We start from the raw sequence: 114,915 nt of genomic DNA on the forward strand, positions 1-114,915 counted from the left end.
CGCAAATAAGGAGCCCTTTTGATTCTGAGGGTGCTCTCGTGCGGCTGTGGAAGATGCGGAGAATAAAAAGGAATGGGAGAGGGTTAGGTGAGTCGACTCGAGGCGGCAGTCACCGCGAGCGCCCTCCCCTCATCCCGGGCCCTGACTTAGACGGTCTCAGCCAACCCTGGACCAAGAAGCCGTCCTGTCGGGCGATGTTGCCCAATATTCGCTATTTGTTGCTGGCCTGAGAATACGTATTGTGACTAAATGGGATACCAGTCACACGTATCTTTGCCGACCAAGGAGTAATCATGTCGAATAACGATTGGCAAGACGGTCAGAACCCGCCTACTCAGGGCCAACCCGGCAATTACCCGCCCGGTTACCAGCAACAGCCGGGCCAGCAGGGTTATGGGCAACAGCCATCCGCTCAGCAACCACCTGCCCAGCAGCCCTCTGGGGACCAGCAGTACGGCCAAGCCTCTTACGGACAGCAGCCATCTGGTCAGCAACCGGGTGGTCAGGCACCGTTCGGGCAACAGTCTCAGGGACAGCAGCCCTATGGTCAGCCGGCTTATGGGCAGCAACCGTATGGACAGCAGCCTTTCGGACAACAGCCGTACGGGCACGGTCAGGGCTTTAATTCTCAGTCCGGCTTCTTGAACAAGGAAACGACGTGGCCCATCGTCGCCGGCGTTATCGGCCTGCTTCTTCTCATCGGTTCTGTTCTGCCGTGGGCAACCGTCTCGTCCGGCGGATACTCGCAATCGGTTAACGGCATGGATGGCGATGGGGTTATTACGTTAATCTTCGCCCTCGCCATCATTGGCATGGGAGTTGGTTACTACTTCGTCAAGAACGCCAATGGAAGGACTGGTCTGCTTATTGGAACTGCAGTTGTTGGCGCAATAACTGTCCTCATCACCCTGATCGACCTCTTCGACATTGGCGACGTTGGGCGGGAAATTGGTGGCATGGGAGTTGATGTCTCTGTCGGCTTCGGCCTCATCCTCGCATTGCTTGCCGGCATCGCCGCTATTGCGGCTCCGCTCTACTTCCTCGTACAGAACAGGAAGTACCAGCAACGCTGAGAAGCAGTACACCAGCTTCCTTCAGCAACGGAGTTGCCGAGAGGTGTAACTGGGAAAAGAAATGTTGCGGCACTTATTCCCAGCGCCGCAACATTCAGTTCAGGAGACAGTGCCCCACGGGCGGCGTAGCCGCCCGCCTTTCAATACTTGTTTTACCAGTCCCAGCCGTAGACGAACTTCCAGGTGTCGAGGAAGTAGAAGAAGGCGAAGGCGGCGATGGCGATGTACCAGACGATGACGATGAGCCACCTGAACCGCCACACAACACTTCTGCCATCGGTGAGGTTCGCGTGGACCTGGCCTGCGGTCTGGGTGATGAACGGGATGAGGGCGGCCCATATGACGAGGCACCAGGGGCACAGGGTGCCGGATGAAATGAAGGAGGTGTACTGGAACCAGAGGAGAGCAAGGAGACCAACTCCTGCCGCGGCCGCGAGCGCAGTCCACATCTCTCTGGGTAGGGACTTCTTGATGATGACGTAAATGCCAAAGAGTGCCATGGCCCCGAAGCCAGCTATTCCGACATAGCTGTTGGAGAAGCCGAGGATGCTGCCTTCCCAGGAGGTCAGGAAGGTCGAGCAGGCCAGGACTGCGTTGACGTCACAGGCGAGGCTAGCGCCAGGATTCTCTGCAAGTTCCCACTCGCCCAGTAGTAGCTGGAAGGATGCGAAGGCGCCGACGATGCCGGCAATGAGGAGGACCCAGCCGTATTCCCTAATGCCGGGGGCGGCAACGGGAGCTTTTTCTTTCTCCGCCAGGTAGGCTTCGATTTCCTCGTCGGTCATCTGGTCGAAGTTAGTCATCGTCATTCCAGCCGTGAAGTGTCAAAGGTACTGGCTCCAGTGTGCTTTGTTTCCCGCATATTCTGCGGGAAATGCAGGACTGGCGTGCCGGACTTTATCGTAGCAATTGAAATTGCAACGAGCCATGATCACCGCCTCGGCGAGACTCGTCGTTCAGCAGGTGCACAGACTTCTCTCTGACCAGCAACAGCGCCGCACAGTACCCAAAAGGCATCGAGACTCCCTGCTCAGACCAGTGCTTTCACCCTGTGCGGTCTCCGACACCCGGGAATATCGGACACCAATTCCCGGTTGGCTCAAGTAGACACACCAGCCTCGGCAGTGAGCTGATGTTGGTTCTAAACACAGCAGTGCTGACTGCTGAAAGCAGTAGACAAGCTGTCAGTTTCAAGACCTACGAATTCACTTCCACTAAGCAAGACTTTTGAAGGAGTCACCATGGCTGAGCAGGAGCACGAGGAGCACACCAAGGGCGGAGTTTATTCCGTTAAGGGTAAGGAATACACGAGGGACGATCGCTACATCACCACCCGGATCACGAAGGATGGTGAAGATGGTTTCAAGGTGGAGCCGAACAGGTACCGTCTGGTTGCCGCTCGGGCATGTCCCTGGGCTAACCGCACTCTGATTGTTCGCAGGCTCCTTGGCCTTGAGGATGTCATTTCTGTTGGAATGCCCGGCCCCACGCACGATGCTGACTCGTGGACTTTTGATCTTGATGAAGATGGGCTTGACCCTGTTCTTCAGATTCCCCGTCTCAAGGATGCCTACCTGAAGCGCGATCCCGAGTACCCCCTCGGCATCACGGTCCCCGCGATTGTCGATGAGCAGGACGGTGCGGTCGTCACCAACGACTTTGCTCAGATCACCCTGGACTTCTCGTCCGAGTGGTCAGAGTACCACCGCGAGGGTGCTCCCGATCTTTACCCGGAGCACCTGCGGGAGGAGATGGACAAGGTCATGCGGTACATCTACACGGAGATCAATAACGGCGTGTACCGTTGTGGCTTCGCCGGATCGCAGGAAGCTTACGACAGTGCTTACGATCGCCTGTTCACCGCTCTCGACACGATCTCCGAGCGCCTGGAGAACCGCCGATACCTCATGGGTGACAACATCACCGAGGCCGATGTCAGGCTTTTTACAACCCTGGTCCGTTTCGATGCTGTCTACCATGGCCACTTCAAGACGAACCGTTCGAAGCTGAGCGAGATGCCGGTGCTGTGGGCTTACGCTCGGGACCTGTTCCAGACCCCGGGCTTTGGCGACACGGTCGACTTCGATCAGATCAAGAAGCACTACTACATCGTTCACAAGGACATTAACCCTTCGCAGATCGTCCCGAACGGCCCCGACAACTCCCTGTGGCTGACCGAGCACGGCCGTGAAGCACTGGGTGGTAGCCCGTTTGGTAACGGCACCGCTCCCGGCCCGGTTAAACCGGGTGAAGAAGTCCGTCCCGAGGGCCGGGCGGATGCCTGAGCTGATTCTCTACACGACCGGCTTCTGTGCACCATGCCGGTCGGCTCGACAGGTCCTCGACTACGCGAGCAAGTCAGTTAAGTTCAACCTGACCGAGATCAACGCTTCCGACCACCCGGATCAGGCAATCCAGAACGGCATCACCTCCACCCCCACTCTTATCGGCCTCGACAACGCCGGCAAGGAATCGTGGCGGGTGGTCGGAGTACCTCGACTCCAGGAACTGCGCGAACTACTCACCTCAGAGAACAACTCGTAGTCAAAGCGTAGTAGTCAAAGGTGCGCTGGAGTCACAGATGCGTGGTGCCTACAGGTGCGCTGTAGCCAAAGAGCTGTTCAGCAAAAGGACGTTGTTCAGCAGCACTGTCGAGGTAATCAGTAGAACAACAACCGAACTGGAGGTCAGTAGCTCAGATAGACAGTAGCTGAGCTAGCTCAGATGCCTTCACCTTCACCAATAGCATTGACAGGTCTGCCCTCCACCGATCTTGGTGGAGGGCAGACCCATATCAACGTAAGCTCAGGCGTTCATGTCCCCGGTCAACGAAGCCCGGCTACGCCATTCGATCACTACTGCTGGAACGGACCCGGGTTCTGCGGACCCTGATTCGGGTTGTTCGGAGCCTGGTTGGGGCTCTGCGGGGAGGGCTGGGTTTCCGGGGCACCGTACTGCGGCTGACCGTAGTTCGGCTGACCCGGCTGCTGAGGAGCGCTGTGAGGCGGCTGACCGTAGCCCGGCTGACCCGGCTGCTGGGGAGCACCGTACGGTGACTGTCCGTGGGGAGCACCAAACGGCGGCTGGCCCTGAGGTGCACCGTACTGCTGGGGCTGACCATAGCGTTGCTGCTCTTGGGGAGCGCCAAACTGCTGGCCCTGGTACGGGGGCTGCTGCATGGCGTGGTTCATTTCTACCCGCAGTGCTCGTTCGACGGGGCCAGCATTGATTGTGAACAGGACGCCGCCAACGGCACCGATGATAAACGCCGCGATGGTCAGCCACATGCCGATCCCCCACCCAGCATCAACACCGAGGTCGTTGAGCTCCTGAAGGTTGGCCGAGACCGACTGGCCGGTCCCTTCCTCTTCGAAGACAAACATCATGAGGATGACGGCGATAACACCGATCGCTCCGCCCACAATTGCGAGGATGCCAGCGCGCTTGACCTGGCCGGCAGTGGGCTTGAAGTAAGCGCCGAGCACTCCTGCAACAAGAAGAACGAAAGCGACGATGAGGAGAACGCCAGCAATCGTACGACCGCCACCGAAGGCGGCGCCAAAGATCGACTGGGATTCGCTCTGTCCGTATGCGCTTGCCTGAACAAACGGAAGCGCACATCCAATGATGGCGAGCAACGCTGCCGCACACGCCACGATCATGCCCGGAAGAAGTTTGCTCTTCAGCTGGCTAACCGGAGGGTTGTAGTTCTGCTGGTGGCCGTAGCCGGGTCCTGTAGTCATAGGACCAACGTACCTTGAAGAAACCTGGGATTGTAGATCGTTCAGGGGTAAATCTCCCCATGACTCCCCCGCTCAGGTAACCAATACTTCCTTCACATAACCGGGAACAACAATACTCGCAGTAGCGACCTTCCCACGTGCGTCGCACCTGCGCGGAGCCCCTGGTCTCCAACCCGAGAGACTTGCTAACCCTCAATGCCATTCGGGCCATGGCCAGGGGATACTCCCGGCAATTAGCGCGCCCGCCTGCTGGTTTTTAATCCGGGGATGGAAAGGAAGCGGGCCAGCTCTCGGTGGTGTGTTTAAATGGCGGATGCGACCAAGCCGGGCCGTGTCCCGCCTGTACCTGATATTCCGGCGAATGGTCGTAAGCAGGCTGCTGTTGGCTATAGGAGAATCTCTGCGGCTGGGGATACTGCGAATACGGGTTTGGGGTTACCGGTACCCGTCTCAATGGCCTTGAGGCGATGATAAACATGACGGCGACAATGCCGCCCGCGACAAAGCCGCCAAGAGTCAGCCAGGCTCCGATCGAGAATCCAGCGTCTCCTCCCCTGTCCCGAACCTGCGACAGATATTTGGCCAGCCCAGTATCCGTTCCCGATACCGTGCTGACGAATATGACGATGAGAATCGCAATTGTTCCCATGATTGCGCCGATGAGAGACGCTACTCCCGTTCTTACGAGCCTGGACTGGGTGGGTCAACTATAGCCAATGAGGAGAGGGAACGGCATAAGCAGCGCTCCCATCCAGAAGATCGTTCTGGGAAGAGACCCATCACCCGTAAAGACCGTATCCATGATCGATTCGGTTACGTCTGTCCTGCCTGCACCCGGCACGGAGTAGAACGGCGCCGCCCATCCACTAAACACAAGGATGAGAACAACAAAGGAAGCAACGATCCACGGGATCAGTTTCTTCTTAGGATTGGCTACTGACCGGCTGTCGTACACGTTCCCGAATCCGGATGCGGTGTTCATGGCACCAACGTACTGAGAGGGCACCACCGTCGAGAAGGGCTAGCGCGGACATGCCTCCACACCTTCCACGTACCGCTAAGTTCCCAGGGTTCATTGCCTACACGTCACTCAGCTTCATGAGCCTCAAAGCCGTTCGTGAGGCTCACTGCCTTTCATTCGCCTCACTGCCTTTCATTAGCTTCACGCCCTTTCAAGAGACTCGTAGCCTTCCCGTCCTTCTTCACCCCGCAACCCTGAACGCTCCGGGTAGCGCAAGCGTTGCCTGTTCAAAGCGTATTTAGGGCAGTATTTCTTACTGGTCCCTACGCCAAGCTTTCCATTCCGCCCCGCAAGCATCCATTCAAAGAACTAGCCGGGCCAACAAAGATTTCGTTGGCCTTCATCGGCCCGGCGAGGTTCAGTAGAAGTTCATTGACAACAGGTGAGGCTACTCCCACCGTCACATTGTCGGTTTCTCTACGAGATGGTCAGCTACTGCTCCCGACATAAACTCAGCGTTACCCCGCAATCGCGGTTCAGCACTTGTCTCTGCGGAAGATCAGCACTTATCCGTAAGGGTTTTGCTGGTATGGCTGGTACGGGTTGGGCGGAACCTGACCGTAACCTGCGTTGTAGGCGCGGATGCTCCTGCGGTAGCTGGAGACAACAAAGCACATGACGATGGCGAGGAGGAAGGTGAGAACGCTGGCACCGGCAAAGACCCAGGCGCCGAATTCGTATCCTGCCCTTGGATCCAAATCGGCAAGCTCCATGAATGTCGTTCCGTCTTCAAAGCCTGCCGTGAAGATTGCAAGGAGGGAGAATCCGCCGGCAACTAGGGAGGCGAGGACAAAGATGACCCGGAAAATAGTGGCGGCTACGTTTCGAGCACTCGCGTAGATGATCCACGCTGACAGCAGGGAAAGGACTAAGCCTGCTCCAACAACAATGGCATCGAGTTGGAGTGCCTCAAGATTGGGGTGGGTGACGAACTCGTAGTAGGTGAAGGTCTCGTATGAGTCTGAGTAGTACGGGAAAACAAAGAAAGCGACAGTAGCTAGGGCCACTGCGACCGTGGTCAGGAGAGCAACAACAAGGATTGAGCTCTTGGACGATACCGGGGGCTGACCGTATGCGTACGGATACTGATTGCTCATGACTTCACCGTACGGAGCACAAGCACGCGACGCCAGACCAGAATCGGGTTCTGCTCCCCCACTACTCAGCGGAACTATTTCCTGCACGCGAAGATGCCCCGGCGCGAGCCGGGGCATCCTGCAACAACGTTGATCGGAAAGATCTGGTGATCTAGGCGGGGAAGGTCTTCACGAGCTTCTCCACGAACCGAGCGGTGTCTTCCCAGTCATCGACTGCCACCGTCTTACACCCGAGCGCGACAACCGGGTAGTCATTGCCACCCGGGTCGAGACGGTCACCGACGAACAGCATGTCGTCGAACGCCACTCCCGTGTATTCGGCGAGGCGGGTAATCCCGAAAGCCTTGTCGACGCCGGTCGCGGTGATATCGATCGAGGTGGATCCGCCGGAGCGGACCTCGAGTTCCGGCAGGTCGGCGGCAACAGCATCACGCAGAGCCTCCTTCTTTGACCCGTCCGGGTCCCAGGCTCTCTTTGCTTCGATGGGAGCCTGCTGCCCAAGGGCAGAGAAGGTGATCTGCGAGCCGCGATCTTCGATGACGTCGCCCCACGTCTCCTCTTCCCAGAAGCCGAGGTCTTCGGCTCGCTCGCGAAGGGAGGCGATGGCGCTGTCGCGCTCATCCTCGGAGAGGTCGTGCGCGTAGATCGTTGTCCACACCCCATCCTGGAAACGCAGGTATCGCGTTCCGCAGGTTGGCATGAGGTGGAGATGCTCGAGGGCCTGGTGGCCCGCCTTCAGGTGGTTGAGAACCTGTCGCTCGAACTGTTCGACGTTACCTCCGGAAATGATGCAGACATCTGCACAGTCCAGAAGTTCAACTAGTGCCAAAGCCATCCGTTCAGGGATCGGGGACTTCGAGGGTGCAAGAGTGTCGTCTAGGTCAAAAGCGACGAGTCGATAATGGGAGCTCAATGAGTTTTATTCAGCTTTCTTGTCTTCTTTGTTGACGTGCTCAAGGAACACGCGGACGAGGCCCAGGAGCACCATGCCGATGGCAAGACGGTAGGCGAAGTGGATGATCGCGGTAATGATACCCATCGCGCCCGGGCCGTAGTCGGCAGTGATGATCGTCAGGAGATCAAAGAGAGCGTAGCCCGCGAAGATGCCGAAAGCAACGAGCGCGAGAAGCATGATGTTCTTTAGGAGCGTCGGAGTGGCGCGGGTCGCGAAGCTCGTGGAGAACAGTGCACCGAAGCCACCGGACTGCTGTCCAAAACCACCGGGCTGCTGGCCGTATGGCTGCTGCTGTCCGTATCCGGGCTGGGGTGCCGAGTAAGCCGAGGGTGCGTAACCGTCCTGCGGCGGCTGGTTGTTGTTCTGCTGGAAATTGTTCTGTCCGTAGTTGGGGCCCTGCGGGCCTCCGGGTTGCTGCGACATGTTTACATCCTTTCATGTGTCGTGACCGAGCGTACCGGAAAAACCAGTGATCGTCGGCTCATCATCACATTATTCTTCAAGTACACGGTTCACACCGTTATGCGCCACTGGGTAGTGGTCACCATATGAGATCTTAAATAGTTCCGTTCACCGTGCAACTTTTCACTGGAACTATGTGTTCACACTGGTTTTTAAACAGATAAGGACTTATGCCGTGATTCTTACTAGCCACGCTGGCTCTCTTCCCAGGACCGCACGCCTCATTGAAGCCAATCAGGAGGACATGGGGGTGAACGACCCGGCTGGCTATGCCACGGTACTAGCCGAGGATGTAGCCGTCGTCGTTGCTCAGCAGCGCGAGATCGGCATCGACATCGTGAACGATGGCGAGTACGGCAAGTACATGTCGAAGTCCTCCGACTTCGGTGCCTGGTGGTCCTACTCCTTCGCACGCACGCAGGGACTGGAGATTATCGAGGAAAACCAGGACTGGCTCACCAAGAAGCACCACTCCACCCCCGATGACATTCAACTCGCTGGCTTTGCTGAACGCCGCGACATGAACCGGTTTCCGGGCGCCTACTTTGGCCCGGATGCGACGGTGGAGATGGGAGACTCCCGCGGAGTCTTCCCCACCGCCACCGGTCCCCTCGCTTTCATCGGCCAGGAAGCCGTGAACGCCGATGCCAAGAACCTGGTTCAGGCACTGGAACTCCAGGACCGCCCGGCCAACACCGGATTCATCACCGCCATCGCTCCCGGTTCCGCCGCCCGAGTTTCCAACGCCTACTACAGTTCCGAAGAGGACTTCATCAAGGCCTGGATCCCGGTGCTCCGCGAGGAATACAAGGCAATCCTTGATGCTGGGCTTCTCCTCCAGATTGACGATCCTTCTCTCGCTGAGTCCTACGACCAGATCACCCCGCAGATCGACCCGAAGGACTACGTGCGCTTTATCCGCACCCGCGTTGATGCCGTCAACGAGGCCCTCGAGGGCCTCGACCGATCCCGTGTGCGTTACCACCTGTGCTGGGGTTCCTGGCACGGCCCGCACACCACCGATATCGAGTTCGAGAACATCGCCGACGCCATGCTGGACATCGATGTCGCCCAGTACACGTTTGAGGCCGGTAACGTTCGCCATGAACACGAGTGGCGTGTCTGGGAGAGCCGTGATCTGGGCGGCCGCAAGATTCTTCCCGGCGTTGTCTCCCACGCAACCAACGTTGTTGAGCATCCCCAGCTCGTAGCCGACCGTCTCGTCCGCTTCGCCCGTCTCGTTGGTGCCGAGAACGTCATCGGTTCGTCCGACTGTGGCTTCGGCGGCCGTATCCACCCCGAGATCGCCTGGGCCAAGCTCGATGCCCTCGTTCAGGGCGCACAGCTCGCCAACGAACAGCTCTAAACCAAGAACGAGCATCGACCGAACTACGGCTGTGAAACCTCAACAACGCTAAGAACTACGTAGTTCTCAACCGATACCGGGCTGGTCGCAAGATCAGCCCGGTATTCCATTCCCGTTTGCTGGGTCCACATATCGGGATCGACCCATGGCAATCTCCCGGCACGCCACGACAGATTGTGACCCCCACTTGGCCTAGTCCGGATCCTGGCTCCCACGCAGGCTTGGTCCGGTTCCTAGCCCGCGGCGCTTGTCTTTATCGCTCGGCCGAGTAGCACCAGCTCTTAACGCACAGCTGAGTGGCGCCGAATCTTGGCCAGGCACCACAACAAAGGTTCAGGTCCACATGAAACTGATCTCCCAGAGATCGGTGCTGACAGAGATCCGTGCTGATCTCCCAGGACCCGGTTATCAGGAACTATCGGTTCCATCAGGATTCATCGGCAAAACAGCCACTGATTTCTCTGAATCTGTCAGTCGGGACGCTTGGGGAGCAGTTCATTCATTACACTGGCGGATACACGCTATTTCTATAAGGAGCATCATGCCAACACCTCATATCAACGCTGCCGATGGTGCGTTTGCACCGGCTGTTCTTATGCCGGGAGATCCCCGCAGGGCTGAGCGGATTGCCAATCTGCTGATGCCGGATGCTGAGAAGGTCTCTGACGTACGCGGAATCGGCGCTTTCACCGGTGAGTACAACGGCAAGCCACTGTCGGTTATGGCATCCGGCATGGGACAGCCCTCGCTCTCCATCTACGCAACAGAGCTCTTCACGCACTACGGCGTTAAGCGGATCATTCGCGTTGGAACCTGCGGCGGCATGGCAACCTCAGCAAAGGTCGGTGACGTTGTTGTCGCCATGTCAGCACACACGGACTCGTCAATGTTCAACCTGGTCCCGGGCGTCAATCTCGCCCCCACAGCGTCCTGGAACCTTCTCTCTGCAGCTATCGCCGCAGCGGATGACTCCATGAACCTTCACGTTGGCCCGGTTGCTTCTCGTGACCGCTTCTACGGCAACGACCCTGACGGCGTTAAGACTCTCGCGGATCTGGGAACCCTGGGTGTCGAGATGGAGACTGCGGCCCTTTACATGCTGGCAGCCCAGCACAACGCCGAAGCACTCACTGTTCTTACGGTCTCAGACCACCTGTTCGACACCTCGGGTGACATGACAGCGGAAGAACGCGAGCACAAGTTTGAGGGTGCTCTTAAGCTCGCGGTAGCTGCCGCGCACTGCTGATATCAGCCACCTGGCTCATCGATGCCGACAGTGTCTCCACCTGCTCATCGCTCAAGCGGGTGGAGACCAAGTCGGCCGTACGGTAGCGAATAGCCTCACTACGGTCGACCGTTGCTGCACCTCGCTCGGTCACGGCAATGACAGCACTGGCTTCAGTCTCGCTGTCGGCGCTAAGTCCAGTTTCCGTGACAATAACAAATCCGCGCTCCCGTAGTGCGTCGATAAGAACTCTGGTGGCCTGCTCGAGCAGACCCAGTTCGCGTGACAGGTCCTCAATATCCGTTACGCCACCGCGAATAAGAACAAGTGCCCGTCGCTCCGATGGAGTGACCTCAAGAGCTTCCTCAACAGCACGATCCAGGCGCTGATCAATACTGCGAGCCTCTTCGATTCGGTCGAGTAGCTCAACACTGAAAAGTAGGCGATCTGTTGGCTCATGTCCACGGAGAGCCTCCAGAACACCGCTCCCGGCTTGTTCAGACACGGAAGCGGGCATCGAATCGTCTACATCTGTAGCTGGCCCACCTGGACCAGCTAATGATTCAGCAGTCGATGATTCAGCTGAAGCTGAAACCGGCTCACTCCGGACCGCGGCCGATTCAGTCGGTACTGCATTCGATTCACCCCTGCCACCAGAAGACCGATCATTCGGTCGCTCGTTATCACTGTCATCAAACGTTCTGTCCATGGGGTTGTTATGTGTGCCCTCCTCGGCACCAGCTACGTTCATAAGACTCGAGGTACCAACATTCGACGTACCTTCGACAGGAAGGTTGGTTCCCGTTGCCCCGCCGCCTTGCTTCTTCGCCGCGCCGTTGCTCATGGGTGTTGGGTCCGCTTTGTCCATCACTCCATCTCAACGCATCATCCTGACAGTTTGTTCCAGAAAGCTGTGGGAATAAGCTGGGAGTCAAGCCTTTAAAGGAGGGCGCCTTGAGCAATGCGAGTGATCTTTCTGCAGCGACAGAGGACTATCTCAAGTACATTTGGTCAGCCACAGAATGGTCTAATACCCCAGTCACAACAAGCCGATTGGCACGGGACATGGGACTATCTCCCTCAACCGTGTCCGAGTCGATTGCCAAGCTGACGAAGGATGGCCTGGTCGAGCATGAGAAGTATCGTTCCATCCGGCTGTCGCCGGATGGCAAGCGCCACGCGCTTGCCATGGTCAGAGCACACCGCCTTATCGAAACCTTCCTGCACGACGAGCTCGGCTACACCTGGGACGAGGTGCACGATGAAGCGGAGGACCTGGAACACGCAGTATCAATTCGATTTATCGACGCCATCGACGAGCTCCTTGGCTACCCCGACTACGATCCACACGGCGATCCAATCCCATCAAAGGACGGGATCCTCCCCGAGGTCCTCGCTATTCTCGTAGCCGAGGCACCTACCGGGGAAGCCCGCGTACACCGCATTGCCGACTCGGACCCGGAAGCCCTACGCCTAGCTTCAGAACTGGGCCTTCGTCCGGGAGAGACAATCATCATCGCAGAAGGCACTCTCACCGTGGGAGGCAAAGAGAGGCCCCTCGATCCGTTTGCCTCAATCCTGTGGGTTACTCACGACCACAGCAGGGTGACCGATGACAGTGACAGGGTGGCACATGACAACCACCACAAGGCTAAATCAGAGGGCACGGGCTCTTAGAGCATTGACGGATCTATACTGGCTCTCGTATTCGACCGAAAGGCTTTGACCATGATGTCCCGCGTTCTCCTCTTCTACTGCTTCACTCCCCTAGCTGACCCGGATGCTATCCGGCTCTGGCAGAAGGAACTGTGCGAGCGGCTAGGACTGCGCGGCCGGATCCTTGTTTCCAAGCATGGAATCAATGCCACCGTGGGCGGCGAACTCAAGGCCTGCAAGCAGTACGTGAAGAACCTGAAGTCCTACGAGCCGTTCAAGAATGTCGACATGAAGTGGTCCGAAGGCACGGGACTCGATGAAAACGGCCTGTCCCGCGACTTCCCACGGCTCTCAGTGAAGGCCCGCCCAGAGATCGTCTCCTTCGGAGCACCAGAGGAACTCGAGGTCGACGAAAGCGGTGTTGTTGGCGGCGGCATCCACGTTCGCCCCCATGAAGTCGAAGGGCTGATTGCCGAGCACCCGGACCTGGTGTTCTTTGATGGCAGGAACCGAGTAGAAGCTGAGATCGGCCGCTTCGACGGAGCGATTGTTCCCGAGACGGAAACAACCCACGATTTCCTCAAGCTCTTGGACGCGGGCGTTTACGACCACCTCAAGGACACTCCGATCCTTACCTACTGCACGGGCGGTATTCGCTGCGAAGTTCTCTCCGCCCTTATGATCAAGCGGGGCTTCACGCAGGTCTACCAGCTCTCCGGCGGCATCGTTCGTTACGGAGAAGAGTTTGGTAACGAAGGCCGGTGGAAGGGCTCACTGACAGTATTCGACGACCGCGAAGCCATGACCTTCGGACCCGACACAGAGATCATTGGTGTCTGCTACGGCTGTGGCAGCCCCGCCGGTGCCCTCCACAACTGCGAAGACGACTCCTGCGTACGCCGCCTCGTCACCTGCGAGGACTGCTGGGACAGGCCCGTATTCTGCTCCGATCACGCAACGGTCTCGGTTTAAGCTACAGGACGGTCTGAGATCCAAGCCGGTCCGGGATCAGGTCGGTGTAAGTTCAGCTCGGTCTAATATTCGTCGCAAAGTTCTCGAATTCTAAAAGAATGGCTACCTTGAGGAACTTTCCTCAAGGTAGCCATTCTCTTTGTCCGTTCTCTGGGCCCCGCGTAGCGGGCCCCGGCGGCTTACTTGTGGTGGTGGCGCTTCATGGACTTGGCCGCCGATAGCGGGCCGGTCCTGGCGTTCTTTGAGAAGTCGGAGATATCGCCAACGATAAGGTTGTGGCTCCTGCCCCACAGCAAGTACTTCGTTCCAAGGTTGACCATCGAGGAGAGCCTGTTGCGGCCTCCCATGAGGGTGGCGATATGGACGGAGTTCCAGATCATCCAGGCAGTAAAGCCCTTGAGATTCGGAATTCCAGCAACTTCGGCAACAGCATCAGCACGGCCGATGGTGGCAAGGATGCCAAGATCCTTGTACTTGAACGGGCCCGGGTCTCCCCCGCCCTCGACAAGGCCATCAATCACCTTGGCAACATGGGTTCCGGTCTGCTTGGCGGGCTGAGCCAACTGAGGTAGCGGACCATCGTTGATCGCCGCAACGTCACCAACGGCAAAGACATTGGGGAGGTCATTGACACGGAGGCGATCAGATACTGGGATACGGCCGCCGCGGACCTGCGGGACGTTCCATTTGGACACTGAGCTAGGTACAGAAACACCGGAAGCCCACAGAACAGCTGCCGCCGGCATCCATTCCTCTGCTTCGCTACCGTCGGTGGCCTTGAGGAGAACTCCGTCTGCCTTTACTTCCTTCACCGACTGGGAAAGGTGGACATTCACTCCACGCTTGCGAAGCTCATCCGCGGTGTAGGTGGAGGACGATTCGGAGAACGCCCCAAGGACCTTGTCCGCCATGTCCACCAGCATGATTTCGAGAGTATCGGGATCAAGCTCGGGGTAAAGGACCGGGAGGTCCTTCTGCTTCATCTCGGCAATAGCACCCGCGGTTTCAACACCGGTGGGACCACCACCGACAATCATGATTCGAACCTTTTCACCAGCGCGCTTCGTGGCAGCATCAAGAAGCCCGTTAAGACGGTCGCGAACATCGATGGCCTCTTGGCGGGTGTACAGTGGGAGAGAGTGCTCCTCAGCACCGGGGATTCCAAAGAAGTTGGCAGAGACACCGGTGCCAATGACCAGGTAGTCGTAGCGCAGCGACCGACCATCATCAAGCGTAATGGTCTGCTCGGTGTGGTCCATGGACTCCACGGAGCCAAGCTCAACGCGGAGATTGTCCTGACCGCGACGCACTGCGCGCAGGAAGTACGTAACGTCACCCGGGTTCAGGGTCGATGTAGCAACCTGGTAAAGCAGTGGCTGGAAGGTCGAGTACGGGTTGCGATCGATAAGGGTGACTCGCACATTGGATTTGCGCAGGCCACGAGCGGCAGCAATCCCGGCGAAGCCGCCGCCGACAATAACAACGTGCGGCTGTGATTCAAAATCAGCGTTCATGACACCCACGCTAGTGAATAACTTAAAGACTGAACAGGGTGGAACCCTGGGACAATCGACACCAAAAGTTGGGACTTTCTTCCCAAGTTTTACTGTTCCGCGAAATATCAACGAAAGGTTAATGTTGCGTAAATCAACCCGGTTTCCACTTCAATCTTAATGCGACAAACACCACTTGCCGCTACGCGGTGCTTTTCCCATCTTTTACTCAGGTGAGGGGGCGCTCCCCCTCGAGTCAGGACCCCGGGTGAAGCAACCGTCCAAGTATACTTCTCTTGCACTTTTCGCGCATTCGCGCAGTTATCCTAAGGACCTGAGCGCGCACATTCAGCCCGCTAGCCGGCTCTCGCGGACAGTCTCGAGCGCACTCTCCCTGCGCGAATCAAGACTGTCAGAAACAGGGAACAACCCTAGCAGGTGGCTTACACCGACCCCTCAACGGACCAATTTATTCTCTCAACGGCGCAATCTCTCGGATTACGCAAGCCGCTAATCTAGATCGCACATCAGAACGTCGCACGAACGGGATTGCGTTGTGAAGCTTCCGTTCACATAACCTCAGCCGTGTACTTTAGCAATTCTTGTCTCCTCGGGAACTTCGCAGTTCGGAATTCTCAGGTTTGGTTTGCCTGCCATTCAACTAAAGCTGATAAAAATGATCGGTGCGACCGCGCAATCCGGTAGCATCCCTGATTCTTTAGGGTCAGGTTCCCTTGCTCGGAAAGGCGGTGCCTCATGTCGATTCTTCACCTGACTGATCTTCATCTCCTTGCCGATCGCGCCCTTCATCACGGCCTCGTTCCAACATCGGATCACTTGGAAAGAGTTCTGGAGGATGCCTCTCGGGGCCGCAGATGCAGAGCAATTGTTGTCTCGGGAGATGTTTCAGCAGATGGCTCGGTAAGCTCCTACCAGTTCGCACGGGATGCTGTTGGCGAGCTGGCCAAGGCATGGAGCGCGCCGGTTGTCTGGGCGGCGGGTGAGAGCGATAATCGCGCCGCCATGAGATCCGTCTTCAAGCTTCCCGGCAGCGGCATGCAACCCATCGAGTACTACGCGGACATTGGCGAGCTCCGGATCATCGTGGCGGACACGACCGTTCTCGGTTCTACGTGGGGCAAGATCGGCAACCGCATTGTCGGCCTCAAGCAGGCATTGTCATGCCCGCGGGAACTGCCCGCCGGGGAACGAAAGACCATGCTTGTGCTCCACCATCCGCTTGCTCCTCCCCCAACGCTCAAGTACGCGGCATCGGCACTGGATGATGCTCCAGCGGTTGCCCAGATGCTCAGCAAGCTGGAGGCAAAGCCAGAGGTTGTTCTTTGCGGCCACTACAGGGTGGGGATGATGGCGGTGGCGGCAGGCATACCCGTCATTGTTGGTCCAGCGGTTTCGGGTGAGACCTCGCTCGACCGAGGACCCTCGTGGGATACGGCAACCATCCGCGCCAGCTACGGCATCATCAATCTTTCTGACAGCCATGTCGATGCCACGTCCACCCCGGTAAGCGTTGAAAACGAAGGTGCCGAGGTCTATTCTTTCCCTCCGGCTGAAGCCTCAAAAACCACACAGGCCAACAGTCGTCCATCCTGGTCCGTTGAGACCGGGCTGCGCTGGTGCGGGCAAGGAAGCGAGCACCTGTCTTAGGTGACAGGTGCTCGCACACAGAAATAGGAACCAACAGGGAAAATTAAAAACTAGACATGGACGACTAATCGGACCCGCAGTTGGTCAACCAGGCGAGTTAGGGCTGGGATGACCAAACGGTTGGGCCGACAGTCATCAGTAACCGCCGAGTTTAGCTACCGAGAATACGTGCCGGACCATGACGGTCCTCAAACTGATTAACAGCGGCAAGAACGCGTTCCCGGTAGTCCGCATTAATCTGATCGAGCTGACGATAGGGAACAGTCCTATCTGGAAGCGAAGCACCGAGCAGGGCTCCTGCCATGGCACCAACATAGGAACTGGCTCCCCCAGTCTGCGCCACGTTGCAAAGTCCAACGAAGGGGTTATCCCGGTAGAGCAGTGCAACGAGAATAGCGGCAGGTACTGCCTCGTGGACCGAGGTGGAAAGACCAATTGAATGCTTCAGGTACGGCGTCAGCGCCTTCTCATCCATCTTCTTGGTCTTGTCCCGCCCTTCGAGAACTCTGGCAATGACGGAGGAAGCGGGAGTCCGCGCACCGATTGCCCGAGTCTGGGCTACCGAAGCCAGAGACGAATCCACCGCATCCCAGATGGAAGCACCATCGATAATGGAGCTCACCGTTAGGGCGAGAAGCGCAGAACCTTCCCACTGGGAAGTCGTACCGTCGACACTCGAGATAAACGCCGCTACCTCGGTAAGCAGGAGGGTATCGTCCCGCTTCGAAGACCGGGTCATCCCAATAAGGAGTGCTTCTGGGAGAGCATCCCCTGCATATCCACGGTGCACGCCCTGACTGCGCATCGGGATATTCTTCAGATCCGTGCCGGCAACTGATTCAGCGCCCTCAATGACCTGAGTGAGACGATTTGCACGTGCACTGGGCTCTGCGTCGACATCCGCGTCCGACGGTGCGGCAGGCTTCGACTCCATTTCAGAGTCCGAATCCAATTCAGATTCTGAATCGTCAGTCAGCAGTCTGCTCAAGCTTTCTTCGAAACCATCACCTGCTACCGCGAGCTGAGTTGACAGGGAAAGGAAGTCATCAGTGACGTTTGTGGGCAGACCCGTTTCTCGACCGGGCCAGAACGGGTGAGTATCACTGGCAGCTCCCACGCCACCAATCATCCCGTATGCCTCTTTGGCCTCCTTGGCAGTGAGCCACTCCGTGGGCATGCCAATGCAGTCCCCCATCAAATACCCAAGGGCAGCACCCTGCGCTCGTTTAAGTTCATCAGACATTGTGTTCCCGCTTTCTTCCAGCATTCATAATCTGAAGGTAGCAATGACATTCTGGTTACAAAGTCGATATCCAAATCATCGGAGTGTCGCTCCACACAACCACAGCCTATTCAGCTTTCCTAATCACCATAATCAGGACATTTCCCGCGGGAGCACGCATTTTGCGGTCCAGTTGAAAAGATCCGCTCCCCCAATAAGGGTTAACGTAACCCGCGCGGACAGCATCAGGACTGATCGCGGGAGCCACGATAGAAGCGGTAGTTCTTCCCGGAACAGATACTGATCATAGACACAGATCAGACAGACACAGATCAGTCGCGTTGCGATGGGCGCTAAGCCAATACTCGTGCGGCACGGTCCTCTCACCTCTCCGCATCATCAACTACCTTTCCCGCGGCGCACCCGCACCGACGGTTGAAGATTATGACCTCCGCCCCGTGGCTGACAGACTCGTCTACAACTCGATTCAGGTCACACACACCTACGCCCAGGAGCGCGAAGCAATTGCCACAGTATGCCCAGAAGTTATCTCCGCTTTCACGTGGGACGAAGACGCGGAAGAGGTTATTCATGAAGGTGATGTACCGCCGCTCCCCTAGGCAGATTTCCACCAAGCAGATAATCACCGAGAAATAGCACGAAGCTCGTTGCGCCACATTGCACTATCTCAACCGCCGCGATATCAATTACGTTCCCAACGGTGATCTGGTTCGCTCGCGCGGACAATTGCATTCGTTCCCGCGCGTTATTCGATCCGTTCCCGCAGGTTATCCGAAACCTCCGCAACCACTACTGGCTGCGCGCACCACAAGCGGAGCCCGAGCGGTGCACCCTATTCGTGGCGGCAGCGCGGACATCCAGTAACGCCCAAGCGAGCATCGAGTAGACACTCGGCGCACATATCGTAGGGAAACCCCTACTCGCTAACTCATTTTTAGAGAACATCGAAATAGCAGTGTTTCATAGAACCATTCACCGTTCAGATTTGCGTGGCGCAACAGGATCCAGCTTCACCGAGAAGCTCTGCGAAATGTACGCACCGTGTTCGATTTGATCTGCGCGCCACTACGGCCGCCAGCCGCTACGATTTCTTCGGTGCCAAGAATTCAGCACTCGAGATAGAGACACGATATGCCGTTAAGTTTTCCGCCCGACGTCTGAGAGCCCTTCTCGCCGAAGTACCGTAAAAACAGGAAATAGCCACGTTGGGCTACTGCCGCTGACGAGGGTAAGGTTTCACACGGCGTGCACCAATACACGCTGACGTGACCACAGCGAGGAGTACGGATTGAAATCTCGATGGCACAGGCTAACGCAGTTCGCATCCTCGTGGTGGGTTCCCGCCATCATCATCTTCGTGGGTGGCGCTCTCGGGACTGCTAGTCGACAAGCAGTCACAATGGCCATACCCGGCTCCGAGCAGTTGCTATCTTTACTCCTCATCAATGTGACAGGAGCATTCCTGCTTGGCATGCTCCTTGAGTGGTTACAGCGGACAGATGCTCTCAATGCTCATCTCCAGAGAATCCGGCTCTTTTTCGGCACCGGCTTCCTCGGGTGTTTCACAACCTACAGCACGTTTGCCGTCACGAACGCTCAACTCATCGATAACGGGGATGTTCCCAAGGCGATCGCCTATGGCCTTCTCACAGTCATAACAGGCTTCCTAGCCGCAGCCATCGGCATGGCTATAGCTTCAAAGATCTCTCCCACTGAGGAACCACACTCATGAACCCACTCCTGTTCCTCAGCCTGTCGGTAGCCGGCGGCCTGGGTGGTGTTGCCCGCTTTACCCTGGACAAGTTCATCAGTGCCAGAACATCGTCCTCCACCCCGTGGGGCACGTTCTTCATTAACCTCTCAGGATCATTACTGCTCGGTATCCTCACCGGGCTAACAATTAGCCAATCCCTGTCACCCCAGCTCCAGATCATCATCGGAACCGGATTCCTTGGCGGGTACACCACGTTCTCCACAGCAAGCTGCGATGCAGTATTCCTTGTCCGTCAGTCCGAGAACCGGATTGCCGCAGCCTACGCGTTCGGCACACTCATTCTCTCGACTGTTTTAGCCGCACTGGGGCTCTGGCTGGGTTCCAGCCTGACAGGATCCATCTAAAGACCAGTTCGGCGATCCTGATGCCATACATCGCCTCCCAATAGCACGTGGCACTTCTGGATCGAGCCACTTTTTATAAAGCAAGAATCAGCGATACCCGTCGGGATTCATGCTCTGCCAGCGCCACGTATCCTCGCACATTTCAGCGACCGTTCGACCAGCTGACCATCCGAGTTCGTCTCTCGCCCGCGTCGCATCCGCCCAAACTTCGGTCAGATCACCTGCACGCCTCTGGCCATTGGCCAATGGCATAAGGTACAGCGGTTCCAGAAGCGGCTTCAAAAGCATGACGGGTTCGAGGACGGCGACAGACTCGTCCCGGCCCAAGTTTTCTACGCCTTCTCTTTTACATCTTCATGAGCCATACACTGAAGCACTTACGGAGACCTTTGGCAAAACCCCTACCCTGCTGAATATCCAAATCCCGTGTAACAGGTCTCATGCAGTGTGGGACTCTGTGAAGCTGGCACCGCCGATCACGTTGACTTTCATGCAACAGCCTTTTTCGAGAACGTGACACCCGACAGCAACTGACGCTTCAGAGATTCTGTTACTTCCGGCTCAGCCTCGCTCAGTTGGAGATCAAGCTCTCGCTACGCATTGAGCAGCATCGCCTTTCCCCGACATCGCTCCCCTACGCTGCGCTTTGGATAGCCCCATCGAAAAGCCGAGAACTAACCCAACTGTCACCCACACAACAGGAAAATCTTCAAGATGATCGATAGACGCGTGGACAGCTAGAGAGGTCCAAGCGGCCGCGGCAATCAGGCTTTGATCACGGGGACCTCGAGTCACCAACAATAGACCCAACACAAAGATTGCACCCAGGAGCAGAAGCCCAATCGCTCCGAGCTCAGCAGCTACTTGAAGCACTATTGAGTGCACCGCTGCAAGATCGGGAGTGGAGGATGCCAACTCAGATGACTCGGTGAATGTTCCCGGACCTGCACCTGCTATCGGATTCGCTCGCCACAGTGCCAAAGCATCTGACCATAGCGTGTGGCGAGCACTGCTGAGGCTATCGTCTGCCGAAAGCCATGGAGACCAACTCTCACGTATCCCGAGAGTAATGACAGCAATAGCCGCCATTTCCGCCACGAATATCCCAGCTCCCACAAGCAACCATCGAGGCGGACCAGAACACTTGCGAATCGCCCAAAACGACACGACCAGAAGCGGAATAAGAAGCGCTATCGCCGCCTGAGATCCAAGGGCAAGAAGTGTCCCGATCAGAAAGAGCCCAACGATGAGAATTTGTTGTGATGGAGCTCTTTGACGCGATGGGACAGCTGTATCCTGTTCGTTCTCCTCTGTACCAACTGAACGAATACGTTGTCGGCCGATAATGCCAAGACTTGCCAGTGCCACAAGTTGCACACCTACGGCCGCACTTGCATTCGCGTAGATGGGCGTGGCGAGAATTGCTAGTGCTAGCGCCACGAACGCAAGCTCGAGCGTACGACCATCTGTCCACCGAAGTGCCAGAACCTGCCCCAGCAGTATTCCTCCGATAAGCACGACGGGCACCACAACATATGGGGATGTGACAGCTGGGGGTTTACCACTCAGGAGCGAGACTGAAGTTAGCCATACAAGCCAGACCCCGACGTACAAATAGAATGCGATCTCAAGTTTGGAAGGACTGTATTTTACTTTGCCCCTAGGAAACTGCTTCACGTTCGAGAGCATGTAAGCTACCTACGAGCAATCATTTCTTGAAGGCGGGGAAGAATATCCTCAAGGTGGGTGTCGATGGTAGTGGCCGCCTTGATAGCGGCCCCGTCTCCCCGGCGGTACGGATCGTCCACCTCATCACGTGGTCCAGTGCTGCGGTGATGCCACAGATGATCTGCAACATCGTGTAACCCAGCATCAGCAGGTATTGAAGCAACCTCCCGGGCTGCATGGCCAATAATGAATGTCTTTCGAGCAGCCGACGGCCACTCGTCAAGAATGTAGCGCCGGTGTTCACTACCCATAGCCAAGATAAGATCCGCTGACTCGACAAGTTCACGGGTGAGCTGTTGTGCCCGATGGCTGGAGGGATCAGCAGGATCTGCAACCTGGTTTGCTATTGGTGGGTCAATGGGCTGTCCCACGAGGGCATGGGTGCCAGCCGAGAGAAACTCAATGCCGCCAATCCCCGGCTTCGAGCAACCACATCCGCATATGCCGAGCGGCAAATATTTGCCGTGCATACGAAGAGCACACGGTAAGGTCCATCTCCAGTAGCTGAAGCACGCGGCTCAGTCGTGCTAGCTACACCGAGCATGGAGAATGGTTCTACTTCACGTTGCGAACCAGCTGAGATATAAGGGGCATGTAGGTCCCGCTCTGAAAGGATCGCATCCTCCTGCGCGATTGGCCAATTAATGCCCAGCCCCGGGTCAAAGAGATTCGCAACCTGAGATCTCTCGCTAGCCTCAGGGGTCCAGTGTTCAGCCAGGTGGTAGCTAAAGGTCGTGCCCGCCTCAAGAACCTGGTGAGCATTACCAACACCCTTAGGAACAAATACCGACGTGCCCGGCCCAAGTTCACGCACATGGGTTCTACCGTGGGTTGGTCCTTCGCGGAGGTCTAGCCATGCCATAAAAGCCCGGCCAGACAAAACACTGATATAGCGATCCCAGGGCTCTGCATGGAAGCCGCGCGTCGTTCCACGCTTATCAACAAAAGTGATGTTGTGTTGAACTGGGGTGAAGTCCCGAATTCCAGCCCGCGCCATTTTCTCTTGGTGCCAGTTTTCGGTAAACCATCCACTCGGATTTTGCTGAATCGCAGTATGAACGACTAGCAGGCCGTCAATGTCAGTTTTCTTGACCAGTATCTCGTTCACAGCAACTCCTCAATCGCTCAGTTCAATAGATCGAATGCTTAACTTCACTGCAAGGTCTCAATAACAATGCGGGCAATCTCTTCATGAGCATCTGCACTCATTGTTTCCCCATCACCAAGCGCTGGTTGCCCAACATCGACATAAGTGCCACCCGCAGCTTCCACACCTGCCTGAATGGACGCAGCGTGTAGCGGCGCCCAGTTCGGAACCGTCTCCTCGCTATAGACAGGTGAGATTGCAATAATCTCGGCCTCCGGTAGCGCGCTTCTCATGTCAGCAAATGTTTGAGCAGCTGTTTCTGTAATTGGAACATCTCCATCGGCCACTCCCCCGAAAATAATCACAATGTCGGGGTTATTTACTGCCACGGCTTCGACAGTGCCGCTAAAGGGAGCGCACGGTGAAGCATCACAAGCCCGAGGCGTGGTGATATAGCCACGTCCTGGCGCTGACAGGTTCGCGACGTTTTCCCATCCCAGCTGATCGCTAACTGGACCGAGCCACGTGTCAACGGGATCACCAATCGAGTTCGAGTCACCCACCACGGCAACTAGTACTTCATCCTCGATCTCGTCGCTCGAGCTACCTTCGGTGGCATCATCGGTTCGCTCTTCGCCAGTAACTGAAGTCTCATCCGAAGGAGATACTTCTGAGGAGAGTTCTTCTTCATCGACCGACGCATTAAAGGCAAACGAAGTCCTCGCCGGAATTGATGTGTCTGAGTTGGACTTAACCGATCCGATGGCAGAAATGCTAAGAACTACTGCCAACAAGCCGAGGATTAGCAATCCAGCTAATCCCCAAAAGCTCTTGTCTCGAATCCGGCTCATTCTTAACTTCCACTCCAAATGTGACAAGTGATGCGAATTGTCTCGCGCTGATTCTAACCGATGACGAATGCAACACTATCGCGTGTATGCTCACCCCTAAAGGTATTCTAAAATTGACGTGACTTTTCGATCACCTGGCTTTAACTCATAGGACGGTTATGGAACTTCAGCAGTATCTCAAGGTCTTCCGCGATTACTGGCGAAGTATTCTCGCAACACTATTCGTCGTCGTAATGGCCGCTGCCGGCTATACGCTCATGCAAGCACCGACCTATACGGCCACGGCAACCGTTTTTGTCACAGTCGAGAGTGGCGATTCGGCTGGAGAACTTTCACAAGGCGCCAGCTACGCAGAGCGACAAGTGCAGTCGTTTGTGCAAGTGGTTGAAACAGCCGCCGTTCTCGATCCAGTGATCGATGAGTTCAGCCTCGACACCACGTCTCGCTCACTAGCGGGACAAATTTCAGCCTCTTCACCAAACGCCACCTCCCTTATCGACATTACGGCCAACGGAGGTAACGCGACCGAAACAGCAGATTTGGCTAATGCCGTAGCCGCAAGTCTTGTCGTTACAGTCGACGACCTCGCTCCAACTAGTTCAAATGGGCAGGGATTGGTTAGCGCAAGTGTAATCGACCCGGCGACGGTCCCGAATACGCCTAGCGCTCCTAAACCAACAACTAATATCGCATTGGGCATCATTCTGGGATTGCTTATCGGGCTGGGCCAAGCTCTCCTAAGATCGGTGCTCGATACCCGCGTCCGCAACTCCGACGATATCGAATCCGTTACAGACAAACCCATTCTCGCGACGGTCGGCCATATCTCCAAGAACCAAGATGCTTCCGAGAAGCGTGCTCACTCCGAAGCATATAGACGTCTTCGCACCAATATCTCCTTCATGGGCTTGGGTGGCGAACGAAGCACTTCCTTCGTAATCAGCTCATCTGTACCAGGTGAAGGTAAAACACAGACATCCGTCAGCTTGGCGCGTGTACTTGCTCAAGCTGGTGAAACGGTTCTACTAATCGATGCTGATCTGAGACGTCCGCAGGTAGCAAACCGGATGCAACTCGATAGCGAGCTTGGCTTGACCGATGTACTCACCCGGCGCGGAACACTTGCTGACTTGGCAATCCCGGCTTCGACAAACCTATGGGTACTCCCTGCTGGAACCATACCGCCCAATCCTTCTGAACTACTTGGGTCCGAGGCTATGGCAAAGTTGCTTAACCTCGTCGAACGCGAGTTCGATTACGTAATTATCGACACACCCCCGGTAATACCAGTAACAGACGCCGTTATACTTGCATCCCAAACCGGTGGGATTGTACTTGTTACACGTAGTGGCATTACCCGGCGGGCCCAGTTTGGCGAATCAATTGAGATTCTCGATGCTGGCAATGCGACTGTGCTAGGTGTTGTGCTGAACGATGTTAATTTACGTTCGAAGTCCGATCGATACGGTTACTATTCCGAATACACTACTGAGGAAAGTCCTGAAGCACTCAGCGCCCGCCCAAGCTCCCAGCCGAAGCATCAAGACATCGGTGTTTAGCCGGACTGGATTAAGCATGCCAAGTATCGTGGGTGGTTATCATTATTTTTCTTTCTTCTAGATATCATGCCGTGACGGCGATGGCGCCGGAGCGTTCGTAGTCGTTCCTGGCCTGTGCCGGGGTGCGACAGGCCAGGGCTGATTGACGGCGTTGAATTCGCCTGGGTTTAGTTCCGAGCTTTCAAGCAGAGTAGGAATACTATGGCTAGGAAATATGACCCGGAACTGAAGCAACGTGCTGTGCGCATGGTTGCGGAAGCAATTCCCGACCACCCCAACCACATGTCTGCAATACGTCATGTGGCAGATTTGCAAAGCAAAGTCCCAGCCATCCTCAGACCGCCAGCTCAAGGATGAACTCCTGGTCCCCGAGATTCACCGCCTTCATGATGAAGTGCCCCAGGTTTTGTTCCGTTTGAGTAGATGGGAAAATCTGGAACATGCCGAAGAAGTTTGATCAGGAGGCGAAGGACCGAGTCGTCCGCTTGGTAGAAGATCGCATTCTGGCGGAGAATATTTCGACGCAGGAAGCATGCAAGATCGTGGCACCCAAACTGGGCGTTTCGTGGCACACAGCGAGGCAATGGACGCAGGCCGCTCGACGTGAGGGACGCGTTACTGAACGGTTGCCTGAGGACCTTGTGGCAGAGGTCGCCAAGCTGCGTCGAGAAAATCAAGAGCTGCGGGACACCAACGAGTTGTTGAAGGCCGCTTCGGCTTTTTTCGCGTCGGAACTCGACCCGAAACGTCGGAAATGATCCGGTTCATTGATGAGTATCGGAATCGTTTCTCAGTCGAGTTCATCTGCCAGACGTTAAACATCCACCGTGAAGGCGGCTTCCTTACTTCGCGCGGGTACCGCCAGTCTAAAGCCCGCGGTCTAAGCGCCCGCAGTCTTCGCGACGCTGCTCTCGTGGAGCATATTAGTGACGTTCATGCTGAAAATTACGGCGTCTACGGCGTGCGGAAGATGTGGCGCGTGCTGCAACGCCAGGGCATTGACATTGGCCGCGAGCAAACAGCCCGGCTGATGCGCAGCGCTGGTCTGTCCGGCAAGGGCAAAGGCGGAGCACCAATCACGACGCGTAAGCCCAAGGGCCCGGATCTTCGCCCAGACTTGGTAAATCGTAAATTTAGGGCTCCTGGCCCTAATCGGCTGTGGGTGGCGGACTTTACTTATGTGCGCACCAGGAAAGGGTTCGTGTACACAGCTTTTGTCACTGATGCGTACTCCCGGAGGATTGTCGGGTGGGCGCTGTCGGATTCGATGCGCACCGAAGCCTTGCCGCTACAGGCGCTCAACCAGGCGATCGTGTATACCAAGGAAACAACGGGCTTGATTCACCATTCAGACCACGGCTCACAAGGTGGATTCAATTGGTTGTCGCAACACCCTGATGAGAAAGGTGTGAGTCGATGGCTACCAAGGACTGGAGTAAGAAGACCAGTGATGCGCCTGAGAGTGTGCGGCGTCAGTGGCGTGCGGATCGGGCGTTGCGGCCTGCGATGCGTTCCCCGGGTCGGCCGGTTCCCTCACGAGCAGTGCAACGCCAGTTCTGGGGTCTAATCGCAACGGGAATCACCACTGCGGAGGCCGCCCTGGGGGTGGGGGTGTCTGTACCGGTAGGGACGAGGTGGTTCCGTCATGCTGGTGGGATGAGACCTTGGACTTTGGAGGAACCGTCGGGGCGGTATCTATCGTTTGCCGAGCGGGAGGAGATCGCGATCCTGTGGGAGAAGGAGATGGGTGTGCGTGAGATCGCCCGCCGGGTTGGACGTGATCCCTCGACGGTCTCTCGTGAGCTACGGCGTAATGCTGCCACCCGTCGTGGCGGCAAGCCCGTCTATCGGGCGGGGTGGCGCAGTGGAAAGCTCAGGAGGCCGCTAAGCGCCCGAAGACCGCCAAGCTGGTGAAGAATCCGCGTCTGCGGGAGTATGTTCAGGATCGTCTTGGCGGGAAGGTCGAGGGCGAAAACGGCCAAAGCGCTCCTGGGCCCACTACCGCTGTGTGGAAGGGACGGGCCAAGCCCCACCGAGCGGATCGTCAGTGGTTCACTGCCTGGTGTCCGGAACAGATATCGCAGCGGTTGATGATCGATTTCCCTGATGATGAGAGTATGAGAATCAGCCATGAAGCGATCTACCAGTCCTTGTATATCGAGGGGCGGGGAGCACTTAAACGTGAACTCGTTGCCGCCCTGCGGACAGGGCGGGCCCTGCGTAAACCCCGGGCTAGGAGTAAGGGCGGGTTCAACTGGTCGATGCAACACTGGGTTGTTGAAGCGATTGTAGCTGCTCGGCGAATACCTCTGCCGGGTTTCTCCAGCCGAGGACTTTGCGGGGTCTGTTATTAAGCGCGAGGGCCACCGCTTCGAGATCCTCGGCCGACCACCGCGACAAGTCAGTACCCTTCGGGAAGTACTGCCGCAGCAGACCATTGGTGTTCTCGTTCGTGGGTCGCTGCCACGGCGAGTGCGGATCGGCGAAGAACACCCTCGTGCCGGTTTCGAGGGTGAACTGCGCGTGCCCGGAGAGTTCTTTCCCACGGTCCCAGGTCAGCGTTTTGCGCAGCTGGATCGGTAGGGCCGTGACCGATGAGGCTAGCGCGGTGTTCATCGCGACAGCGCCGTAGCCTCCAAGCGCGGCCCCGTTCTTCACCACTGGTGTCTTGCCCCACCCCTCCAGCCGGGGCAGGTGTACCAGCAGCGTGGAGCGGCTGGAGCGCTCGATGAGTGTGCCGATCGCGGACCGGCCCGTGCCGATGATCAGATCGCCCTCCCAGTGCCCGGGAACTGCGCGATCAGCGGCCTCCGCCGGCCGCTTCGAGAGCACGACGTCCTCGGTAACGTGCCCCTGCGGTTTGTTCCGTGAACGCTCCCTGGGCTGGCGTAGTGCCCGCCCAGTGCGCAGGCACGCGACCAACTCCCGTTTGAGCGCGCCACGGCCCTCGATGAACAGCGACTGGTAGATCGCCTCATGACTGATACGCATAGATCTATCATCGGGGAAATCGATCTTCAACCGGTGAGAGATCTGCTCAGGACTCCAGGCCAGCGACCATCGCCGGTCAGCCCGATGCGGCTTGTTCAGCCCCTTCCACGCAGGCGGCGTCGGCCCCTCGACCACGCTCCCATCGGGACGGCGGACGGTCCCGGCAAGTCGTTCCTGCACGTATTCGCGCAACTGGTCGTTCGTGACGAGTTTCGCGGCCTTCGGGCGCCTCGCCGCCTGCTGCGCCTTCCACTGCGCCACCAACGCCCGATACTCCTGCTTCCCGCTCCGGGTGGCGGCGTTGCGGCGCAGCTCTCGGGAGATCGTGCCAGGGTCACGCCCCAGCTCGCGGGCGATCTCCCGCACGCCTTTATCTTTGGCGCGCAGCAACGCGATCTCCTCACGTTCCTCAAACGACAGGAAACGGCCGGTGGGCTCGGCCAATGAAATCGGTGGCATACCGCCAGCATGGCGAAACCAGCGGCTCCCCACCGGCACGGACACGCCCACTTTCAGAGCCGCCTCGGCCGTGTTGATACCCGTCGCGATCAGACGCCAGAACTGCCGCTGCACCGCCCGCGACGGCTCAGGCCGCCCAGGCGAGCGCATCGGCGGACGCAACGCTCGATCCGCACGCCACTGCCGCCGCGCCCCCTCAGGAACCTCGCTCGTCTTCGCAGACCAGAACTTCGTCGCCACTGCTGACCACCTCCACGGTCAAGGTGTTGCGACAACCAATTGAATCCACCCTGTCTCCTATGATCGATCCCGGGCGCGACACATGACGACGGTATTCACAAGATTAGAAAGCCGTAGCCGTGCGCAAGGTGCGCGTCTTATGCAAGGAGCTGGGTACGGAAAAGGCACGGTTCAAAGATTCACCGATTACCTCACCTCCCAACCAGAATCGGTACGCGCACGGGAGCCCTAGCCCACATTGGTGAAGGCCAGGCCCGGGCGTAAGCACAGATGACACCCCCTCCTAGTGAGGCTTGAGCAGGAGAATCGTGAACTGCGCCGGGCTAACGAGACTTTCAAACGCGCAACGGCCTTCTTCGGGGCGGAGCTCGACCGCCAACACAGAAAATAATAGCGTTCATCGGTGAGAAAAAAGATGACATCGTGGCCAGACGCCAACTTGGAGTCGAGTCCATTTGCCAAGTACTGCAGGTCGCTCCAAGTACCTATTATGCCGCAAAAAACGCAGCCGCCCAGCTCCTGCCAACCGGGAGGCGGGACTGTTCACCGAGCTTGTTGGGCTGTGGAAGGCAAACTAGTGCGTCTACGGTGCCCGGAAGCCGTGGAAGTACGCCCCTCGTGCGGGAATCGATATCGGCCGAGGTCAGACCGCGAGGTTAATGCGAGCTGAGGGAATTGAATAGGGGACGAGGCACCAAGAAGGTTGCGAAAGATATACTCCGATGCGACCGCCGTTCAGCATCCTGACTTGGTCGATCGAGCTTTCACTGCCCTTGCTCCGAACCAGCTGCGGCTGGCTGATCTGACATTCGTTATTACCCAGAGCTGGGGAGTGCCCCATCGAGTTCGAAAACACCCCCTACACTCCTGCCAGCCCCCAACATGCTGGCAGGAATCAATTAGAAAGCTCCCGGACCAAACCCAGGGTGAACCATCAAACAGCATTTTCGACTAAGGTTTTTGAAGCGGATCGAATCCAACGGTGATCTCATTCCATTCGAAAGCCCCAGCATGGGACGCCATCTCGATCGTACGATATCGCGGCTCAACAATTGAAAAGCTAAAGAATGCGAGAGAACCAACTTTCAGGCTGATCCTCACACACTTTCAACTCAGGCATCTCTATTTTATTTTCCTCACATCCACGACGAGGGCATCGGCCGCACAATACTCCTGGGAATGCGCACAAAAAATAGGTTAGACTGCAGATTGTTGACGGCCGGCAGTAAGTTTAGGCAGCGAGGAACTGAGAAGTGAGCATTTTAAATGTTGTAAATGCTGGCATGTGTGTCGGATGCGGCGGATGCAGTGTCATCACCGGTGGCAAGATACCGATGAAGGTAGATAATCTCGGCGTCTGGCAGGCTGATCCGAGCCAGGTCCTGCCGACACTCCAGGAGGCGGCTTCAAACGTTTGCCCATTCGCAGATGAGTCGCCAAACGAGACAGAAATCGCGACAGAGGAGTTCCCAGAATTACCTGTGCACCCGAAACTTGGAAGGTATCGGAGCACCTTCGCCGCACGGCTTACTGATCAGGAGTATCTGGAGGGTAGCAGTTCAGGTGGGCTAACAAGCTGGCTTCTACTTCAACTTCTTGAGCGTGGTCACATCGATGGGGTTCTCCACGTCGGATCAGGAAACAGCGTTGACGGCATGTTTGCATATGTAGTTTCTCACTCCGCCGATGAACTCCAGTCCCGGCGGAAGTCCATCTATTACTCCACGTCGATGGCTGACGCTATCCTCTCCGTCCGCGGTAATGGCAAGAGATATGCGCTCGTTGGCGTACCCTGCTTCATTACAGCAGGTCGACTACTCGCTCGTAACGATGTCGAACTTCGATCCCAGCTAAGTTACTTCCTGGGTCTGGTCTGCGGGCACCTCAAGTCCTCGGCATTCGCAGAGCTCCTTGCGTGGCAATTGGGAATTCCACCAAAGGAATTAGAGACAGTTGACTTTCGTGTGAAGAACCCAGCTGAAAACGCTGGAAGTTACGACTTTTCCGCAACTTCAGTTACGGGCGAGACTCGTCAGGCTCCAACGAGCACATTGCTCGGGGCTAACTGGGGCCTGGCGACATTTCAGCTCGAGGCATGCAACTTTTGCGACGACGTTTTTGCAGAAACTGCGGATATTACATTCGGAGACGCTTGGCTTCCAGAGTTTGTTTCCGACTGGAGGGGCCACAACGTTATCGTGACGCGCCATCCGCTACTGGCGGAGATTATAGAGGATGGAGTCACGTCAGGACAGGTCTCCCGCCACGACATTGGGCCAGATCGGTCGGCTGACTCCCAAGCGGGTAACTTCAGGCATCGGCGCGAGGGACTCCAGCTACGTCTGCACGACGACCAAAGCGCCGGGAAGTGGACGCCGAGAAAGCGTGTGGAGGCAACCGCGGACATCAATGAAAAACGGAAGCCAATCGTCAGGCAACGGAGGGAACTCGCTTCCACCAGTCACTTACTATTCGAAGAAGCTAAAGAACTCGGCTCACTTGAGCACTTTACCAATTCAATAGAACCACAAGTTAAATCCTATATGCGCTTATACCGTGAACCGTTCCCTAAGAGGGCAGCCCGTTGGGGCTTTCGGCAGATCATGCGCTTGCTCAGGCTCAATTAATAGAACGGTCGGACGCAGCTTAAATAGAATGAGGCGTCGGATAACTTCGGGCTAATACTCAGTTGTGGGTCTTATGATCAAGTTTTTCGTTGATGGGACACAGGAAAGTCGCTGTCTTTAATGGAATCATCATTAAAGTAGTTGCTTCGTTGACATCACAGCACGTACATGCATGTGGTGAAGAGATTGAGTTCCCGTGCCCGCCTGTGCCCACTATGTCAGGCACCGATGAAGAAGAAGGGATTCACCTCTGCTGGCCGGCAACGCTGGTACTGCGCAAGCTGTCGGTACAGTCCCACCAGCACACGCACCGACAAGGCCCGCCACACCCAGTTCAAGCAGTTCACTGACTACGTCACCGACACACTGCCCCAACGAGCTCTACACACAACATCCTCATCATCCTGGCAGTGAACCGCACTGGGTTCGGTGGAGATTCCTGATCTTGGAAACAAGGATGGAATCATGTCTGTTATGAACATGTCTAAGGGCCCTTCTCAGCGGCGGTATTCACCGGAGGAGAAGGCGGCAGCGGTGCGGATGGTGCGCGCGTTGCGTAAAGAACTGGGCACCAAGAATGGCACCGTGGCACGGGTGGCTGAGCAGCTCGGTTACGGTGCTGAGTTGGTGCGCACCTGGGTGCGCCAGGCTGATATTGATGAGGGGCAGGCCCCGGGTCTGAGCAGTGATGAGGCCCGCCGACTGGTGGAACTCGAGCAAGAAGTGCGTGAACTTCGCCGCGCGAACGAGATCCTCAAGCGGGCCGCAAGTTTCTTCGGGGCGGAGCTCGACCGCCAACACAAGAGGTAGTCATTTTCATCGACGCCAATAAGGACGACATCGTGGCGGGTAGGCGCTTGGGGGTCGAGTTCATCTGCAAGATCTTGCAGGTGGCTCCCAGCACGTACTACGCCGGGAAGAACCGCGGCCCCTCAGCCCGCGCGATCCGAGACGCCGAAGTGACCCGTGAACTGGTGAAGATCTGGGAGAAGAACTTTCAGGTCTACGGGGCACGGAAGCTGTGGAAGGCCGCTCGCCGTGAGGGTATCGACATTGGGTGTGTTTCGTCAAGTTGGTGTGGGCCAAAAGATCGTTAAGAAGTAGGCCATTTCGTCTGTGGGTTGGGCCGTTTGGGCGGCTTGACTTTTGGTTATTTCATGAGGGCGTTTTTTACTCGGTAGGACTCTCCTCGGAATTGGAGGAGGCGGCCGTGGTGGACGAGTCGGTCGATGACGGCGGCTGCCATGTTGTCGTCGCCGAATACGGTGCCCCAGCGGGAGAATTCCAGGTTGGTGGTGATGACGAGGCTGCGTTTTTCGTAGCCGTTGGTGATGACCTGGAATAACAGGCGTGAACCGTCTTCGGTTTCTTGCCGTTGTTTTGTGAGTCTGAGAGAGAATGGATTTATGCCCAGACGCATTCCTGAAGAAACGAAACAACGCGCGATCCGCTTGGTCTTGAACCATCTTGATGAGTACGCGAATCTGACCGAGGCCTGTGTGAAGATCGGCGGGCAGCTCGGGATCGGTAAAGAATCCCTACGCCGGTGGGTCCGTCAAGCCCAGATCGATGGCGGACAACGCGATGGCACCCCCTCTGAGGTCCTGGAGGAGAATAGACGCTTGCGTAAAGAGATCCGGGAGCTGGAAGAGGCTAACAGTATTTTGCGCGACGCAGCGGTTTTCTTCGCGGGGGAACTCGGCCCCCGATCCCGATGATCGTTGCTTTCATCGACACCCAACGCAGTAAGGGCCACCGAGTCACCCAGATCTGCGACGTCCTCACGGGCCAGGGTCTGCGGGTCAGTGCACGGACCTACCGGTCCTGGAAAACTGCCTCGCCCAGCCAACGCGACCTCGATGATGCGATTATCATCGACGCTCTCCTGGCCACGGTGGGCACGCCCGAAGGGATGTATGGCAGACGGAAAATGGTGGCCTATCTGCGCCGCCGCGGACTGGTTGTCTCAGCCCGGCGGGTCGACCGGTTGATGGGCGATCTAGGAATGAATGGCCGCGTCCGCGGACGCGGGGTACGCACCACGATCCCTGATCGTAGTGCCGCGCGGGCTCCTGACCTGGTAGAGCGCGACTTCACCGCGCCCGCCCCGAATGAGCGGTGGGTTGCTGATTTCACTTACGTGCGCACCTGGGCCGGCTTCGTCTACGTCGCCTTTGTCATTGATTGCTTCTCCCGCGCGATCGTGGGCTGGCATGCCTCAGCGTCAATGACCACACCCCTGGTGGCCAACGCGCTGCGGATGGGATTGTGGCGACGTGACCAGGCAGGATGCCCCGCAGGCAAAGGATTAATACATCACAGCGATGCCGGAGCTCAAGGTGGATTCAATTGGTTGTCGCAACACCTTGACCGTGGAGGTGGTCAGCAGTGGCGACGAAGTTCTGGTCTGCGAAGACGAGCGAGGTTCCTGAGGGGGCGCGGCGGCAGTGGCGTGCGGATCGAGCGTTGCGTCCGCCGATGCGCTCGCCTGGGCGGCCTGAGCCGTCGCGGGCGGTGCAGCGGCAGTTCTGGCGTCTGATCGCGACGGGTATCAACACGGCCGAGGCGGCTCTGAAAGTGGGCGTGTCCGTGCCGGTGGGGAGCCGCTGGTTTCGCCATGCTGGCGGTATGCCACCGATTTCATTGGCCGAGCCCACCGGCCGTTTCCTGTCGTTTGAGGAACGTGAGGAGATCGCGTTGCTGCGCGCCAAAGATAAAGGCGTGCGGGAGATCGCCCGCGAGCTGGGGCGTGACCCTGGCACGATCTCCCGAGAGCTGCGCCGCAACGCCGCCACCCGGAGCGGGAAGCAGGAGTATCGGGCGTTGGTGGCGCAGTGGAAGGCGCAGCAGGCGGCGAGGCGCCCGAAGGCCGCGAAACTCGTCACGAACGACCAGTTGCGCGAATACGTGCAGGAACGACTTGCCGGGACCGTCCGCCGTCCCGATGGGAGCGTGGTCGAGGGGCCGACGCCGCCTGCGTGGAAGGGGCTGAACAAGCCGCATCGGGCTGACCGGCGATGGTCGCTGGCCTGGAGTCCTGAGCAGATCTCTCACCGGTTGAAGATCGATTTCCCCGATGATAGATCTATGCGTATCAGTCATGAGGCGATCTACCAGTCGCTGTTCATCGAGGGCCGTGGCGCGCTCAAACGGGAGTTGGTCGCGTGCCTGCGCACTGGGCGGGCACTACGCCAGCCCAGGGAGCGTTCACGGAACAAACCGCAGGGGCACGTTACCGAGGACGTCGTGCTCTCGAAGCGGCCGGCGGAGGCCGCTGATCGCGCAGTTCCCGGGCACTGGGAGGGCGATCTGATCATCGGCACGGGCCGGTCCGCGATCGGCACACTCATCGAGCGCTCCAGCCGCTCCACGCTGCTGGTACACCTGCCCCGGCTGGAGGGGTGGGGCAAGACACCAGTGGTGAAGAACGGGGCCGCGCTTGGAGGCTACGGCGCTGTCGCGATGAACACCGCGCTAGCCTCATCGGTCACGGCCCTACCGATCCAGCTGCGCAAAACGCTGACCTGGGACCGTGGGAAAGAACTCTCCGGGCACGCGCAGTTCACCCTCGAAACCGGCACGAGGGTGTTCTTCGCCGATCCGCACTCGCCGTGGCAGCGACCCACGAACGAGAACACCAATGGTCTGCTGCGGCAGTACTTCCCGAAGGGTACTGACTTGTCGCGGTGGTCGGCCGAGGATCTCGAAGCGGTGGCCCTCGCGCTTAATAACAGACCCCGCAAAGTCCTCGGCTGGAGAAACCCGGCAGAGGTATTCGCCGAGCAGCTACAATCGCTTCAACAACCCAGTGTTGCATCGACCAGTTGAACCCGCCCAATTTACATCGGTAAGCTTTGCCGAGACTTTGGCCATGGAAGGCATCGCCGCGTCAATCGGATCTATCGGCGATGCCTACGACAACTCGCTGGCTGAGTCCACGATCGGCCTGTACAAAACCGAGGCCATCCGAGATGATTCACCCTTCCGGAGCGGTCCTCTCAAGCAGCTCGAGGACGTCGAATGGGCTACGGCGCAGTGGGTTGATTGGTACAACACCACGCGCCTGCACTCCCGCATCGATGACCTCACGCCCGATGAATATGAATACCTCTACTACGCTAACCTAGAAACGCCCGCCCACCCGGAGCTGGCACCCGTATAACACCGGCAAGAAACCGAAGACGGTTCAGTTGGTGTCAGGAGGGATTTTTGTTCAGTGCAGTAGGCGGTTTCAACCTCGAGTGGGGTTTGGAGATTGAGCTCGCCGTGTAACCGTTTGTTGTTCCACCACCATACGTATTCCAGGGTCGCAAGCTCGACTTCCTCAACCGTTTTCCACGGACCGCGCTTGCGGATCAGTTCGGTCTTGTAGAGAGCGTTGACTGATTCAGCCATCGCGTTGACGCTCCTATATCTGTCAACTCGCTTTCTGAAGAGAAATGTCGGCGGCTGGTTGGGCTTTGACGAGGTGATAGACCTCGCGGATCACATAGCGTTTCAGGCACCGGATGATTCGGCCTGGGTTTAGTTCCGAGCTTTATAGCAGAATAGGAACACTATGCCCAGAAAGTATGACCCCGAACTGAAGCAGCGTGCGGTGCGGATGGTTTCCGAGGCACTTCCCGATCACCCCACTCGCACAGCCGCGGTCCGTCATGTCGCGGACCTGCTCGGGGTAGGCGCAGAGGCCCTGCGAACCTGGCACCGGCAGGCCGAAGTCGACCAAGGTAAAAGGCCCGGCGTGACGACCGACTTAGTCGCAGAGAATAAACGACTGGAGCGTGAGAACGCTGAGCTGCGCAAGGCTAACGAGGTGCTTAAAGCTGCGAGTATATTTTTCGCGAAGGAACTCGACCGGCCACGGACGAAATGATCGCTTTCATCGATACTTATCGTGATCGTTTCGGAGTTGAGTTCCTCTGCGCCACGCTTCGTGGAGCAGTCCGTGGATTTATCACCTCTCGTGGATACCGTGCCGCGAAGAGCCGGCCCCCGTCAGCCCGTCAGCTGAAAGACGAGCTGCTGATCCCAGAAATCCAGCGCCTGCACGAAGAGCATTACAGCGTCTACGGACGACGCAAGATGCATGCGCTCCTGAAACGACAGGGCTGGGACATCGGCCGCGATCAGACCCACAGGCTCATGAAACTCGCCGACGTTGAAGGTGTTCGCAGGTCGAAGAAGGCTTTCACCACGATCCCTGATTCCGGCTTAGCGCTGCCCGGGGACCTGGTGGAGCGCCGGTTTGTTGCTGACCGACCTAACCAATTGTGGGTCTGCGACATCACCTATGTCGCCACCTGGTCCGGGTTCGCCTACGTCTCTTTCATCATCGACGTCTTCGCTCGTCGTATCGCCGGCTGGAATGTTGCCTCGACATTGAAAGCTGACGTGCTGCCACTGCAAGCTTTGGAGATGGCTGCCTGGCAAAACGGCGGTGACCTTGATGGAGTGATCCATCATAGCGATCACGGCTCGAACTACATGTCCCTGGTCTACACGAGCAGGGTCAATGAACTCGGCGCTAAGCCCTCTACCGGGACCGTCGGCGATAGTTTTGACAACGCGATGGCTGAATCGGTTAATGCTCTCTACAAGGCCGAACTGATTCGTCAGCGCGGGCCGTGGAAGACCGTGGAAGAAGTTGAGCTGGCAACCTTGGAATACGTGTGGTGGTGGAACAACAAACGCCTCCACGGTGAACTTGGCTACCGCAGCCCGCTCGAGGTCGAGGACGCCTACTACACTGAACAAGAATCCCGCCTGACACCAGTCCGGTGACAGGAAAAACGGCCGGAACTAAACCCAGGCCGAATCAGAACGTGTGCGTTTATCGAACGTTCTCAGAACGTCGTGTTCCAAGGCTTTACCGGATCAGGGAAAACCTACCTCAGATCAGCAATCGCGAAAGCAGCCTGCCAGCACCGCGACCGAGCCCACTACATACGAATGCCCGACCTCGAACAGGACTGGCTCGCAGCCACGGACAAAGCCGGCGGGAAGGAAAAATTCCTACGTAAATACTCCAGCTACAGCCTCCTCGTCCTGGATGAATGGCTCCTGGACACACCCACAGAGAATCTGCGGAGCATGCTCCTTGAGCTCTTAGAACGCCGCTATGACACCGTCTCAACCGTGTTCTGTACCCAGTACGCACAAAAAAACTGGCACACACGCCTTGGTGGTGACGTCCACGCCGACGCGATCATGGACCGCATCGTCCACCGTACAATCTGGATAGAGACCGGAACATCAAACCATGCGTGAGCACACCGCCCCCGCAGCGTAACCTGACGCTGATGAGCGCCACAGGACCCCTGTGGCGCTCATCAGCAATAACCACCGGCGCTCACCGGCAATAACACCTGGCGCCCAAACACAATAACCAGTGGCGCTCACCCCCTCGAATACTCACGGTGATCTGAGCAACCGGAGTATTTTTCAATAACAGCTTCATAATCTGCTTATAGTCAGTCATCGAATATGACCTTCCTTCCAAGAAATTTGTGATCGCCACTGATCACAGATACGTGGAAGTCTTCCTCAAAACCGTTACTGAATACCCGCTTTCGCGTTATCAAATCCGCGCCCGGGTATTACTGGGTACCCGCGCCACCCCTACTGATTAGACGCCCTGACCACTATCCACGCGACGGAAGGAGCCTAGCCAGGGTGGCTCTCAGAAACGCCATAAATGGCTCTCACCGGCGCCATCCAGCTAGACAACCACTGGCTCTGAGCCGCACCGTAACCGGCTCTCACAACCACGAATATTCACTCTTGTCGCAGTCGTTTGAGGCGCCTCCGAATTGGGGTAGCTATCAGGTTCCGCTCCTGGGCGTTCATGCTGAGACACCACATCCCCACAAAATATACCAGCACATGGAGAAGTCCGAATCCGACAAGTGCCGGGATGCTCATTGGGTTAGCTACGTTCATGACTATTATGCCCAGCCCGAGTGCTGGGATCATACCAAGGGAGAGCTTGAGAATCTCTCCCCAGAAATACTTAATATCCAACCCAACTCGAGCCTGATAGTGCCAGTTTATTAGGATACCATTCCCGATGATAAGTGCGACGGCTGTCCCCATTGCTGCACCGATTGCACCGTACTGTTGTGTCAGTGGAATGCTGAGTGCGATGTTGATAACTGCGACTCCCAGATATACCCAGGATCTGAACTGATGAAGGTTTTTCGCTTTCTGGATTTCGATCCCTAGATTTTGCACGAGTGGGACCGTGACAGGAATTAACAAAAGCAACCCAACGTAGTATGATTCACCATAATCCAGACCAGCCCAGAGTCGGATAAATGCCTTCCCAAAGATTATGAATGCGGATAGCACCAGTCCCATGACAATGAACTGGATCCGACCAACGCGCGTGAAAAGACTGCTAATAACCGAGTCCGGAGTCTTAGACGCGACTAAGTGATTTACCCGGGGGATGAATACGCTAGAGATTGCCGCGGAAAAAGCCAAATATTGTGTATTTATTAGGGCAGCAAGACTGAATACTGCAACCGACTCAGGACCATGGAATCTACCAACAAGAAACTGCCCTACATTCCAGTTGACTTGATCTACCACCATGTTAATAAAGATATAGCCGGAAAACACAGAGACTTCGCGAAAAAGACCGAGGTCAAGCTTCCGAAGTACGAACTGCATTCTAAGCTTGAAACGGCAATACGCAACTGTATAAATCGAAAATGCGAGATTCACAGCGGTCGAGCCTATGGCCATTCCGATTGACTCATAGCCAAGGAGAAGTATCGGCAGAATGACGAGCGGCTGAATTAGCGTCCGAATAATTTGAAGCGATTTCTGAAAGATGAACCGTTCGTGGGCGATTATGTAGTTGTTGAAAACACTCGTTGGAAACGTGATGGCGAGGTTAACGGCCAAGATTCCAAACAGAATACGGGCGGTATCAGTTTGGGTGCCCGTGAACTCGTCACCGAGCACTGACTCTGAATTTAAAGACAGTAATCCTCCAGCTACCGATGCGACGAGTCCGACAACCGTAAAGAGCGTAATGAAAAGACCGTTTAGGCGTTTAATGCCATCGTGATCTTCAAAAACTCGAAAGCGTGCGTAGAACCGCATATAGGCGCCGCCGAAGCCGAAGGAAAGGAGGCTAAGGTAGGCCAATATTGAGGCTACAAAAGAATAAAGTCCGTATTCAGCCTGTCCGAGCAACCGAAGCATCACTGGCGTATAGATTATCGCGACAACTAATTGTAGCGCGATCGCAATGTACGAGAGTACGGCCCCAGCCTTCAGCTGACTGCGTTCAGACATTTGAAAACTCCCGGATTGAGATGTGTATTGGATGTTTGCAAATTATTTGCATTCACCAGGGGGAGTTAGGCCAAGTGCACCTGCTAGGAAAGCCAGGGAATCTCGACGACGGTCTGCGAGTCGTTCGTCTACGGATTCCCAGTCAACATCTAAGGCTGATTCAACGTCAACAATTTCGTTAAGCATACGGTTATTCAGCCCGATGTGATCAAGAAGGGTCTCGAATCGTGAATTCATATTCCCCCTCTCCTCCAGTAGGAAAGGAGTGTGGAATATCGTCGAAAATGCTGCTGCATGGAATGAATCAGTCACGACAAGTCTGGCGTTCCTAATGGCACCGATGAATTCCAGTGGCCCGATAGCTAGTAGTTGCGGGTCAACTGGATCATAGATATCGATAATTTCTAGCCCATTCCGGGTGGCGTACTCCTCAACAATGTTGGAGCGTCGCAAAACAACAGACTCACCGCCGGACCGATCATCACCATCCTTTAAATGGAAGAATAATACATAGTTCTTATTCTCTAGCGATGCTGGTTTCGAGGCTAGTTCATCCCAGAAATCAGCTGTATGCAACATTGTCGGATCCAGGACCACAGGGGGCCTTCGTCCAATTAATTCCTCAACAATATCTGCGCCTTGGTGTTCTCTCACTGAGATCTGGGGTATACCGCGAAGGCCTTTGCGGTATTTGCTTCGCAGTTCCCGTGGAATCGACGGAGCGCTGATACTCGCGGCGTAAGCCACCCGCTGTTCTGGCTCGGCAAATTCGAGAAACCATTCACTATTAGCATTCGTAGCTGCAGGATTCCAAACTTGATCTGATCCAACGACAAAGAACGTATATTTTGATCCGAAACTATCGCGACGAGAGTCCTTGAAATAGCGAGCTGAAGAAACAGCAATCCGCTCACTGACGAAGCGCGAAATCTGCGCTGATCGATCCGGGTGGATTATATTTGCTCCACGGGACTGTCGATTTTCGTCTAATGGGCCAATAAATCGACTTGCAATAAGCTTCAAATAACGACTGGGGTTTTGGATGAAATTCTCAATACGAGTCTTCTGTATCCTAAACCTGGTCGGTCCCATCGGTACTCCATGAACTGCTTCAACGGTTCTCACCCCAAGAAGCTGGACGGAGCGCTGGAGCGCAAAGCTTTGCAATACATTACCAAAGTTGAAGTTGCCTTCTAAGGTCAGAACTCCGACCGATTTAGGACGAGACGCACCTGCCCCTGAATTATTCTCAGTTAGATTACCCGGCTTATTCACCATTCGAAACCTCCGACTCATACCCTGGCGACAAAAGAACTGTTCGATATATCTCGAGTATCCTATTTAGATTTCGCTGGCGGTCATGTCTCAGGACTGCATCCGCCCTGGCTTCCGATCCTAGATTCAAGGCTAATTTGTCGTTGGAGAATATCTCCATGGCAAAATGCGCCAGCATGTAGGGGGCATCTCCTTGATAGTGGAATCCCGTGACTCCATGTCTAATTCGATCAGTAACTCCACCAACGTACGAAGCAACGACAGGAACTCCAAGAATCTTTGCCTCACTTACAGAATTCGATTCATTCTCAATCGATGAGCACGAAAGGAAAACGTGAGATTGAAGATAACGGTCTCGCATGGCCGACTGATCCAGAGCACCGACAAACTTCACCTTATCACTCAGCGCGCACCTTTTGATTAGACGAGAGAGGTACCACCCATATCCAGATCGACGAATGCGCTGCATCAGGGACCCACTTCCAACAGGATTAGGGCCTGCTATGTAAAGAACAGCGTCAGGAAAACTACGGAGTATGATTGGCATCGCAGATATTGCGATATGAGCCCCCTTATAGGGCACCGAGGCTTGGCTGACAAGGAGAGAGTAACGGTCACACAAGTTGGGAGACCAACGATCGTTCCCGTAGAACACTTGACGTAGCGTCTCTTCAGCGTGATGATATGTCGCAGACGGTGTTACCTGACTAGCCCAGGCACGGTCATAGGTCGTGTGACCTAGCACATGTTTCGCCAGTCCTAGCGCTTCCGATTCGAGTTCACCTGCAGCGCGGAAGTTGTCCAGATGATGTTGCGTACTTCTCTTCAACACTCTCTCGGGAAGAGTTGCACGCCGTGTCACCTTGTCTGGGAGCCAGCCGGTAAAGTGTTTCGTTATAGACCCCATTAGACCTTGCATTTGCAGCAGGGCTGGGATTCGGAGCTCCTGGCAAAGTCGCAAGACCGTCACTACGTGTTGCGATTCCGTGCCGAACACATGCACGATATCGGGCTGTGCATCGGAAAGTATGTCACGGATACTATCGACGATGCCAGAGACTGGTTCCTGTCCTAGGGGGCCTGAGCGAAAAGAGTAGTATGTCGCCGAATCACCTGTGATCGCGGGAACTGGATCCTTCAAGGGGAAGGCAACAGATACCTCCACCCCATCAGTGTCGCTAAACTGGCCGAACATACCATCAAGCCAACCGCCAAAAATATTCCTTGTGGAGCCCATAAGATCAGGAGCTTCGCCAATCGCGATATTAGTGAACCAGAGTACTCTCACACCATCTCCCTCGATTTACGCCAAGTTGTTTCATCTAAACAAAATATTGGATATTAAAATATTTATAGCACTATCACCATATGACACTGTCTCCGGGGCACGGCTAGTATCAAGCGCTTACGGTCTAAAAATCACACTTCGCGAAATCAAACGGTTATTCAGCTCTCTCCCTACGACTGATGGAATTCATGGCTAACCCCAAAGGTACAAGGAAGAAATGCCCGAAGCCGACTTGTGGATTTGTGAGAATCGGATTCAGCAGTCCAAAAATACCCAAGAGAAGCAGCGACATAAGAAGGACCAACCGATGCTTGGGGGACGTAAATATCCTCCAGCTCTTTCTAAAGGCGAGCGCCATTGCCAGCAGTAGCGGAACGGAGACCCAAAGTCCAAAAGCACCCAAAAAGTCGAGCCAGCTAGAGTGCTGCCCAATCGATTGGCCTGAGAGATAACCCCCGCCTTCAACGCCAAGCAACGGATTGTCGATGAATGCGTTCCATGAAGTTTGATACAAACGCAAGCGTCCCTCAGTCATACCGTCTAGTCCAAACTGTAGGGACTGACCAAAGTCTAGAAGTCTTTGCGACACAATCGGCGTCAATTGACCTTCCATAGCCACATGAGAGATAAACCTACCAAGCTCGCGCGAAAACGATGCAATGACGACTGATGCGAGAAAAAGAATGAACACCAATGCGCTGGGGCGTTTAGCCCCAATGAGGAGTAGCACCGAAACAAGTGTGAGAGAAAAGGCGATCGTATAGTTGGAAATTGTGATGGTCCAAAGCACCAATGCCAACACAACTAGGGCCAAAATTCGCACGTTGGGACGAGAGCGTCGATCGAGAAGAAACAGTGTTGCGGTAAGTGCGACAAAGGGCAACATGTATATAAATCCAAAACCCCGATTCCCGCTAGTTGGGAGGCTTCGTTTACAGATCGTTCAGCAGCCAGTAATCTCGCAGCCTCGGAGTTCCCAATCAGACCAACTACCGTTTGTAACGTTCCGATGAGGGTGGCAGAGAGAGCAAGCCAGAACAGGCTCCGAATAGTTCGTAAAGATACAGCATATTGCAGGTAATAGGTGGACATGATCATACCGACAACAGAGTTCAGCACGAGGTATACGATAACGGTCGTTGGCCGACCCCCGTATTCTCCCGTACCAAAAGCTACCAATGGCATCCATGCAATGAACAGAATTAATACAGTAAACATATCCGGGGTCCATTCCTGAGGCTGAACTAGGAATTTCCCACACGATATAAGCCAAATGCCGGCGACAAGCACCAACATCCATGGAGGTATTTGGTACCCGATCATGGGCCAGCAAGCGTGAACGATCAGAATAGAAGCAGCAATCTTGTTTACCTTGGTCGGCGTCCTTAACCGCATTCCATTGCCCGAATTACAGCGTTGTGCCTCCAAGTTTTGAATTCTATCGCCGAAAGGCAAGATCGACGATTTCATTATTCTTCCAGTCCCTCTGGCAACGGTACTGAAGCCATGAGTTTGAGGATTCGTTCCGTTTGGGTATAAGGATCTTTTTGGGTTTGAACCCAGGTCCTTGCGGCCTCAGCACGCCTTCTGCGAATGGCCGGATCCATACTACAGACTTCGATCAGTTTATCTGCTAGACCTGCAGGTGTCTGTTCCTTGGTATAGAAAATATAATTGGCATACTCAACTGGTACTCCAGGTAGCTCGTGGGCAACAACCGGAACTCCTGCAGAGAGGTATTCCATCAGCTTAGACGGGAAGGAATACTTCGTATATTCGCTGTTGTTCGTTCGCGGATTAACTAAGACGGTAGCCCGAGACTGGAGCTCCATCACCTCATCACGGGGAATTTGACCGAGGAAACGAATTCGATGATCGATATCGCTGTATCGCTGAATTGTAGATTCGGCGTCCCCAACCCCGCAGAGGATCAGCAATGCGTTTGGATCCGGAATCAATGAAAATGCTTCCAGAAGAGATTCGATTCCATATTCGACATTTAACCCCCTGAATAGAGGATAGTGGTGCTAGTTGCTACATCCATCGGCTCCCGATACTGTCTTGCTTCCATACCGACCGTAGATACTCCCTCCACCACCACATACGGTTTCTCGAGGCGCAGATACTCCGCCATTTGCTCCGTTAAAAGGACAAAGCAATCTACCTCGTCGAGCCATTTGTATAGTCTTTTGGTAACAACACGCTTCACCGTCGAGTACAGAAAACTTGACTCCCCCGAGAGATTCATATACTCGGGGAGGTCCGGTACGATTAGGCAAGTTATCGTACCGGGGGACTTCTCCTTTACAGCTTTGAGCGACGCTAACATTGAGTAAGTGAATGAGTACGCTATCACAGCGGAACGCTGACCGCTGTCAGCCAGCCATTGGATTTGTGGTTTTCGTAGTCGGCGTGCCCTAGATATATGCTTTAACATCGGAAGGTTAAGGAAGCCTACCTGCTCCCCACTTCGACCAGGCGTATCTAAGCGAGCTGAAGGAATTATGACGCGCCGAAACCTGCTGGGGAAAGCACCTATAAAAAGTGACGAAAGAAGATGCAATCTGGTGCCGAGGTGCTCCGAAAATCCGCGTATCAAATTCCATTGCAGGACGTTCGCGGCGTTTTGTATGTTGCCCTTCGAGTTGGCTACCACCCATTCTTGCGAAGCGCCTTCGAACATGCCCCCAATGAATAATAAAGAGATATCTTTATGGCAAGAGGAATCACTGTTTTCTTGCCATGCAGCCGGTTCAGACGTCGCCGCGCGTGGTGCTGAGGGTGGCTTTTTCCCAATTTGATTGTCGCTCATATCTGTTCCGTTCATAACTAGGTCGCAACAGTAAGTTCGTTATTCCGCCTTCGGACGGCGAATATTCGTACGAACGTGGTGCGTTCCTGCCGTCGATCTAATCAGGTTAATTACACGGCGCGCGGAGTCAATCACATGGTAGTCGCCCGGCGCACCTGCCTCACCAGTCGCGTCATGTTGAGCTATCGTGATTCGCACAGCATCCACTACATCTTCGGGATTCAGTCCAGTGGTAATAATCCCGCCAGTGTCAATGGCCTCGGGCCGTTCAATCGCATCGCGCATGGTCACGGCAGGGAAGCCCAAAATGGTCGATTCTTCAGAAATTGTGCCGGAATCAGAGACAACACAACGTGCAGCTTTCTGGAGCCGAACGTAGTCACTGAAACCCAGCGGCTTATGCAGAACAAGATCAGCACTGGCGTGAAGTCGGTACTGTTCGATGCGTTTACGGGTACGGGGATGCGTGGAAACTAACATTGGTACTTCTTGGTCGATGGCAACAGCTGCCAACGATTCCAGGACGGACTGTAGTCTTTCGGGCGAGTCTACATTCTCTTCCCTGTGGATCGACGCTACCAAGTAGTGCCCCTCGACCAACCCCAAACGTTCCAATACATCAGACTCTTCGATACGCTGTGCGTAATAATCGAGCACTTCTCGCATGGGGGATCCCATATGGATCACGCGCGAGGGGTGCAAACCTTCGGCCAGTAGGTTCCTTCTAGAGTGCTCTGTATAGACCAAATTGTAATCAGCAACGTGGTCCACTAAGTGACGATTAATTTCCTCTGGGACATTTGGATCAAAAGACCGGTTTCCTGCTTCGAGATGGTAAACAGGAATATGCATCCTTTTTGCCATGACTGCAGAAATGCATGAGTTAGTGTCTCCAAGTACTACCACGGCGTCTGGCATCTCCCGAAGAAGGACCTGCTCAGTCCCCCGTAGGACATCGCCCAATGTCGCACCAAGTGAGCTTGTGTCAACGTTGAGGAAATGATCAGGCCGACGCATACCGAGATCTTCAAAGAAGATCTCGTTCAGTTCATAATCGTAGTTTTGCCCAGTATGAACCAAAATGTGATTAGTGTGCTCCTCGAGGGCGGCAATAATTCTAGAAAGCCGGATAATTTCAGGCCTAGTTCCGACTACGGTAACAACCTTTAAACGTCCGCTCATTTCAAACCCTTTCGGCGATCGTATCTGGATTAACTGGATCGAAAATATCGTTCGTCCAGAAGGACGTATATAACAAATCGTCCCCGGTATTGGTAATCTTATGGGCCCACATGGTTGGCATATCAATTGCCATTGGTGTATCTCCTGTGACCTCAAATGTGTGCACTTCTTCGGTGAAAAGTCGTCGCATTGCGATTGTTGCCTGTCCGGCGAGGACAGTAAACCTTTCAACCTTTCGGCGATGAAAATGGTCCCCTCTCGTAATCCCTGGAACCGTGGTAGAAAACGACGACTGACCGCTTCCTCCATGGGATCGAATAATTTCGAAAAAAGCACCCCGATTGTCTGCATGTCGTGCCAAACTAATAGGAGTTAACGAATCAAAAGTAAACGATCGATAGGTATTGAAGAGGTCTCGGTCAAACCTATTGGTAATATCTGGAATCTCGCCAGTTTGATAAATATCGGCAAATCCCGTCAGTCGACTCAATAGACCAGACACTGTCTCTTTTATCTCGAGCGCGGATTGCGATTCTTCACTTGCTGCACCCGTGAGAAGATCCGCCGCATTCTGAGCATGAAGCAGTGTAAGTTGCTTATCGTGCTCCACAGTCGGGGCTTCTCCACGGGCAAGAAGGTGCGAGAAGGTGGCCGTAACCGCATTGTAGAAAGGTCGACCATGTTCACCAAAGAGGTTGGGGAGTCGCAGGTCCACGTACTTAAGGTCCAGCTCGGAAGCTACGCTGGCTAGAATATCGCCTGCCTTTGCCTTAGCCTCTCCATAAACAGTTCCGTTCCCAGCCTGCGATGAGTTTGCATAAGCAATGACTGAAGGTGGCGATTCAGAGTTTCGAAGGGCTTCTGCAATCTGTTTAGCGAACAGAACATTGCCGTCCTGCACTTCGTTATCAGTCGCGCGGTTTACTCCCGCAATGTGAATTAGCCGCGATACACCAGTAACAGCATTGGTCGCCGATTTAAGATCAAAGTTCGTACCAACCGGAATTTCCCGTGCGAACGTGTTCGATTCCCGAAGTGCGACCTTTGCGTGCCAACCTAGAAAGCCTCTGGCGCCCGTAAGGGCTACCTCATGCCCTCCCGTTGTCTGCAATTTATTAATCTCAGTCATGCTGACGGCTCCTCCCTCACAAGTTGCTGGATCTCGGGGAGGCGCATTAGAAGTTTTTTAGTTTCTTCGATTGAAAGTCGGTAGGTGTTCTCAGAAGTATAGTCATCAGTTCGAGAGATCGTTGTCTTACCCTCATCAAAATAAAGCTCATACTGAAGTGACCGTGCATCGAGAGGAACGCGGAAATACTCCCCCTCATCTGACGCTTTAACAATCTCCTCCCGGCTAAGCAACGTTTCGTGTAGCTTCTCCCCGTGGCGGGAACCGATCACATTGATTTCTGGATCATTATTACCAAGAAGACTCGCTACCGCACGTGCCAGGACTTCAACAGTAGATGCCGGCGCCTTCTTTACGAAAAGGTCGCCCGGTGCCGCGTTACTAAATGCATGATCGACAAGGTCCACAGAATCCGCCAACGACATGAGGAAGCGCGTCATAGTGGGATCCGTCAACGTCAGTGGCTCTCCTTTGCGAACCTGGTCTACAAACAGCGGGATTACAGAGCCGCGAGAGTACATCACGTTACCGTATCTCGTAATCGAGATAGTCATCTCTGACTCAGGATTGTTACGCGCGAATGCTTGAGCGGTCTTCTCCATCAAGGCTTTGGACATGCCCATTGCATTAACAGGGTAAACCGCTTTGTCAGTACTAAGGCATACCAGAGATTTGACGCCAGCACGGACAGCAGCTTGCATTACGTTTAGGCTACCTGTGACGTTAGTAAGTACGGCCTGCTCAGGAAAGAACTCGCAGGACGGCACTTGCTTCAGAGCCGCTGCATGAAACGCAAAATCAACCCCGCGCATCGCAGGCGCAACACTTGATTCATCTCTAACGTCTCCAATGAAGAACCTAAGTCGTTCGTCACTAAATCGTCGCCGCATTTCATCCTGTTTTGCTTCGTCACGACTGACGATGTTGACCTGATCCGCCCCACGCTCAAGCAGATGTGTCGCCATTGTCGAGCCAAACGAACCTGTGCCGCCCGTAATTGCAACTTTCGAACCCGAAATTTTACTCATTGTTTAAACTACCCTTTGCTAAGCTCTTCTATCCTGATGCTACCCGGGGCTCCAAAACACCCCGAAAATTATTCTCTACTGGGTTACTGGGCTCCGTAGATAATTATCCCGTACCTGTTAATAAACTACAGATCGGGCCGCCAGCTTTCCTTAAAGACCACTCCTTACCACGGAATCGATAGCTAATGGAGCAACTCATACCTCCGCTTAACTGAAGAAGGCTCCCTCAATTTTGAGTCACTTCCATAGCTTCAATAATCTTCAAACCCGCTGATTTAGCCGAAAGGTTCTGTTCGTAATATTCTCGACCGCTTGCAGCCAGCATATTTCGCTCTAGTTCGCTCAAATCCGAAATCTGCTGGACCGTGTCAGCTAGTGCCGCTGCATCCCCTGGAGCGACCACCTTTCCGGCACCCGATGCCTCAATCATTCTTGCTCCATCACCTTCAATTTGAGCGATAATCGGGACTTCCGAAGCGAGCAAGGATGGAATTTTGCTTGGCGTCGTAAATCGCAGAAAATCGTTTGCCGCCAGACTAACTAAATGAATATGTGCTTTCGCCATCAAGGTAGGGACTTGCGATTGTGGCACTCGACCCAGGAACTCAATATTGTCAAGACCTAGCTTTCGGGCCTTAGCCTCTAGCTCCCTCTTCTTAATTCCATCTCCCACAATCGTGAACTTTATATCTGCTCTGGAGCTCAACATTGAAGCTGCCTCAATAAGCGTATCGAATCCTTGAACATCTCCAATAGCGCCCGCATACATTACGTTCATCTTGTCCTTGTCCAGCTCAATACCCTCTTCAACCCGAATCAAACGAGAGGGGCGAAAGAGGTCCTCGTTCGTTGGGTTCGGTACATAAACAATTCTCGAAGGGTCTACCCGTGGATTACGCTCAAGAATTAAATCTCGGACGCCCTTAGAAATTACTCCGATAACTGCAGCTCTGCGCTCCATTAGCCGAACTATATACGAAATAAGCCGAGTAATAACATCTCCAACTCGACCGTCACGAAACATACCGCTGTCCACGAGCGAGTCGGGCCATAGGTCTTGAACGTGGAGAAAGACCGGTATCCTACCGAGCCGACTGTGAATCAACATGGGCAACGCCACCGTGACCGGCGAATTATAAACCCACATTGCATCTATATCTCGGAGAGCATCCCCTGCAAATAACGACGAGGTGAGGCTAAAACTTGAATAATTGACGGCTCGACCAACGGCAGATCTACTATGGTTTGGATACAAGGGTACTCGGGTTAGCTGAACATTCCCCAGAGACTCACGAGTCCTGGCTCGCATCCTATACCCGGGGTATAGCCGCCCTTCCGGATAGTTCGGGAAACCAGTTAAAACACTAACGTCATGCCCCAGCCGTGTAAATTCGCGAGCATAAACTCCTGGCAAGGCCGCAGGACCCGTTTCAGGGTCGTACCACTGCGAGAGCATTCCGATTCTCATACCGAGTCCTCCGCAAATAGAACAGCTTTGATCAGTTGAGTATCGGGAACTTTAGGGTGTAAAAAACCGTCCAGTACCTGTTTTTGTCCGAACCACATAACTTCCAATCTTCGACTTAGGCCCAAAAATCCCGGCGCCACTATGCCCACACCATTCGTGAACTTGATGAATCCTCTGCATAGTGCGCGCGGCAACAATACGGGTGGGCGCCCACTAACGAGCTGTAGTACGTCCATCACAGAGAGACCCTCCCATGGTTGCAAGGCAATAACCGGTAATTCACCGCAGTGCCTACCAACTTGACGGACATACCTTGCAAGACCGTTGACGCTGCTGACAATACTCGGCTGGTTTCCGGGACTAGCCACACTCGAGAATCGAGACGACGCAAGTCGTCGAAGCCTCTCAGTTGTGGGTCGACCTTGACCTTGAACTGAGGTTGCACGGATCGAGATGATCCCGAGCCTTTCATCCCGTTGAGTGGACATATTTTGGAACGCCAACACCGCTCGCTCCCCCAGTGCTTTTGAACGTGAGTAAGGAGAAAAAGGCTTCACGAGCAATGACTCGTCAAGCGTAGCCTTATTACCTTGGACCGCAGCTGAACTCAAATGGATTAAGCGACCAACGCCTGCCTTCATTGCCGCATTTGCTACCACGACTGGCAGAAGAGAATTAGCGCCGTAAATCTCGGCGCTGTGCCCACCATCAGGCGTAGCCATGCCCGCCGCATTCACCACGACGTCCGCCCCGCGAAATTCATCGCTCAAGTTATTAACTAATTCGCTAATTGACGCTTCTTGCAGAACTTCAAACCCATCGTTAATCCGCGGGTCGAGGCGAAGCCTGGGCGCTGACACACATCGAACTTCTTCACCCTGTTCCTCTAGGTACCGCACTAACGCGCCACCAACGAATCCCGATGCACCCACTACAACCCAAACGGAAGGATTCCAGGACGACTCGCCCATAAGTACCTTCGGCATCGGGATGTCCTTTAAGGATGAGAGTCTTTGGCTTGGAAACTCATCGCCACGAAGGCGTGGCAATAGGAGATAGAAAATAGAAATAGCGAGCAGCAACACTGCCCCAGCCAGCCATCCAATTCTGGAGCTCGCCGTCAAACCACCGACCGACCCACTGGCTGCTGTAAACGCAGCGACGATCACCGCAACCTCCACATGCGATAGTCCGGTTAAAGTAAGCCTCTGGTAAGCATGTGTGCGATGAGGTTTAAATACCGGTTCCCCACGGAACAGCCGCCTGAATATTACAGACACCGCATCGGCCCAGTAGATCGTGAGCGGTGCGAGTGCGGCAACTAAGGGTATGCCATTACCCATAGCAACAATTATTGTCGCACCTAGGATCGCTCCAAGAAGATAGCTCCCCACGTCACCAAGAAACAACTTTCCGCGGGCGAGATTCCAAGGAAGAAATGGAAAGAACGTCACGGCGGTCAAGAGACCTAATACCGTAACTTCCATAACCTCGCTGATGGCTCCAATCACTGCGAAGGATACGCCTGCAACAAGTCCGTGAAGACTTGATATACCGTTTATCCCATCCATAAAATTAGTGAAGTTAACATTCGCAGCAAAGCCCACTATAAGGATTGGCAACCAGCTCAATCCGTATTCGATATTCGGAGAAGCGAATATAGCAAGCCCGCCGCCGACGATTAATTGGGTACCCGCGCGTATTGTGATTGGGAGACCTCTATAATCCTCAACCAATCCTAGTAGGGCGATAATTAAAGCCGCCGCAAGCGCTACCGTGAGTTGCGCTCTGCCCTCCCCGTCGACAGCTAAAAGGACCAGGGGACCCCCGACGATAAACCCCAAAAGTGGTGCAACTCCCCCGCCACGAATCGTTGGAACTGTATGTGATGAGCGCTCATTTGGAAAATCCACGATTCCGGCTCTCACAAGTACGGGCTTAACGAGGAACGGAGACAGTGCCGACATTATGCCGGCCACTACAACTCCTAGCCAGACTCCCGGGTTCATGCTCGCCTAGGACCTTTAGACACCGTGGTCTCAGGATCTATAGAAGTCCCATACTTCTCGTCCGACGCGTTGGGGGTTTCCACTGACCGGACCTCTTCGCCCAGGAGATCGTGAATTGTCTCTCTATTTTTCGGGCGCTCTGGTATGTCTGCGGGAGAGAGGCTAGGAACGCTCACTGTTCGGATAAGTGAATGGGCACTCTCATTACTATTCTCCGACGTGCTAAACAGCACCTCATGAAGCTTTTCGCCTTTACGGAGTCCGGTGAAGTGAACCTCAATTTCCTTGCCGGACTCTGCAATGAGACGTTCTGCGACATCAACAATCTTGACGGGCTCCCCCATATCGAGCACCAGAACATCCCCCGGACGACCAATGGCTCCAGCCTGCAACACCAGTTCACAGGCCTCAGGGATCGTCATGAAGTAACGAGTGACGTCCGGATCAGTCACCGTGATGGGGCCACCTCGTTCAATCTGAGCCCTGAAAGTATAGAGAACTGAGCCACGGGAACCCAGCACATTGCCGAAGCGCACCGAAAGGTACTTGAACCCGCTGTCTTGGGCATGCCACGAAGTAAGCCGCTCAGCGAGCCGCTTCGTCATTCCAAGAACACTGGTGGCGTCAGCCGCTTTATCAGTCGAGACGTTGACGAAGTGCTCAACACCATGTTGACGGGCCGCGGCAAGAACATTTCTCGTACCGAGCGTGTTGGTCTTCCACCCTTCAAGTGGGTATCGCTCGAGCAAGGGGAGATGCTTCAGCGCTGCAGCATGGAAGACAACCTCAGGCTTATGATGTTCAAATATCGCATCGAGCGCATCCCGTTCGCGAATATCACAGAGCACCAAGTCATCGGTATCAAGTAGCCCGTCGCCATCAATCGACAGTCTCACTGCATGGAGTTCCGACTCATCCCGATCCATCAGCAAGAGCTTCGAAGGTCCGAGTCGATTCAGTTGTCGTGCGAGCTCAGATCCGATCGATCCTCCGGCACCAGTAACAAGCACGCGCTTACCCATCACGTAGTCCGCGATGGACCGGACGTCGGTCGAGATCGGGCGGCGTCCAAGCAGATCTGCAACATTGAAGTGGCGTAGCCGGTCAAGGCTCATGCGTCCGCCGATCATTTCCCTGACAGGTGGGATAACGACGAACTCGAGGCCGTGGTCAGCACATTCGCGGGCGATGCGCTGAATCATGCTGGCCGATGCTTTCGTTACCGCAAGGATGACGGTTTTAGCATTGGTTTCAGTAGCAATCTTGATGAGATCGGCACCCGTTCCAATCACCCGGTAGTCGCGTACTCGAAGCATCTGCTTACCTGGACTGTCATCGACGAATCCGAGAATACGGTACGGGGATTCATCCGCATGATCGACGAGTTGTGCGACCTGGCGACCAGCTTCCCCCGCGCCGTAGACAATCGCCGGCGAGGCAGATTCCTTCCCGTTCTCGTTAATCTTGGCCCGAGTGACAAGGATGCGGTAGAGCCCCCTCACCGCGCCCATAAAGATAAAAGCCAGAGGAGGCATAACGACGGCAAGAGCTCGTGGCAGATCAGTGACAAGGGTCGAAATTAAGAGACCCAGAGGGAAAATGAGGATCGCGACGATACCCGCGGCAGCAACTACTTCATCGAAGCTGGCAACACGGTTTCTTCCCCGCACAAAGTTCAGGAAGACACTCACCACTGACTGAATAGCGATAGCGATGAGCGTGTAGCCGACCGCCCAGGACCATTGGCTGTCCGTCAGCCCAAAGTCATATCGCAGGATCATCACAGTCACGAGGGCAAGGAGCCAGGCTAAAGCATCTGCAGAGAGCAGCATCGCTACCTTTAAGCGGAGCGGCAACTCGTGAAGCCGCTCGAACGCCGCACCATCCGGAAATTTGCCGCTGGACTCAATGTCGTTCATATTTCGATCTGCCACCCTCTCAGTGTAATCACAGGGTCGGACAATACCAATAAGTATTAACTAATGACACATCACATCACCAGTAAGCTCTACCGAGCACATATGGAGACTAACTAGAATTTGGGGTGTATCAAGGTTCTTGGACAGTTTCTCTTAATGGGAGAGGATCAGGGACATGGCAAAGGGATCACGGCGGAAGTTTAGTCCGCAGTTTAAGGCTGAGGTAGTCCAGCTGGTTGTACAAAACGAACGACAAATTATTGATGTTGCTCGGGAGTTGCAGATTAATGCTGGGACGTTGGGTCATTGGGTTGCGAAGTATCGGATGGAAAATCCAGAACCGGTCAAGGATTTGTCACCTGCTGATCAGGTACGACTGGTAGAGCTGGAAGAAGAAGTTCGTCGGCTACTCAATTGATTCCAGGATGACAGCTGATCTTGCGGTCAATGCCCTGAACATGGCACTGACACACCGCGGCAAACCTGAGGGTGTTGTGATCCATAGCGACAGAGGTTCACAGGGTGGATTCAATTGGTTGTCGCAACACCTTGACCGTGGAGGTGGTCAGCAGTGGCGACGAAGTTCTGGTCTGCGAAGACGAGCGAGGTTCCTGAGGGGGCGCGGCGGCAGTGGCGTGCGGATCGAGCGTTGCGTCCGCCGATGCGCTCGCCTGGACCGCCAGGTCTGGGACACCCGCCACGAGCTTCGGCTAGCAATCGTGTCCTGGATCGAAGGGATCTATCACCGTAAGCGTCGTCAGCGGGCCTTAGGCAAGCTGACACCGATCGAATTCATGACCATAATGAAACCAGCCGCCAACTCGGCGGCATGAAACACCGGAGTCAACCAAACCATCAGCACTCCCCCTCGACGAACACGCACACCCAATCCGGGTCTTCCCCCGCGCCTTTGGCACACACCCCGACACCATCTTCGACCCCGCTTCCCTGGTACCACACCTGATCGCCAAGCCCGGGGCATGGACCCAATCCCAGTTACGACCCTTGGTCTCAGACCCGGTACGAGACTGGCTTGACCAGGCCAGTGCCATCGACCGACGACGCTTGTTCACAGCCGTGGATAATGCCACCGGGCCCACCAACTTCACCACCGCAATCCAAGCCGCCGATATCCTCATCAGCGCCGGGGACGACCCCGACACCGGGATGCTCTCCATGCTCGCCCGGCGCCTGGCACAAGGCAGCGAACCAGCCGCAGTGGACGTTGACCCCACCATCTACGACACCCTCACCACCCGCCCCACCACCCCAAACACCAACAGCAACGGCAACGATCGGCAAGACCCCAGCACCAGATCCGCAAGTAGTGGTGCCAGTTGCGATGGTCCTGATAGTGACGGTAGTGAGAGTACTTCCGGTACGGGGCTTGTTGACCTTCAGGACGTGGAAGGGGTCGTGGCATGAACCAACCTGCCACTGTTGATGACGTCCTCGCCGCGGGCCGTAACACGTCTCTGACCACGAGCGTGTTAGAAGAATGGGTCCATAAAGGCACACCCAAACAACGTGAATACCTGCACCAAATCCTTGTCGCTGAACACGAATCACGACAAGACTCCCGCCGCAGGCGCTTACTGAAAGCCGCACGACTACCCGCCCTGAAATCCTTAACCGGCTATGACTACAGTGCCGTCCACTTTCCCACCGACTACGGCAGACAAGCCCTAGAATCCCTGGACTTCATCACCCACGCCCAAGACCTTGTCTTATACGGAGACGTAGGAACCGGGAAAACCCATATGGCAAGCGCCCCCGTTGCCGCCGCCTGCCAGCAAGGGATCCCAGCCCGGTTCTACACCACCTCAGCCCTGGTCATGGCCCTACGCAGAGCCAAAGACGATGACCGGCTCGACAAAGAACTCGCCTCGATCGCCAAGAACCAGCTCATCGTGATCGACGAGCTCGGCTACCTGCCCATCGACACCGAAGGAGCACGCCTGTTATTCCAGGTCATCACCAACGGCTACGAAAAACGCAGCCTCGTCATCCCCACCAACCTGGAATTCTCCCGCTGGGGCACCGTATTCGGCGACGACAACATGGCAGCCGCCGTCATCGACCGACTCGTCCACCACGGCCGCCTCCTCCAATTCCGAGGAGAGTCCTACCGAGTAAAAACGCCCTCATGAAATAACCAAAAGTCAAGCCGCCCAAACGGCCCAACCCACAGACGAAATGGCCTACTGAACCGTCTTCGGTTTCTTGCCGGTGTTATACGGGTGCCAGCTCCGGGTGGGCGGGCGTTTCTAGGTTAGCGTAGTAGAGGTATTCATATTCATCGGGCGTGAGGTCATCGATGCGGGAGTGCAGGCGCGTGGTGTTGTACCAATCAACCCACTGCGCCGTAGCCCATTCGACGTCCTCGAGCTGCTTGAGAGGACCGCTCCGGAAGGGTGAATCATCTCGGATGGCCTCGGTTTTGTACAGGCCGATCGTGGACTCAGCCAGCGAGTTGTCGTAGGCATCGCCGATAGATCCGATTGACGCGGCGATGCCTTCCATGGCCAAAGTCTCGGCAAAGCTTACCGATGTAAATTGAGCTCCGGCATCGCTGTGATGTATTAATCCTTTGCCTGCGGGGCATCCTGCCTGGTCACGTCGCCACAATCCCATCCGCAGCGCGTTGGCCACCAGGGGTGTGGTCATTGACGCTGAGGCATGCCAGCCCACGATCGCGCGGGAGAAGCAATCAATGACAAAGGCGACGTAGACGAAGCCGGCCCAGGTGCGCACGTAAGTGAAATCAGCAACCCACCGCTCATTCGGGGCGGGCGCGGTGAAGTCGCGCTCTACCAGGTCAGGAGCCCGCGCGGCACTACGATCAGGGATCGTGGTGCGTACCCCGCGTCCGCGGACGCGGCCATTCATTCCTAGATCGCCCATCAACCGGTCGACCCGCCGGGCTGAGACAACCAGTCCGCGGCGGCGCAGATAGGCCACCATTTTCCGTCTGCCATACATCCCTTCGGGCGTGCCCACCGTGGCCAGGAGAGCGTCGATGATAATCGCATCATCGAGGTCGCGTTGGCTGGGCGAGGCAGTTTTCCAGGACCGGTAGGTCCGTGCACTGACCCGCAGACCCTGGCCCGTGAGGACGTCGCAGATCTGGGTGACTCGGTGGCCCTTACTGCGTTGGGTGTCGATGAAAGCAACGATCATCGGGATCGGGGGCCGAGTTCCCCCGCGAAGAAAACCGCTGCGTCGCGCAAAATACTGTTAGCCTCTTCCAGCTCCCGGATCTCTTTACGCAAGCGTCTATTCTCGTCCAGGACCTCAGAGGGGGTGCCATCGCGTTGTCCGCCATCGATCTGGGCTTGGCGGACCCAGCGGCGTAGGGATTCTTTGCCGATCCCGAGCTGCCCGCCGATCTTCACACAGGCCTCGGTCAGATTCGCGTACTCATCAAGATGGTTCAAGACCAAGCGGATCGCGCGTTGTTTCGTTTCTTCAGGAATGCGTCTGGGCATAAATCCATTCTCTCTCAGACTCACAAAACAACGGCAAGAAACCGAAGACGGTTCATACTTCTTAACGATCTTTTGGCCCACACCAACTTGACGAAACACAGAAAGATCGCTCAGACCCGGGCCCCGCCCTGAACCCGAGCCATCTTAAGAGCGTCGATAACGAGGCTGGCACGCATGTGGTCGGCGATCTGCCAGCCGATCACCATCCGGGTTGCCAGATCGACCACGGTCGCCAGGTAGAGCCAGCCCTGCCCGGTCCGTAGGTAGGTGATGTCACCAACCAAGACTTCCCCGGGTTCATGGGACTCTGGGTCGAAGTCGCGCTCGACATGGTCAGTAAAGACATGGGCCTGCTCGTCAGGAACCGTGGTCGGGAGTGCTGATGGTTTGGTTGACTCCGGTGTTTCATGCCGCCGAGTTGGCGGCTGGTTTCATTATGGTCATGAATTCGATCGGTGTCAGCTTGCCTAAGGCCCGCTGACGACGCTTACGGTGATAGATCCCTTCGATCCAGGACACGATTGCTAGCCGAAGCTCGTGGCGGGTGTCCCAGACCTGGCGGTCCAGGACATTCTTCTGCAGCAGCGCAAAGAAAGATTCCATGGCCGCATTATCACCAGCCGCCCCGACTTGTCCCATCGACCCACACAGGTTGTTGTCCGCCAGAGCGTTGAGGAAATCCTTGGAACGGAACTGGGCGGGTTCAACTGGTCGATGCAACACTGGGTTGTTGAAGCGATTGTAGCTGCTCGGCGAATACCTCTGCCGGGGTTCTCCAGCCGAGGACTTTGCGGGGTCTGTTATTAAGCGCGAGGGCCACCGCTTCGAGATCCTCGGCCGACCACCGCGACAAGTCAGTACCCTTCGGGAAGTACTGCCGCAGCAGACCATTGGTGTTCTCGTTCGTGGGTCGCTGCCACGGCGAGTGCGGATCGGCGAAGAACACCCTCGTGCCGGTTTCGAGGGTGAACTGCGCGTGCCCGGAGAGTTCTTTCCCACGGTCCCAGGTCAGCGTTTTGCGCAGCTGGATCGGTAGGGCCGTGACCGATGAGGCTAGCGCGGTGTTCATCGCGACAGCGCCGTAGCCTCCAAGCGCGGCCCCGTTCTTCACCACTGGTGTCTTGCCCCACCCCTCCAGCCGGGGCAGGTGTACCAGCAGCGTGGAGCGGCTGGAGCGCTCGATGAGTGTGCCGATCGCGGACCGGCCCGTGCCGATGATCAGATCGCCCTCCCAGTGCCCGGGAACTGCGCGATCAGCGGCCTCCGCCGGCCGCTTCGAGAGCACGACGTCCTCGGTAACGTGCCCCTGCGGTTTGTTCCGTGAACGCTCCCTGGGCTGGCGTAGTGCCCGCCCAGTGCGCAGGCACGCGACCAACTCCCGTTTGAGCGCGCCACGGCCCTCGATGAACAGCGACTGGTAGATCGCCTCATGACTGATACGCATAGATCTATCATCGGGGAAATCGATCTTCAACCGGTGAGAGATCTGCTCAGGACTCCAGGCCAGCGACCATCGCCGGTCAGCCCGATGCGGCTTGTTCAGCCCCTTCCACGCAGGCGGCGTCGGCCCCTCGACCACGCTCCCATCGGGACGGCGGACGGTCCCGGCAAGTCGTTCCTGCACGTATTCGCGCAACTGGTCGTTCGTGACGAGTTTCGCGGCCTTCGGGCGCCTCGCCGCCTGCTGCGCCTTCCACTGCGCCACCAACGCCCGATACTCCTGCTTCCCGCTCCGGGTGGCGGCGTTGCGGCGCAGCTCTCGGGAGATCGTGCCAGGGTCACGCCCCAGCTCGCGGGCGATCTCCCGCACGCCTTTATCTTTGGCGCGCAGCAACGCGATCTCCTCACGTTCCTCAAACGACAGGAAACGGCCGGTGGGCTCGGCCAATGAAATCGGTGGCATACCGCCAGCATGGCGAAACCAGCGGCTCCCCACCGGCACGGACACGCCCACTTTCAGAGCCGCCTCGGCCGTGTTGATACCCGTCGCGATCAGACGCCAGAACTGCCGCTGCACCGCCCGCGACGGCTCAGGCCGCCCAGGCGAGCGCATCGGCGGACGCAACGCTCGATCCGCACGCCACTGCCGCCGCGCCCCCTCAGGAACCTCGCTCGTCTTCGCAGACCAGAACTTCGTCGCCACTGCTGACCACCTCCACGGTCAAGGTGTTGCGACAACCAATTGAATCCACCCTGTGAACCTCTGTCGCTATGGATCACAACACCCTCAGGTTTGCCGCGGTGTGTCAGTGCCATGTTCAGGGCATTGACCGCAAGATCAGCTGTCATCCTGGAATCAATTGAGTAGCCGACGATCTCGTTGCTGAACGTATCCTTGATCGCACATAAATACAGTTTCCCTTCCCTGGTGGGGTGCTCGGTAATGTCGGTCAGCCATAGTAAATCAGGGGCCTCAGCTCTGAACTGTCGACGGACGAGGTCATCGTGTGCTGGCGGGCCGGACGGGGTGTGCTTGCGCTTGCGAACCGCGATGGTGGAACGGATTCCTGCAATGTGACACAGGCGCCACACGCGTCGTTCGGAAACCGTATAGCCCAGGCCTGCCAGGTCATCAGCAAGGACCCGGTAGCCGCCCTCAGGATCCTTGTCGTGTAGCTCATGGAGGACACCGATCAGATGCGTCTGGGTGTGTCCCTTAGTGTGGTGTAAATTCCTGCGGGACTGCCGGGCCTGAAGTGTGGTGGGGAGTCATCGTGGGAGACTCAATTGAACCGACGAAGATACAAGAAAGTGACATCCCACGATGACTCAATACCAGTCTGCCTTGACGACCCTGATTTCTGAAGTCCTAACTGATCCTGGTCTTGCTCATGATGATGTGTTCCGCCGGCTGTTACAGGCCGGGCTACAAGATCTGATCGATGCTGAAGCAACCGCGAAGATCGGGGCTGGCCCTCACGAACGCACCCCGGACCGGGTCACCCACCGTAACGGCACCCCCACCAAAACCATCGCGACCGCGGCGGGTGAGGTTGATGTCCAGATCCCCAAACTCCGCCAGGGATCATTCTTCCCCGCCCTGCTGTCCCCACGCAGACGAGTCGACAAGGCACTGTACGCGGTGATCTGTCAGGCCTGGATCGATGGTGTCTCCACCCGGAAAGTCGACCACCTGATCAAAGCCCTCGGTAACGAGTCCGGGATCTCCAAATCCACGGTGTCCCGGATCTGTGCCGAGATTGACGAGGCCGTCACCGAGTTCTTAGGCAGGGGCTTGGACCATACGTGGTTCCCCTACCTGTTCCTGGACGCAACCTACCTTGACGTGCGTAAACGCGGCCGTGTGGTCTCCCAAGGTCGTTGCTACCGGGGTTAGCATTGAAGGCAGGCGTGAGATCCTTGGCATGGCACTGGGTGACAGCGAGACCACCGACTTTTGGACCGAGTTCCTACGCTCCCTGCGCGAACGTGGCCTGAAAGTTGCCAGCGATGGGGACCCGCGTGGAGTGGCGGTGGTGACCTCTGATGCTCACGCCAGGTTGAAAGCCGCGGTCAAAGCGATCGTGCCCGGTGCTGCCTGGCAACGATGTCGGGTCCACTTCGCCCGCAACATCACCCAGAAAGTGGGTTCTGGCCACTCTAAGCCGATCAACGCTCTGGTCTCGACTATCTTTGCCCAGACCACCCCCGAGGCTGTTAGAGCCCAATACCGGGCCGTGACCGAGACTGTGGCTCGTTCCTTTCCCGAGGTCGGGGCCATGCTTGAAGCGGCTGAGACTGAGCTGACCGTGTTTGCTGACACGCCACGCGAGCACTGGCAAAAGATCTGGTCTAACAACCCCATCGAACGTCTCAACCGGGAAATCAAACGACGCTCGGACGTGGTCCAGATCTTCCCCGACACAGGCAGTGTCAGCCGCCTGGTTGGTGCTGTCCTGCGAGAACAACACGAGGAATGGGCTCTACGCCGAACGACGCTACTTCTCCGAAGTCCCCATGCAACGCCTGCCCCACATCCTCACCAACCCCAAACCCCCAGCCTGGACCCAGACGGCAAGAACGAACTCTTCCTCACCGCCTAACCAAGCCGAAAAAAGCTACACCACAAGAAGGAACTTGACCACCGTTGCCCCTATTTTGCGATCCACATTTTATTTGAGATCGGCAAGCGTACTGGTCAAGTGCACCAGTTCAATGCGTACTCTCAGGTCGAGACAGAACCTACTCCGGGGTTGATGGGAGCATAGCTACGCCCATCGGGTTCGTCTCGAGATACTCCACGGCTTCATCATTCTTGATCGCGTCGAAGAGCTTGCCGCCGTTCACCTCGTCGTAAAAGACAATCGACTGACCATCATTCGACCAACCCGTTCCATTGTGGGGAGCAGTCACAAAATAAACGTTGCCGGGACGGATGTTGCGTGCCGAGTACGCGAGGTCTCGGATCTCTCCGATGGTAAACCCTTCATCAAGTGACACGGAGCCCGCTACCGTCTCGATGAAGTTAGTGAGTTTGCCAAGGTCGCTCAAGATGTTCTGATCGAATACTTCGCGCATGATGGAGCGCATCCAGTTCTGTTGGCGCTGCACACGAGAGAAGTCTCCCCCGCTCAGGCCATACCGCTGACGAACATAACTCAGGGCCTGTTCACCATTTAGGCGGTGTTCACCTGCGTCGAGTGTTCCGCCAGGAACACTGAGTGGAGAGTTCAGGGTGATCCTCACTCCCCCAAGTGCATCTGTCATGGCCGAGAAGGAATCGAAATCTGTGACAGCAAAATGGTCAATACGAACATCTGTTAATTCTTCAACTGTTTGGATCATAAGAGAGGGACCACCGTAGGAGAATGCTGCATTGATCTTTCCCTCACCCCATCCTGGGATGTCTACCCAAGTATCTCGCGGTATGGATACAACGGAGACACTCTCACGGTCTCCTGAGATGTGCATGAGCATGATGGCATCGGTGCGCTGCGCTCCCACCTGCCATTGACTGGGATCTCCTGCGGAGATTCTCGAGTCTGAACCGAGAACAAGGATATTGACCGGGAGGTCCTTGTCTTCCTCTTCAGCTTTCTGGATAACCTCATCCGGAATCTCTGGCCTGCTCGAGATCTCCCCAAACGGATCGTCAATACGTTCGATCATTCCGTCGAGGTGACGCTGGACCCACCAGCCGAAGCCAACGACACCGGCAGCCAGGACAAGAACAGTAACGAGAATGAAGATACCGGCCTTCTTACCCGTCGACATCTTCTTCCTGGGCTTCTTCTTGTCTACATCGACCTGTTGATTCTCAGTCACACTTAAACCTTGCCTGTCATTCACGCACCATAGCCGTGCGAGTCCGATTCCAAGGATAGCCCGGTATAGCCAATTAAGTGACAGGGCTTTCATCCTCACCGATCCATCAGGAACTCAACAACTCATTGTCCCACCGGATAAGACAACGTGCTCGTCGCACCCTCAGCTTCCGCTCAGGCCAGTCGCCCCTACGGCAGATCTCTGCTGGCTATCGGAACCAGCAGTACGGGTCGCTAGATGCGCGAAGCGACAATAGCGAAGCCTCCTTTTATGTGCATCACAACCACAACGATCCGTCGTATACTCCCTGGCTCCCGGACGGAAGCCTGGCCTATCGAATTGAGAGCCCGGCTCGCTACTCCATAATCTCGTAGAAGCAACGAGGATAAAGATCAACTAACCCAGGCTACTTGAGAATTTGACCAGGTCCTGCTGGCCAACACAGCTTCTGAATTCACGGGCGTGAAGCTCAAGCATCCTCTGGTAACGGTATTGCAGAAAGTCAATTCACCGCCTGTAGCGGCAGCCGACAACAGTGCAACAGTGCTCATTCGTCCTATCGCACTTTCGACAATTGGTCGTTTCAGTCATATTTTGCGTATTAGGCCCCCATTGAATTGAAAAAGGGTCTACAGTGGCTATTGGCCACACCGTAAGGCCCCATCTCGTAGTCGAGATGGGGCCTTACGTATTCCCAGGGCAAAGCGGTCAACTCACATTGTGGGAAGATCCCAATGCTCGCATCCTTGCAAGTTACACCTGTTAGCCGCTTGCCTGTCGAACATACGTTGATGCCGATATCTATTCACAGCCGATTCCGTCACCGTCCCTGTCGAGACGCCTGCCGTAACCGGGATCATCCTTGTAAACAGGGGCAGCACCCGCATTGCGGGCTTCCGTACAGTTCTTGTAATACGTGTTGGTTGCAACCGGCGCTGAAGCTGGGGCTGGAGCCTGGGTCGCAACTGGCGCTGGATCAGCGATCTGGGACGGCCGAGGTGTGCTTGGAGGTGCTGGAGCCGTTACAACCGCGGCAGGTGCAGAAACTGACGCTTCTTCCACCAGCTCCACCGGAACTCCCTCCTGAGCTTCCAATGCGGTTTCTAGGTCTGCCGACACCAGGGCAAGCTCGCTCGTCTTTTCCTCAATCTCTTCTTTCAGACGGTCGCGCTCGGCCTCAAGGTCAACAACTGCCTCTTCGACGACAAGCTCTAGTTCTTCACCCGCTGCAACCTCTGCGTCCAAGGCTTCCTGATGGATGCGCTCCAGTCCTTCGTCACAGCCATCAAGTTGAGTCTCCAGGTTTGAGACCTGGCTTTGCAGTGCTTCCAGCTCACTGGAGTCTGGCGCATCACCGCCAGCCACAACGCCTACCGCGAAGGCGCCTACGCCAATAAACTTTGGCAATTTCCATGCTCTGAAGCGTCTGCACGTCCCGCACGCGTGCAATCGGAGACCACAACACTGCCATGACCCGCAACAGCTAAAGGCGCCACCCGAAGTAACCACGAATAACAAAATTCTGGGCCCAAGAAATCTAAGGGCGACAGCCACTGATTAAGACAGAAAAAGTAAAAAGCCGGGACACAGATCTGTAACCTATGTCCCGACTCATCACATTTGTGGAGCTAAGGGGATTCGAACCCCTGACCTCTTCCATGCCATGGAAGCGCGCTACCAACTGCGCCATAGCCCCGAGTGCTCCCCTAGTTTATGTCGAAACACCCACCTAATGCCAAATTAACTGCTGGTGGTAAGGGACACACAGCTTCAGTTGACGTTGTACGAAACCAGCCGCCATCCCGGCACCCTGTTCTTCTGCCGAGTCAGCACAGCCCAGTGGCAGTTGTCCAGGCCGGCGATCGGCTGCCGTTCTGAAGGGTTAGTTCCCAGGAGCGTCATAATACCGTTGGAGATAGCACCACCGTGGGCAACGATGACCAGAGTGTTTCCAGCCTTTCCGCTGAGCTTCTCGGTCCATTCGTTAATCGCTTCCGCAACCCTCAATCCGCAAGCTTCGCGGGTTTCTACGTCTCCCCCGGGTTCCTTACCGTCACGCCACAGGGTGAGGCGCTCGGGCGAGTGCTCGGCGATCTCCTCAAGGTTCTGGCCTTCCCACGAGCCAAAGCTACGTTCGGCTACACGCGGGTCCTCGACGGCTGTGATGCCGGTGAGGGCTTCGAGTTCACGGGCGGTGTCGCGGGCTCTCACGAGCGGAGAACTGACGATGTAATGGGGTCCAAGCTCTGCGAGCCTGGGGGCTGCGGCCATGGCCTGTTCCCTACCGGCTTCGTTGAGTGGGTAGTCGGAGGCTCCCTGGAGCCTGCGCTGCTTGTTGAGGTCGGTCTGTCCGTGTCGCCACAGAATAATCCGAGTGATCAACGATCCCCCTCCAGATCAGAGACATCGATTTGGGGGCAGTCAGCCCACAGGCGATCCAGGGCGTAGAACTCTCTGTCTTCGTCCTGCTGGACATGAATGATGATGTCACCGTAGTCGGCAAGGATCCATCGGGCTTCGCCCTCGTATCCTTCCCTACGCTGACGCTCTACACCCTGCTTGTGCATGGCTTCATCAATAGCATCGACAATGGCTCGTACCTGCCGGGAAGTTTCACCGGAAGCCACAACGAAGATATCCGTAAAGGCGAGTCTTTCGGATACGTCAATGACTGTGACTGAAGTTGCGAGCTTCTCGAATGCTGCCTCTGCTGCGGCGCGGGCGTTGGTTACGGACGTAGAAGTCGCGGTCACAATACTCCAGGGTAGAAGGTTAGAGATGCTGGTACTGCCAGTGCTGATGCCGAAGCTCCACCACCGGAGAAGATAAGAGATCCGAGGAGGATACCGACCCCGAACCCAACGACAATGAGAAGAAGGAACAGAACGATTGTCTTCCAGCGGCTTGCCGGAGCTTCCTCTTCTTCGGCCGCGTCAGCGCTTCTGGCCGATGATTCTGTTTCAACGGGTGGACGGGATTTCAGTTCAGCACGGAGAGCACCGGCAAAGTCATGTTCGGTCTCGTCCTCATCAGCTTCATCCTCGTCGCCTGCGGCCGGAACGACCGGCTCGGCGACAAATCGTGCGGATCCAGAATCAGACTTTGCTGAAGCATCCGTCTTCTCTGAGGTCACAGTATCGACGTTGTCTACATCAGCCGAATCAGAATCGGAATCCCTGTGATCCTTATCCGCAGGCTTTCCATCGCTATCAGCAGTCTTCTCTACGGCATCTTCAGGCTTCTCATCCGAAGCCACCTGATCACCGTAGAACTGATCGATCGGGTCCTGCTTCTGAGCGGCAGGAGTCCATGCGCTACCGCTCTGTGCAAGTTGTTCGGACGCGTTGACCGTGGAATCGCCGTCGACCGCTCCCCCGCCAGCTACGTCGGTCGGATCTTGCTTGGTCGATGAGAACCTGTCGAAAACGCTCTGTCGTTCCGGAACCGCGGCCGCCTGATCATCATCCGTGGCGGAGTCCTCAACGAACTCATCCGCGGAAGCATAGGAGGTTTTCCCGAACTCACCGACCGTGTCGTGAGCGGCCGTTGCATCCAGCTCTTCGTCCGCGAGCGCGGGCTCGTCAGCGGGCGCAGTCTCCTCAGCGGACGTAACCTTCTCCGAGCTAGCGTCCACAGAAGCGCCAGCAACGGCTTGGGTGCCAGGAGTGTCAGAGCCGTGCTTATCTGAGTCTTCAGCGGGTTCAACGGCGTCCTGAACCTGCTCGGCAGGCTCTTGGCCTTCGGCCAACTCGCCGGCCTGGGGCTCGGTCACGGGTGTGCCTGCGGGCTCGGGGCCAGTGCCAGTATGCTCCTCATCGACCGGGGTTTCTCCCGGTTCTTCTGCCGACTTTGGCTTGAGAAGCCCGGCCATGCGCATTTCCCGTCGCGTCATGCGGCGTTCGCTCATCGGTTCTCCTTCACTGTGACTGAGGTTCAGTCTACCTGCCTTGAGTCTTAATCGCCGGTCTTCCCGGTTGGGACACGAGTGGGAACCTACTGGGTGAGTACAGGCCGTATTTCCTGATGTACTGCACGACCCCATCGGGAACGAGATACCAGATTGGTATTCCCGCATTCTCCCTGCGCCTGACATCGGTGGAGGAGATGGACATGGCGGGGACTTCCAGGACCGTGACATCGTCCAGCGGCAGTCCATCGGTCACCAGACTATGTCCGGGTCTGTTGACTCCGACAAAGTGGGCGAGCTCCCAGAGCTCGTCGGAGTCTTTCCATTCGAGGATTTGCGGGAGTACGTCGGCACCGGTGATGAAGAAGAATTCATCATCCGGGTATATTTCACGTAGGTCTCGCAGGGTATCGATCGTGAATGTGAGTCCGGGCCTATCTATGTCCACTCGGGATACGGAGAACCGTGAGTTTGAGGCAGTGGCGATCACAGTCATGAGGTATCTGTTCTCTGCCGGGGAGACATCCCTGTCCTGCTTATAGGGTTGCTCCCCCGTGGGAACAAAGATCACCTCATCCAGGCCAAACCGGTACTGCACCTCGGAGGCGGCAACAAGGTGACCGTGGTGGATGGGATCGAATGTCCCACCCATGATTCCAATACGGCGGTGCCTAGTGCCCTTAGTGTGCGGTGCTTCGATGGAGCTGAGGTTCGTTTCGTGGGAACGGTCGTGGCTGCTACCGGACATGTCCGGCGCCCTCAACACGCCACGTCGTCGTTGTGAGCTCTGCCAGGCCCATGGGGCCGCGCGCATGGAGCTTCTGCGTAGAGATACCGATTTCTGCTCCCAGCCCAAGTTCACCGCCGTCGGTGAACCTGGTCGATGCGTTAACCATGACGGCAGCGGAGTCCATACCGGCGGTGAACTTGTTCGCCACCGTCACAGAGTCGGTCACGATTGCTTCCGTGTGCCCAGATGAATGCTTGCGGATATGGGCAATGGCGTCATCAACCGAGTCGACGATCCCCACCGCCATGTGCAACGCCAGGTATTCCTCGTCCCAGTCCTTTTCAGTCACGTCACGGAGATAAGCGGAGTCCGCTCCCGCGGCCTCCGCGAGGCCGCGGGCCTCGCTATCAAGGTGGAGGGTAACCCCAGCATCAACGAGAGCCTTCAGAATCGCACCCGGTTCCGGGTAGTCCTTGTGAAGAAGGAGAGTCTCAGCCGCATTGCATACGCCGGGCCGGTGAGTCTTCGAGTTAATAACGATGGGCAGTGCCATCTCCGGGTCAGCATCGGCGTTGATGTAGACGTGGCAGTTACCCACGCCTGTCTCAATGACGGGGACCACTGATTCCTTGACCACGGATTGGATCAGGCCGGTACCGCCACGGGGAATAAGAAGATCAATGTAGCCACGTGCCCTCATGAGCTCCGTAGCACCCTCGCGGCCGTACTCATCGACCGAGGCAATGGAATCAGCCGAGATACCCACCGACTCGACTGCTTCACGCATGAGAGCAACAAGGACAATGTTGGATTCTTCGGCGGCGCTGCCGCCGCGCAGGAGAACTGCGTTCCCTGCCTTGAGTGCCAGACAGGCAGCATCGACCGTGACGTTGGGACGGGCTTCGTAGATCATGCCCACCACACCCATGGGGACCCGCACGTTACGAACAACCAGTCCGTTTGGCAGGGTGCGGCCCATGACAACTTCACCCACCGGGTCAGGCAGAGCAATAAGTTCTCGGACAGCATCCGCGATACCGGAGATACGATCCTCATCGAGAGTTAGCCGGTCGATGAGAGCCTCAGCGAGCCCATTCTCTATTCCGCGCTCAACATCTAACTTGTTGGCCGCCACAATCTCCGTCGCATTGGCCTCCAAGGATTGCGCGATTGCCGCTAGTGCATCGTTCTTTTGACCGGTCGAAGCTGCCCGAAGGACCTGCGCGGCTTCGCGCCCCTTTGTCGCCAGTGCCCTGACTGCGTCACTCGTGTTCGTCATGAGAATAAGCGTATAGGGAATTATTCGATCGTCCAGTGAGTTGAAGCCCTTGTATCACCTTTCGAGGTACCCGACCGTAAGGACAACAAATGGCGACCGTAGAAATCACGAAGGAAAACTTCACCGAGACAGTCAAGGAAGGCATCGTCTTCCTCGACTTCTGGGCAGAGTGGTGCGGCCCGTGCCGTCAGTTCGCGCCAACCTTCGAGAAGGCATCGGACGAGCATGAGGACGTAGTCTTCGGAAAGATCGATACCGAAGCAGAGACTGAGCTCGCCCAGAGCTTCCAGATCATGTCGATCCCGACCCTCATGGTGTTCCGTGACGGCATCAAGATCTTCGAGCAGGCTGGCGCTCTCCCGCCTTCGGCACTCGAGGACCTCATTGAGCAGGCCGAGAAGCTCGACATGGACGCAGTACGCGCCCAGATCGCCGAGCAGCAGGCAGCGCAGGGCGAGCAGGCCTAAGCATTCGATCGATTGCTGGTAGCCCGCTACTTATTAGCGGATAACCAGAACTCTGTGTGGGGCGAGCAGTAAATGCTCGCCCCACACTCATGTCCAAGCAGCTGAACTGGGCATGATCTGGCATGACAACTATTCCAAGGGTCTATCCCTGCGATCCAAGGGACTATCCCTATCGATGCACTGAGCCCATTCCAGGCATAAGGGCCTGGTCTTCCCATGTCTATAGACATTTCATAGCCGAACAAGCTGGGCTTCGCTACCAAACCAACCAATCAAAGTAGCCCGGCCCACGTGAACTGATCGCCTGTGAAGAGCAATGGTTTGGGCTATAGGTCAATGGTTTCGCCAGGCTCTGTTGTCGAACAGAACCTGGCGAGTGAACGGGGCGCGGCGCTCAGCAAGCACCGCGCCCCGTTCAAGTAATTTACTTTTCGGCCAAGGCGTTGCTCGTTTGAGGATTCAAACGTTCGAGGTTTCAGACACAGAGCCCTCAAGCCTCGCGCAACCAGGCTTCCCGAGCTAATGCTCGGTTTTCCAGACCTTTATTCCGTGTTCTATGCCTATTCGAGGAAAGCTTTGCCTTAGGCAGCGGCCTCGGCTTCGCGGCGTGCGTGCAGAAGAGGAAGAACGCCGCAGACAGTGGACGCGAGATCGGTGGGGAGGGAACCCGGGAGGATCGTGAATGCATCGCCGGCACCAAGGGCCAGCCAGGATTCTACGTGGTCGGCAACGTCGTGGACGGTACCGAGAACACGTGCCGAGCCTTCTGCGTAGCGATCGGCACCTATGGCGGAGATAAGATTGCCGCGCTCCTCCGCATCCATCGTGCATGCCGAGACGATCATAAAGAGATCGCAGACAACCTGGAGGTCGTGCCCGGCTTCCAGTGCTGCGGAGCGCAAGGAGTAGCGGATCTCGCGCGCCGTGTGGGGATCCTGTTCGCGCAGGCGAACGGTATCAACAGCGGTACCGAGCTTAGTGAGATCAATCGACTGAGCAGTATCACCGGTCAGGGCAACCGTGACTGGAGTACCAGCATCCTGCGCACGGCGAACCAGATCGAGAGCGGCATCTAGTTCGCCGTGCGGGATGTGGATCTCGAGACCAACGCCCGTGTCCTTGACCAGGTCGAGGGCGGCGTTGCCGACCTCGTCGGCGGTGACGGAAGCAAAGATGGGGCCGGTAATCCGGGACGTGAGCTTCACGGCTGCGCGGATGGCATCGAGCCTGCAATCCCGCAGGTGCAGATCGGAGCGCAGCAGGAAGGAGGCTCCGAGGGTGATTCCTGCAAGACCATCGGTCAGTGCCGCTGAGCTCATGGAAGCCAGGCGGCCGAAGTTGCAGGTTTCTACCGGGAAGTCCTCACCGAAGTCGGTATCGGTGTCGAGCACTTCTGCACCGAGGGCAGACAGATCGATCGAGAGGGCGGGAACGCGGTAGCTGGAACGGGTTTGGTTTGATGAGGGCAGCTGGATAGTCATCGTAAATCCTAAAAGTGGTTTAGCAGAGTGCTCCGAATTGGAGCTGATGTGTGAAGGTGCGTAAGTGACGCTGGAGGGATAATGAGATTCCCAGGTGTAGATCGCGTTGGCCGGATCAGGCCATGGACTTATGCGTGCGCATATACATTCGATGAATTCGGTGCGTAGCCGATACTCGGACGGACTGCCCTGTCGTCTGGTAGATATTCGTGAATGTCATGCTATTTTCCTTCGTGCTTTCCCACCGCGAACGGTGCTTCGCTTGCCGATTGAGGCCTGGTCATCACCCGGGGCACCCCTCGCACGTGAGGGGTTGTCGACCAGCTAGCCGGGGCTCTTCGCTGGTTCTCTGGACCACGGCCAGAATAACACGGTCCCTAGTCCGCATGTCAAGACACCGCTGCCCATTACGTGAGATCAGGTAATCTCATGGCATTATTCGGTCAAATTTAGCGATTTGCAGCTACCGATCGGTAGCTTCCTGAAGAGCGACGACACCGCCCCCCAAACCGCAACCAAGCAGCCGCGGCATGCAACCATGGGAAGCTTGAGGACAATGACTATTCGGTGCAATAGCAGGCAAATGTCGCGGTCACTTTTCCTGGTTCTCAAGCATACAAGTATGTTCACTCAGTTGCGGAGAACCCAGAAGGCTCCCCAGTTCTCTGTGTCATACATGTTCGTTTTAGAGATGCCTGTCACACCCGACACGCATTGGGTTGGAACACATGGCATCTCGTCCCATGGGTGGACCTTTAGCAACCCAAATTCCGGAGGATGCTCGCCTGGCCGTGAACGGACAGGACTCAACTGGAAGCCTTGGCCAAGCCGGAGACCAGGGCAGGGCCCGTACCAGGATGGAGCCGGAGGTTTGTCCAGACCCGGTACCAGGGTGTAGCCACCCGTTAGAACGAACCCGGTGACAGAGTGTAAGCGGAGCTTAGACAAAGCGCGGAGCCACGGCAGCGCTGATGCTCAAGGCTGAACCGGGCGCCATGGGCCGAATCCGTGGCCGAGACCGATCCGGGAGCCGGTACTGCGTCGTATGCCAGTGCGGAGCCTGCGGTAAGGGTGGCACCAGCTTGCTCACACTGCTTCCCTGATACCTGCCCCTGATCCCTGGGCTACTCGTGGCTACCGTATGCCCTCAGTGGTGCGGCAAGGAGGATGTCGTGGAGGTAGAGGATGGCGGCGGGGAGGATGAGTAGGTTCGCGAAGACAAGGACGCCGAGGATGTCGGGGTTGAAGTAGAGAATCGCTGGCTGGATGAGAAGCAGTGCGAGAGCGAGGAAAGTACGCGGCAGGTAGCGGAACGCTAGGAGTGCTGAACGTTTAGTTGCTGAACCTATTGGGGCCTTGTACTGGCTGATGTAGGGGAAGTACCAGACGGCAAATCCCAGGATGAGGATAGTGCCGGTGATGGAGAGGACGGTGGCGATGGTGCCGGCCAGTCCCAGGTCCATGCGGCCGATGGCCCAGATCTCCCAGGCTGCCAGGAGCAGGAAGACGAGAATAAGTAGCCAAGCGGTAGTGGCCCGCCAAAAGGTTTCCTTGAAGGTATTCCAGAATGTTTTGGCCGGTGAGGAGCCCTCCTCCCGCAGTTGCTGGAGGAGGGCTGCGTGGGCGCCTGCTGCTGAGGCGCCCACTGTGACGATTGGTAGGCAGAAGAGGACGAACAGCACGTTGATGATGATCGCCTCTGTTACCGCGACAAGCCCGTTGTAGAACTTGGTGTCGGGTGCGAGCCACCCTGCCATAGCGATCAGCCCTTGACGGAACCGGCGACAACACCCTCGATGATGTGCTTCTGGGATACGAGGTAGAAGACAACGATCGGGACGATAGCGAGTACGAGCATTGCCATCATCGCTCCCATGTCCCTGTTGCCGTTCGAGCCCACCAGCATCTGTACCACGACGGGGATGGTCTTGTATCGGGTGGAGAGGCCGATGACGAGGTATGGAAGGAGGTAATCGTTCCAGATCCACATGGCGTTAAGAATCGCCACGGTGACGGTGGTGGGTTTGAGGATGGGGAGGATAATCCGGAAATAGTTCTGGAGCGGCCCACACCCATCAATGTAGGCGGCCTCCTCAATCTCTAGGGGAATACCTTTGATGAAGCCCGAGAAGATAAACACCGATAGGCCTGCTCCAAATCCCAGATAGAGCACCACCATGCCCAAGGGGTTGTTGAAGTGGAGCATGTCGGCGATCTTCACGGTGGGGAACATGACCATCTGGAAGGGGATAACCATGGAGAACACAAACAGGTAGTACAGGGCCGAAGTCCACCAGGTCTTGACCCGGATGATGTAATAGGCCGTCATAGCACTGAAGAACACGACGGTAGCGACCGAGAGAACGGTAATGACGAAGGACCAGAGAATGGCTTCGAAGAAACCGGTCCTGGCAAGGCCCGTTGTGTAGTTCTGCAAGCCCGCCCACATGTCCCCAATCGGGAGAGCGAACGGGTCGGAGCTGATTGAGAACTTGTGCTTGAACGAGTTAATGACAATGAACAGGATTGGCCCGATGAAGACAACGACCAGGAGAACAAGAACAACATAGAAGAAGCCGTTGCGTGCTGGCTTGGGCTTCTCCCCCGCCGAGAGCGTCTGGTTGCCCTCCGGTAGGGGTTCGGCGGCGTTCTCAGCATGTTCGATCATGGCGCTCATGCCTCGACCTCCTTGCTTCGGGTCGCCCGTAACTGGACGAGTGCGATCAGGACAACAAAAATCACGAAGATAACGGCCTTGGCCTGGCCGACACCTTCCTGGCCCATCCGGGCAAACATCGTGTTCACGATGTTGAGGGCAACCATTTCGGTCTGCGCCTGCGGCGCACCGTTGGTGAGCGCAAGGTTTTGGTCGAACAGCTTGAACGAATTGGCCAGTGTCAGGAATACACAGATGGTGATCGTGGGCATGATAACCGGGATAGTGACATGGCGCAGGGTCTGCCACCTCGTGGCACCGTCAATTTCGGATGCTTCGGTGAGCTCGGGTGGGACGGACTGGAGGCCGGCAATGTAGATGATCATCATGTAGCCGACCTGCTGCCAGTTGATGAGCAGGATTAGGCCCACGAAGCCGTACTCCCATTTGGAAATGATCGTGGTGCCGTAGTTCGCGAGCACGGCGTTGATCATCTGCTGCCACGTGTATCCGAGAACAATGCCGCCAATGAGGTTTGGCATGAAGAACACGGAGCGGAAAAAGTTTGTGCCACGCAATTTCTGCGTGAGCAAACGCGCGATTGCGAAAGCAAAAATGTTGACCGAAACAACGGCGACAAAGACAACGAGGATCGTGAACCCAAATGAACTGGTGAAGCCCTGGCTCTCATCAAACGCCCGCTGATAGTTTTCTAGGCCCACCCATTCGGCATTCGAAATCGTCGTGAAATCGGAGAACGACAGGTAGATGCCGATGACAAAAGGCAACAGGAACGCGATGGTGAACGCGATGCCTGTTGGGGCCACGAAAACGGGAAAATACTTCTTTAGTGCTCTTTGCATGTTTGTCTCAATTCTGGAGCGCGTCTTGGCGCTCCATAGACAAAGGGGGTGCTGGGGGCGGGGCAGACGCCCCACCCCCAGCGTTCAGGCATTAGCCCAGGTTAGCCTTCTCGGAGGCCCAGCTGGAAACGAAGATGTCGACAACATCGCTCCATTCCATGTTGCCCGATGCGTACTGGGCAAGACCGCCAGCAAAGTCCTCCTTGAACTTCTGCGACGGGAAGGTGGTGAACACCCACGGGATCGGCTCCAGATCCGGGTCGGTCATGTACCGGTTCACTTCCTTTGCCAGCGGGTCGGACGGGGTCGAATCGCCAAACGACTCAAACGGAGCAATGAAGCCCAGATCGTTGGTCACGTAGTCCATTCCCTCTTCAGAGCTGAACAGCCAATTCACGAAGTCAATCGTGGCCTGCTGGTCGGCTTCGGAAGCTTCGGAGTTGATAGCCATGAAGGCCTCGGTGCCGATGTTGATCGACTTGGACTCTTCGCCCTCGACACCGGTGTAGATCGGGAGGAACTTGATATCGTCCTCGGCAACGACGTTGCCTTCGATGTCGCTGATCTGGCTCCACGCCCAGTTGCCATTCTGCACCATGGCGGCCTTACCGGTTGCGAACTCCTGCATGGAGTCCGTGACGGTCTTGGACGGGGTCAGCGAAGGCTCGACCGTCGAGTTCGTCAGGTACAGGTCAAACACGTTCTTGTAGTTCTCGTTGTACGAGAAAGCGATCTCCTGCTTGTCGGTCACGCCCTCTTCGTCGTACTCGTAGAACACGGGAATGTTGGCAAGGTGGGTCTGGAAACGCCACTCCTCACCCGTAGCAAGCGAGGTGGAAGCGAAGACACCGTCAATGCCCAGCTCATCCTTGCGAGCCTGCATGTCATCCGTGACTTCCTTCAGGGTGTCAAAGTTGTTGATCTCATCCATCGAGGTCACGACCGCGCTATCCATGGCGAAGTAGTCTTCGAAGATTGCCTCGTTGTAGATGATCCCGAAGCCCTCTACTGCCAGCGGCACGCCGTAGATCTTGCCGTCCTCGCCTTGAAGGGCAAGGCCCGGATCGTTCAGGTCCTGAGCAAAATCTGTGTCATCGAGTTCGAGAGCGTATTCCTGCCAGTTCACGAGACCCATCGGCCCGTTGATCTGGTACAGGGTCGGCGCTTCAGACTTCGTGATCTCAGATTTCAGTGTCTGCTCGTATGTACCGGAAGCAGCCGTAACGACCTTGACCTCAATACCGGTCTCCTCGGTGTACGCGGCCGCGATCTTCTTGTAGGTTTCCTCGGACTCCGGCTTCCAGTTCAGGAAGTAGACCGAGCCCTCGCCACCTTCCGCCTCATCGTCAGACCCGCACGCAGCGAGACCGCCAAGGGCGAAGGCTCCGGCCGTCAAAACAGCGACGGCCTTCTTAGCGTTGAACATGATGTGTCCTCCTTCGGACATCCAAATACCCCACCGGCGTCCTTGCCGACAGGCGTTCACAGAAGACTTCCTGAACATAAGTACAGAGGAAGTTCCGTCTTGTGACTATCAACATCATGGCACATAGGTTTTTCATTCACCAAAACGAAACAGGTGTGTGCCTTAGTGTGGTGTAAATTCCTGCGGGACTGCCGGGCCTGAAGTGTGGTGAGGAGTCATCGTGGGAGACTCAATTGAATCGACCAATAGGAAGTGCACATCTGATCGAATCGAAGCGAACGAACTGGGAGCTTGGTTCAATGCCACAGACACCAGGGTCAGGTAGTTCAGAATTCGCTTAAGAATGCCAGGTGAGCGATCCTCTTCAATCAAATACGATCGGTCCGAGCCGACCTGAACGCATCTGGGTCAATCAGGGGCACAATCGAGTGCCACGAGGACTCTGACCTACCGGCTCTGAGAGGCTCGTTGAGTGGCACCGGGGCAATCATTTTCGGCGTACACCGAGCTATTTTGACTGCTCCAACAATGAGCGTCTTTCCCCGTCACCGGAATGAAAGGGAGCACTCTGCCTGTCTCCCACCAACATCATTGCGGGCACGCACTTCGTAGACGTATCGGCGGAAGCCCTACCAGTCTTCCTCAATCATGCGAGCGACGGATGGGGCGGTGATCGGAAAGCTCCGTCAGTGCCGCATCAGCACCATGTCGTCAACGTGAACCGCCGGGCGGCCTGCGCCAGCTACACCGGCGGAGGCACGGAGCCTTTCAGAATCCCAGCCAGCCAGTCCTCGGGCAACGAGGTTGCCGTCGGGTCCGATGATGTCGATGGGATCACCCGGATCGAAGGTTCCGACGACGTCGGTGACACCGACGGCGAGAAGCGAGTTGCCACCGGATTCCAGGGCAGCAACCGCACCAGCATCAAGCCGAAGCTGACCGGATGACTGTGCCGCATGGGCGATCCACAACGCTCGAGCGTTCGACTTGGTGCCGGTGGCAGCGAACCAGGTGCCGACCGGCTCTCCTGCGAGGGCCCGACCGAGATTGTCGGCCGAGGTGACGATGGTGGGGATACCGAAGGCGGTCGCCATGCGGGCGGCGGTTACCTTGGTTGCCATGCCACCGGTACCGAAGGAGCTACCCCTGCCGGTGATCGAATAGTTCTGAAGCTCGGACATGTCACCCACGAAGGGGATCCGGCGCGAGCCGGGTTCCTTGGGCGGGCCAGAGTAAAGAGCATCCACATCCGTGAGCAAGAGCAGGAAGTCAGCATCAATGAGGTGGGCGATGAGAGCTGCGAGACGGTCGTTGTCTCCCAGCCTGAGTTCCGAGGTGGCCACCGCATCGTTCTCGTTGACGATGGGAACGATCCCCATAGTCAGTAGCCGGTCGAGAGCCAGGCGAGCGTTGCGGTAGTGGTTGCGGCGAATTACATCGTCGGCGGTGAGCAGGACTTGGCCGATGCTGATGTTGTGGGCGTTGAAGCGCTCGCTGTATTCGGCCATAAGCTTTGTTTGACCGACCATGGAGGCGGCCTGAAGCCCCGCCATGTCCGTCGGCCGCGACGTCATGCCGAGACTGCCGACGCCCGCGGCGACGGCGCCGGAGGAGACGAGCGCGAAGCGCTGGTCCCTGCTGTATGCCTCTGCGAGAGTGTCAGAGAGGATATTGAGCTGTTCGTGGTTCAGTGTGCCGTCGGGCAACGTTAGGGAGGAGGATCCGACCTTGACAACGAACTTGGGGGCGCTGGGGACGAGCGACCTGTTGGCCAGTCCCCACTTTATTGATCCGCTGGTCACTGCTCCTCCGGATCGGTCCAGACTCCGGACTCGCGCTCCGTCCACAGTTCTTGGCGAGCAGCTTCTTGAGCGTCCATCTTCTCGTAGAAGGCATCCCGCTTTTCCTGACGGGTGGGGCGAGAGGACTCTTCGAAGCGAAGATCCGTACCGCGGGGGCCAAGGAGCTCTGCACCGGTTGCCATGGTGGGCTCCCAGTCAAACACCACTCCCCCGTCGACATCGCCGATCACGACTGTGTCGCCAGCAAGAGCGCCTGCCTTAACGAGTTCATCCTCAACCCCGAGCTTCGCGAGTCGGTCGGCCAGGTAGCCTACGGCCTCGTCGTTGTCGAAGTTGGTTTGGCGGACCCAGCGTTCGGGCTTATCACCAAGGACCTGGTAGAAGGTGCCGGAGCTGCCGCCAAGGCGGTTGATGTGGAACTCGTTGCGGGCGCCACGCGGCTCGGGCCGCAGAACGATCGGTGCGGGCTCTTCCTCGGGCTGGTTCTCGCGTACCTCGGTAACGAGAGCCGCAAGAGCGAAGGAGAGTTCACGTAGTCCCTCGCGGGACACTGCGGAGACAATGTGGACCGGGTACTTCGTGCGCAGGTCCTCGGCAACAAACTCTGCCAGTTCCTTGGCTTCGGGCACGTCGGCCTTGTTGAGAACAATGAGGCGAGGGCGTTCCATGAGCGGCAGGTGGCCATGGGTGGGCGGGATCTGCTGGGAGTAGATCTCAATCTCCCGCTCCAGTGTCATGAGATCAGACTCGGGATCGCGTCCCGGCTCCAGGGTGGCGCAGTCAAGCACGTGAACAATAACTGCACAGCGTTCAATGTGGCGCAGGAACTCGAGACCGAGTCCCTTCCCTTCCGAGGCGCCGGGAATAAGGCCGGGGACATCGGCAATCGTGTACCGAACGTCCCCAGCATCAACCACACCGAGGTTCGGAACCAAGGTGGTGAACGGGTAGTCGGCAATCTTGGGCCGTGCGGCGGACATGGAGGCGATGAGGGATGACTTGCCGGCCGAGGGGAAGCCCACGAGAGCAACGTCGGCGACGGACTTGAGCTCGAGAACAACGTCGATCTGTTCACCCGTGTCACCGAGCAGGGCAAAGCCGGGGGCCTTGCGCTTCGGGGATGCGAGGGCTGCGTTGCCGAGACCGCCCTGGCCGCCCTTGGCAAGCATGTACTGCGCGCCGGGGCCTACGAGGTCAGCAAGGATATCGCCATTCATGGACTTGACCACGGTGCCGCTGGGTACACCGAGGATCAGGTCCTCACCGGACTTGCCGATCCTGAGGTCGCCTTCGCCCGGCTTGCCGGAGGTGGCTGCCTGGTGTGGGGAACGGTGATAGCTAAGTAGCGTGGTTACCTGCGGATCGACCTCAAGGATGATGTCGCCACCATTGCCGCCGTTGGCCCCGTCGGGGCCTCCGAGGGGCTTGAACTTTTCCCGGCGCACGGACACGCAGCCGTTACCGCCGTTGCCCGCCTTAGCGTGCAAAACGACCCTGTCAACGAAACTAGCCACCGTTACCTCCAAAGAATGGCAGAAGGGGTGGACGGCACTGCCGTCCACCCCTCACTGTTTAAAATTTTGTTCAGGCGGAAACCGGAACGATGTCGACGATCTTGCGATCGCGACGGACACCGAATTCAACGGTGCCGGTTGCAAGGGCGAACAGCGTGTCGTCCTTGCCGCGCCCGACGTTGTTGCCGGGGTGGAACTTGGTGCCGCGCTGGCGAACGAGGATCTCGCCCGCGTTCACGAGCTGACCGCCGAAACGCTTAACGCCGAGGCGCTGTGCGTTCGAATCGCGACCGTTGCGCGTTGAGGATGCACCCTTCTTGGTTGCCATAGTTCAGGTCCTTCCTTACTCAGGCGATCGAGGTGATCTTGACGCGGGTCAGCTGCTGGCGGTGACCCTGACGCTTGCGGTACCCCGTCTTGTTCTTGTACTTGATGATGTCGATCTTCGGGCCCTTTTCGGCCCGGACGATTTCTCCGGTCACCGTTGCGGAAATCCCGTCCGCAGACGTGGTGACCTTATCGCCATCGACAAGCAGGATCGGCTCGAGCTCGACCTTGTCACCGGCCTCGCCCTCGATCTTATTCATGACGACAATGGAGCCGACGGACACCTTCTCCTGGCGGCCGCCAGCCTTGACAATCGCGTAAGCCACGTTGTTTGCTCATCTCTGGTTGACGTATGCGGACATTAAAGTCTTGTGCCCCGGTTGGGCACCGACGTCCCATACTACTTGAAACAGTTTCTGTCAGCCAAGCCCTGAACCGCGATAAACGGCGGATTCGGCTGTGTTTTTCAGCACTACTTGGTCGGGAAGGTCATGATCCCCGGTGCGGAGCTGGACTTCGGGATGATCGTGCCCGACGAAGCGGAGCGCCGCGACTTACGGTTCTCATCCTCGACCTTCTCCTCCACCGGCTTCCCAGCAGGCTTCGGGGCAGGCTTCTTAGGAGCAGTCTTAGCAGCCGTTTCCTTCGGCTTCTCAGCCACGATAATCGCCCCGCCACCCGAAGTGGTCACGATCGTTCCCGACGAGGCAACCCGGCGAGCCTTACGCTCAGCGGGAGGCGTAGCAGCGGCAGGCTCGGAGTAGGCCGTCCTGGACTGAGCTGACCTTGAAGCAGTCTTCTCTGCAGAGTCAGCCGAACTGGCAGAATGGCCGGAGGAATCCGTGCCCGAGCCGCCCGGCTGGACCTTACCGGAGACGCCGACCTTGCCGGAGACACGGCCGCGCGAACCTGACCTGTCGTCACGTCCAGCGGACTTGTCAGAGTCAGCGGTTCCCTGCGAATCCGACCCCTTCGAGCTGGCGTTCCTCGAATCCGCGTTCTTCGAACCTACGTTCTGTGAATCCGAGCCCTTGGAACCGTTGTTCTTGGAGCTTGCGCCGAATGCGAGCTTCGAAAGGTCCTCGGTGAGGTCCGGGATAGAAGAAGAGCTGGCGGAATCGGTTCCGTTGGTGGAGGCGTTCCGGGCGGATTCGGAGCGGCGTGCGGGCGAGCGCCTGCCGCGGGGCTTGGCGTCTTCCTTCTTGTCCTCGTCCTCCTGGTGGCTCTGCGCAGCTGCTGCTGCGATAGAAGCAAGGGCGGACTTGACCTCTTCGCGCTTGGCGGTCTCTTCCTTATCGACCACCGGCGGGGTCGGTGCGGGCTTCGACTGCTGCTGCTTTTGCGGTGCGGGGGCCTGCTTGGGCTGGTCGCCCTTTTCCACCGGCTGGGTGTGGATGTGGTATCCGCGTCCCTCGCAGTGCTCACAGGTCGTGGAGAAGGCCTCCACGAGTCCCTGTCCGACGCGCTTGCGCGTCATCTGGACCAGGCCAAGGGAGGTTACTTCGGCTACCTGGTGGCGGGTACGGTCCCTGCCCAGGCATTCGATGAGACGGCGGAGCACGAGATCCCGGTTGGATTCGAGAACCATGTCGATGAAGTCGATGACGATAATGCCGCCGATGTCGCGCAGGCGGAGCTGGCGAACAATTTCTTCGGCCGCTTCCAGGTTGTTCTTCGTGACGGTCTCTTCGAGTGTGCCACCGGAACCGGTGAACCGACCCGTGTTGACGTCAACAACGGTCATAGCTTCCGTGCGGTCAATGACAAGCGAGCCACCGGAGGGCAGGTAGACCTTGCGGTCCATTGCCTTGGCCAGCTGCTCATCGACCCGGGCGTCCGTGAAGACGTCCTTGTTGGCGACCCACTTGTGGACCCGCTCGTCGAGTTCCGGGGACAGCTCGTGTACGTACTCCTTAATGGTGGAGTACGTGTTGTTGCCCTGCACGTGGAGGGACTCGAAGTCTTCGTTGAAGACGTCGCGGACAACGCGAACAGCGAGCTCCGGCTCTCCCTTGAGGAGCACGGGTGCCGACTTGGCGGACTTCGACTTCTGCTGGATATCGGCCCACTTCTGGGTAAGGCGCTCGACGTCCTTGCGGAGCTGATCTTCCGAGGCTCCTTCGGCCGCCGTACGGACTATCACTCCGTGCTCGGCGGGAACGATTTCCTTCAGGAGCTTCTTGAGCCTCTGACGTTCCCGCTCGGGGAGCTTGCGGGAAATCCCCGTCATGGCTCCGGAGGGAACGAGAACAAGATGGCGACCAGCGAGAGTGATCTGGGCCGTGAGGCGCGCACCCTTGTGTCCGATCGGATCCTTGGTCACCTGAACAAGAACGGTCTCGCCCGAGGAGAGGGCGGACTCGATGCGCCTTGGCTTACCCTCGAGGCCTGCGGCCTCCCAGTTAACCTCGCCGGCGTAAAGAACGGCGTTGCGGCCCTTGCCGATGTCGACGAACGCGGCCTCCATCGAGGGCAGCACGTTCTGCACCCGGCCAAGGTAGACGTTGCCGACCATGGATACCTGGGTGTGGCGAGCCACGTAGTGCTCGACAAGAATGTCGTCCTCGAGGACAGCGATCTGATTGAGGCCGTCCTGCTCGCGTACGAGCATCTTGCGGCTAACCGATTCGCGGCGTGCCAGGAACTCGGACTCGGTGATCGAGTGCCTGCGGCGGCCAGCCTCGCGGCCGTCCCTGCGGCGCTGCCTCTTGGCTTCGAGGCGCGTGGAGCCCTTGAGTGCCGTCACCTCATCGGATGAGGTGGACCGGCGGCGCCTGCGGCGCCGGGTCGTCCCGACCGTGTCATCGGAGTCCTGCGAGTCGTTTCCAGAGTCGTTGGAATCGTCCGAATCATCGGAGTCGCTATCCTGGTCCCTGCTCCTGCGCTGAGACCTGCTGCGGGTGCGGGTACGAGTCTTGGGCTCGTCGTTCTTCTCATCAGAGTCAGAATCGGAGCTAGCGGTAGACGAGTCGTCGGACTGATCAGAGTCGGACTGGTCATCCTTGTTGTCGTTGTCCCGGCGGTTGCGCTGATTCTTCCGATACCGGTCGCCGTCCTGGTCCTTGTGATCTTTGTTGTCCTTGCCGCCCATGTTCTTGTCGCGGCTGTCCTGCTGATCCTGCTCCGATGAGTCGGTGGAGCGGCCGCGGCCGCGGGAGCCGCGCCTGCGGGGCTTGCGCTCCTCATCGTCATCGTCACCTGTTTGCGGCTCGGGTGCCGGGCGACGGATTACTGTTGTCGGGTCGGGCTCCTGGAAGAGGAGGTAGGTTGCCGGCAGTGCCGGCTTCGAAGCGTTCGCGCTATTATCGGCCTGTTCTTCGGCCATGAGGACTCCTGTCCGGAAAGCCGGCACGGACAGCTTCCCATGTGAATCGCCGGTGTCGGCGGAAGTCTCTTCAAACATCGTGTCCAGGCAGCACACCGGGAGGCGGCGCTCATATCCACAATGTCGGCTCCGCGGTCCGTGCCCGCTGAGCCCTGTGCAATTCTCTCATACTTTCCGGTATTCACTCCCTGGGGGTCCAGAAAGAATGGTCAAACTCAACACGCCGTGAGCAAAAGATGATCCTTGTCATCGGCGTGGTGCGGAATTTCTCCAAACATACGCGGCGTGGGACCGAGCAAACCAAGTAACTAGCCAACTTGGTATAAATCACTACTTTTCCGGCATTAAAGGTTTTATGACAGAGTGTCTAGAAACGGGACCTTTGTCCCAGGCTCATGTTAGCCGACGGCATAAATTTGGACCATATATCTCTATACCAGGAAGGGGATGTGGTGGAAGCGCTTGACCTCGCACGGTGGCAGTTCGGCATCACTACCGTTTACCACTTTATCCTTGTCCCACTGACCATTGGCCTCGCTCCCCTTGTCGCGATCATGCAGACAAAATGGTTGCGTTCAGGCGAAGAAAAGTGGATGAAGTTAGCCGAGTTCTTCGGCAAGATCCTTATTATTAACTTTGCTCTTGGCGTTGCTACCGGCATTGTCCAGGAGTTCCAGTTCGGGATGAACTGGTCGGAGTACTCCCGTTTCGTGGGTGACATCTTCGGAGCACCGCTCGCCTTTGAGGCCCTCATGGCCTTCTTCTTGGAATCAACCTTCCTGGGACTGTGGGTGTTCGGTAAGGGCCGCATGAGTGCGAAGCTCAACACCCTGTGCATCTGGATGGTCGCCATTGGCGTGAACATCTCGGCCTACTTCATTCTCTGCGCCAACTCCTTCATGCAGCACCCCGTGGGTGCTGTCTACAACGAGGAGACCGGTCGTGCAGAGCTCGATGGTGTGGGCGGCTTCCTTGAAGTACTGACCAATAACACGGCCATTGCCGCTACCTCGCACACAATCACCGCTGCCTTCCTGGTTGCCGGCACTCTCGTTGCCGGCATCGGCACCTGGTGGATGGTGCGTTCGACGAAGAAGAACATCGCGGGTCAGCCCGAGATGTGGCGCTCCGCCGCTCGCTTCGGTTTCGTCACGATCCTGATCTCGGCCGCGGGCGTTGGCCTGACCGGTCACTTCCAGGGCCAGCTCATGTACGAGCAGCAGCCGATGAAAATGGCATCCGCCGAGGCGCAGTGCCACAACGAGGAAGGCGCGCCCCTGTCGATCCTCGCGATCGGTGACTTCACGAACGACTGTGAGAACGTCACCCGCATCATCGACGTGCCGTGGGTGACCTCGTTCATGGCAACCAACCACTTTACGGGCCCCGAGTCCGAGGTTGCCGGCGTTGAGGACGTTCAGGCCTTCTACCAGGAGAAGTACGCCGACCAGTTCGGTGAGGACTACGACTACCGTCCGAACCTGGTTGTCACCTACTACTCGTTCCGCGCCATGATCGGCCCGATCATCTTCCCTGTCATCCTGGCCCTTGCCGGGCTCTGGTTCACGCGTAAGGAAAAGATCTGGGACTCGAGCGGTTGGGCCAAGTACGCGCTCTTCGCCATCCCCATGCCGTTCATCGCATCCTCCTTCGGTTGGATCTTCACGGAGATGGGACGCCAGCCCTGGGTTGTTGCCCCGAACCCGACCGGCGTGGAAGATGTCCTGCTGCTCACTGACTATGGTGTCTCGCAAACAACGAGCCCAGCCATGGTCCTCACCACCCTCATTGGTTTCACGGTGCTGTACGCCATCCTCGGCGTGGTCTGGTTCCTGCTGGTACGGCGATACACGCTGGAGGGCATCGACCTGACAACGGAGAAGGCTCCTGCACCGGACGATGAAAACCAGCCCCTGAGCTTCGTTTACTAGGGAGAGATAGAACAATGGATTTCCTGCCCTACCTGTGGTTCATCGTCATCGCCGTTCTCTGGATCGGTTACCTCACGCTCGAGGGCTTCGACTTCGGTGTCGGCATGCTCTACACAACCGTGTCGAAGAACCCGAAGGAACGCCGGGTTGCTCTCAACACGATCGGCCCCCACTGGGACGGTAACGAGGTGTGGCTGCTCACCGCCGGTGGCGCCACCTTCGCGGCCTTCCCCGAGTGGTACGCCACCATGTTCTCCGGCATGTACCTCGCGCTGTTCCTCATCCTCGTCCTCCTCATCGTGCGCATCTGCGCGATTGAGTGGCGGGGCAAAATCAACGACATCAACTGGCGCAAACGCTGGGACCTCGCCCACACCGTCTGTGCCTGGCTCGTATCGTTCCTGTGGGGCGTCGCGTTTGCCAACCTGGTCCAGGGCATGAAGATCGAGGTTCTCGAGATCACCAATCCCGCGACCCAGACCTACGAGATTGTCTCCCCCGAGGCATTCGAGGCGGCCACCAACACGGCGGCCTACACGCACCACCTGACCGGCGGCTTCTTCTCCCTGCTCACGCCGTTCACGCTGCTTGGCGGCCTTGTCACCCTGTCCCTGTTCCTCACCCACGGCGCGGTGTTCATGGCGCTCAAGACCGCGGGTGACTTCCAGGTCCGGGTCGAGAAGCTCGCGGCACGCCTCTCCATCGGCTCGCTCCTCATCACGGCCGTCTGGGCCATCTGGGCGCAGCTCGCCTACGCGAGCGGTTTCTGGTCCTGGATCCCGCTGGCAATCGCAGCCGTCTGCCTGGTCCTCACGGCCCTGTGGGCACAGAAGGGCGATGAGCTCAAGGCATTTATCGCAAACTTCATCGCGATTGCCGCCGCCGTTGCGTTTATCTTCACCGCGATGTTCCCAAACGTCATGAAGTCGTCGATCGACCCGGCATACTCGCTCACAATCGAGCAGGCCTCGGCCACCGGCCCGACGCAGATCATCATGTCGGTTGCTTCCCTCATCCTTGTTCCGATCATCATTGGTTACTCCATCTGGTCGTACAAGGTGTTCTCCAAGCGGATTCACGTCGACAACATCCCGGACGATCCGTCCGGCCTGTCCCGAGGTACGAAGAAACCGCTCGCTAACGAAGTCTCCGTTCAGTGAACGGAGAACGTAGACCCAATGGTGGGCGCGGCCTAGGTCGCGCCCACCATTCTTATCGCCGGACATAACCCGCACCCGCTCTCTGTCACCGCGGCCAATGGGGTCGCCCCCAGCTTTTATTACTAAGGTTGATTACGTGAAGCCACTGGATCCGAAACTCCTCAAGCATGCTCAGCCGGCCCGGCGCTACGTCCTTCTCGTGACGGTAACGGGCTTCCTCTCTGCAGCATTCATCATCGCCCAGTGCTTCCTCATCTCCTACGCCATCTCCCCCGTCATAGACGGCACCGCGGGGCTCAGCGACGCTATTCCATTCGTTGGTGCCCTCGCCCTCGTTGTCCTCGGCCGCCTGGTTGTTACCTGGCTTCAGGAGTCTTTCGGTCACCGCGCGGCGCTCGCCACAATCTCGACCCTGCGGAAGAAGGTTCTCGACCGTGCGGGCGACCTCGGTCCCCGGTGGCTGGCCTCTCGCACGTCCTCGATCGTCACGTTCACGACCCGGGGTCTGGAGGACCTCGAGCCCTACTTCGTGAAGTACCTGCCCCAGCTACTGCTGTCGGCAACCGTCACCCCGCCTCCCTCATCGTTGTCCTTGCCCTGGACTGGCCCTCTGCTTTCCTCGTTGTCTTCTGCATCCCGATCATCCCGATCTTCATGATCCTTATTGGGAAAATGACGGAGTCGACGTCAAAGAAGAAGGTCGCCGCCATGGAGTCCCTGGGCGACCAGGTTCTCGACCTCATTGCGGGCCTTCCCACCCTCAAGGCCCTCGGCCGCGAGCAGGGTCCCGCCAAGCGGGTCGACACCCTCGGGAAGAGCTACACGAAGACCACGATGGAGGCGCTAAGGATTGCGTTCCTGTCGGGTTCCGTTCTCGAGTTCCTTGCCACCCTCTCGACCGCACTTGTTGCCGTCGAGGTGGGCTTCCGCATGGTCTACGGCTACCTCGACCTCACCACCGGGCTGATCATCATCATGCTGACCCCCGAGATTTTCAAGCCCCTGCGGGAAGTCGGCACCCAGTTTCATGCCTCGACCGATGGCCTCGCCGCATCCGAAGAGGCCATCGCCATCATCGAGACCCCGGCACCGAAGCCGGGCACCGAGCCCGCACCGGACCTCACCACCACCTCGATCCTGTTTGAGGACCTATCGGTTGAGGCAGAGGGCCGCGGCATTATCGCCCCCGCCCACCTCACCGCGGAAGTAAAGCCCGGGCTGATTACAGCTATTGCCGGCCCCTCAGGTGCCGGCAAGTCCACGGCGGTCTCCGTGCTCCTTGGCATGCATACGCCCACGAAGGGTGCCGTCACCGCGGCCGGTGTGCCGGTGACGAATATGGATCCCGATACCTGGTGGTCCCAGATCTCCTGGGTTCCCCAGCGCCCCGTCATTGTTCCCGGCACGGTCGCCGAGAACGTCGGAGTGAAAGACGATGAGGCGGCTCGTCTTACCGGTCTGGATGAGATCCTCGAAGAACTTCCCGAGGGCTGGGATACCCACATCGGCCAGGGCGGTATCGGCCTGTCGCTCGGCCAACGCCAGCGCCTTGCGCTGACTCGTGCCCTCGCCGAGAGAAGGCCACTGCTGATTCTTGATGAGCCGACGGCTCACCTGGATGCTGCGTCCGAGAGGCAGATTATCGACGCCGTGACGGCGGCCAAGGCCCAGGGACAAACCGTCCTTGTCATTGCCCACCGACAGACCCTGCTCGACATAGCTGACGAGACAATACAGGTGGTTGCCATGGAGGGAGTGAAATGATCCTCGGACTAAAAGAGCGCAGTGCTCTGAAGCGTTGCCTGGCGATGCTCGAGATCGACCGCGGCAAGTTCCTTCTCTCGGTTCTCTTTGGCTCCATGGGCCTCGGTAGCGCCATCGCCCTGTCGGCAGTATCCGCCTGGCTCATTGCTCGAGCGTCTCAGATGCCACCGGTGTTGGACCTGTCCGTTGCCGCTACCTCCGTTCGCATGTTCGGCATCGGCAAGGCCCTGTTCCGCTATCTCGAACGGCTGGCCTCCCACCGGGTGGCCCTGGCGGGAATGGGAAACCTGCGAACCAATATCTACAAGAGCCTTGCCGGCTCTTCGAGTTCCCGAGTTGCCACTATCCGCCGCGGCGACCTCCTTGCTCGCACGGGTGCGGATGTCGACACTATAGGCGACACTGTCGTCAAGGCCATCCTCCCCGCCTGCATCGCACTCCTCACGTCCTTCGTTTCCGTTGGCATCGTCTGGTGGCTCTCCCCTCCCATCGCGATCGCGCTCATTATTTGCCTTCTCCTGTCCGGCGTTGTCGGCCCTACGGTTGCTGCGCTCGGTGCCCGCCGTGCCGAAGCGGACCGCGTCAACGACGAAGCCGAGATATCTTCCCTGTCCCTCGCCGTCCTCGAAGGCTCCGCCGAACTGCGTGTCTCGGGCCGGCTTGAAGCCATGGAGAACGCTCTCGAGGAAACCGAAGCCCGGATCAGGTCCCACCGCGACCGGTCGGCGAAGCCGTTGGCATGGGCGGCGGTTATCGACACTCTCGCCCTTGGTCTCTCCGTCCTGGCCGCGATCGTCATTGGCGTGGGTCAGATGGAGGCGGGAATTATTAACGGCATCGAGCTTGCCGTGTGCGTGCTCGTCCCGCTGGCGGCCTTCGAGGGAACGGCGGCCCTGGGCCCTGCCGCACTCGAGCTTGTGCAGTCCGGTCAGGCCGCCATGCGGATCAGCGATCTGCTCGGTGAAGAAGAGGCAGATCCGAAGCGGTCGGACAAGGCTCTCTCCCCCGTTATTGAAGCCAAGGACCTCGTTGTCGGTTGGCCGGGCGGTCCCGATGTGGCAGGTCCGCTGAACCTGCGGATTGAGAAGGGCTCAAAGATTGCCGTTGTCGGCCCCTCCGGCATCGGCAAGTCCACACTGCTCTCCACGCTTGCCGGGCTGATCCCACCCCATGCTGGTTCTGCCACGGTCGGTGGAACGGAAGCAGCAACGCTGGATCGGGAATCGGTTTCCGAGGTCATGATTCTGATCGCCGAGGACGCTCATATCTTCCACACGACCGTGCTGGAGAACCTCCGGGTCGTCCGCAGGGATCTGACCGAGGATGACGCTCGTACTGCCCTCCATAGGGCAGGTCTTGGCGACTGGCTGGAACGGCTGCCCGATGGACTTAACACTCTTCTGGGCGGCAATGCCACCACCGTGTCGGGTGGCGAGAGGCGCAGGCTTCTCATTGCTCGCGCCCACGCCTCGCATGCTCCGATCATTGCTCTCGATGAGCCGGGTGAACACCTGGAGCCGGAGACCGCCGACCGGCTCCTGGGTGACCTGTTCCAGTCGGACTTGGGCATCGTTGTTGTTACTCACCGGCTTACGGGGCTGGAAAATGTCGATACCATTCTTTATTTAGGAGACAATGGCGTAGAGATCGGCACCTACGGCGATCTCATGGAGCACAGCCCCAAATTCCGCTGGGCGGTACAGGAGACTCAATGACAGACCCCATCGGTTACCCGATCATCGAGCAGACCGGACAAACCGGCGGGCTTTTTGACTCCGCACTCGCCTTAACCTCACGACTCGACATCACCTCGGCTTTGCAAGAGTTTGTGGAGGCGGCACGCCGCCTCACGGGAGCCAAATACGCTGCTCTCGGCATTCTCGGTAGCCGGGGTGAAACCGTAGCCTTTCACTATTCGGGTATGAGTGTGCCGGACGCTGAGAAGCTCCCCCACCCACCCCATGGTGACGGTGTGTTCGCGCAGATCCCGGTGGATGCTCCCCTCATCATTAACGACATTGCCTCCCACCCAGCATTCGAAGGGTGGCCGAGCTACCACCCGAAAATGCAGAATTTTCTTGGTGTCCCCGTACGTATCCAAGAGCAGGTCTTCGGCAGGCTCTACCTTTCGGATAAGCAGGACGGCTTTAACGAGGCAGATGCATCAAACATGAGCATGCTGGCCTCCGCCGCCGCCATTGCCGTCCAGAACGCCCGGCTTTACTCCGAGTCCGAGGACCGGGCAAATTGGATCAGTGTCTCCCAGTCCATTACGACTGCCTTGCTTGAGGGAACCGATGAGGAGGAGGCTCTCAAGCTCATCGCCAAGAAAATGAGAACGGTCTCCAGGTCCTCCACCGCCCTCATTGTCCTGCCCTCGATCGGTGACGCATGGGTGTGCGAGATTGCCGATGGTGAAGACGCCGAGAACATGATTGGTCTCGAGTTCCCACCCGATGGCAGAGCCCAGACGGTGATCCGCGAGGGCTCCGGCGTTGTCGTTGATTCCATGACCCGCACCCGCACCATGCGTATCCCAGAACTTCGGGGATACGGTCCCGCTCTTTACGCACCGATGATCGTTGGCGGCCAGGGCGCCGGTGTCATCATCCTGCTGCGCTCCCGCACCCAGCAAGAGTTCGATCTTGCCGATTTGGCCATGGCCGAATCGGTATCCAAGCAGGCCGCTCTCGCCCTAGAACTTGCTTCAGCTCGCCACGCACAGGACGTTGCCGCACAGATCGACGAGAGGGCCGCAATCGGTCGCGATCTCCACGACCTGGCCATTCAGCAGCTCTTCGCCACCGGCATGCAGATCACGGCAATCCGTGAAGATCTCGAATCGAAGGAAGCCAGCCCGGACATTGTCGATCTCCTGAACCAGGCCATCTCTTCCGTCGATGAGTCGGTCAAGGAAATCCGCCACATTGTGCACCGGCTCCGCGAGCCCGACGCGAACGTTGTCGTTGTCGAACGCCTCCGCCGCGAAGCATCACCGGCCCGTACCTCGCTCGGCTTTGCCCCATCCTTTGTTATCAGCCTCAACGGGGAAACCCTGCCCCAGGATGTTGATGCTGAGACGGTAGCTCTGATCGATAACATGATTGGTGCGGACATTGCAGACGATGTCGTTGCTGTCACCCGCGAGGGCCTCTCCAATGCTGCCAGGCACGCCAAAGCCTCATCCGTGTCCGTGACTGTCTCCATCGACCCTAGCGAAGTCAGGATCGTAGTTTCCGATGATGGTGTGGGCCTGTCCCCCACCCAGTCCCGCAGGTCCGGCCTTGCCAACCTGGCAGCCCGAGCCCGCCGCCACGGCGGATCCTTCGACCTCTCAAGGGGCGAAGACCGCGGTGCGGTCATTACCTGGTACGCACCACTCGACTAGGAGCTCCAACAGAGCCGATCGCAAAATTGTGACCAACAGTTCCTGCGGTCCTCAATGAGCACACACAGTCGGCGCAAGCAGGCGCATTCGGTGCTAGCAGATCTCCTGAAGACTAAAATCAACTATTCCTTGTATCAAACTTCCCATCCTGGAATGTTGGTGATTAAAGAACAAGAACTTTCCGTGTCTGTATCAATCGCACCGTTGCGGTAGACAATCACACGAAAAGTTGGAAGGTGTCCATCATGTGGTTCCCTATCATTGCCCTGTCCATACTCCAGATGCTGGCCACTATCGGGCTTGTTGGCGTCATCGCTTTCTTGCTCTTCAGGGTCTACAAGAATAGCAAGGGAAACAATCACGTTATCTCCCCTGCGACACCTAAGTCGCCACACACAACGTATTGATCAGTTACCTCATCGAGGGGTAGCGCAGGCAAACGCTCTCGGTGCGTGGGAAGATGGCGCCCGAACAGATTGACGGGGTCGGGCTTGGAGTCCGACCCCTTCTACTTTCTTGTACTGGCACCCCACGACAATCAACGAGCCAGCCGCGCGCTCTTTCGCACGATCATCTCATTGCTAATTATCCGCCGGAGAACAAAACCCGTCCTCACGTCTCGTCCGCAACAATCTCAGCTTTGAAGCCCGCAGTGTTCTCGAGCCAGCCGGCGTAATAGTCCGGTCCTCCAGCGTGCGGGTAACGCTCCTGGTATAGGGGATTCCATCCGTGGTCCTGAGATTTCGCCATGATGGTATCCACCCTTTCAAGTGTGCCACCCTTGAAGGCAAGGTGGTTAACGCCCGGTGCTCTCCGATCGTGTACCTGCCCGGAGAGGTTCGGCGAGGTTGTTAGCGTCAGATAGGCACCGCCAGCTTCCCAGGACTCCCCCTCCGACCATTCACTTGCTCGTTCGAAGCCCAGCTCCTGGAGTAGCCATCCCCATACGGCCCGTGCCTGTACGAGATCTGCGACCCATACTTCAACATGATGAAACCCTGCCATGTTCCAGAGTTTCCCATCCCGACCGAACCTGACTCAGGTGACACGCTATGCCGGCGATTCTTGGTTGTAGGCAAGTTGGCACTCCAGCACTGAGCCGGGAAGCCTATCAGCCTTTAATTAAAGTACTTGGGGTGAGCCAGTGGCCCACCCCAAATGAAGTCATTGTTACGGTCGCAGAATTAGTTTTGTGCCCGCCATCCAGCAGCACGCTGACCGGCTACCCATGCGGCAACCTGGGTGCGGCGCTGGAGGCCCATCTTTGACAGGAGCGAGGTGATGTGGTTCTTGACGGTCTTCTCAGCAACACCGAGGCGGTCGCCGATCTCGCGGTTGGAGAGACCATCACCGATGAGGTCGAGCACCTTGCGCTCGGAAGGCGTGAGGTCGGCTGTCGGGTCGTCATGGTCGGCACGGCGCCTTGTAATGGTGCGCTCGTCAAGGAGAACGCGGCCCGCTGCCACTGCCTTGATGACCTCGGTAATCTCAGCACCGCGGACAGACTTGAGCAGGTAGGCCTTCGCACCAGCATCCAGGGCCTCTGCAAGAGCATCGTCATCGTCAAAGGACGTGAGGACGATGGGGCGCACAGAGGGAGTCTCCACTGCCATCCTCGTGATGATGTCAATGCCGGTGCCGTCGGGAAGACGCAGGTCAACGAGTGCCACATCGGGCCGAACAATCTTTGCGCGGTTCAGTGCTTCTTCAACGGAGCCCGCTTCAGCAACGACGGACAGGCCGTCGGCGCGCTCGACCACTTCAGAAATACCTCGACGTACCACTTCGTGGTCGTCGATGATCATGACGTGGATATCTTCCTTGACTTCGCTCATGTGGCTAATCTTATCCCAGCACGCTCAAAGGTGCGCCATTCTATCCCGTCCGATTTCTCCCGTTGAGACTTCGTCCAGAGATACTGCCAACTAACAGCGGTATGCGTCACCGATCCATGGGTGCACATTACGAAGTACCCAAAGAGTAGCTGGACGCACCTCAATTCGGTCGATCACAAACAACCCAGCTCGGACTTAACCTCGTCCCAGCGAGCGTTCTCGCCCTCTTCGGAAAGGGCTTCATCAAAGGCCAATATGTCATCGAGTTCTTCGGTTGTCTCAATAAACCGATCAAACGATTCAGAAGAGACAAGCACGGCCTCACGTCGCCCGTGCTTCTCAATGACTACAGGAGCGGATTGAGCCTGCTGCACGACCTCAGCATAGTTATTTGGCACGTCAGATAAATCGAAAGCAAACATATTCAGATTGTGCATTGACTACCAACAAATGTACATAACACGCATGAGCAACGTAGGCGCTGACAGGACCGACGCCAATACGAAGACGGGCTTGCTGGAGCCTAGAGCCTAGTCAAACACCTGCACCACGTACACTAATCCTCGCGGCTGTGAGCATTCAAAGAGCAGGAAAACTACCCTGACTGCCGCAGTATCTAGCGTTCCTTTCGACCGTCATCGACAACATTAATTTTCGCTTACTATGCGACCTTCATGCGATCGTCACCGCTGATGAACTCAACGGTAAGTTCACCGCCAACGGCTTCTACGTAACGACGAATCGTGCCGATTCTGGCAGTTTCCAGATCGCCGTGTTCGATCTTCGAGACCTGCCGTTGCCCAACACCGATGCGATCCGCGACCTCGGCTTGCGTTAGTCCCGCTTTCTCACGGAGCTCACGGAGTCGAAAAGCACGAACCTCTGCAAGCATGCGTGCCTTTTCTTTTTCAACGGCTTCACGATCAACCGGATTCTCCGCGAGAAAATCTTCAAGACTTACAGACATGTCACTCACTTACCTTTCTGCTTTCGTAGGTGTTCGTCAAAGAGATCGTCAGCCAGCGGAATATTCTTCCGATACCAACTCTTCCAGTTTCCAGATTTGTCACCTGCAACCAGGAAGATCGCTCGCCTTGCCGGATCGAATGCGAATAAGATCCGGAGCTCTGATCGACCGGATGAGCCGGGACGCAACTCTTTCATGTTCTTGTGCCGCGACCCCGTTACCGTGTCGACAATTGGGCGGCCGAGCTGTGGACCAACATCTTGGAGCAACTCAATCGCAGCAACGACCTGAACCTGTGAGCGCTGATCTAGACCAGTCAGCCAATCGGAGACGAGTTTGAGATCGACGCTCCACATGAAACCATTGTAGAATACGCAGGGTCTAAAAGCGAGAGGTTATTTAGCAAGAAGTTCCGCACCTGGCACGGCCGCTGGCAGTACCGACACCGATGCATAGGTTAACTTGCTAGAGTCCCAAGCATGATCCAACTCCTGCGCCGCGCACACCGATCCACTCGACACCCGGACGGGCACGCACTGCGGTGTGCAGCTAGTACCGTGCCAGTGGCTGGCAGATCGGGCAGAAGGTTGAGGAGCGGTTCATGAACTGAATCTTCTTCATCTTCGCTCCACATTTGAGACAGGGTTGTCCGCCTCGCCCGTAGGCGCGCAGTGATCGTTCGAAGTAGCCGGATGCTCCGTTGACGTTCACGTAGAGGGTGTCAAAAGAGGTACCGCCCTGCTCGAGGGCTTCACGTAAAACCTCGATGGACTGGGTCCAGAGTTCGGTCAGCTGAATGTAGGACAGCCCGTTTGTCTTACGGCGGGGGTTGATCTTTGCTCGGTAGAGCGCCTCATCGCAGTAGATGTTCCCCATGCCAGAAACAAGGGTCTGGTCGAGCATGGCGCGCTTGATCTCAGTTCGCTTGGCCCTGGTTCTCGTGTTCAGGTCGGTAATCTCAAGGGCAGGATCAAGCAGGTCGCGTGCAATGTGGGAGACGGGTACCGGGATCAGCGTGGAGGTGGTGCCCTTGCCTGCCGGGGCTCCGTCGTGGACCTCAACCAGGGAGGATCTTTGAATGTATCCGAAGGTGCGCTGGTCGATGAAGCGCAGGTGGGTGCCGTCTTCGAAGCGGATGAGGGCACGCAGGTGCGGGTGGGCCAGTGGTTCTATGCCGGGCGCGCTGACGAGAAGCTGGCCCGACATGCCGAGGTGGAAGTTGAGTGCCATCCCCGACATTTCGAACCACAGGTACTTGCCGCGCCTTGCTACGGCTTCGACCTGTGAGCCTGCGAAGGCTTGCAGTCCTTCGACATCGCCTTCTGAGCGGCGTACCGCGCGTGGGTGGAGGGGCGTGATCGTTTGGAGGGTTTTGCCTTTGAGGAGACGGTCCAGGCCCTCGCGGACCGTCTCAACTTCGGGTAGCTCAGGCATGGACGGCCTTGGTCAGTGCCTCGTAGCTCGCCTCCGCCGCCGCCATCTCAGCCTTGGCGCGGGACGTTCCCTCGCCCTCTCCCCAGGCCTTGCCACCGATCATGGTGGTGGCAACGTAGTGCCTTGCGTGGTCGGGGCCGGACCCCTCGATCTTGTAGGAGACGTCCCCGAGCTTTCCTTCGTTCGCCACCATCTGGATCGATGTCTTCCAGTCGAGTGCCGGGCCGGCCTTAGTTGCGTCAATAATGTAGGGGGCGGTGAGCTTTTCGACCACTCCCCTGGTCTTATCAAGCCCGACGGTCAGGTACGTGGCCCCGATGAGCGCTTCGAGGGTGTCGGAGAGAATCGACGGCTTGTTCCTGCCGTCCGTAACAAGCTCGCCGTTGCCCAGCAGGATAAATCCATCGAGACCAATGGTTTTGGCAATGTCCGCGAGCGGGGTCTCGGAAACTGCCGCTGCCCTGATGGGAACAAGCTCGGCTTCTGACATGTCCGGGTAGTCGTGGTAGATCCGGTCGGTCACGATGATCGACAGGACCGAGTCACCGAGAAGCTCCAGCCGTTCGTTGGTGGGAACGTTGCCGTTCTCAAAAGACCAGGAGCGGTGTGTGAGGGCCTGTTCGAGAAGGGCCTCTTCGATGTCTACTCCCCAGGATGCTAGGAGGACTTCACGGTCGGTCCGCGCCGGAGGGTTGACCTTCCGGCGCCCCTTCGAGCGGCTCATTTCTCCTGTTCCTCCGCCACGAGCTTCGCACGAAGCTCATCGAGGGGGCTCGGGGCTCTTCCTCGGTTTCGTGGAAGTGATCCTCGGGAAGCTCCGCAAGACGCTCACCGCAGACGCTGCACAGGCCGGGGCAGTCCGGCTCGCACAGGGGAATGAATGGCATCTGACCGACAATCGTGTCCCGTACGAGGAATTCGAGGTCGATGGAATCGTTGACAATCAGGGGAAGCTCCTCCGCTTCCTCATCACCGGATTCCTTGAGAGCCTTGGCCCGGTTCTCGTAGAAGTAAAGTTCAGCCAGATCGGCCGTGCCTTCCTCTTCAATTTCCCGAAGGCAACGAGCACATTCAGACACCTGGTCGTAGTCAACTCGTGCGGTGACGAGAACACCTTCCGATACTGACTGGAGTGATCCCTCGATGTTGAGGTCTCCAACGGTTCTCACCAGGTCTGTCGCAAAATCGGGTGACTCGATGGTCCGGACCAGGTCGATCCGGGCACCTTCCTGTCGGCGCAGGTCCTGGAGCGAGATGCGGAATGCATCGGACATGGTGTTTCTCCTTATCGAAGGGGCGGGCCCCGCACCAACAGATGGTCGGGGCCCTAGCGTCATGCTCTATTATTCGGCGACGGTTGCTGAACGTAGCATCCACGCCTGCTTTTCAAGTTCTGTCGCGATACCAATGAGGAGGTCACCCGACAGGGGATCTGCCTCGTCAACGGTCTCGAGGTGCTTCTTGATGTTGTCGGAAGCCGTCTGGAGCTTCGACTCAATCGTTTCGTAGGCGTCTGACACCTTAATCCACGAGGACGAGATGTCACCAATGCTGGAGTCCGTTGAAACGGTCACTGCACGACCATCGGGCGACGAACCGATCGCGGCGAGACGCTCGGCAACATCATCGGAGGACGTGCGGGCCAGGTCAACAATCTCGTCCAGCTGAAGGTGAAGCGAACGGAAGCGCGCACCCTGAATGTTCCAGTGCGCCTGCTTGCCCTGGAGAGAAATATCGATGAGATCCACGAGAACGGACTGAAGTGCAGTAGCTACGGTGCTTGACATGTTTTCCTCAACTTTCCGGGAGAACTCCCACTACACCTCTAGTGAACACCGTTGCCGGGCGTCTCTCAACCTTTTTGCTCAACAGCGAAATAAGAAGAAACAATCCGTCATACCTGCTCATGCCCATGTCAAGAGGGTGTGGCGAGGCCTGCCGAGCACCCTGCGCCTTCGCTCAAGCGACAAAGCCCAAGCTCGCCAAAATCTCCCTTTGGAGCCCGGTCTAGGAGCCCAGTTCCCATGGATTGAGGTCCCAGAGTTCGCTGAACTTCACTTCCGAGCATTCGTTCAGCTTGGCCCTAGCATGAGTTTTTCAGACCTCGATCAAGCGTTCTTAGAGCTTAGTCCATCTGGGGCGAGCGTTCTTAGTGCTCGCGGCTAGCGCTCGTTCTCGTAGGGCGGTTCGAACTCTTCTTCTTCGTCTATGGGGCTGACACGGATCTCGTTGAGGCGTGGCTTGTGCTCCTTCTCAGCGTACTGGTTTGCTTCCTCAACCGGACCGTCCTGGTCGTAACCATCGTGGTCAAGGTCCTGGTCGCCTTCATACTCCAGCTCTTCTTCAGCCACGCCCTGGGCCTCGGGAGCGGGCTTCTGCGATCCGTGTACGCGGGCCTCTTGGCGCCGCTCGAGCTCTTGACGGCCGGCGTGGACCTTTGTGAGGAGAGATTCGAGTTCGGCCTGGAGGAAGCCGAGGGAGTCATCCGAGTAGCGGTCGGCTCCCGCGTTCATGCGTTCCGCTTGCAGGCGTGCCTCCTCGAGGATACTGGCAGCTTCGTTGCGGGCACCTTCGGTAATCGCATGCTCGGTGACGAGATCGGCGGCCTTTTGGCGGGCCTGAGCGATCGTTGCCTCGGAGTCTGCGTGGGCGCGCTCCAGGATGGTCTTAGCCCTGCGTTGCGCGTCTTCCTTGACCTCCGAGGCTTCGGCGATGATGCGGTCGGCTGCTTCGATCTGGTCGGGAACAATGTCGCGAGCTGTTTCGAGGAGGTCGAGAACCTCGGAGCGGTTGATCATGGCTGAGGCTGACATGGGCACTCCGCGAGCGCCCGCAACAATCTGGGCTAGTTCGTCGAGGACCGCGATGAGGGAGTCTCCTGCGACCGCGTTCTGTTCAGTCTCGTATTCGTGCTCAGACATTCGTTTCCTTTCCTGTGAGCGCCGCCGCGACTGCCGCCGGGACGAGGTCGTCTATGTTACCGCCGTGCCTTGCTACGTCTTTGACGAGGGAGGAGGCTATGTGGGCGAGTTTTGGGTCTCCCATGACAAATACTGTTTCGATTCCGGACAGGTGTCGGTTGAGGAGCGCCATGGACTGTTCTCCGTCGTAGTCGGCCGCTCCTCTCAGGCCTTTGACGATGGCGGAGGCGCCGACGTCTTTGACGAAGTCGACGAGGAGCCCGTCGATGGGCATGACTCGTGCACCGGGCAGGTCGGCCACGGCGGACTCGGCGAGGCCGAGTCGTTCCGATGGGGAGAACCGATAGTTCTTGGAGGCATTCTGGGCTACTCCAATGATCACTTCGTCGAACATTGTGAGTGCTCTGCGCACCACGTCAACGTGTCCGAGGGTGATCGGGTCGAACGATCCCGGGCATACGGCAATTCTCATGAGTCAAGACTACGTGCATACTCCGCGCCGAGCGCGGACCAGATGACGGTGTCGCCCCATGTCTTCTCATCGTCTTTCACCAAAGAGCTTGGCCACGTGGGTTCGGGAGAATGCTTATCCCGTTCCACAAGGAGTAGGCCGTCGTGCACGAGGAGCGGTGCCGCTTTGGCTATTGCGTTGGCGAGAGCTTCTTCCGCCATGTCGTATGGCGGGTCGAGGAAGATGAGGTCGTAGGACCTGCCAATGGTGCCAAGGAAGGCTTCTGCCTTCTGGTTGACGACGAGAACGTCAAGGCCGGTTTTCTTGGCGTTGGCTTTGATCGTTGAGACTGCTTCGCGGTTGGCGTCAACGGCGGTCACTGTTCGTGCCCCGCGGGAGGCTGCTTCCAGGCCAAAGGCTCCCGACCCTGCATACACGTCCAGGACGTCGGTGTTGTCGAGGTATCCGCGGTGTTCGAGACGGGAGAAGATTGCTTCTCTCACCATGTCGGGGGTGGGACGGGCCGACTTGGGCACCTTGATGGTGGTTCCCTTGGCGGTTCCGGAGACGATGCGGGGCATTAGTTCCTCCCGATGTAGTCGGTCTCTGACAGTTGGCGTGCCGAATCAACGGCCGCCCGCAGTCCGGGCCAGGTGGCCAGCGTAGGGTCCTTCTCGATGAGCTCACCGGCGGACTGCCTGGCTAGATCAATGATTCTCGAATCTGAGCGGATCCGCAGGTATTTGAGGTGAGATTGGGAGCCGGACTGGCTGGCCCCCAGCACATCGCCTTCCCTGCGCAGTTCCAGGTCTTTTTCCGCGAGCGCGAACCCGTCCCGGGTCGCGGCGAAGGCATCGAGGCGTTCCGATGCGACGGTGCCTGGCGGTGCCCAGGAAAGTGCGAGGCAGATACCGGGGCGGTTGCCTCGTCCGATGCGTCCGCGGAGCTGGTGGAGTTGGGATAGTCCGAACCTATCGGCGTCCATGATGACCATGGCGGTGGCGTCGGGAACATCGACACCGACCTCGACCACGGTGGTGGCGACAAGGATGGGGACTTCACCGGATTGGAATGCTGCCATGGCGGCATTCTTCTCCTCGGGGCCCATGGGGCCGGTGAGAGTTCCGATGGGAATACCTTGGAGGGCCGGAAGTGTTCTGAGCTGCTCAGTGAGTTCATCGACGGAGGCAAGAGGTGGGCGTGTACCTTCCTCGGCTTCTTCTAGCAGTGCCGGGTTCTCGGTGGGGGTGATCCGGGAGCAGATGACGAAGGCCCTGCCGCCGCCCTGCACTTCTTCGGCGACGCGTTCCCAGACGCGGTCCACCCATGTTTCTTTAACGGCGGGAACAATCGTGGTAGTGACTTCCTGTCGTCCCGCCGGGAGCTCGGTCAACTCAGAGACGTCGAGGTCACCGAAGACAGTCATAGCAAGTGTTCGTGGGATTGGTGTTGCCGTCATGACCAGCAGGTTGACGCCACCGTTTGCTCGCAGAGCATCGCGCTGGTCCACACCGAAGCGATGTTGCTCATCGACAACGGCGAGGGAAAGGAAGGGGATCTGGACGTTGTCGGAGAGGAGCGCGTGGGTTCCGACGACGATGCCGGTCTCTCCCCCGGCTAGCCGGCCAAGGACGGCGCGTTTCTGCTTGGCCCCGAGGGAGCCGGTCAGGAGGTCAACGCGGGTGCCGATATCGGAGCCGCCGAGCATTCCGCCGGCCGCCAGGTCACCGAGCATGGTAACAATCGAGCGGTAGTGCTGTTCGGCAAGGACCTCGGTGGGTGCGAGCAGTGCGGCCTGTCCCCCACCGTCCACCACTTGAAGCATGGCACGAAGGGCGACGACGGTCTTACCGGAACCAACATCGCCCTGGAGGAGCCGGTTCATGGGGCGGGCGGACGACAGATCATCGGAGATAACCTTGCCGACCTTCTTCTGTCCATCGGTCAATTCAAAGGGCAGTCGCTGATCGAACTCATCGGCGATACCACCCGAGAGGTGGGGTCGCGGTTCAGAATCGACGGAGGTGGCTTCGTGACCGCGCTGGGCGAGAACCGCTTGCAGGATCAGGGCTTCTTCGAACTTCATGCGTTCCCGCGCCCGCTTCCAGTCATCATCGGTGACCGGGCGATGCAGGGCTATCAGCGCATCGTAGGCACCCATGAGATCGTGCAGGGAACGGAACTCATCGGGAAGCGGTTCGGGTATGTCATCGGGTTGGACTTGGTCGAGGATGGAGCCAATGGCTTTCTCAATCGTCCAGGTGGGCACTTTAACGCCCGCCGGGTAGAGGGGAAGCGGTCTCGCTATTTCCTCTTCGTTGACATCCCCAGCATCTTCCAGCACCTGATACTCGGGGTGAGTGAGCTGCAGTTCCCCACGGTACGCAGAAACGGTTCCAGAGAAAGTAGCTACAGTTCCCGGTTGGAGCTTAGATTCGTGGAAGGCCAACGGTCTGGAGGACTTAGCGAAGAACGTGAGCGACATGTCGTACACGCCATCAGAAATAGTGACCTTAAGAAGGAAACCCCTTCTCGCATTCATTGGTCGTAAGCTCGTGCCAAGCACATGGGCGACAACGGTGACGCTCTCACCTTCAACAGCCCGCGACAGTGGAACCAGTTCACCGCGGTGAACGTAACGCCTTGGGGCATGCGCGAGGAGATCCCCCGCAGTGCGGAGTTCCAGCTTTTCCAGGGCCTTCGCTGTACGCGCTCCGAGCATCCGATCCAGCGGTGTCTCCAAGAGCGTCAGTCCATCGGTGGCAACAGCCTTCATTATTCCCTCCCCGTCCAAGAGTAGCGTCACGACCGGACCTGCTGAGGTAAGCTTTCATACCTGTGACCGAATCACGAAACCGCAATAGTGTGCGATACCACGTCCCCGTCAGGACACTTATCTTGGCACTTGCAGTCACCCTCGGTTAATATAAACAGGTTGCATACTCCAGGGTATGCAGGTAAGGAGACGCCGCTGGCGTCTTGTCAGCGAGAAGATCAGGAGAGAACCGTGGCCTCAGTATGTGACGTCTGCGGCAAGGGCCCGGGCTTCGGCAAGAGCGTCTCGCACTCCCACGTGCGGACCAACCGCCGGTGGAACCCGAACATTCAGCGCGTACGCGCACTCGTGAATGGCTCCCCGAAGCGTCTGAACGTATGCACGAACTGCATCAAGTCAGACCGCATCGTCCGGAACACGAAGTAGCCTTTAGCTCATTGAACCCCCACCCCGGTGGGGGTTCAATCGTATCTGCTGAAAACTCACCCGTCGCACCAGCCAGACTCGCTGCCTCTCCTCGTCTTACCGTATTCCTCGTCAATCCGTGGGATTCTGGCAAATTCCGTGGGGTTCTGACAGGATGCACTCCATTCAATGAAAATGAATAAGCAGGGCGCTAGCATGGCACCAACCATGGGAGGCCTCTATGCACAGCCTTGAGGAGCAATTCACGATCCGCCATTTCCTCATCACTTACGATCGCAAGGCTGATCATCAGGTGGAGCTTCGGGAGTTCGGGACCGACACTGAGAGGGCACTTGATGCCTACAAGGAAACTGAAAAGCTCTACCGCGACCAACCAAACATGGACATCGTCCTCCTTGGGTCGGATTCACTGGAGTCAATGCGCAAGACACAGGGGAACTATTTCGACGACGAACCAAGCTTCCGTCCTGAAGTAGATGCAAAGCTCTTCAGCATCGTCAGCGGGATCCTGCAAGGAGACTATGAAGCGGCCCAGAAGCGCTCGGAGTAAGCCAGTGGGTCACGGACGGCGCCGATCTGTTGCCGGTTAAAGCATCTAGCTTTTTCTTCTCGTCACCGGGATCAGACCAATCTTGAGTAATGGTCTTTTCCCTAACTGTTTAGTCTCGTGGCATCTCTCCCAGGTGTGTTCGCCCGACGACCGCTTACCCGAAGTGGTCCCAGCCTCCCATGGCATCAACTTGTTTGCCGTCAACCAGCACACCGGTCCCCTCAACGACTCGACCGATCTCATTCCAGCCATCGGGTACCGGGCCGTCAACGGTTGCGAGGAAACCGTGATCTTCTCCCCCATAAAGCGCCTGCTCCAACGTGACATCGGGACTGGCGGCCGCGGTGACGAGAGCGGAATCCAGCTCGAGAGCAACACCCGAGGCTTTTGCAATTCTGCGGCAGTCTCTGACCAGTCCGTCCGAGACATCCATCATGGCGGTAGCGCCCACTCCGATTGCTCGGTTTACTGGTGGCTCGGGCCTGAGGAACAGTCGTACTGCTTTCCCGGTTTTCCCTGCCTGAATGAGCTCATAGCCGCGCGCGGAGGCGCCAAGGTTACCGGTATGGACGATCTTGTGTCCCGGGCGGGCTCCCGAGCGTAAGACCGGCTCCCGGCCCTCCATGTCGCCCACCACGGTGCCGGCAGCAACAATGATTGGGCCGCGTGACAGGTCGCCACCATCAATAGCGATCGGGCCAGAGAGCGAGTATAGGTGATCACAGGCTTCTCGAAGGCCCCACGAGAAGTCCTCCACCCAGTCGGCAGTGACATTCTCAGGGATTGTCATGGCGACAAAGAACGACATGGGGCGGGCTCTCATCGCCGCAGCATCGGCCACGTTCTGCATGACGCACCGCCACCCAATGTCCGCTCCGCTCGACCAGTCCCTACGGAAATGAACGTTCTCAACGAGAATGTCGGTGGAGATGGCGACTTCTCCCTTGGGTGCCAGAACCGCACAGTCATCACCGGTTGGCACTGTCGCTGTTGAGGCCGGCAGGTGACGGGCGATAAGGGCTAGGAGTTCGTCTTCGCTCATGCCGCTATTCTCTCACCCCGCCAACATTTCACTGTCTTCTCACGGTCGGCGTCGCCGCCTTCACGTTTCATGGCACGTAAGCCTGCACTGGTTGCCCTGGTTTGACCGATAGAGTTGGGGCGTGAAGTTCTCTCGTTTCCCCGTTGTCCTTGGCCTTGCTGGTGTTCTTGGCCTCGCCGGTTGCGCCAGCACCGTTGGTCTCGAAGCAACTCCGTATGCTTCTGACCCAAACTGCGCCAACATGCTCATGGCAACACCAGAGGACGTGTCGGGCTTCGAACGGTCAAAGACGACTGCCCAGGCAACAACCGCATGGGGTGAGGGAGCGTCCTTCCGATGTGGGGTTGAGCCGCCCTCCCCTTCCACAGACCGTTGCATCACCGTTGACGGTGTTGATTGGCTGAGCCTCGACTCCTCCGACCCCCGTATCCCAGCCAACGGCGGGGATGGCACATGGACGTTTATTTCCTACGGAAGAGTGCCCGCCGTAGAGATCGTCATCTCCACCCAGGCCGTTGGCGAGGGCACCGTGACGGATGTTCTCACCCAGTTCTCCCCCGCACTCAACCTCGTACCCGCCGAGAGGCAATGCCTGGGCCTGACCGAAGCACCTCAGGTCTACAACGACTCGGAGGCAACCGAACCATAGGGCTGGCGAAGCAGTGCCAGTTAAGCAACAGGATGAACGAGGCAGTTGTTCCACGACGTTCCCTGACCCTGCCACTGACCCGAGACCGGAAGCGCACTGCTATGAGATCCTTCGAGTCGACAAAGACAGCGACTCCGGCAGAGGCCGGAGACCCTTCTCTCCTGAAGGCTTTCGGAATCAGCAGTCACTCCCACGATTCTTGAGCATGGGAACCTCCGCGATTCTCTAGGAGCTCTTTACTGGCTCAGCGGGTTCCTACCTCAGCCCAATGTTTCGTTCGAGGGCCAGGGTGATGAGTTCGTCAATGAGTTCCGGATAGGTGAAGCCTGACCTCTGCCACATGAGGGGGTACATCGAGTAGGGCGTGAAGCCCGGGATCGTGTTGATCTCATTAATGACGAGCGTTCCATCGTCGTAGAAGAAGTCGACGCGTGCCATGCCTTCGCAGTCGATTGCCTCGAATGCCTCAATCGACATTGCCCGCAGTTCCTCGCGGTGTGAGTCGGGGATGTTGGCGGGGATGGAGAGAACGAGGCCGTCGGTCTCAACGTACTTTGACTCGTAGTCGTAAAAACCGGAGTCCGCGTTGTCGAGCACGATCTCACCAGGCAGGGAGGCCCTCGGGCTGTCACCGTTGCGACCACCCAGAACTGCGCATTCGATCTCGCGGCCATTAATACCCTGCTCGACAATGACCTTCGGGTCGTGCTGCTGAGCTTCAGCGATTGCTGCATCGAGTTCGTCAAGGGATTCGATGCGGGAGATACCCAGGGAGGAGCCAGCACGAGACGGCTTCACAAACAGCGGCATGTGTAGCTTCGAGATCTTCTCGACCAGCTCGTCCCTCTTGGTCTTCCAGCCGTTGCGGGTAACGAGTACCCAGGTGCCAACAGGCAAGCCGGCTTCCCTCAGAATGATTTTCGTGTAGTGCTTATCCATGACGGCGGCTGAAGCAAAAACGCCGGAGCCAACGTACGGCATCCCCGCCATCTCAAACAGTCCCTGAATTGTTCCGTCTTCACCGAACGGGCCGTGCAGGAGCGGGAACACGACGTCGACGTCCAGTCGTTCTCCGTCCTTGAGGATCCCGCCGGTCCCGTAGGAGACGGTGATCGGTGAACCGGGACCAACTTCGGCCGTGCCGGTTCCGAGGATCTCGAGGTCGCTGATCCCCTCAACCCAGGTGCCGTCCTTGCGGATTCCGATCGGCACGATCTCGTACTTGTCCTGGTCGATCGCTGACATGACAGAGCCTGCTGTCATGCAGGAAACGGAGTGCTCGCCTGAGCTCCCGCCATAGATCAACGCGACTCGAATCTTGGTACCGTTCTTCACCGCTCGAGCCTATCAAGATAGTGTTCAATTCATGACGAACCCAGCAACGATTCTTGCTCAGTCCGGCCGTCCCGAACGCATCCAAGGCAATCCGGTTAACCCACCCGTTGTCTTCTCCTCGACGTACCGGAACTCCGGCACAGCTCCCGGGAACATTTATGCTCGCTGGGACAACGAGACCTGGAATCCGTTTGAGAAAACGCTCGCCGCCCTTGAGGGCACCGACTATCCGGCACTCGTTCATGCTTCCGGTATGGCGGCTATGACAACAGCACTGCATGCTGCCCCTCCCGGGAAGATCGTCGCACCCCGTCACTCCTACCACGCCTCACTGATCGTGGCGCAGGAGATGACGGAGCGGGAGGGTGGACAGCTCGTCACCGTCGATATCGCAAACACCGAAGAAGTCGTTGCCGCTCTTCCCGGTGCTTCCGCTGTTCTCATCGAGTCCCCACGAACCCGATGCTCGAGCTTGCCGACATACCTACCATTGCCAAGGCCGCGCACGAGGCAGGTGCCCTTGTCATTGTCGACAACACGTTCGCCACTCCCCTGGGACAGCAACCGCTCATCATGGGAGCCGACATCGTCGTCCACTCGGCCACAAAGTACCTCGCGGGACATTCCGATGTTGTTCTCGGCGCAGTCCTTGCCAATACCGAGGAACTGCACCAGAGGCTGTGGGATTACCGCACGCACACCGGCGCCATTGCTGGCCCCATGGAAGCCTGGCTGGCCCTGCGTGGCATGAGAACTCTGTCCCTGCGGTTCGAACGGATCACCGCGAATGCCGCAGAGCTTGCTCGCCGGCTTTCCGATCATCCCCTTGTCGAGGCCGTTGCGCATCCCTCCCTACCGCACCACCCGAACAAGGAGCGAGCACCGAAGGGATGTGGTGTTCTCACGGTCCGCCCCACGGGCGGAGCCGAAGCAGCCGACCGGCTGGTTGAGGCAACAGAGCTGTGGCTCCCTGCCACGTCCCTCGGCGGCGTCGAGTCGAGCCTTGAGAGGCGCAGGCGCTTTGCAGATGAGGCGACAACGGTTCCGGAGGACCTGCTCAGGCTCTCCATCGGCATTGAAGACATCGAGGACCTCTGGGAGGACCTCGACCGGGCACTCACCCGCTCCCAGGCATAGAACTGGCCTACTGGAGACCTGAGGCTCACGACAGAAACCGATATCTTGGGCCTCCGGTTTCGAACCGGGAACACGCATCGATAAGTAACGGTCACGGGTACGAAAAGTCCGATATGAGAAGCGTTGCAGAAACGTTGCAGTCATGTAACGATTGCGACCAGCAATCGACGGGCTTCTCGCCCCACGAGTAAGTTAGGGCTATGAAAAGAATTGTTGTGGCTATTGCAGTGTCGGTCGTTCTCGCGGCGTGCGGATCCGACACCGATGGCCCGACGACAGCGCCGCAGACAACCACCGAAGGCTCGGCCGGCCCCGGAGAAGAGACAACCGAGCCGGCCTCCGAGGAGCCTACAACGGAGGACACCGCCGCACCGTCCGATGATCCCACGACGGAGTCCACGGACGAGCCGACGAGCGATCCCACTGACACGGGTGAGGGCAGCGGAGACTTCACGACCGGGCCATCGCAGTCAGCTGACTTCCCGGACCTGGTTGGTGCCTACCTTCCCGAGACAGCGCGCGTTGGCGGGCATGACACCTACGAACGTGTCGTCGTCGAGTACTCCGGCAACGAGGGAACACTGAACTGGTCCGCCTCCTACGAGGACGCCCCTATCCAGGACGGTTCCGGCTTCGAGGTCGACATGGGAGGCGAAGACTTCCTCACCGTCTGGGTCTCGGGCGTTACGTACCCGACCGGTGACCCCGGGGAATTCGAGATCAGCGGCCTCAACCAGGCAACCGCCATCCAGGACGTTCATGTCGACATGCCTTTCGAAGGCATGCACACCTTTTTCATCGGTGTCGATGAAAAACGTCCCTACCGCGTACAGGTCCTCAACGATCCCATGAGAATCGTCGTCGACGTCCAAAAATAGTCAGCTAAGCATTCACCAGGGCTAGCCCCACGATTCGGGTCGCCCAAGGAATGGGAAAGGCGTGGAACGGTTTGTTCCACGCCTTTCCCTTGCCCAATTCGGGTTTACGCTTCCCGGATCGATAAACCTGCTATCTCCTCATCTTGTTGAGGAGATAGAGGATCCCGACAACGACGAGGGCAAGGACACCAACCCAGACGAGGAACTGTACGGCTTCAACGATGATGCTGAGCAGGATCAGCGCAATGGCGATAAGGATGAGTGTCTGCCACATGGCTTTCTCCTTGTTCGTAAACTGTTGCGGCCGGAAATCGAGCTCGGCTCACACCGAGCAACTGTTAACGAGACTACCTGGTCTTAAGCGTTGACTTGGCACCTAACAGCGTCGTCACCTGTTCTGTACGGCATCGCCCAGCCACAGCATCGCTTCGCAGGATGTCGCATCTGCGCTGATGGACCTCACCGCAGAAGAAGATCGCATACCCCACGCCTTCGACGATCTCGGAGTCCGGCGGGCGGTTGTGGTTGATAACGACACCGAGCCGGTAGTCACCGGCACGAGCGATCGCCCACATATCCTCATCGGCTGCCGATGCCTTCGGTCCTTCGAAGTTACGTCACCGTGTGGTGGGCACCGCCCTCGCGGTTGAAGCTTCTGAGCTCGAAGACTTTACCGGTACGAACACCGGTCGTATCTGTGCCGTTTCCATCCCAGTCACCCGTGACCGGCATACCGCCAACATCTCCGAAGAAAAACTACTTGTCAGCGTTTCCGCCTTTCCAGGTGTTACTCAAATAGAAATTGCCCGGTGGATCGGCAGCCTGCACGGGAGCTCTCACGGCAAAGAGCAGGAGGAAAGAGAAGAGGGCGCCGAGGATCTTGGAAGACTTCATTGGACTACTCCAATCACGCAGATGCCTGACCCAAGGGCAAACACAGCTTTCCTGCTTGAACGCGGCTAACGTTTATTAGCACAGAGTGCGTTCTTCGTCACAGCATACGAGGATAATGGGAGAAACGCACGAGGTCATAGGTACCAAATGTCCAAATTGATTGTCAGCGCATTTACTCAAAGGCTGAATTCCGCGGTCCCGTCGATGGGAAAGATGGCGGCAAGACCTTGTGGACAGTCGAGACATCCTGGAACTCCCACGAAACCGAGCTGCCATTTTGCATCCTCAAGCCGGTCAGCTTATGCGCTGACGCCGGCTCCACGTTTCGCCACGTCCGTTGACATCCTATGACTTCCCCACTGAAGCCACTCAAGCGTGAGCTCTTCTCGCGTGAGGCACACGTGCTTGAACTGCACCACCGTGAGAACGACGTACGCGAGAACCGCCTACGGGAGACACTCCGCCGCGAGACCGACATACGCGAGAACCGCCTACGGGTGGCACTCCGACGCGAGACCCTCCCATTCAAGGCCCGCCTAATCGAGGGCTCCCTACTTCACTTTCTTCCAGGGCCTGCGCTTGGCTTTGCGGGCTTCGATCATGGCGCGGCGCTTGTGGTGATTCAGTTCGGTGGGGACGAAGCGCTCTGCGGGTGGGGCGCCCATGGGCCTTCCCAGGAGCTTTCTTAGGCGGGCCACTTCCTCGGCGATGATGGTCATTGCCGAGCTGGATCGCTCCTTATGGTCTTTGCCGGTCAGCGTGATGGGGTGACCGATGTGGACGAGAACTTTCTCGCTGCGGGTAAAGATCCTGCGCCACCTGATGCGGCCGGTCCACTGGTGGACGATCCGTTCGTTACCCCAGTGGGAGATCGGAATGATCGGGATGTTGGGGCGGAGTTCGTTGAGGCGCGAGATCCCCGTCTTGGCTCTCATCGGCCATCCCGCCGGATCGTGAGTAAAGGTGCCTTCCGGGAAGATGATGATGGACAGCCCCTTGTCGAGGCTCTCCGCCATCTGCTCGATCATGGTGCCGGGAGCATCCCGGTCCAGTTCGACCTGGCCGAGGGCCCGCAAAGCGGCTCCCAGGGCTCCCTTAAAGAGTTCCTTCTTTGCGATAAACCGGGGTGGTACCCCAGCTTCGTAGAGCGCCACCGCGATAACGAAGCCATCGAGATGGCTCGTGTGGTTCGCGATGTAGATGGCGGGGCCGGGCGGGATGTGGTTTTGACCGGTGACGCGCAGATCCTGGATCGACCTTACGAGGGTGACAACCGGCCAGGAAATCGCCCTCATGAGGACAGGGATGTCCCGCTCGTGACCTTCGTGCTTGAGCGGGGCAAACGTCATGACAGGGTCACGTCCGCACCGAGCTTCCCGAGCTTTTCCATGAAGTGCTCGTAGCCCCTGTTAATGAGTTCAATGCCGGAGACGCGGCTCGTGCCCTCCGCGGCCAGGGCCGCGATGAGGTGGGAGAAACCGCCGCGCAAATCCGGCACATCGATGTTGGCCGCCTGAAGCTTGGTCGGGCCCTGGATAACAGCGGAGTGATAGAAGTTTTGCCAGCCGAAGCGGCAGGCGAGCCCGCCGAGGCATTCGCGGTACACCTGAATGTTGGCTCCCATGCCACGCAGAGCGTCGGTGAAGCCGAAGCGGTTCTCGTACACGGTCTCGTGGATGATCGACAGGCCGGTGGCCTGGGTGAGAGCCACGACGAGGGGCTGCTGCCAGTCAGTCATGAGGCCCGGGTGCACGTCCGTTTCGAGAACGGCGGCGGTGAGCTCACCGCCGGGATGCCAGAAGCGGATGCCGTCGTCGCGGACGTCGAAGGCACCGCCGATCTTGCGGTAGTAGTTGAGGAAGGTCGTCATGTCCTTCTGCTGGGCACCCTTAACGAAGACATCGCCACCGGTGGCAAGGGCTGCCGACGCCCAGGAACCAGCTTCGATGCGGTCGGGCATAGCCGTGTGCTTGTACGAGTACATCTTGTCGACGCCCTCGATGCGGATGGTGCGGTCCATGTCGACCGAGATGATCGCACCCATCTTCTGTAGCACGGCAATGAGGTCGAGGATCTCCGGCTCCATGGCGGCGTTCGACAGCTCGGTAATGCCCTTCGCCATGACGGCGGTGAGGAGTGTCTGCTCGGTAGCACCCACGGACGGGTAGGGCAGGCGGACCGGCTTGCCCTTGAGACCCTTCGGGGCCGTGATGTGCATGCCGTACGGAGTGGAGGTGCGAACGGCACCGAAGTCTTCGAGTACGCGGAGGTGGAAGTCGACGGGGCGGTCACCAATGTGGCAGCCACCAAGGTCGGGAACAAAGGCCTCGCCGAGGCGGTGCAGGAGCGGGCCGCAGAACAGGATGGGGATGCGGGAGGAGCCCGCGAGCATATCAACCTGGACCGGGTCGGGCAGTTCCAGTTTGCCCGGGGTGATCGTTAGTTCACCTGCTTCGCCTTCGTGTCTGACATCCACCCCGTGCATTTTCAACAGTTCGGAGACCACGTCGACGTCCCGGATTTGTGGGACGTTGCGAAGTACGGACGTCTCTTCGGACAGGAGTGCTGCGACCATGGCCTTGGGAACAAGGTTCTTTGCTCCCCGGACAAAAATCTCGCCCTCGAGCGGCTTACCGCCTCGGACCTCAAGCACTGAACTCATCGTTCCTCCTCGTATCACTCCCCCAAGGATACTGGCAGGAGCATATTGCTCGAGCTTATCCTTGCTCGGCGCGTGCCGGGAGGAGCTGTGCGCCAAGCGCGTAAAGGTCCCCCACCCCGTTTGCGTGATTCTCTTCCGACATTTCCCGGATACGTTGAGACAGTGCCGAAAGATCCTCGGTGACCGCCACTCGTTGCTCCGGGGTGAGATAGGCAACCGCGAGCATGACGGACTGGTTTTGGTCCTCGTCCATGACGTCGGGGACTCGTCCCCGAAGGTACTCAAGGATGGCGAGCGAGGCCGCCCTGCCATCCTCGCTGCCCCTCTCTGAAGGATCGGGTTCGGGTGGATTAATCCGTGTTTCGTTCACGCTCCACCAGGTCTCCCGAGCATCATCCCCGACCCGCTTATTAATGAATCCACCGGAATGCAAGATCGACAGGTGGTACGACACCTTGTTGGCAGCGGCACCGATCTCGCTGGCAAGATCCGAAGTCCTCGCCTCCCCCATCGCGTCCATGACAACGAGGATCTGAAGCCGCAGGGGATGCGACATTGCCTTCAGGCGGGTTATCTCGTCACTCATATTTCTCCCAGTCCGCTGGCGCGGGGATGGCCCGCACTCTTCTCGAGAGTAACCCAATAACGAGACTGGCAAGCGTTACGCCGGTAAAGATGACTGCCACGAGGCTGGAGTTGTACGCCTCAAGGATGATGCCGGCAATAAGCGGAGCAAAGGCGGAGAGCGCCTGGGCAACAATGTTGATGAGGCTACTGACCCTGCCCTGGAAAGACTCCGGGGTCCGGCCCAGGATATAACCCAGCATCGCCGCATTGGCGATCGGTATGCCAAGCCCAAGAGCGAAGGAGCATCCCATCATCACCCAGTAGTTGTCCGAGAAGACCAACGGAATGCTGCACAGCGTGTACCAAACAAGAGTGAGGATCGCGATCAGCCCTGTCGGTAGCTTCTCCGCCACTCGCCCTGCGACCGTGGACACCAGAATGAGTGCTATGCCGGTGGCTGCACCCAGGTAGCCGACCTCGACCGCGGGATATCCCTGGGCGATAAGGGACAGGACCATGAGCGCCTGAATCCCGGCAATACCAAAGTTGATAAGCGTGATAACAACGCTGAGAATAAGGATCGTTTTCCGAGAAGCCATGTAGCGAAGACCCAAAACAAAGTCCGCAACCATGCTGGGCCGCTTAACCGGCTCCCCCTCACCCGCAGACAGTGATGGTTCGCCGACTGTCGCCTCGTGTTTGATTGTCGGTACTTCACCAGTCGGCGACTCAGTTGCCGGTACTTCTGCTGTTTTCTTTTCATCGACCCGTGGCACAAGCGAGCGCTCGATCCGGGAGAAGGCAAATCCCTGAACTGCCAGGAAAACTGTTGAGATGAGGTAGGGAAGCCACGGGAAGAAGCCGTAGAACAGTCCGGACAGCGGCCTGCCAGCAAGGTGGACGGCGGCGTCCCTCCCCTGGTTCGCCGCCTGTGCCTTCACGAAGCCGGTGCCCGACACGATCGAACGCAGTGCCGCGTTCGTTGCCTCGCCGAAGAAGCCGTGGACGAGAGCCAGGATGCTCATGAGCACAACAAACGACAGGTAGGTGAGGTGACCCGTGAATACGTACAGGAAAATTCCCGCGCTCACGACCGACGCGAAGATCGAATAGAGATAAATGAGCCGGCGGCGATCGCTCCGGTCAGTAATGACACCACCGGGGATCGATGCTACGAGCATGATGACCAGAATGATCGTTTGTAGCAGACCAGCGGAACCTTCCGAGCCCGTTAGATCGTAGACAACGAAGCTGACGATAAAAAGCGAGAAGGTGCGGCCGATCATGCCGGTCGTATCGCCAATCAGCCACCGCACATAGTCCCGGTTAGCCCAGATTGACTCCCCGCCGACCCCACGCGAGCTGCCCGGCCCCAAGGCACGACCCTCACCAGATGTGGAGCCGTGCTCCGATGCGGCGGCCCGACCAGAAGCAGAGCTCCGGCCGCTTGCAGAACCCTCGCCAGGCACGTTGCCCGACCCGAAGGTGTCGTTGGCGGTCGTTGCACCACCATCTTTTGCTGTCATGACTCGAGCGTAAACAACAATCCAATTTAATTCAATAATTTTGCGCAATTAGTTTGCACTAATTTTGGGAAGGGTTATTGTCGATGGGGCGTGTCGAGATTTGCGGGCGGAATCCCCACCGAAGGAAGCAGGTTCCGCTCCCGAAAGAACGGCGGTGGGAGCGCTTGAGTTTGGAGTTTTCTTGAGAGTCCTTGAGTTTGGGAGCGTCAGGGACTCGTCGCCACCACTGCTACGACCCCACCGCATACCGGGGCGTTCGCGAGCGTTTAGGGGCGCTCATCGCGAGTTCTAGGCCCATCGCATACCGGGGCGTTCGGGAGCGTTCGGGCATAGCGGAGGAACTGTGACAAAACTAGACAGAGGGCTTTGACCTGGGGAAATGTACCGACATGTCAGTTGTTGGAGATTCCTGGTCTTTTCCCTTAGGTCCCATGTAGGTCCGATTTGGTGTCGATACTCTGATCGAAATTTCAACTAAGTGTCGAGGGCCACAGCCAATCCCCCTACGTCGTGGGGAACTGTTGCCAGTAAGGAGCTCGTCATGGACCAGTCATCACGCTACGCAGATCTTTCCCTTCGGGAAGAGGACCTGATCGCAGGGGGCCGACACATCCTCTGTGCCTACCACCTGAGGCCAAAGGCAGGGGTGGGCTTTCTGGAGGCCGCCGCCCATTTTGCTGCCGAATCATCGACGGGCACGAACGTTGTCGTGTCGACAACCGATGATTTCACGAAGGGCGTTGATGCCCTTGTATACCAAGCCGATGAAGCAAGCGAGGAAGTACGGATTGCCTTTCCGCTTGAACTCTTTGATCGGAACATGACCGATGGTCGGATGATGATGGTGTCGTTCCTGACCCTGACGATCGGCAACAACCAGGGCATGGGAGACATCGAGTACGCGAAGATGTACGACTTCTACATGCCGCGCGCAGCCATCAGCCTCTTCGATGGTCCCGCGAAGGGAATCAGGGACCTGTGGCGGATCCTCGGTCGACCGGTTGAGAACGGTGGCTATATTGCCGGCACGATCATCAAGCCGAAGCTGGGCCTTCGGCCCAAGCCCTTTGCGGAGGCCGCCTACCAGTTCTGGTTGGGCGGGGATTTCATCAAGAATGACGAACCGCAGGGCAATCAGGTGTTCGCCCCAATCAAGGAAACAATCCCGCTCGTTGTGGATGCGATGAGGCGGGCCATGGATGAGACGGGCGAAGCGAAGTTGTTCAGCGCTAACATCACCGCCGACGATCACGACGAGATGCTGGCACGCGGCGAGTTCATCCTCGATGCTTTCGGCCCGGACGCTGACAAGGTCGCATTCCTCGTCGATGGCTACGTGGGCGGCCCGGGCATGATCACCACGGCACGCCGCTGGTTCCCGAACCAGTTCCTCCACTACCACCGCGCCGGACACGGCGCCATCACCTCCCCCAGCTCAAAGCGCGGTTACACGGCCTACGTGCTGGCAAAGATGTCTCGCCTTCAGGGCGCTTCCGGCATTCACGTGGGCACGATGGGATTCGGGAAGATGGAGGGGGCGGCCAACGATCGGGCAATCGCCTACATCATCGAACGAGACCAGCACGACGGCCCGGTCTACTCCCAGGACTGGTACGGCATGGCACCCACGGCACCCATTGTTTCGGGCGGCATGAACGCCCTGCGTTTGCCGGGCCTGTTCACGAACCTCGGCCACGCCAATATCATCAACACCGCCGGCGGTGGAGCCTACGGCCACATCGACGGGCCAGCAGCCGGTGCCCGGTCACTGCGCCAGGCGCACGCCTGCTGGGAAGCGGGAGCGGACCCGGTCGAGTGGGCCAAGGACAACCGGGACTTCGCCCGGGCTTTCGAGTCCTTCCCCGCGGATGCTGACGCGATCTATCCGGGATGGCGGGAGCAACTTGGACTAGGTGGGTGATATGAGAAGGGCACTCAGTCTCACCCAGTACCTCCTCCAAACCGGAGACAACACCGACAACGCCTATGCGCACGTCCTCTCCCCCGTCGCTATCGCACTCAAGGTCCTCTCGGCCACAATCAG

General features: G+C 57.3%; 106 protein-coding genes, 1 tRNA gene, 10 pseudogenes and 1 riboswitch (1 of these 118 cut by a window edge). Of the genes and pseudogenes, 44 read left to right on the plus strand and 73 right to left on the minus strand.

What is annotated here, in order from left to right; genetic code table 11:
- The first annotated feature begins 293 nt into the window (after positions 1-293).
- On the plus strand, positions 294-1,073 hold the full coding sequence (locus EJ997_RS04630; protein ID WP_126703543.1) for a hypothetical protein: 780 nt from the start codon (positions 294-296) through the stop codon (positions 1,071-1,073).
- A gap of 152 nt (positions 1,074-1,225) precedes the next feature.
- Here the strand turns inward: EJ997_RS04630 and EJ997_RS04635 are convergent, their stop codons facing one another.
- Positions 1,226-1,876, minus strand: coding sequence for a vitamin K epoxide reductase family protein (locus EJ997_RS04635; protein WP_164719791.1), 651 nt, complete (start codon positions 1,874-1,876; stop codon positions 1,226-1,228).
- 438 nt (positions 1,877-2,314) lie between these two features.
- Between EJ997_RS04635 and EJ997_RS04640 the strand changes: the two genes are divergently transcribed.
- Entirely contained in the window at positions 2,315-3,358 is a 1,044-nt protein-coding gene (locus EJ997_RS04640; RefSeq protein ID WP_126703545.1) for a glutathione S-transferase family protein, read from the plus strand.
- Entirely contained in the window at positions 3,351-3,617 is a 267-nt protein-coding gene (locus EJ997_RS04645) for a thioredoxin family protein (protein WP_126703546.1), read from the plus strand. Before EJ997_RS04640 ends, EJ997_RS04645 begins: the two co-directional genes overlap by 8 nt.
- 311 nt (positions 3,618-3,928) lie before the next feature.
- On the opposite strand, the gene EJ997_RS04650 is transcribed toward EJ997_RS04645, so the two are convergent.
- The 6 genes from EJ997_RS04650 to EJ997_RS04675 form a co-directional block, all read right to left on the minus strand.
- Positions 3,929-4,816, minus strand: coding sequence for an ABC transporter permease (locus EJ997_RS04650; protein WP_126703547.1), 888 nt, complete (start codon positions 4,814-4,816; stop codon positions 3,929-3,931).
- Positions 4,817-5,072: 256 nt separating this feature from the next.
- Positions 5,073-5,465 carry a hypothetical protein gene (locus EJ997_RS04655; RefSeq protein WP_126703548.1) on the minus strand — a complete coding sequence of 131 codons (393 nt, stop codon included), beginning with the start codon at positions 5,463-5,465 and terminating at the stop codon, positions 5,073-5,075.
- A 54-nt stretch (positions 5,466-5,519) separates the two neighbouring features.
- Positions 5,520-5,798, minus strand: a complete 279-nt coding sequence (locus EJ997_RS04660) for a hypothetical protein (protein ID WP_126703549.1) — start codon at positions 5,796-5,798, stop codon at positions 5,520-5,522.
- 545 nt (positions 5,799-6,343) lie between these two features.
- Complete coding sequence (locus EJ997_RS04665; RefSeq protein WP_126703550.1) at positions 6,344-6,934, minus strand: Asp23/Gls24 family envelope stress response protein; 591 nt, start codon at positions 6,932-6,934, stop codon at positions 6,344-6,346.
- 151 nt (positions 6,935-7,085) lie between these two features.
- A complete protein-coding gene (locus EJ997_RS04670; RefSeq protein ID WP_126703551.1) occupies positions 7,086-7,847 on the minus strand; it encodes an HAD-IIB family hydrolase in 762 nt (253 codons plus the stop codon).
- Positions 7,848-7,853: 6 nt separating this feature from the next.
- A complete protein-coding gene (locus tag EJ997_RS04675; protein WP_126703552.1) occupies positions 7,854-8,312 on the minus strand; it encodes a hypothetical protein in 459 nt (152 codons plus the stop codon).
- A gap of 214 nt (positions 8,313-8,526) precedes the next feature.
- Between EJ997_RS04675 and EJ997_RS04680 the strand changes: the two genes are divergently transcribed.
- Together EJ997_RS04680 and EJ997_RS04685 are read left to right on the plus strand one after the other, a co-directional pair.
- On the plus strand, positions 8,527-9,717 hold the full coding sequence (locus EJ997_RS04680; protein ID WP_228201583.1) for a cobalamin-independent methionine synthase II family protein: 1,191 nt from the start codon (positions 8,527-8,529) through the stop codon (positions 9,715-9,717).
- A 541-nt stretch (positions 9,718-10,258) separates the two neighbouring features.
- Complete coding sequence (locus EJ997_RS04685; protein WP_126703553.1) at positions 10,259-10,963, plus strand: purine-nucleoside phosphorylase; 705 nt, start codon at positions 10,259-10,261, stop codon at positions 10,961-10,963.
- On the opposite strand, the gene EJ997_RS04690 is transcribed toward EJ997_RS04685, so the two are convergent.
- Positions 10,932-11,447, minus strand: a complete 516-nt coding sequence (locus EJ997_RS04690; RefSeq protein ID WP_126703554.1) for a hypothetical protein — start codon at positions 11,445-11,447, stop codon at positions 10,932-10,934. The two genes, EJ997_RS04685 and EJ997_RS04690, sit on opposite strands and share 32 nt — an antisense overlap.
- 449 nt (positions 11,448-11,896) lie before the next feature.
- Here EJ997_RS04690 and EJ997_RS04695 point away from each other — a divergent pair, with 449 nt between their 5' ends.
- Positions 11,897-12,619, plus strand: a complete 723-nt coding sequence (locus tag EJ997_RS04695; protein WP_126703555.1) for a metal-dependent transcriptional regulator — start codon at positions 11,897-11,899, stop codon at positions 12,617-12,619.
- Between the two features lie 51 nt (positions 12,620-12,670).
- Positions 12,671-13,570 carry an oxygen-dependent tRNA uridine(34) hydroxylase TrhO gene (gene trhO / locus EJ997_RS04700; RefSeq protein WP_126703556.1) on the plus strand — a complete coding sequence of 300 codons (900 nt, stop codon included), beginning with the start codon at positions 12,671-12,673 and terminating at the stop codon, positions 13,568-13,570.
- 179 nt (positions 13,571-13,749) lie between these two features.
- Here the strand turns inward: trhO and EJ997_RS04705 are convergent, their stop codons facing one another.
- Positions 13,750-15,084, minus strand: coding sequence for an NAD(P)/FAD-dependent oxidoreductase (locus tag EJ997_RS04705; protein WP_126703557.1), 1,335 nt, complete (start codon positions 15,082-15,084; stop codon positions 13,750-13,752).
- 735 nt (positions 15,085-15,819) lie between these two features.
- Between EJ997_RS04705 and EJ997_RS04710 the strand changes: the two genes are divergently transcribed.
- Positions 15,820-16,731 (plus strand): metallophosphoesterase family protein, encoded by a 912-nt coding sequence (locus EJ997_RS04710; RefSeq protein WP_126703558.1) that lies wholly within the window; start codon positions 15,820-15,822, stop codon positions 16,729-16,731.
- A gap of 151 nt (positions 16,732-16,882) precedes the next feature.
- On the opposite strand, the gene EJ997_RS04715 is transcribed toward EJ997_RS04710, so the two are convergent.
- Positions 16,883-17,974, minus strand: a complete 1,092-nt coding sequence (locus tag EJ997_RS04715; RefSeq protein WP_164719793.1) for an ADP-ribosylglycohydrolase family protein — start codon at positions 17,972-17,974, stop codon at positions 16,883-16,885.
- A 437-nt stretch (positions 17,975-18,411) separates the two neighbouring features.
- Between EJ997_RS04715 and EJ997_RS12870 the strand changes: the two genes are divergently transcribed.
- The 3 genes from EJ997_RS12870 to crcB all read left to right on the plus strand — a co-directional run bounded on the left by EJ997_RS12870 (position 18,412) and on the right by crcB (position 20,092).
- On the plus strand, positions 18,412-18,573 hold the full coding sequence (locus tag EJ997_RS12870) for a hypothetical protein (protein WP_164719795.1): 162 nt from the start codon (positions 18,412-18,414) through the stop codon (positions 18,571-18,573).
- A gap of 758 nt (positions 18,574-19,331) precedes the next feature.
- A complete protein-coding gene (locus EJ997_RS04720) occupies positions 19,332-19,706 on the plus strand; it encodes a fluoride efflux transporter FluC (RefSeq protein WP_164719797.1) in 375 nt (124 codons plus the stop codon).
- A complete protein-coding gene (gene crcB, locus EJ997_RS04725; RefSeq protein ID WP_126703561.1) occupies positions 19,703-20,092 on the plus strand; it encodes a fluoride efflux transporter CrcB in 390 nt (129 codons plus the stop codon). Before EJ997_RS04720 ends, crcB begins: the two co-directional genes overlap by 4 nt.
- Positions 20,093-20,674: 582 nt before the next feature.
- Here crcB and EJ997_RS04735 read toward each other — a convergent pair.
- The 4 genes from EJ997_RS04735 to EJ997_RS04750 are packed head-to-tail and all read right to left on the minus strand — an operon-like array spanning position 20,675 to position 23,758.
- On the minus strand, positions 20,675-21,781 hold the full coding sequence (locus EJ997_RS04735; RefSeq protein WP_126703562.1) for an O-antigen ligase family protein: 1,107 nt from the start codon (positions 21,779-21,781) through the stop codon (positions 20,675-20,677).
- Between the two features lie 5 nt (positions 21,782-21,786).
- Positions 21,787-22,191, minus strand: coding sequence for a hypothetical protein (locus EJ997_RS04740; protein WP_164719799.1), 405 nt, complete (start codon positions 22,189-22,191; stop codon positions 21,787-21,789).
- Positions 22,164-22,928, minus strand: a complete 765-nt coding sequence (locus EJ997_RS04745) for a dTDP-4-dehydrorhamnose 3,5-epimerase family protein (protein WP_126703564.1) — start codon at positions 22,926-22,928, stop codon at positions 22,164-22,166. Before EJ997_RS04745 ends, EJ997_RS04740 begins: the two co-directional genes overlap by 28 nt.
- A gap of 44 nt (positions 22,929-22,972) precedes the next feature.
- The gene (locus EJ997_RS04750) at positions 22,973-23,758 is read right to left on the minus strand and encodes an SGNH/GDSL hydrolase family protein (protein WP_126703565.1); all 786 of its coding nucleotides are present in this window, start codon (positions 23,756-23,758) and stop codon (positions 22,973-22,975) included.
- 158 nt (positions 23,759-23,916) lie between these two features.
- On the opposite strand from EJ997_RS04750, the gene EJ997_RS04755 reads away from it, so the two are divergent.
- The 4 genes and pseudogenes from EJ997_RS04755 to EJ997_RS04770 all read left to right on the plus strand — a co-directional run.
- On the plus strand, positions 23,917-25,317 hold the full coding sequence (locus EJ997_RS04755; protein ID WP_126703566.1) for a polysaccharide biosynthesis tyrosine autokinase: 1,401 nt from the start codon (positions 23,917-23,919) through the stop codon (positions 25,315-25,317).
- 440 nt (positions 25,318-25,757) lie between these two features.
- Positions 25,758-26,075, plus strand: a complete 318-nt coding sequence (locus EJ997_RS04760) for a transposase (RefSeq protein WP_070435076.1) — start codon at positions 25,758-25,760, stop codon at positions 26,073-26,075.
- Complete coding sequence (locus tag EJ997_RS04765; RefSeq protein ID WP_126703567.1) at positions 26,072-26,884, plus strand: IS3 family transposase; 813 nt, start codon at positions 26,072-26,074, stop codon at positions 26,882-26,884. Before EJ997_RS04760 ends, EJ997_RS04765 begins: the two co-directional genes overlap by 4 nt.
- Positions 26,824-27,560: pseudogene (locus EJ997_RS04770) on the plus strand (transposase); the annotation flags it as partial. The gene EJ997_RS04765 and the pseudogene EJ997_RS04770, both read left to right, overlap by 61 nt.
- Positions 27,561-27,567: 7 nt before the next feature.
- Here the strand turns inward: EJ997_RS04770 and EJ997_RS04775 are convergent.
- Complete coding sequence (locus EJ997_RS04775; protein ID WP_456071326.1) at positions 27,568-28,917, minus strand: IS30 family transposase; 1,350 nt, start codon at positions 28,915-28,917, stop codon at positions 27,568-27,570.
- 1,343 nt (positions 28,918-30,260) lie between these two features.
- Between EJ997_RS04775 and EJ997_RS04785 the strand changes: the two genes are divergently transcribed.
- The 3 genes and pseudogenes from EJ997_RS04785 to EJ997_RS04790 all read left to right on the plus strand — a co-directional run.
- Entirely contained in the window at positions 30,261-31,634 is a 1,374-nt protein-coding gene (locus EJ997_RS04785) for a Coenzyme F420 hydrogenase/dehydrogenase, beta subunit C-terminal domain (protein ID WP_126703569.1), read from the plus strand.
- 168 nt (positions 31,635-31,802) lie between these two features.
- The gene (locus EJ997_RS14200; protein WP_456071325.1) at positions 31,803-32,048 is read left to right on the plus strand and encodes an IS1/IS1595 family N-terminal zinc-binding domain-containing protein; all 246 of its coding nucleotides are present in this window, start codon (positions 31,803-31,805) and stop codon (positions 32,046-32,048) included.
- Positions 32,049-32,099: 51 nt separating this feature from the next.
- Positions 32,100-32,692, plus strand: a pseudogene (locus tag EJ997_RS04790) (transposase); the annotation flags it as partial.
- A gap of 92 nt (positions 32,693-32,784) precedes the next feature.
- Here the strand turns inward: EJ997_RS04790 and EJ997_RS04795 are convergent.
- Positions 32,785-32,994 (minus strand): annotated as a pseudogene (locus tag EJ997_RS04795) (ATP-binding protein); the annotation flags it as partial.
- 46 nt (positions 32,995-33,040) lie between these two features.
- Here EJ997_RS04795 and EJ997_RS04800 point away from each other — a divergent pair.
- From EJ997_RS04800 to EJ997_RS04815, 4 genes are read left to right on the plus strand one after another with little or no spacing between them, the layout of a single operon-like run.
- A complete protein-coding gene (locus EJ997_RS04800; RefSeq protein ID WP_164719801.1) occupies positions 33,041-33,352 on the plus strand; it encodes a transposase in 312 nt (103 codons plus the stop codon).
- Positions 33,349-34,173, plus strand: a complete 825-nt coding sequence (locus EJ997_RS14045) for an IS3 family transposase (protein ID WP_126703571.1) — start codon at positions 33,349-33,351, stop codon at positions 34,171-34,173. Before EJ997_RS04800 ends, EJ997_RS14045 begins: the two co-directional genes overlap by 4 nt.
- Complete coding sequence (locus EJ997_RS04810) at positions 34,113-35,462, plus strand: IS30 family transposase (protein WP_456071326.1); 1,350 nt, start codon at positions 34,113-34,115, stop codon at positions 35,460-35,462. The genes EJ997_RS14045 and EJ997_RS04810 overlap by 61 nt, the downstream gene beginning before the upstream one ends.
- Before the next feature lie 43 nt (positions 35,463-35,505).
- Positions 35,506-35,796 (plus strand): integrase core domain-containing protein, encoded by a 291-nt coding sequence (locus EJ997_RS04815; RefSeq protein ID WP_126703572.1) that lies wholly within the window; start codon positions 35,506-35,508, stop codon positions 35,794-35,796.
- Positions 35,797-35,902: 106 nt separating this feature from the next.
- On the opposite strand, the pseudogene EJ997_RS13390 reads toward EJ997_RS04815, so the two are convergent.
- Positions 35,903-36,035 (minus strand): annotated as a pseudogene (locus EJ997_RS13390) (IS3 family transposase); the annotation flags it as partial.
- 157 nt (positions 36,036-36,192) lie between these two features.
- On the opposite strand from EJ997_RS13390, the gene EJ997_RS04825 reads away from it, so the two are divergent.
- Both EJ997_RS04825 and EJ997_RS04830 read left to right on the plus strand, forming a co-directional pair.
- Positions 36,193-37,415 (plus strand): IS3 family transposase gene (locus EJ997_RS04825; protein ID WP_126702775.1). Its coding sequence is split into 2 segments (ribosomal slippage): positions 36,193-36,478 and positions 36,478-37,415, totalling 1,224 coding nucleotides; the frame shifts between segments, so codons are not numbered across the junction.
- 33 nt (positions 37,416-37,448) lie between these two features.
- Positions 37,449-37,901 carry an ATP-binding protein gene (locus tag EJ997_RS04830; RefSeq protein WP_126703574.1) on the plus strand — a complete coding sequence of 151 codons (453 nt, stop codon included), beginning with the start codon at positions 37,449-37,451 and terminating at the stop codon, positions 37,899-37,901.
- A 507-nt stretch (positions 37,902-38,408) separates the two neighbouring features.
- Here EJ997_RS04830 and EJ997_RS04835 read toward each other — a convergent pair.
- The 11 genes from EJ997_RS04835 to EJ997_RS04885 form a co-directional block, all read right to left on the minus strand.
- Positions 38,409-39,938, minus strand: a complete 1,530-nt coding sequence (locus EJ997_RS04835) for a lipopolysaccharide biosynthesis protein (protein ID WP_126703575.1) — start codon at positions 39,936-39,938, stop codon at positions 38,409-38,411.
- A 42-nt stretch (positions 39,939-39,980) separates the two neighbouring features.
- A complete protein-coding gene (locus tag EJ997_RS04840; RefSeq protein WP_164719803.1) occupies positions 39,981-41,216 on the minus strand; it encodes a polysaccharide pyruvyl transferase family protein in 1,236 nt (411 codons plus the stop codon).
- The gene (locus tag EJ997_RS14050) at positions 41,206-42,450 is read right to left on the minus strand and encodes a glycosyltransferase family 4 protein (protein WP_407644343.1); all 1,245 of its coding nucleotides are present in this window, start codon (positions 42,448-42,450) and stop codon (positions 41,206-41,208) included. The genes EJ997_RS04840 and EJ997_RS14050 overlap by 11 nt, the downstream gene beginning before the upstream one ends.
- A gap of 205 nt (positions 42,451-42,655) precedes the next feature.
- Positions 42,656-43,387 (minus strand): hypothetical protein, encoded by a 732-nt coding sequence (locus EJ997_RS04850; RefSeq protein WP_126703578.1) that lies wholly within the window; start codon positions 43,385-43,387, stop codon positions 42,656-42,658.
- A gap of 583 nt (positions 43,388-43,970) precedes the next feature.
- Complete coding sequence (locus tag EJ997_RS04855; RefSeq protein ID WP_126703579.1) at positions 43,971-44,486, minus strand: glycosyltransferase; 516 nt, start codon at positions 44,484-44,486, stop codon at positions 43,971-43,973.
- Positions 44,487-45,352: 866 nt separating this feature from the next.
- Positions 45,353-46,495 carry a non-hydrolyzing UDP-N-acetylglucosamine 2-epimerase gene (gene wecB, locus EJ997_RS04860; RefSeq protein WP_126703580.1) on the minus strand — a complete coding sequence of 381 codons (1,143 nt, stop codon included), beginning with the start codon at positions 46,493-46,495 and terminating at the stop codon, positions 45,353-45,355.
- A 1-nt stretch (position 46,496) separates the two neighbouring features.
- Positions 46,497-47,624, minus strand: coding sequence for a polysaccharide biosynthesis C-terminal domain-containing protein (locus EJ997_RS04865; RefSeq protein ID WP_126703581.1), 1,128 nt, complete (start codon positions 47,622-47,624; stop codon positions 46,497-46,499).
- Positions 47,621-48,652: a polysaccharide biosynthesis protein gene (locus tag EJ997_RS04870; protein WP_126703582.1), complete on the minus strand. Its 1,032-nt coding sequence runs from the start codon at positions 48,650-48,652 to the stop codon at positions 47,621-47,623. Before EJ997_RS04870 ends, EJ997_RS04865 begins: the two co-directional genes overlap by 4 nt.
- Positions 48,653-48,878: 226 nt before the next feature.
- On the minus strand, positions 48,879-50,120 hold the full coding sequence (locus tag EJ997_RS04875) for a glycosyltransferase family 4 protein (protein WP_126703583.1): 1,242 nt from the start codon (positions 50,118-50,120) through the stop codon (positions 48,879-48,881).
- Positions 50,117-52,129, minus strand: coding sequence for an NAD-dependent epimerase/dehydratase family protein (locus EJ997_RS04880; protein ID WP_126703584.1), 2,013 nt, complete (start codon positions 52,127-52,129; stop codon positions 50,117-50,119). The genes EJ997_RS04875 and EJ997_RS04880 overlap by 4 nt, the downstream gene beginning before the upstream one ends.
- On the minus strand, positions 52,126-54,048 hold the full coding sequence (locus EJ997_RS04885) for a nucleoside-diphosphate sugar epimerase/dehydratase (RefSeq protein WP_126703585.1): 1,923 nt from the start codon (positions 54,046-54,048) through the stop codon (positions 52,126-52,128). Before EJ997_RS04885 ends, EJ997_RS04880 begins: the two co-directional genes overlap by 4 nt.
- 175 nt (positions 54,049-54,223) lie before the next feature.
- On the opposite strand from EJ997_RS04885, the gene EJ997_RS04890 reads away from it, so the two are divergent.
- The 4 genes and pseudogenes from EJ997_RS04890 (at position 54,224) to istB (ending at position 56,198) form a co-directional block, all read left to right on the plus strand.
- Positions 54,224-54,466, plus strand: coding sequence for a transposase (locus EJ997_RS04890; RefSeq protein ID WP_126703586.1), 243 nt, complete (start codon positions 54,224-54,226; stop codon positions 54,464-54,466).
- Positions 54,453-54,569, plus strand: a pseudogene (locus tag EJ997_RS14055) (IS3-like element ISAar45 family transposase); the annotation flags it as partial. The gene EJ997_RS04890 and the pseudogene EJ997_RS14055, both read left to right, overlap by 14 nt.
- Positions 54,570-55,113: 544 nt before the next feature.
- Positions 55,114-55,473 carry a hypothetical protein gene (locus tag EJ997_RS04900; protein WP_126703588.1) on the plus strand — a complete coding sequence of 120 codons (360 nt, stop codon included), beginning with the start codon at positions 55,114-55,116 and terminating at the stop codon, positions 55,471-55,473.
- Positions 55,470-56,198: an IS21-like element helper ATPase IstB gene (gene istB, locus EJ997_RS04905; protein ID WP_206501827.1), complete on the plus strand. Its 729-nt coding sequence runs from the start codon at positions 55,470-55,472 to the stop codon at positions 56,196-56,198. The genes EJ997_RS04900 and istB overlap by 4 nt, the downstream gene beginning before the upstream one ends.
- Before the next feature lie 82 nt (positions 56,199-56,280).
- On the opposite strand, the gene EJ997_RS04910 is transcribed toward istB, so the two are convergent.
- The 5 genes and pseudogenes from EJ997_RS04910 to EJ997_RS04930 form a co-directional block, all read right to left on the minus strand.
- Positions 56,281-57,536 (minus strand): IS3 family transposase gene (locus EJ997_RS04910; protein WP_126703589.1). Its coding sequence is split into 2 segments (ribosomal slippage): positions 56,281-57,266 and positions 57,266-57,536, totalling 1,257 coding nucleotides; the frame shifts between segments, so codons are not numbered across the junction.
- A gap of 125 nt (positions 57,537-57,661) precedes the next feature.
- Positions 57,662-57,835: pseudogene (locus EJ997_RS04915) on the minus strand (DDE-type integrase/transposase/recombinase); the annotation flags it as partial.
- A gap of 106 nt (positions 57,836-57,941) precedes the next feature.
- Positions 57,942-58,235, minus strand: a pseudogene (locus EJ997_RS04920) (integrase core domain-containing protein); the annotation flags it as partial.
- A 4-nt stretch (positions 58,236-58,239) separates the two neighbouring features.
- Positions 58,240-59,589, minus strand: a complete 1,350-nt coding sequence (locus EJ997_RS04925) for an IS30 family transposase (RefSeq protein WP_456071327.1) — start codon at positions 59,587-59,589, stop codon at positions 58,240-58,242.
- Between the two features lie 98 nt (positions 59,590-59,687).
- A pseudogene (locus tag EJ997_RS04930) lies at positions 59,688-60,182 on the minus strand (DDE-type integrase/transposase/recombinase); the annotation flags it as partial.
- A 118-nt stretch (positions 60,183-60,300) separates the two neighbouring features.
- Here EJ997_RS04930 and EJ997_RS04935 point away from each other — a divergent pair.
- Positions 60,301-61,517 (plus strand): annotated as a pseudogene (locus EJ997_RS04935) (IS256 family transposase); the annotation flags it as partial.
- 201 nt (positions 61,518-61,718) lie between these two features.
- On the opposite strand, the gene EJ997_RS04940 reads toward EJ997_RS04935, so the two are convergent.
- The 8 genes from EJ997_RS04940 to EJ997_RS04975 form a co-directional block, all read right to left on the minus strand.
- Complete coding sequence (locus EJ997_RS04940; RefSeq protein ID WP_206501828.1) at positions 61,719-62,801, minus strand: LCP family protein; 1,083 nt, start codon at positions 62,799-62,801, stop codon at positions 61,719-61,721.
- Positions 62,802-63,602: 801 nt separating this feature from the next.
- Positions 63,603-64,208: an excalibur calcium-binding domain-containing protein gene (locus EJ997_RS13395; RefSeq protein ID WP_228201585.1), complete on the minus strand. Its 606-nt coding sequence runs from the start codon at positions 64,206-64,208 to the stop codon at positions 63,603-63,605.
- Between the two features lie 216 nt (positions 64,209-64,424).
- Positions 64,425-64,497 (minus strand) — tRNA-Ala (locus EJ997_RS04950).
- A 74-nt stretch (positions 64,498-64,571) separates the two neighbouring features.
- Entirely contained in the window at positions 64,572-65,183 is a 612-nt protein-coding gene (locus tag EJ997_RS04955) for a histidine phosphatase family protein (protein ID WP_228201586.1), read from the minus strand.
- Positions 65,180-65,554 (minus strand): ribosome silencing factor, encoded by a 375-nt coding sequence (rsfS, locus tag EJ997_RS04960; protein ID WP_126703592.1) that lies wholly within the window; start codon positions 65,552-65,554, stop codon positions 65,180-65,182. Before rsfS ends, EJ997_RS04955 begins: the two co-directional genes overlap by 4 nt.
- Entirely contained in the window at positions 65,551-66,708 is a 1,158-nt protein-coding gene (locus tag EJ997_RS04965) for a ribonuclease E domain-containing protein (protein ID WP_126703593.1), read from the minus strand. The genes rsfS and EJ997_RS04965 overlap by 4 nt, the downstream gene beginning before the upstream one ends.
- A gap of 31 nt (positions 66,709-66,739) precedes the next feature.
- Positions 66,740-67,456, minus strand: coding sequence for a nicotinate-nucleotide adenylyltransferase (nadD, locus tag EJ997_RS04970; protein ID WP_126703594.1), 717 nt, complete (start codon positions 67,454-67,456; stop codon positions 66,740-66,742).
- Complete coding sequence (locus EJ997_RS04975) at positions 67,446-68,717, minus strand: glutamate-5-semialdehyde dehydrogenase (protein WP_126703595.1); 1,272 nt, start codon at positions 68,715-68,717, stop codon at positions 67,446-67,448. The genes nadD and EJ997_RS04975 overlap by 11 nt, the downstream gene beginning before the upstream one ends.
- 89 nt (positions 68,718-68,806) lie before the next feature.
- Here EJ997_RS04975 and trxA point away from each other — a divergent pair, with 89 nt between their 5' ends.
- Positions 68,807-69,184: a thioredoxin gene (gene trxA / locus EJ997_RS04980; RefSeq protein WP_126703596.1), complete on the plus strand. Its 378-nt coding sequence runs from the start codon at positions 68,807-68,809 to the stop codon at positions 69,182-69,184.
- Positions 69,185-69,765: 581 nt separating this feature from the next.
- Here the strand turns inward: trxA and EJ997_RS04985 are convergent.
- The 10 genes from EJ997_RS04985 to EJ997_RS05030 all read right to left on the minus strand — a co-directional run bounded on the left by EJ997_RS04985 (position 69,766) and on the right by EJ997_RS05030 (position 82,578).
- A complete protein-coding gene (locus tag EJ997_RS04985; protein WP_126703597.1) occupies positions 69,766-70,665 on the minus strand; it encodes a hypothetical protein in 900 nt (299 codons plus the stop codon).
- A gap of 253 nt (positions 70,666-70,918) precedes the next feature.
- Positions 70,919-71,021: riboswitch (SAM riboswitch) on the minus strand.
- 768 nt (positions 71,022-71,789) lie between these two features.
- Positions 71,790-72,422: a MusI family membrane protein gene (locus EJ997_RS04990; RefSeq protein WP_126703598.1), complete on the minus strand. Its 633-nt coding sequence runs from the start codon at positions 72,420-72,422 to the stop codon at positions 71,790-71,792.
- A 5-nt stretch (positions 72,423-72,427) separates the two neighbouring features.
- Positions 72,428-73,333, minus strand: coding sequence for a carbohydrate ABC transporter permease (locus tag EJ997_RS04995; protein WP_407644344.1), 906 nt, complete (start codon positions 73,331-73,333; stop codon positions 72,428-72,430).
- A 5-nt stretch (positions 73,334-73,338) separates the two neighbouring features.
- Positions 73,339-74,184 (minus strand): carbohydrate ABC transporter permease, encoded by an 846-nt coding sequence (locus tag EJ997_RS05000; RefSeq protein WP_126703600.1) that lies wholly within the window; start codon positions 74,182-74,184, stop codon positions 73,339-73,341.
- A gap of 91 nt (positions 74,185-74,275) precedes the next feature.
- The gene (locus tag EJ997_RS05005; protein WP_126703601.1) at positions 74,276-75,610 is read right to left on the minus strand and encodes an ABC transporter substrate-binding protein; all 1,335 of its coding nucleotides are present in this window, start codon (positions 75,608-75,610) and stop codon (positions 74,276-74,278) included.
- A gap of 686 nt (positions 75,611-76,296) precedes the next feature.
- Positions 76,297-77,412 (minus strand): glutamate 5-kinase, encoded by a 1,116-nt coding sequence (proB, locus tag EJ997_RS05010; protein ID WP_228201587.1) that lies wholly within the window; start codon positions 77,410-77,412, stop codon positions 76,297-76,299.
- Positions 77,409-78,926: a GTPase ObgE gene (obgE, locus tag EJ997_RS05015; RefSeq protein ID WP_126703602.1), complete on the minus strand. Its 1,518-nt coding sequence runs from the start codon at positions 78,924-78,926 to the stop codon at positions 77,409-77,411. Before obgE ends, proB begins: the two co-directional genes overlap by 4 nt.
- A 70-nt stretch (positions 78,927-78,996) precedes the next feature.
- Positions 78,997-79,254, minus strand: coding sequence for a 50S ribosomal protein L27 (rpmA, locus tag EJ997_RS05020; RefSeq protein WP_126703603.1), 258 nt, complete (start codon positions 79,252-79,254; stop codon positions 78,997-78,999).
- Between the two features lie 19 nt (positions 79,255-79,273).
- Entirely contained in the window at positions 79,274-79,579 is a 306-nt protein-coding gene (gene rplU, locus EJ997_RS05025; protein WP_126703604.1) for a 50S ribosomal protein L21, read from the minus strand.
- 146 nt (positions 79,580-79,725) lie between these two features.
- Complete coding sequence (locus EJ997_RS05030) at positions 79,726-82,578, minus strand: Rne/Rng family ribonuclease (protein WP_126703605.1); 2,853 nt, start codon at positions 82,576-82,578, stop codon at positions 79,726-79,728.
- A 452-nt stretch (positions 82,579-83,030) separates the two neighbouring features.
- Here EJ997_RS05030 and EJ997_RS05035 point away from each other — a divergent pair, with 452 nt between their 5' ends.
- The 6 genes from EJ997_RS05035 (at position 83,031) to EJ997_RS05055 (ending at position 90,821) form a co-directional block, all read left to right on the plus strand.
- Positions 83,031-84,509 carry a cytochrome ubiquinol oxidase subunit I gene (locus EJ997_RS05035; RefSeq protein WP_126704951.1) on the plus strand — a complete coding sequence of 493 codons (1,479 nt, stop codon included), beginning with the start codon at positions 83,031-83,033 and terminating at the stop codon, positions 84,507-84,509.
- Positions 84,510-84,523: 14 nt separating this feature from the next.
- Positions 84,524-85,669: a cytochrome d ubiquinol oxidase subunit II gene (gene cydB, locus EJ997_RS05040; protein WP_126703606.1), complete on the plus strand. Its 1,146-nt coding sequence runs from the start codon at positions 84,524-84,526 to the stop codon at positions 85,667-85,669.
- Positions 85,670-85,805: 136 nt separating this feature from the next.
- Positions 85,806-86,327 carry an ABC transporter transmembrane domain-containing protein gene (locus tag EJ997_RS13400; protein ID WP_228201588.1) on the plus strand — a complete coding sequence of 174 codons (522 nt, stop codon included), beginning with the start codon at positions 85,806-85,808 and terminating at the stop codon, positions 86,325-86,327.
- On the plus strand, positions 86,303-87,433 hold the full coding sequence (cydD, locus tag EJ997_RS05045) for a thiol reductant ABC exporter subunit CydD (protein WP_265936851.1): 1,131 nt from the start codon (positions 86,303-86,305) through the stop codon (positions 87,431-87,433). The genes EJ997_RS13400 and cydD overlap by 25 nt, the downstream gene beginning before the upstream one ends.
- Complete coding sequence (cydC, locus tag EJ997_RS05050; protein WP_126703607.1) at positions 87,430-89,148, plus strand: thiol reductant ABC exporter subunit CydC; 1,719 nt, start codon at positions 87,430-87,432, stop codon at positions 89,146-89,148. The genes cydD and cydC overlap by 4 nt, the downstream gene beginning before the upstream one ends.
- Positions 89,145-90,821, plus strand: coding sequence for a sensor histidine kinase (locus tag EJ997_RS05055; protein ID WP_126703608.1), 1,677 nt, complete (start codon positions 89,145-89,147; stop codon positions 90,819-90,821). Before cydC ends, EJ997_RS05055 begins: the two co-directional genes overlap by 4 nt.
- Before the next feature lie 134 nt (positions 90,822-90,955).
- Here the strand turns inward: EJ997_RS05055 and EJ997_RS05060 are convergent, their stop codons facing one another.
- The 14 genes from EJ997_RS05060 to EJ997_RS05125 all read right to left on the minus strand — a co-directional run bounded on the left by EJ997_RS05060 (position 90,956) and on the right by EJ997_RS05125 (position 101,205).
- On the minus strand, positions 90,956-91,183 hold the full coding sequence (locus EJ997_RS05060; RefSeq protein WP_126703609.1) for a hypothetical protein: 228 nt from the start codon (positions 91,181-91,183) through the stop codon (positions 90,956-90,958).
- A 250-nt stretch (positions 91,184-91,433) separates the two neighbouring features.
- Positions 91,434-91,826 (minus strand): VOC family protein, encoded by a 393-nt coding sequence (locus EJ997_RS05065; protein ID WP_126703610.1) that lies wholly within the window; start codon positions 91,824-91,826, stop codon positions 91,434-91,436.
- A gap of 179 nt (positions 91,827-92,005) precedes the next feature.
- The gene (locus EJ997_RS05070; RefSeq protein WP_126703611.1) at positions 92,006-92,656 is read right to left on the minus strand and encodes a response regulator; all 651 of its coding nucleotides are present in this window, start codon (positions 92,654-92,656) and stop codon (positions 92,006-92,008) included.
- A gap of 173 nt (positions 92,657-92,829) precedes the next feature.
- Positions 92,830-93,078: a type II toxin-antitoxin system Phd/YefM family antitoxin gene (locus tag EJ997_RS05075; RefSeq protein WP_126703612.1), complete on the minus strand. Its 249-nt coding sequence runs from the start codon at positions 93,076-93,078 to the stop codon at positions 92,830-92,832.
- Positions 93,079-93,317: 239 nt separating this feature from the next.
- Complete coding sequence (locus EJ997_RS05080; protein ID WP_126703613.1) at positions 93,318-93,623, minus strand: helix-turn-helix domain-containing protein; 306 nt, start codon at positions 93,621-93,623, stop codon at positions 93,318-93,320.
- Positions 93,624-93,628: 5 nt separating this feature from the next.
- Entirely contained in the window at positions 93,629-93,979 is a 351-nt protein-coding gene (locus EJ997_RS05085; RefSeq protein WP_126703614.1) for a type II toxin-antitoxin system RelE/ParE family toxin, read from the minus strand.
- A 193-nt stretch (positions 93,980-94,172) separates the two neighbouring features.
- A complete protein-coding gene (mutM, locus tag EJ997_RS05090; RefSeq protein ID WP_126703615.1) occupies positions 94,173-95,057 on the minus strand; it encodes a bifunctional DNA-formamidopyrimidine glycosylase/DNA-(apurinic or apyrimidinic site) lyase in 885 nt (294 codons plus the stop codon).
- Positions 95,050-95,781, minus strand: coding sequence for a ribonuclease III (rnc, locus tag EJ997_RS05095; protein ID WP_126703616.1), 732 nt, complete (start codon positions 95,779-95,781; stop codon positions 95,050-95,052). The genes mutM and rnc overlap by 8 nt, the downstream gene beginning before the upstream one ends.
- On the minus strand, positions 95,726-96,331 hold the full coding sequence (locus EJ997_RS05100) for a YceD family protein (protein ID WP_164719807.1): 606 nt from the start codon (positions 96,329-96,331) through the stop codon (positions 95,726-95,728). Before EJ997_RS05100 ends, rnc begins: the two co-directional genes overlap by 56 nt.
- 69 nt (positions 96,332-96,400) lie before the next feature.
- On the minus strand, positions 96,401-96,844 hold the full coding sequence (locus EJ997_RS05105) for a Dps family protein (protein ID WP_126703618.1): 444 nt from the start codon (positions 96,842-96,844) through the stop codon (positions 96,401-96,403).
- A 375-nt stretch (positions 96,845-97,219) separates the two neighbouring features.
- On the minus strand, positions 97,220-97,978 hold the full coding sequence (locus tag EJ997_RS05110; RefSeq protein WP_126703619.1) for a hypothetical protein: 759 nt from the start codon (positions 97,976-97,978) through the stop codon (positions 97,220-97,222).
- Positions 97,971-98,450 carry a pantetheine-phosphate adenylyltransferase gene (coaD, locus tag EJ997_RS05115; protein ID WP_126703620.1) on the minus strand — a complete coding sequence of 160 codons (480 nt, stop codon included), beginning with the start codon at positions 98,448-98,450 and terminating at the stop codon, positions 97,971-97,973. The genes EJ997_RS05110 and coaD overlap by 8 nt, the downstream gene beginning before the upstream one ends.
- The gene (locus tag EJ997_RS05120) at positions 98,447-99,010 is read right to left on the minus strand and encodes an RsmD family RNA methyltransferase (protein ID WP_126703621.1); all 564 of its coding nucleotides are present in this window, start codon (positions 99,008-99,010) and stop codon (positions 98,447-98,449) included. The genes coaD and EJ997_RS05120 overlap by 4 nt, the downstream gene beginning before the upstream one ends.
- The gene (locus tag EJ997_RS05125) at positions 99,010-101,205 is read right to left on the minus strand and encodes an ATP-dependent DNA helicase RecG (protein ID WP_126703622.1); all 2,196 of its coding nucleotides are present in this window, start codon (positions 101,203-101,205) and stop codon (positions 99,010-99,012) included. The genes EJ997_RS05120 and EJ997_RS05125 overlap by 1 nt, the downstream gene beginning before the upstream one ends.
- A gap of 231 nt (positions 101,206-101,436) precedes the next feature.
- Between EJ997_RS05125 and rpmB the strand changes: the two genes are divergently transcribed.
- Together rpmB and EJ997_RS05135 are read left to right on the plus strand one after the other, a co-directional pair.
- Entirely contained in the window at positions 101,437-101,631 is a 195-nt protein-coding gene (rpmB, locus tag EJ997_RS05130) for a 50S ribosomal protein L28 (protein WP_126703623.1), read from the plus strand.
- Positions 101,632-101,851: 220 nt separating this feature from the next.
- Positions 101,852-102,181 carry a hypothetical protein gene (locus tag EJ997_RS05135; protein WP_126703624.1) on the plus strand — a complete coding sequence of 110 codons (330 nt, stop codon included), beginning with the start codon at positions 101,852-101,854 and terminating at the stop codon, positions 102,179-102,181.
- A 154-nt stretch (positions 102,182-102,335) separates the two neighbouring features.
- Here EJ997_RS05135 and thiL read toward each other — a convergent pair whose 3' ends face one another.
- Positions 102,336-103,223 (minus strand): thiamine-phosphate kinase, encoded by an 888-nt coding sequence (gene thiL, locus EJ997_RS05140; RefSeq protein WP_126703625.1) that lies wholly within the window; start codon positions 103,221-103,223, stop codon positions 102,336-102,338.
- A 121-nt stretch (positions 103,224-103,344) separates the two neighbouring features.
- Here thiL and EJ997_RS05145 point away from each other — a divergent pair, with 121 nt between their 5' ends.
- Entirely contained in the window at positions 103,345-103,872 is a 528-nt protein-coding gene (locus EJ997_RS05145; RefSeq protein WP_126703626.1) for a DUF3515 family protein, read from the plus strand.
- 255 nt (positions 103,873-104,127) lie between these two features.
- On the opposite strand, the gene EJ997_RS05150 is transcribed toward EJ997_RS05145, so the two are convergent.
- Positions 104,128-105,207, minus strand: coding sequence for a D-alanine--D-alanine ligase family protein (locus EJ997_RS05150; RefSeq protein WP_126703627.1), 1,080 nt, complete (start codon positions 105,205-105,207; stop codon positions 104,128-104,130).
- Positions 105,208-105,238: 31 nt separating this feature from the next.
- Here EJ997_RS05150 and EJ997_RS05155 point away from each other — a divergent pair.
- Positions 105,239-106,344 (plus strand): annotated as a pseudogene (locus EJ997_RS05155) (trans-sulfuration enzyme family protein).
- A 200-nt stretch (positions 106,345-106,544) separates the two neighbouring features.
- Complete coding sequence (locus tag EJ997_RS05160; protein WP_126703628.1) at positions 106,545-107,222, plus strand: AMIN-like domain-containing (lipo)protein; 678 nt, start codon at positions 106,545-106,547, stop codon at positions 107,220-107,222.
- A 130-nt stretch (positions 107,223-107,352) separates the two neighbouring features.
- On the opposite strand, the gene EJ997_RS12880 is transcribed toward EJ997_RS05160, so the two are convergent.
- Positions 107,353-107,496 (minus strand): hypothetical protein, encoded by a 144-nt coding sequence (locus EJ997_RS12880; protein WP_164719809.1) that lies wholly within the window; start codon positions 107,494-107,496, stop codon positions 107,353-107,355.
- A 73-nt stretch (positions 107,497-107,569) separates the two neighbouring features.
- Positions 107,570-107,797 carry a hypothetical protein gene (locus EJ997_RS05165; protein WP_126703629.1) on the minus strand — a complete coding sequence of 76 codons (228 nt, stop codon included), beginning with the start codon at positions 107,795-107,797 and terminating at the stop codon, positions 107,570-107,572.
- Between the two features lie 52 nt (positions 107,798-107,849).
- On the opposite strand from EJ997_RS05165, the gene EJ997_RS05170 reads away from it, so the two are divergent.
- Positions 107,850-108,185, plus strand: a complete 336-nt coding sequence (locus EJ997_RS05170) for a hypothetical protein (RefSeq protein WP_164719811.1) — start codon at positions 107,850-107,852, stop codon at positions 108,183-108,185.
- A 482-nt stretch (positions 108,186-108,667) separates the two neighbouring features.
- Here the strand turns inward: EJ997_RS05170 and EJ997_RS05175 are convergent, their stop codons facing one another.
- From EJ997_RS05175 to EJ997_RS05190, 4 genes are read right to left on the minus strand one after another with little or no spacing between them, the layout of a single operon-like run.
- Positions 108,668-109,465, minus strand: coding sequence for a lysophospholipid acyltransferase family protein (locus EJ997_RS05175; RefSeq protein WP_126703631.1), 798 nt, complete (start codon positions 109,463-109,465; stop codon positions 108,668-108,670).
- The gene (gene murA, locus EJ997_RS05180; RefSeq protein ID WP_126703632.1) at positions 109,462-110,778 is read right to left on the minus strand and encodes a UDP-N-acetylglucosamine 1-carboxyvinyltransferase; all 1,317 of its coding nucleotides are present in this window, start codon (positions 110,776-110,778) and stop codon (positions 109,462-109,464) included. The genes EJ997_RS05175 and murA overlap by 4 nt, the downstream gene beginning before the upstream one ends.
- A gap of 55 nt (positions 110,779-110,833) precedes the next feature.
- Positions 110,834-111,364 (minus strand): ArsR/SmtB family transcription factor, encoded by a 531-nt coding sequence (locus EJ997_RS05185; protein ID WP_126703633.1) that lies wholly within the window; start codon positions 111,362-111,364, stop codon positions 110,834-110,836.
- Entirely contained in the window at positions 111,357-112,871 is a 1,515-nt protein-coding gene (locus EJ997_RS05190) for an MFS transporter (RefSeq protein ID WP_126703634.1), read from the minus strand. Before EJ997_RS05190 ends, EJ997_RS05185 begins: the two co-directional genes overlap by 8 nt.
- Before the next feature lie 541 nt (positions 112,872-113,412).
- Here EJ997_RS05190 and EJ997_RS05195 point away from each other — a divergent pair.
- Together EJ997_RS05195 and EJ997_RS05200 are read left to right on the plus strand one after the other, a co-directional pair.
- Positions 113,413-114,792, plus strand: coding sequence for a ribulose-bisphosphate carboxylase (locus EJ997_RS05195; RefSeq protein ID WP_126703635.1), 1,380 nt, complete (start codon positions 113,413-113,415; stop codon positions 114,790-114,792).
- A 1-nt stretch (position 114,793) separates the two neighbouring features.
- Positions 114,794-114,915 carry the 5' end (the start) of an FIG domain-containing protein gene (locus EJ997_RS05200; RefSeq protein ID WP_126703636.1) on the plus strand. Its footprint extends 1,168 nt past the window's final position, so 122 of the gene's 1,290 nt are visible here — the first part of the coding sequence; it begins with the start codon at positions 114,794-114,796; the stop codon falls past the right edge of the window.

The organism is Flaviflexus ciconiae (genome assembly GCF_003971195.1).
In the GTDB taxonomy this organism is placed as follows: Bacteria; Actinomycetota; Actinomycetes; order Actinomycetales; family Actinomycetaceae; genus Flaviflexus; species Flaviflexus ciconiae.

What these genes read in the sequence shown, in the direction of transcription:
- EJ997_RS04630 (WP_126703543.1), top strand. Translation starts at nt 294, where the DNA reads ATGTCGAATAACGATTGGCAAGACGGTCAGAACCCGCCTACTCAGGGC.
- EJ997_RS04635 (WP_164719791.1), bottom strand. Translation starts at nt 1,876, where the DNA reads ATGACTAACTTCGACCAGATGACCGACGAGGAAATCGAAGCCTACCTG.
- EJ997_RS04640 (WP_126703545.1), top strand. Translation starts at nt 2,315, where the DNA reads ATGGCTGAGCAGGAGCACGAGGAGCACACCAAGGGCGGAGTTTATTCC.
- EJ997_RS04645 (WP_126703546.1), top strand. Translation starts at nt 3,351, where the DNA reads ATGCCTGAGCTGATTCTCTACACGACCGGCTTCTGTGCACCATGCCGG.
- EJ997_RS04650 (WP_126703547.1), bottom strand. Translation starts at nt 4,816, where the DNA reads ATGACTACAGGACCCGGCTACGGCCACCAGCAGAACTACAACCCTCCG.
- EJ997_RS04655 (WP_126703548.1), bottom strand. Translation starts at nt 5,465, where the DNA reads ATGGGAACAATTGCGATTCTCATCGTCATATTCGTCAGCACGGTATCG.
- EJ997_RS04660 (WP_126703549.1), bottom strand. Translation starts at nt 5,798, where the DNA reads ATGAACACCGCATCCGGATTCGGGAACGTGTACGACAGCCGGTCAGTA.
- EJ997_RS04665 (WP_126703550.1), bottom strand. Translation starts at nt 6,934, where the DNA reads ATGAGCAATCAGTATCCGTACGCATACGGTCAGCCCCCGGTATCGTCC.
- EJ997_RS04675 (WP_126703552.1), bottom strand. Translation starts at nt 8,312, where the DNA reads ATGTCGCAGCAACCCGGAGGCCCGCAGGGCCCCAACTACGGACAGAAC.
- EJ997_RS04685 (WP_126703553.1), top strand. Translation starts at nt 10,259, where the DNA reads ATGCCAACACCTCATATCAACGCTGCCGATGGTGCGTTTGCACCGGCT.
- trhO (WP_126703556.1), top strand. Translation starts at nt 12,671, where the DNA reads ATGATGTCCCGCGTTCTCCTCTTCTACTGCTTCACTCCCCTAGCTGAC.
- EJ997_RS04705 (WP_126703557.1), bottom strand. Translation starts at nt 15,084, where the DNA reads ATGAACGCTGATTTTGAATCACAGCCGCACGTTGTTATTGTCGGCGGC.
- EJ997_RS04710 (WP_126703558.1), top strand. Translation starts at nt 15,820, where the DNA reads ATGTCGATTCTTCACCTGACTGATCTTCATCTCCTTGCCGATCGCGCC.
- EJ997_RS04715 (WP_164719793.1), bottom strand. Translation starts at nt 17,974, where the DNA reads ATGTCTGATGAACTTAAACGAGCGCAGGGTGCTGCCCTTGGGTATTTG.
- crcB (WP_126703561.1), top strand. Translation starts at nt 19,703, where the DNA reads ATGAACCCACTCCTGTTCCTCAGCCTGTCGGTAGCCGGCGGCCTGGGT.
- EJ997_RS04735 (WP_126703562.1), bottom strand. Translation starts at nt 21,781, where the DNA reads ATGCTCTCGAACGTGAAGCAGTTTCCTAGGGGCAAAGTAAAATACAGT.
- EJ997_RS04750 (WP_126703565.1), bottom strand. Translation starts at nt 23,758, where the DNA reads ATGAGCCGGATTCGAGACAAGAGCTTTTGGGGATTAGCTGGATTGCTA.
- EJ997_RS04755 (WP_126703566.1), top strand. Translation starts at nt 23,917, where the DNA reads ATGGAACTTCAGCAGTATCTCAAGGTCTTCCGCGATTACTGGCGAAGT.
- EJ997_RS04760 (WP_070435076.1), top strand. Translation starts at nt 25,758, where the DNA reads ATGCCGAAGAAGTTTGATCAGGAGGCGAAGGACCGAGTCGTCCGCTTG.
- EJ997_RS04765 (WP_126703567.1), top strand. Translation starts at nt 26,072, where the DNA reads ATGATCCGGTTCATTGATGAGTATCGGAATCGTTTCTCAGTCGAGTTC.
- EJ997_RS04775 (WP_456071326.1), bottom strand. Translation starts at nt 28,917, where the DNA reads ATGCGCTCGCCTGGGCGGCCTGAGCCGTCGCGGGCGGTGCAGCGGCAG.
- EJ997_RS14200 (WP_456071325.1), top strand. Translation starts at nt 31,803, where the DNA reads ATGCATGTGGTGAAGAGATTGAGTTCCCGTGCCCGCCTGTGCCCACTA.
- EJ997_RS04800 (WP_164719801.1), top strand. Translation starts at nt 33,041, where the DNA reads ATGCCCAGACGCATTCCTGAAGAAACGAAACAACGCGCGATCCGCTTG.
- EJ997_RS14045 (WP_126703571.1), top strand. Translation starts at nt 33,349, where the DNA reads ATGATCGTTGCTTTCATCGACACCCAACGCAGTAAGGGCCACCGAGTC.
- EJ997_RS04810 (WP_456071326.1), top strand. Translation starts at nt 34,113, where the DNA reads ATGCGCTCGCCTGGGCGGCCTGAGCCGTCGCGGGCGGTGCAGCGGCAG.
- EJ997_RS04815 (WP_126703572.1), top strand. Translation starts at nt 35,506, where the DNA reads ATGGAAGGCATCGCCGCGTCAATCGGATCTATCGGCGATGCCTACGAC.
- EJ997_RS04835 (WP_126703575.1), bottom strand. Translation starts at nt 39,938, where the DNA reads ATGTCTGAACGCAGTCAGCTGAAGGCTGGGGCCGTACTCTCGTACATT.
- EJ997_RS04840 (WP_164719803.1), bottom strand. Translation starts at nt 41,216, where the DNA reads ATGGTGAATAAGCCGGGTAATCTAACTGAGAATAATTCAGGGGCAGGT.
- EJ997_RS14050 (WP_407644343.1), bottom strand. Translation starts at nt 42,450, where the DNA reads ATGGGCTCCACAAGGAATATTTTTGGCGGTTGGCTTGATGGTATGTTC.
- EJ997_RS04850 (WP_126703578.1), bottom strand. Translation starts at nt 43,387, where the DNA reads ATGTTGCCCTTTGTCGCACTTACCGCAACACTGTTTCTTCTCGATCGA.
- wecB (WP_126703580.1), bottom strand. Translation starts at nt 46,495, where the DNA reads ATGAGCGGACGTTTAAAGGTTGTTACCGTAGTCGGAACTAGGCCTGAA.
- EJ997_RS04865 (WP_126703581.1), bottom strand. Translation starts at nt 47,624, where the DNA reads ATGACTGAGATTAATAAATTGCAGACAACGGGAGGGCATGAGGTAGCC.
- EJ997_RS04870 (WP_126703582.1), bottom strand. Translation starts at nt 48,652, where the DNA reads ATGAGTAAAATTTCGGGTTCGAAAGTTGCAATTACGGGCGGCACAGGT.
- EJ997_RS04875 (WP_126703583.1), bottom strand. Translation starts at nt 50,120, where the DNA reads ATGAGAATCGGAATGCTCTCGCAGTGGTACGACCCTGAAACGGGTCCT.
- EJ997_RS04880 (WP_126703584.1), bottom strand. Translation starts at nt 52,129, where the DNA reads ATGAACCCGGGAGTCTGGCTAGGAGTTGTAGTGGCCGGCATAATGTCG.
- EJ997_RS04885 (WP_126703585.1), bottom strand. Translation starts at nt 54,048, where the DNA reads ATGAACGACATTGAGTCCAGCGGCAAATTTCCGGATGGTGCGGCGTTC.
- EJ997_RS04890 (WP_126703586.1), top strand. Translation starts at nt 54,224, where the DNA reads ATGGCAAAGGGATCACGGCGGAAGTTTAGTCCGCAGTTTAAGGCTGAG.
- istB (WP_206501827.1), top strand. Translation starts at nt 55,470, where the DNA reads ATGAACCAACCTGCCACTGTTGATGACGTCCTCGCCGCGGGCCGTAAC.
- EJ997_RS04925 (WP_456071327.1), bottom strand. Translation starts at nt 59,589, where the DNA reads ATGCGCTCGCCTGGGCGGCCTGAGCCGTCGCGGGCGGTGCAGCGGCAG.
- EJ997_RS04965 (WP_126703593.1), bottom strand. Translation starts at nt 66,708, where the DNA reads ATGAGCGAACGCCGCATGACGCGACGGGAAATGCGCATGGCCGGGCTT.
- nadD (WP_126703594.1), bottom strand. Translation starts at nt 67,456, where the DNA reads ATGTCCGGTAGCAGCCACGACCGTTCCCACGAAACGAACCTCAGCTCC.
- EJ997_RS04975 (WP_126703595.1), bottom strand. Translation starts at nt 68,717, where the DNA reads ATGACGAACACGAGTGACGCAGTCAGGGCACTGGCGACAAAGGGGCGC.
- trxA (WP_126703596.1), top strand. Translation starts at nt 68,807, where the DNA reads ATGGCGACCGTAGAAATCACGAAGGAAAACTTCACCGAGACAGTCAAG.
- EJ997_RS04985 (WP_126703597.1), bottom strand. Translation starts at nt 70,665, where the DNA reads ATGACTATCCAGCTGCCCTCATCAAACCAAACCCGTTCCAGCTACCGC.
- EJ997_RS04990 (WP_126703598.1), bottom strand. Translation starts at nt 72,422, where the DNA reads ATGGCAGGGTGGCTCGCACCCGACACCAAGTTCTACAACGGGCTTGTC.
- EJ997_RS04995 (WP_407644344.1), bottom strand. Translation starts at nt 73,333, where the DNA reads ATGATCGAACATGCTGAGAACGCCGCCGAACCCCTACCGGAGGGCAAC.
- EJ997_RS05000 (WP_126703600.1), bottom strand. Translation starts at nt 74,184, where the DNA reads ATGCAAAGAGCACTAAAGAAGTATTTTCCCGTTTTCGTGGCCCCAACA.
- EJ997_RS05005 (WP_126703601.1), bottom strand. Translation starts at nt 75,610, where the DNA reads ATGTTCAACGCTAAGAAGGCCGTCGCTGTTTTGACGGCCGGAGCCTTC.
- rpmA (WP_126703603.1), bottom strand. Translation starts at nt 79,254, where the DNA reads ATGGCAACCAAGAAGGGTGCATCCTCAACGCGCAACGGTCGCGATTCG.
- EJ997_RS05030 (WP_126703605.1), bottom strand. Translation starts at nt 82,578, where the DNA reads ATGGCCGAAGAACAGGCCGATAATAGCGCGAACGCTTCGAAGCCGGCA.
- cydB (WP_126703606.1), top strand. Translation starts at nt 84,524, where the DNA reads ATGGATTTCCTGCCCTACCTGTGGTTCATCGTCATCGCCGTTCTCTGG.
- cydC (WP_126703607.1), top strand. Translation starts at nt 87,430, where the DNA reads ATGATCCTCGGACTAAAAGAGCGCAGTGCTCTGAAGCGTTGCCTGGCG.
- EJ997_RS05055 (WP_126703608.1), top strand. Translation starts at nt 89,145, where the DNA reads ATGACAGACCCCATCGGTTACCCGATCATCGAGCAGACCGGACAAACC.
- EJ997_RS05065 (WP_126703610.1), bottom strand. Translation starts at nt 91,826, where the DNA reads ATGGCAGGGTTTCATCATGTTGAAGTATGGGTCGCAGATCTCGTACAG.
- EJ997_RS05070 (WP_126703611.1), bottom strand. Translation starts at nt 92,656, where the DNA reads ATGAGCGAAGTCAAGGAAGATATCCACGTCATGATCATCGACGACCAC.
- EJ997_RS05075 (WP_126703612.1), bottom strand. Translation starts at nt 93,078, where the DNA reads ATGTTTGCTTTCGATTTATCTGACGTGCCAAATAACTATGCTGAGGTC.
- EJ997_RS05080 (WP_126703613.1), bottom strand. Translation starts at nt 93,623, where the DNA reads ATGTCTGTAAGTCTTGAAGATTTTCTCGCGGAGAATCCGGTTGATCGT.
- EJ997_RS05085 (WP_126703614.1), bottom strand. Translation starts at nt 93,979, where the DNA reads ATGTGGAGCGTCGATCTCAAACTCGTCTCCGATTGGCTGACTGGTCTA.
- mutM (WP_126703615.1), bottom strand. Translation starts at nt 95,057, where the DNA reads ATGCCTGAGCTACCCGAAGTTGAGACGGTCCGCGAGGGCCTGGACCGT.
- rnc (WP_126703616.1), bottom strand. Translation starts at nt 95,781, where the DNA reads ATGAGCCGCTCGAAGGGGCGCCGGAAGGTCAACCCTCCGGCGCGGACC.
- EJ997_RS05100 (WP_164719807.1), bottom strand. Translation starts at nt 96,331, where the DNA reads ATGTCCGATGCATTCCGCATCTCGCTCCAGGACCTGCGCCGACAGGAA.
- EJ997_RS05105 (WP_126703618.1), bottom strand. Translation starts at nt 96,844, where the DNA reads ATGTCAAGCACCGTAGCTACTGCACTTCAGTCCGTTCTCGTGGATCTC.
- EJ997_RS05110 (WP_126703619.1), bottom strand. Translation starts at nt 97,978, where the DNA reads ATGTCTGAGCACGAATACGAGACTGAACAGAACGCGGTCGCAGGAGAC.
- coaD (WP_126703620.1), bottom strand. Translation starts at nt 98,450, where the DNA reads ATGAGAATTGCCGTATGCCCGGGATCGTTCGACCCGATCACCCTCGGA.
- EJ997_RS05120 (WP_126703621.1), bottom strand. Translation starts at nt 99,010, where the DNA reads ATGCCCCGCATCGTCTCCGGAACCGCCAAGGGAACCACCATCAAGGTG.
- EJ997_RS05125 (WP_126703622.1), bottom strand. Translation starts at nt 101,205, where the DNA reads ATGAAGGCTGTTGCCACCGATGGACTGACGCTCTTGGAGACACCGCTG.
- EJ997_RS05135 (WP_126703624.1), top strand. Translation starts at nt 101,852, where the DNA reads ATGCACAGCCTTGAGGAGCAATTCACGATCCGCCATTTCCTCATCACT.
- thiL (WP_126703625.1), bottom strand. Translation starts at nt 103,223, where the DNA reads ATGAGCGAAGACGAACTCCTAGCCCTTATCGCCCGTCACCTGCCGGCC.
- EJ997_RS05160 (WP_126703628.1), top strand. Translation starts at nt 106,545, where the DNA reads ATGAAAAGAATTGTTGTGGCTATTGCAGTGTCGGTCGTTCTCGCGGCG.
- EJ997_RS12880 (WP_164719809.1), bottom strand. Translation starts at nt 107,496, where the DNA reads ATGTGGCAGACACTCATCCTTATCGCCATTGCGCTGATCCTGCTCAGC.
- EJ997_RS05165 (WP_126703629.1), bottom strand. Translation starts at nt 107,797, where the DNA reads ATGTGGGCGATCGCTCGTGCCGGTGACTACCGGCTCGGTGTCGTTATC.
- EJ997_RS05175 (WP_126703631.1), bottom strand. Translation starts at nt 109,465, where the DNA reads ATGACGTTTGCCCCGCTCAAGCACGAAGGTCACGAGCGGGACATCCCT.
- murA (WP_126703632.1), bottom strand. Translation starts at nt 110,778, where the DNA reads ATGAGTTCAGTGCTTGAGGTCCGAGGCGGTAAGCCGCTCGAGGGCGAG.
- EJ997_RS05185 (WP_126703633.1), bottom strand. Translation starts at nt 111,364, where the DNA reads ATGAGTGACGAGATAACCCGCCTGAAGGCAATGTCGCATCCCCTGCGG.
- EJ997_RS05190 (WP_126703634.1), bottom strand. Translation starts at nt 112,871, where the DNA reads ATGACAGCAAAAGATGGTGGTGCAACGACCGCCAACGACACCTTCGGG.
- EJ997_RS05195 (WP_126703635.1), top strand. Translation starts at nt 113,413, where the DNA reads ATGGACCAGTCATCACGCTACGCAGATCTTTCCCTTCGGGAAGAGGAC.